This is a genomic window from Streptomyces sp. NPDC046308, assembly GCF_055588065.1.
Genome location: NZ_JBVJFB010000002.1, coordinates 1,110,509 through 1,222,676, shown reverse-complemented (window position 1 = coordinate 1,222,676; position 112,168 = coordinate 1,110,509). Strand labels below are relative to the sequence as shown.

Below are 112,168 nucleotides of genomic sequence, written 5' to 3'. Positions count from 1 at the left end.
GAATCCGTAGAGCAAACCCGTGCGCTGCTCGTTCTCCGCCTTCACGGGGCCTCCTGTGCGACTTCCAGCCAACTTCACGACCGTAGCGCCGCGCGGCCCGGATGTCATGCCCGTTCTTACGAGATACTCATGACATCTCCGGGGGCTCGTGCGCCGGGGGCCGCCCCCGCCCGTCCGGGAGCGCGCATGCCGAAGCCCGGACCTCCTGCGAGATCCGGGCTTCGTACGGCTTCGGGACGGCCGTGGCCGCGTCGTGCCGGTCAGCCGACGACGGTCCAGGTGTCGTTGCCGGTCAGCAGCGCACCGAGGTCGCCCTTGCCGCTGCGGTCGATGGCCGTGTCGAGCTGGTCGGCCATGAGGGTGTCGTAGACGGGCCGCTCCACACTGCGGAAGACCCCGATGGGGGTGCGGTGCAGGGTGTCGGGGTCGGCCAGGCGGGAAAGCGCGAACGCCGTCGTGGGGCTGGCGGTCTTCGCGTCGTGGACCAGGATCCGCGACTCGTTGTCCGGGGTGACCTCCACGACCTCCAGGTCGCCGGTGGCCGGGTTGCGCACGACGCCCTTCGCGTCGTCCGCGCCGAAGCGGATCGGCCGGCCGTCCTCCAGCCGGATCACGGCCTCCAGCGCCTGGTCCCGGTCCTTGAGGACCTCGAAGGCGCCGTCGTTGAAGATGTTGCAGTTCTGGTAGATCTCCACGAGCGCCGTGCCCTGGTGGTCGGCGGCCGCGCGCAGTACCTCCGTGAGGTGCTTGCGGTCGGAGTCGACCGTACGGGCGACGAAGGAGGCCTCGGCGCCGATCGCCAGCGACACCGGGTTGAACGGCGAGTCCAGCGAGCCCATCGGCGTGGACTTGGTGATCTTGCCGACCTCGGACGTGGGGGAGTACTGCCCCTTGGTCAGCCCGTAGATCCGGTTGTTGAACAGCAGGATCTTGAGGTTGACGTTGCGGCGCAGCGCGTGGATCAGGTGGTTGCCGCCGATGGAGAGCGCGTCGCCGTCGCCCGTGACCACCCATACGGACAGGTCGCGCCGGGAGGTGGCCAGGCCGGTGGCGATGGCGGGCGCACGGCCGTGGATGGAGTGCATCCCGTACGTGTTCATGTAGTACGGGAAGCGGGAGGAGCAGCCGATGCCGGAGACGAAGACGATGTTCTCCTTCGCCAGCCCCAGTTCGGGCATGAAGCCCTGGACGGCGGCGAGCACGGCGTAGTCGCCGCAGCCGGGGCACCAGCGGACCTCCTGGTCCGACTTGAAGTCCTTCATCGACTGCTTGGACTCGGCCTTGGGCACCAGCGAAAGCAGTGTGCGGGACCCGTCGGTCACGGTCACCTCAGTCATTGACGGCCTCCTCGAGAACCTTTGCGAGCTGCTCCGCCTTGAACGGCATTCCGTTGACCTGGGTGTACGACTGCGCGTCGACCAGGTATTTCGCCCGGATCAGGATGGCGAGCTGCCCGAGGTTCATCTCCGGCACCACTACCTTGTCGTAACGCTTCAGGACCTCGCCGAGATTCCCGGGGAAGGGGTTCAGGTGGCGCAGATGGGCCTGGGCGACGGGGAGTCCGGCGCCCCGCACCCGGCGCACGGCCGCGGTGATGGGGCCGTAGGTGGAACCCCAGCCCAGGACCAGGGTGGTTGCTCCGTCCGGGTCGTCGACGTCCAGGTCGGGTACCCGGATGCCGTCGACCTTCGCCTGCCGGGTGCGGACCATGAGGTCGTGGTTGGCCGGGTCGTAGGAGATGTTGCCGGTGCCGTCCTGCTTCTCGATGCCGCCGATGCGGTGTTCGAGGCCGGGCGTGCCGGGAACGGCCCACGGCCGGGCGAGGGTCTCCGGGTCCCGCTTGTACGGCCAGAACACCTCGGTGCCGTCGGCGAGGGTGTGGTTCGCGCCGGTGGCGAACTTGACCTTCAGGTCGGGCAGGTCCGTGACCTCCGGGACCCGCCAGGGCTCGGACCCGTTGGCGAGGTAGCCGTCGGAGAGCAGGAAGACCGGAGTCCGGTAGGTGAGGGCGATCCGGGCCGCGTCGAGGGCGGCGTCGAAGCAGTCCGCGGGGGTCCGCGGGGCCACGATCGGGACGGGCGCCTCGCCGTTGCGACCGAACATGGCCTGCAGGAGGTCCGCCTGCTCCGTCTTCGTCGGCAGACCGGTGGAGGGCCCGCCACGCTGGATGTCCACGATGAGCAGCGGAAGCTCCAGCGACACCGCGAGACCGATGGTCTCCGACTTGAGCGCCACACCGGGCCCGGAGGTGGTGGTCACCCCGAGGGCACCGCCGAAGGCCGCGCCGAGCGCCGCTCCGATGCCCGCGATCTCGTCCTCGGCCTGGAAGGTCCGCACACCGAAGTTCTTGTGCTTCGACAGCTCGTGCAGGATGTCCGAGGCGGGGGTGATCGGGTAGGAGCCCAGGTAGAGGGGCAGGTCGGCCTGCTGGCTCGCGGCGATGAGGCCGTAGGACAGGGCCAGGTTCCCGGAGATGTTCCGGTAGGTGCCGGTCGGGAAAGCCCTGGTCGCAGGCGCGACCTCGTAGGAGACCGCGAAGTCCTCGGTGGTCTCGCCGAAGTTCCAGCCGGCCCGGAAGGCGACGATGTTCGCCTCCGCGATCTCCGGCTTCTTCGCGAACTTCTGCCGCAGGAACTTCTCGGTGCCCTCGGTGGGCCGGTGGTACATCCACGACAGCAGGCCCAGCGCGAACATGTTCTTGCTGCGCTCGGCCTCCTTGCGGGAGAGCCCGAAGTCCTTCAGCGCCTCGACCGTCAGGGTGGTCAGCGGTACCGGGTGGAGGTTGTACGCGTCCAGCGAGCCGTCTTCCAGCGGCGAGGTCTCGTAGCCGACCTTGGCCATGGGGCGCTTGGTGAACTCGTCCGTGTTGATGATGATCTCCGCGCCGCGCGGCACGTCCGCGATGTTCGCCTTCAGCGCCGCCGGATTCATCGCCACCAGCACGTTCGGGGCGTCGCCCGGCGTGAGGATGTCGTGGTCGGCGAAGTGGAGCTGGAAGGAGGAGACGCCCGGGAGGGTTCCGGCGGGGGCGCGGATCTCGGCGGGGAAGTTCGGCAGCGTCGACAGGTCGTTTCCGAACGACGCCGTCTCCGAGGTGAACCGGTCACCGGTGAGCTGCATACCGTCACCGGAGTCACCCGCGAACCGGATGATCACACGATCGAGACGGCGTACTTCCTTGCTGCCCGGGCTCGCCGGGGTGCGTTGTCCACCGACAACCGGACCCCCGGCCCCGTCGGCCTGCTCGGCTGGGCTGCTGACCTGGCTGGTCACTGAACTGGACCTCCTTCGAGGCGTGAGCACCCCCAGAACCCACCCTACGTCCGTAGGGATCAGGCTCCCCGGAGGCGACCACATTCTGGACCGTAGGACCGCCCCTTGAGACGGCCCGACCGGTATGCCGTATCTGACAGAGTGTCAGTCGATCAAGATTTCAGATAGGTGAGAACGGCCAGTACACGCCGGTGATCCCCGTCACTCGGCGAGAGGCCCAGCTTCATGAAGATGTTGCTGACGTGCTTTTCCACCGCTCCGTCGCTCACGACCAGTTGTTTCGCCACGGCGGAATTGGTGCGTCCCTCGGCCATCAGCCCGAGCACCTCGCGCTCGCGCGGGGTCAGACCCGCCAGGACGTCCTGCTTGCGGCTGCGGCCGAGCAGCTGGGCGACGACCTCGGGGTCCAGGGCGGTGCCGCCCCGGGCCACCCGGACCACCGCGTCCAGGAACTCCCGCACCTCGGCCACCCGGTCCTTGAGCAGGTACCCCACCCCGGTGCTGGAACCGGCCAGCAGTTCGGTGGCGTACTGCTCCTCCACGTACTGCGACAACACGAGCACGCCTATCCCGGGGTAGTCCCGGCGCAGCCGTACGGCCGCCCGTACGCCCTCGTCGGTGTGCGTCGGCGGCATCCGCACGTCCGCCACCACCACATCCGGCAGCGCGTCCTCGGCCGCCAGCTCCGCGATCGTCTTGAGCAGGGCCTCAGCGTCCCCGACGCCCGCCACGACGTCATGCCCCCGGTCGGTCAGCAGCCGGGTCAGGCCCTCACGAAGCAGCACTGAATCCTCGGCGATGACCACCCGCACCCTGTCTTCCACGACTCAGCAGCTCCCGCGTCCACTCGTTCCCGCACTACACGACTCAGCCAAGCATCCCAGCCTTAAGTCCTGGTGAAGGCAGAGCCGCGACAACACGTGGGCGTCCGGGCCCACTTTCCCCAACCGGAAGCCCACATCCCGCCCCCAACCCAGCCCCGCCGAGGCTTCAAACGCCCCCGCCCGCCTGGGGGCGCTGGAGGCGGCGGCACCCAATTCCAGCCCCACCGGCGTTTGAGGCGGCCCCCCACCCAGAGGCGGTGGGGGCGGCGGCCGCCAATCCCCGCCGCGCTGGCGTTTGAGGCGCCCCCACCCACCGGGGGCGTCGAAAGCGGCGGCCGGCAATTCCAGCCTCGCCGGCGTTTGAGGCGCGGGGTGCGGGGCGGAGCCCCGGTCTTTCACCGCGTTGGCCCGTGCCTCCGAGGCGTGGCCGCGCCAACTCCAGCCTCGCCGGCGTTTGAGGCGCGGGGTCTGGGGCGGCGCCCCAGGAAACGCACCCGCACCCGACACACACGAGCGGGACCCCCGCCCACCCCGGACGGGAGTCCCGCTCACCAGCACAAAGGGGGCCCGGGGCCCGGACCCGGAGGCCCGGGGGGCTACCCCCGGTCCCGCCACGGCAGCTCCGCCGTAACCGTGGTCCCAACCCCCGCGGGCGAGTCCACCACCAGCACCCCATCCACCGCATCCAACCGCCCCGTCAACCCCGCCAACCCGCTCCCCCCGCCGGAGGCCCAGGCCCCCGCCCCACCCCGCCCGTCATCCGCCACCTGGATCAGCAGCCGCTCCCCGGCCTTCCACACGTCCACCGAGGCCGACCGGGCCATCGAATGCTTGCTGATGTTCTGCAGCAGCTCGGAGACCGTGAAGTACGCGATCCCCTCGATCGCCGCCACCGGCCGGGCCGGGAGATCCACGGCCACCCGCACCGGCACCGCACACCGCGCCGCCACCGACGACAGCGCCGCGTCCAGCCCCCGGTCCGTCAGCACGGCCGGATGGATCCCCCGCGCGAGGTCCCGCAGCTCCTGCAGGGCGATCTTCACCTCGCCGTGCGCCTCGTCCACCATGCGCGCGGCGGCCCGCGGATCCTCGGTGAGCTTCTCCTTCGCCAGCCCGAGATCCATCGCGAGCGACACCAGCCGGGCCTGCGCCCCGTCGTGCAGGTCGCGCTCGATGCGCCGCAGGTCGGCGGCCGCGGTGTCCACCACCACCCCCCGGTCCGACTCCAGCTCGGTGACGCGGCTCGCCAGCCGCGAGCGCCCGAGCAGCCCGCCGACCATGACCCGGTCGACCGTGGTCAGGGCCCGGATCACCCACGGGGTGGCAAGGGTGACCGCCAGCCCGGCGAGGCAGGCGAGGGTGACCTCCAGGGGCGAATCGACGTAGGACGAGTAGTCGCCGTTCTGGAAGAGCATCAGCCCGGGCTGGTCGGTGTAGGTAGGGATGACCCAGAACCAGAGCGGGTACAGCAGCAGCGTCCAGCCCACCGCCCAGAACGTCAGTGCCAGGCAGAAACCGAACACCGCCCACGGAAAGTGGATCACGGAGTACAGCACGTGCCGCCAGGCGCTCCCGCTCTTGAGCAGCGCACCCATGGCGGCGAGGGGCCCGGCCTTCTTGGCCCGGATCGGCGCGGGGCCGGCGATGTCCGCCCCGAGCAGCACGCGCACCCGGGCCCGCTCCACCGTGCCGAACCCGCGGCACATGGCGAGCACACCGGCGAGGACCGGTACGCCGAGGAAGGTGACGAGCAGACCGGCGCCGAGGCTCACACCGGTGATGGCGAGCGAGAAGTACAGCGTGCTCAGCGGCAGCCCGATCAGCAGGTACCCGAACTCCCGCCAGGTCCGACCTTCGATGGGAGCCCGCAGCACCGTGCCGACACCACCGCCCGTGCCCTTGCCGTCGTCCATGATCCCGACCCGCCCTTTCCACTCCTCGGCTACACCCCCACCCTGCCGCCCCACCCCACCCCCGAACCATGCAGCGAGTAGGCCTCCCAACAGTGGGGTTAACCCCCCTCCCGTCAGCCCCGCCCCCACTCAAGCCGCCCCCACCCACCCAGGCGCGTCCGACACGGCGGCGCCCAATTCCAGCCGCACCCGCCCACCCGGGGGCGTTGGAAGCGGCGGCCGGCAAAGCCAGCCTCGCCGGCGTTCGAGGCGCCCTCACCCACCCGGGGGCGTTGGAAGCGGCGGCCGCCAATCCCCGCCTCGCCGGCGTTTGAGGCGCCCCCCACCCACCCAGGGGTGTCGAAAGCAGCGGCCGGCAAATCCAGCCTCGCCGGCGTTTGAGGCGCGGGGTGCGGGGCGGAGCCCCGGTCTTTCAGCCGCGGCGGGCCGCGGCTCCGAGGCGGCGGCCGCCAAATCCAGCCCCGCCGGCGTTTGAGGCGCGGGGTCTGGGGCGGCGCCCCAGGAAACGCACCCGCACCCGACACACACCAACGGGACCCCCGCCCACCCCGGACGGAAGTCCCGCTCACCAGCACAAGGGGGCCCGGGGGGCTACCCCCGGTCCCGCCACGGCAGCTCCGCCGTAACCGTGGTCCCGACCCCCGCGGGCGAGTCCACCACCAGCACCCCATCCACCGCATCCAACCGCTCCGCCAACCCCGCCAACCCGCTCCCCCCGCCGGAGGCCCAGGCCCCCGCCCCACCCCGCCCGTCATCCGCCACCCGTATCAGCAGCCGCTCCCCCGCCCGCCACACCTCCACGCTCGCGCCCCGCGCCCCCGGCCCCGCGTGCTTGCTCACGTTCTGCAGCAGCTCGGACACCACGAAGTACGCGATCCCCTCGATCGCCTCCGCCGGCCGCGCCCCCGGCAGGTCCACCGCCACCTTCACCGGCACCACGCACCGCGCCGCCACCGACGACAGCGCCGCGTCCAGCCCCCGGTCCGTCAGCACGGCCGGATGGATCCCCCGCGCGAGGTCCCGCAGCTCCTGGAGCGCCAGCTTCACCTCCCCGTGGGCCTCGTCGACCATCGCGGCCGCGCCCTCCGGGTCCTCCAGCAGCTTCTCCTTCGCCAGGCCCAGCCCCATCGCCAGCGCCACCAGCCGCGCCTGCGCCCCGTCGTGCAGGTCCCGTTCGATGCGCCGCAGGTCGGCCGCCGCGGTGTCGACGACCACGCCGCGGTCGGATTCCAGCTCCGCGATCCGCCGCTCCAGGTCGTCGGAGGGCGACAGCAGCCCCCGTACCATCGCCCGGTCCGCGTTCGCCAGCAGCCGCGCCACATACGGCAGCACCGGCCACAGCACGAACAGGCCGGTCAGGGCTACCGTGAAGGTGAGCACCCCCCACGGCAGCCGGATCAGCTGGTACAGCACGGTCCGCCAGCCCACTGGGTCCTTGATGCTCGTCCACAACCAGGGGAAGAATCCGCCGGACCGCTTCGGGCCGGGGATCGGGGTCGGCTCGTCCACCCGTACGCCGAGCAGCACGCGGGCGCGTGCCCGGTCCAGCCGTCCCATTTGCCGAGACAGATAGAGACCGCATGCGAGCAGGGGAATTCCGATCGCGGTCACGGAAAGACCGCCCGTGACGGAAACCATGACAACCGCGTAAACGAATCCGACGATCGCCAACGGCAGATTGGTCAGCAGATGGGCGATTTCCTTCCACGTCACGGCGCTGAAAGCGGCGCGCACGGGAGGAGGCCGATCGTTGTCGGGGATGGCATGGCTCGTGGTCATGGGCCACAGCCTGTCAAGACCGGCCCGCTGATGCCATGGGGTGTCCGGGGTGCTGTGAACGGGGGATAACCCCACCCCGTGTGAGGCAGGCCCTAGACTCCCGTCCGTACCAGATCGTCGACAGTGACCGAGGAGCGAGGAACGGACGTGCCCGAACCAACGGTATCGACCGTAACCGTGCTCGCGGCGGACTACTTCCGGAGTTATTCGGTCGTCGGTCTGCTGGCCGCCCTCGGTGTGCTCTTCGTGGCCGTGGCCTTCGGCGCCGGCCGCCTGCTGCGGCCCGTGGTCCCGACCCACGAGAAGCTGCTGACGTACGAATGCGGCGTGGACCCGGTCGGCGAGGGCTGGGCGCACACCCAGGTCCGCTACTACGTCTACGCGTTCCTCTACGTCATCTTCGCCGTCGACTCGATCTTCCTGTTCCCGTGGGCGACGGTGTTCGCCGCCGCCGGTTACGGCGCCACGACGCTGGTGGAGATGTTCGTCTTCCTGGGCTTCCTGGCCGTCGGCCTGCTCTATGCGTACAAGAAGGGCGTCCTCGAATGGACGTGACACCTCAGCCGGAGCTGCTCCCGGAGCCCAAGCGCCTGGGAGTCCTCTCCCGCCTCGCCCCGGAACCCATGAAGGTGGTCCTGAACTGGGGCCGCCGGTACAGCCTGTGGGTCTTCAACTTCGGTCTGGCCTGCTGTGCGATCGAGTTCATCGCCGCGTCCATGGCCCGGCACGACTTCATCCGCCTCGGCGTGATCCCCTTCGCACCCGGACCGCGCCAGGCCGACCTCATGATCGTCTCGGGCACCGTCACCGACAAGATGGCCCCGGCCGTGAAGCGGCTCTACGAGCAGATGCCGGAGCCCAAGTACGTCATCTCCTTCGGCGCCTGCTCCAACTGCGGCGGCCCGTACTGGGACTCGTACTCGGTCACCAAGGGCGTCGACCAGATCATCCCCGTCGACGTCTACGTCCCGGGCTGCCCGCCGCGCCCGGAAGCCCTCCTCCAGGGCATCCTCAAGCTCCAGGAGAAGATCGCCCGCGAGTCGCTGGCCGACCGCTACGCGTCCGGGCCGTCCGTCTCCCAGCTCACAAGTGGCCTGGTCACGGCCCCACCGGCCCCCGGGAGCGGTGCGTGAACCTCTACGACTCCCTCCCCGACGCGGCGCCGACGGTCTTCGGAGCCGAGGCCGTCGCCGAGTTCTCGTACGACGTCCTCACCGTGGACGTGCCCGTCGGCAGCTGGATCGCCGCCCTCGAAATCGCCCGCGACAAGCTGGGCTGCACCTACTTCGACTGGCTGAGCGCGGTCGACGAGCCCGGCACCGGCTTCCGCGTATGCGCGCACGTCGCCTCGCTCGAGAACCACCGCGTACGCCGCCTCCTGCTGCGCACGACCGTCCCGCACAGCGCCCCCTCCCTGCCGTCGGCGATCGCCGTCTACGCGGGAGCGGAATGGCACGAGCGCGAGACGTACGAGATGTTCGGGGTCGTCTTCACCGACCACCCGCACCTCGTCCACCTCCTCCTCCCGGAGAACTTCGAAGGGCACCCGCTGCGCAAGGACTTCGTCCTGGCCGCGCGCGTCGCCAAGGCCTGGCCGGGCGCCAAGGAACCGGGCGAGGCGCACGATCCGGACGCGCCGAAGCGCCGTCAGATGCTTCCGCCGGGCGTCCCGGACCCCAACGACTGGGGCCCGATGAAGGGCCAGCTCCCGCCGGCCCCCGCCCGCCCGGCCCGCACCCCGCGCGCCGCCGGCGCGGCGGGCGCCGCCGCGCGCACCCCGCGCGAGGGCGCCCCGGTCCGCCGCACCCGCTCGGTGGCCGAAGGCTCGGCCACCCAGCCCGAGGCACCCGAAGCCCGCCCGGCACGCCGCACCCGCTCGGCCGCCGAAGGCTCGGCCACCCAGGCGCCCGCCCCGCAGCCGGCGCAGACCCCGTCCCCCGAGGCCCGCCCGGCGCGCCGCACCCGCTCGGCCTCGGAAGGCTCAGCCAGCCAGGCCTCCCCGGCGACCCCGGACGCCGACGCCGGGACCGCCCGCACCCCCTCCACTCCGGAGGGCCCGTCGGGCGAGGCAGCTCCGGCGGCCCCGGCGCGCCGGACCCGCAGCGCGAGCGACGGTTCCGCGAGCCAGGCCCCGACCGCCCCGAAGCCCGAGGCTTCCGAGGCCCGCCCGCCGCGCCGTACCCGCTCGGCGACGGAGGGCTCCGCGAGCCAGACCCCCGAGGCGGCGCAGCCCGCACCCGCACCCCGCCGGGTCGCGCCCCGCAGCTCTGACGCCCCCTGGCACGACCCGAAGCCCGCCTTCGACGAGCCGCCAACCCCGGCGAAGCCGACCACGCCGCAGGCCACCTCACCGCAGGCCGCCACCCCGCAGCCCGAGCCGAAGGCAGCCGCAGCCGGGGCGAAGCCCGAGGCCCCCGAGACGCGGACCGAGCCGGAGGCAGCCGCAGCCGGTGCGAAGCCCGAGGTCACGGAGCCGCAGGCCGACACCCCGCAGCCCGAGCCCGAGGCCACCGAGCCGCGGACCGAGCCGGAGGCAGACGCAGCCGCAGCCGGTGCCCAGCCGGAGGTCACCGAGCCGCAGGCCGACACCCCGCAGCCCGAGCCGGAGGCAGCCGCAGACGCAGGCGCCCCCGACCCCCGCACCCCAAACACCCCCCGCACCCACCCCACCACCGACAACGGAGGCGACGCGTGAACGACGTCCTCGACGTCGCCCTGCGGCTGATCGTCGTCTTCGCCGTCTTCCTCGTGCTCCCGCTCGTCGTCGGGCAGACCGAGCACAAGGTGATGGCCCACATGCAGGGCCGCCTCGGCCCCATGTACGCCGGCGGCTTCCACGGCTGGGCCCAGCTCGTCGCCGACGGCGTGAAGTTCGCGCAGAAGGAAGACGTCGTCCCGGCCAACGCCGACCGCCGGATCTTCCAGCTCGCGCCCGCCGTCGCCCTGCTGCCGTACCTCCTCGTCCTCCTCGCCATCCCCATCGGCCCGGGCGAGGGCGCGGTCGGCCAGGTCATCGACGCGGGCCTGTTCTTCGTGCTCGCCGTCATGGGCGTCGGAGTCCTCGGCTCGCTCATGGCCGGCTGGGCCTCCGCCAACAAGTTCTCCCTGCTCGGCGGCCTGCGCACCGCCGCCCAGCTGCTCGCCTACGAGCTCCCCATGCTGCTCGCCGCCGCCTCCGTCGCGATGGCCGCCGGGACGGTCTCCCTCCCCGGCATCGTGGAGAGCTTCGCGTGGTGGTGGCTGCCCTGGCAGATCGTCGGCGCGGTCGTCTTCTTCACCGCCGGCCTCGCCGAACTGCAGCGGCCCCCCTTCGACATGCCCGTCGCCGACTCCGAGATCATCTTCGGCGCGTACACCGAGTACACCGGCCTCCGCTTCGCGCTGTTCCTCCTCGCCGAGTACGCCGGCATCGTCGTCCTCTGCGCCCTCACCACCGTCCTCTTCCTCGGCGGCTGGCACGGCCCCTTCGGCGCCGACGGCCTCGGCTGGGTCTGGACCCTGCTCAAGACCGGCATCCTCGCCTTCGTCGTGATCTGGCTCCGCGTGAGCTACCCGCGCCTGCGCGAGGACCAGCTCCAGAAGCTCGCCTGGACCGTACTCATCCCGCTCGCGCTCGCCCAGATCGCGCTCACCGGCATCGTGAAGGTGGCGATGAACTGATGCCCATCCCCGGATCCGGCCTCGCCAAGGGCCTGGCCGTCACCCTGCGCACGATGACGAAGCGCTCGCACACGGCCCAGTACCCCGAGGTCCAGCCCGAACTCCCGCCCCGTTCCCGCGGGGTCATCGGCCTGTTCGAGGAGAACTGCACGGTCTGCATGCTCTGCGCCCGTGAGTGCCCCGACTGGTGCATCTACATCGACTCCCACAAGGAGACGGTCCCCGCGTCCACCCCCGGTGGCCGCGAGCGCAGCCGCAACGTCCTCGACCGCTTCGCCATCGACTTCTCCCTCTGCATGTACTGCGGCATCTGCATCGAGGTGTGCCCCTTCGACGCCCTCTTCTGGTCGCCCGAGTTCGAGTACGCGGAGACCGACATCCACGAGCTGACCCACGAGCGCGACAAGCTCCGCGAGTGGATGTGGACCGTCCCGGCCCCGCCCGCGCTGGACCCGGCCGCCGAGGAGCCCAAGGAGATCGCCGCCGCCCGCAAGGCAGTGGAGAAGGCCGAAGCGGCAGCAGCGGCCGCGGCCGCCGCCGCGGCAGCCGAAGCAGCCGCCACCGCGACCGACGGCGGAGCCGAACCGCCGACCACCCCGACCCCGGAGGGAGACGCGTGACCCCCGCCGCCACCCTGGCCGCCGCCACCGGGCCCGGTTTCCTCTCCCCGACCGGCGTCGAGATCGCCTTCGTGCTCGTCGGACTCGCCACCCTCGGCGCGGCCCTCGTCACGGTCACCACCCGGCAGCTGGTGCACGCCGCCCTCTGGCTGGTCGTCGCACTCGGCGGCATCGCCGTCGAGTACCTGCTGCTCACCGCCGAGTTCATCGCCTGGGTCCAGGTCCTCATCTACCTCGGATCCGTGGTCGTCCTCCTCCTCTTCGGGCTGATGCTCACCAAGGCGCCCATCGGCCGCTCCCCGGACGCCGACTCCGGCAACCGCGTGGTCGCACTCGCCGTCGCCGTCGTCGCGGCCATCGCCCTGGTCTGGGTGGTCGTCGACGCCTTCCGCACGACCTGGATCGACCTCGACGGGCCCGTCCAGGGCTCCACGCAGGTCTCCGGCGAGATCCTCTTCCAGCACTGGGTGCTGCCCTTCGAGGCGCTCTCCGTCCTCCTCCTCGCGGCCCTGATCGGCGCCATCGTGCTGTCCCGCAGGAACAGTCCCGCCGAAGACGGCGTCGCCAGTGACAAGGGGCAGCGCTGATGCACCTCGCCTATCCCGCGGTCCTCGCGGCGCTCCTCTTCTGCACGGGCCTGTACGGGGTACTCGCCCGCCGCAACGCCATCCTCGTCCTGATGTCCGTCGAGCTGATGCTCAACGCCGTCAACCTCAACCTGGTGGCCTTCGACGTCTGGCTCCGCGACGCCCTGCACGCCGGCCAGGCCCTCACCCTCTTCACCATCGCCATCGCCGCCGCCGAGATCGGCATCGGCCTCGCGATCGTGCTGATGGTGTACCGCAACCGCGGCACCTCGGACGTCGACCGGCTGCGCGACACCGCCGAAGGCCACGAGCCCGCCCAGAACTCCACGAACACCCCGAACACCCCGAGCGAGGTCACCGCGTGAGCACCACGACCCTCGCCGTCCTCGTCCCGCTGCTCCCCTTCCTGGGCGCGGTCGCCGGACTGCTCTTCGGCCGCACCGCCCCCGGGTTCGTCCGGCCGCTCGCGATCCTGCCGACGCTCGGCGCCGCCGCACTGGCCGTGACCGTCGCCGTCCGCCAGGGCGGCGGCCCGGCGATCAGCACGGCGACCGAGCTGACCCCGACCGGCTCGGTGCCGATCGACCTCTCGCTCTACCTGGACGGCTTCGCCGTGCTGGTCGCCGTCCTGGTCGGGCTCGTCGCCACCTGCGTACAGCTCTACTCGACGGCGTACCTCCGTGAGGACCCGCGCTACCCGTCGTATGCCGCTCTCGTCTCACTGTTCACCTCCGCGATGCTGCTCGTCGTCTACTCCGGCGACCTGATGGTGCTGCTGGTCGGCTGGGAGGTCATGGGCATCTGCTCGTACTTCCTGGTGGGCCACTACTGGGAGACCGAGGCGGCCCGCTCCGCCTCCCTGAAGGCCTTCCTCGTCACCAAGCTCGGCGACGTCCCCTTCCTGATCGGCCTGTTCGCGCTCGCCGCCGACGCCGGCTCCTTCCAGATCACGAAGATCCTGGGCACCGTCGCCGCCGGCGGCCTCGACCACCCGACGCTGATCGCGCTGCTCCTGCTCGCCGGAGTCGCGGGCAAGTCCGCGCAGTTCCCGCTGCACACCTGGCTCCCCGACGCCATGGCGGGCCCCACCCCGGTCTCCGCGCTGATCCACGCCGCGACGATGGTCGCCGCCGGTGTCTACTTCATCGCCCGTCTCCTCCCCGTCTTCGCGGCCTCCCGCGCCGCGCTGGTGGTCATGGCCGTCATGGCGGCCGTCACGATGGTCGGATCCGCCCTCGCCGCCCTCGCCCAGGACGACATCAAGCGGGTGCTCGCCTACTCCACGATCGGCCAGCTCGGCTACATGACCGGTGCCCTGGCCGTCGGCGACCGTGGCGCCGCCGTCTTCCACCTCCTGTCCCACGGTGTCTTCAAGGCGCTCCTCTTCCTCGGTGCGGGCGTGATCATCCACGCCGCCGGTACGAACTCCCTGGCCGCCATGTCCCGGATGGACGGCCTGGCCAAGCGCATCCCCGACGCCTTCTGGACGATGACGATCGCGCTGCTCGCGCTCGCCGCGATCCCGCCCTTCGCCGGCTTCTTCTCCAAGGAAGCCGTCCTCGTCGCCGCCGAGCAGACCGCCACCGGCCACTCGGACTTCGCCCCCAGCGGCGCCGGCTGGCTCGTGCTCGTCGCCGGCGTGCTGACCGCCCTGCTCACCGCCGCCTACGCCACCCGGCTGTGGCTGATGGCCTTCCGCGGCCGGGGCGCAGCCGCCCCCGACCACGGCAAGGAGCCCGTCGCCATGACCGGCGTGCTGTGGCTGCTCGCGATCCCGTCGGTCGGCTTCGGCCTCGCCGCCGGCCCCATCGCCGACTGGTTCGACGGCGGAGAGCTCACCCCGACCCTGGCCACCTCGGTCCTCGGCACGGGCGCGGCGGTCATCGGCGTGATGCTCACCTACGCCCTCTGGCAGCGCGCCGCGGCCCGCACGGCCACGGCCCCCGCCACCGCCGGCGCGGTCCCCGGAGCCGTCACCGGCGCCGTCCCCGGCATCGGCGCGGGCGCCCCGCAGCCCGCCGCCGTGGCCGCCGCCGCATCCGCGGCCACCGCCGCCGCCGAGTCCGCGGCCGAGACCCCCGAGGTCGCCGAGGTCACCCACGACCACCCGGCCGTCCCGGCCGGTCCCGCCCCCGACCCCGGACGCGCGCTCCTCGGCCCGCTGCACCGCCACGCCGCCGACGGCTTCCACCTCGACGCCGTCTACGACAGGCTCTTCGTCCGCCCCGCCCGGGCGGCGGCAAGCCTCGTCCGCTTCCTCGACCGCGAGGTCGTGGACACGTACGTCCGCGGCGCGGGCGCCGGCCCCCGGCTGCTCGGCAGCCTCGTACGCCGCGCCCAGACCGGCAACGTGCAGAGCTACCTGAGCGCCCTGCTCGCCGGCGCCGTGGTCCTGGCGATCGCCACCGCCGTCCTCGCCAACGTCAACGCCGGATCGTGAGCCGTGAGTCAGCCGTGATTGATATCAGCCCGTCCGTGATGCAGTTCCTTCTGGCGTTCCTCGTGGCCGCACCGCTCCTCGGCGCCGTCGCCGCGCTCCTGCCGGCCCCGCCCGGCCTCAAGGGCCGCAACCCCGAACAGGCCGTGCTCCGCCACGGCGTGACCGTGACCGCAGTGATCCTCGCCGCGGCGATCGCCCTCGCCCTGGGCTTCGACCACGACGCCCCGTCCCGCTTCCAGGCGACGACGGACATCAGCTGGATCCCGGCGCTCGACGTCCGGATCCACCTCGGTGTCGACGGCATTTCGCTCCCCCTCCTCCTGATGACCGCGCTGCTCTTCTTCCTCTGCGCGCTCTACAGCTACTTCAAGCTCCCCGCAGGCCCCTCCCCGAAGGCCTTCGTCGCGCTGCTCCTCGTCCTCGAGTCCGGCACCCTCGCGACCTTCGCCGTCCTCGACCTGCTGCTCTTCTTCCTCGCCTTCGAGATGGTCCTCATCCCGATGTACTTCCTCATCGCCCGCTGGGGCGGTGCTCAGCGGCAGGCCGCCGCCTGGAAGTTCATCCTCTACACCCTCCTCGGCTCCGTGGTCATGCTGCTCGGTCTGCTGCTGATCGGACTGAAGAGCGGCACATTCGACATGGTGACACTGGCCACTGACAACGGCCGCGAACTCACCCACACCACCCAGCTGCTGGCCGTCCTCGCCATCGGCATCGGCCTCGCCGTGAAGACCCCGATGTGGCCGCTGCACAGCTGGCTCCCGGACGCGCACACCGCCGCCCCCACCGTCGGATCCGTCCTGCTGGCCGGCGTCCTGCTCAAGATGGGCACGTACGGGTTCGTCCGCATCCTGCTCCCCGTCACCCCCGACGGCATGGCCACCTTCGCCCCCTACCTGGGCGCCTTCGCCGCCGTCGGCATCGTCTACGGATCGCTCGCCTGCCTCGCGCTGGCCCGCAAGGGCAACAAGGGCGACCTCAAGCGCCTCATCGCGTACTCCTCCGTCGGCCACATGGGCTTCGTCCTCCTCGGCATCGCGTCCATGACCCCCACCGGAGTCAACGGCGCCCTCTTCGCGAACATCGCCCACGGCCTCATCACCGGCCTCCTCTTCTTCCTGGTCGGCGCCCTGAAGGACCGCTACGGCACCGCCGACCTCGACACCCTCGCCGGGGCCACCGGCGCGGCCCTCTACGGCCGCGCCCCCCGCATGGGCGCCTTCCTCGCCTTCGCCGCCGTCGCCTCCCTCGGCCTGCCGGGCCTGGCCGGCTTCTGGGGCGAGATGCTGGCCCTCTTCGGCGCCTTCGACCCCGCCGAGGGCCTCTCCCGCCCCGCCTTCCTCACCTACATGGCCATCGGGGCGTTCGGCACCCTGCTCACCGCCGCCTACCTGCTGATCGTCGTACGACGCGTCTGCATGGGAGACCCCAAGGCCGGCCCCGAGCTCGCCGTCGCGGACATCCGGCACTACGAGTTCGCCGCCTGGACCCCCCTCGTCGCCCTCACCGTCCTCGCCGGCCTGTGGCCCGCGGTCCTCCTCGGCCTCACCGACCCGGCCGTCCAGAAGCTCCTCGCAGGAGGCAACTCATGACGGCCCTGACGGTCCTCGCCGCCGAGACCCCCAGCCTGGTCCAGTCCGTCGACTGGCTCGCCATCGCACCCGTGGTGATCACCGCCGCCGTCGGCCTGCTCGTCCTCGTCGCCGACCTCTTCGTGCCCGAGCGCAGCAAGCCGGTCCTCGGCTGGATCTCGGTCGCCGGCCTCGCCGCCGCGACCGCCACCCTGCTGCCGCTCCGCGCCGGCGACCGCACCACCTTCTGCCTCACCGGCGACCCCGGGGCCTGCAGCTACGTCGCCGACCACTTCACGCTCGTCATCCAGTTCCTGGTGCTGGTCGGAGCCCTGGTCACGGCGCTGCTGTCGGTCACCGCCGTCCGCGACACCCGGATGCCCGCCGGCGAGTACTGGTTCCTGCTGCTCTCCTCCGCGGCCGGCGCGGCCCTGCTGCCGGCCTCCCGCGACCTCGCCACCCTGATCGTCGCCCTGGAAGTCGCCTCGCTGCCCGCCTTCGCCCTCGTCGGCATGCGCCGCGGCGACAGGCTCTCCTCCGAGGCCGCCCTCAAGTTCTTCCTCTCCTCCGTCACCGCGACCGCCGTGTCGCTGATGGGCGTCAGCTTCGTCTACGCCGCCACCGGCTCCCTGCACCTCACCCAGGTCGCCGACCGCCTCGAAGACGTCCCCGGGCAGCTCGACACCCTCGCCATGGCCGGCGTCGCGCTCACCCTCGTCGGCTTCGCCTTCAAGACCGCGGCCGTCCCCTTCCACTTCTGGGTGCCCGACACCTACGTCGGCGCGCCCCTGCCCATCGCCGGCTACCTCTCGGTGATCGGCAAGGCCGTCGGCTTCACCGGCCTCGTCCTCGTGACCGTGATCGCCTTCCCGGCGTACTCCGACATCTGGGGCCCGGCCCTCGCCGTCCTCGCCGCGCTCACCATGACCGTGGGCAACGTCGGCGCGCTGCGGCAGTCCGCCGACCGCCCGAACAGCGCCGTCCGGCTGCTCGCCTGGTCCTCGGTCGGCCAGGCCGGCTACCTGCTGGTCCCGATCGCCGCGGCCGCGTACTCCGGCCGCGACCAGATCGGCTCCACCATCGCCTACGCCCTCATGTACGCCGCCGTGAACCTCGGCGCCTTCGCCGTGGCCGCCCTCGTCGCCCGTACGAAGCCGCTCCACCGGATCAGCGACTACCGGGGCCTGTACGCCGAGCGCCCGCTGGCCGCACTGTCGCTGGCCTTCTTCCTGCTCTGCCTGGCGGGCCTGCCACCGGGCATCATCGGGCTCTTCGCCAAGGTCACCGTCTTCCGGTCCGCGGTCGACGCGGGTCTGGGCTGGCTCGCCGTGGTCATGGCCGTCAACGTCGTCATCGCGCTCTACTACTACCTGCGGTGGACCGCGCTGCTCTTCCGCGGGCCGGAGGGCGCCGAGGCCGCCGAGGGCGCGCGGACCCGTACGAAGGCCCCCTGGCCGGTGGCGGCGGCCATCATCGTCACCGCGATCACCGCCGTCGTGCTCTCGGGCGCCCCGCAGCTGGTCCTGCGCGTCGCGACGGGCAGCCTCTTCGCGCAGTAGCCGTACGCCGCCGACCCGCCCCTCACCCGTACGGAGCAAGGCCCGCCGTGGCCCCGCCGGCCCCCGGGCAGGGGCGGCGGCGGGTGGCCGCCCCCGTACGCCCTGGGAACCAGACGCCCTCACCTCGCGTTCACCAGGAAGGGAGGGTCCACTGGACCGTAGACCCTCAGACCCATGACGGGGCTCCCCCTGCCGCACCACTTGGAGGGCGTACCGTGCACCGCCGGCACAACGGGCTCAAGACCGCCGTACTCCTCGGCGGGCTGTCCGCACTCATCATCCTCATCGGAAGCTTCTTCGGACGGACCGGCTTGATCGTCGCCGTCGTCATCGCCCTGGGGACGAACGCCTACGCGTACTGGAACAGCGACAAGCTGGCTCTACGCGCGATGCGCGCCCGCCCCGTCAGCGAATTCGAAGCGCCCCAGCTCTACCGCATGGTGCGCGAGCTCTCCACGTCCGCGCGCCAGCCCATGCCACGCCTCTACATCTCGCCCACCGAGGCCCCCAACGCCTTCGCCACCGGCCGCAACCCGCGCAACGCCGCGGTCTGCTGCACCGAGGGCATCCTGCGCATCCTCGATGAACGCGAGCTGCGCGGGGTCATCGGCCACGAGCTCAGCCACGTCTACAACCGCGACATCCTGATCTCGTCGGTCGCCGGCGCCCTCGCCTCGGTGATCATGTTCCTGGTGAACTTCGCCTGGCTGATCCCGGTCGGTCGGTCGAACGACGACGAGGGCCCCGGCCTCCTCGGCATGCTGCTGATCATGATCCTGGGCCCCCTGGCCGCCTCCGTGATCCAGCTGGCCATCAGCCGCTCGCGGGAGTACGAGGCCGACGCCTCGGGCGCCCAGCTCACAGGGGACCCGCTCGCCCTGGCCAGCGCCCTGCGCAAACTGGACGCGGGCACCAAGCAACTCCCGCTGCCGGCGGAGCCCCGGCTGGAGACGGCGAGCCACATGATGATCGCCAACCCGTTCCGCCCGGGTGAGGGCCTTTCTAAGATGTTCTCCACCCACCCTCCGATGGCCGAGCGCATCGCCCGGCTCGAACAGATGGCAGGCCGCCGCCAATGAAGACAATCCTGAACGTCATCTGGCTCATCCTGAGCGGCGTCTGGCTGTTCCTGGGGTACCTCCTCGCAGGCGTGCTGCTCTGCATCACCATCATCGGCATCCCCTTCGGCATCGCCGCCTTCCGCATCGCCGTCTACGCCCTCTGGCCCTTCGGCTACACCACCGTCGAGCGCCACGACTCCGGCGCCGGCTCCTGCATCGGCAACGTCCTGTGGCTGGTCCTGGCCGGCTGGTGGCTGGCCCTGAGCCACATCGCCACGGGCATCGCCCTCTGCGTCACGATCATCGGCATCCCCTTCGGCATCGCCAACTTCAAGATGGTCCCGCTCTCCCTGCTCCCCCTGGGCCGCGAAATCGTCCCGACGGACGCCCCGTTCGCCTCCCGCTGACCGGGTTATCCACAGGGCGGGCGGGCTGTCGGTGGGGTGCGTCACCATGAACGCATGAACGAAATCGAGCAGTTGCTGGAGCAAGTGACCGACCGTGCGCACCACTCCGCGCACGAGCACGGAAGGCCTCTGCCCGCGCCGTTGGGCAGCGGGGAGATCGCCCGGGCCGAGGGGATACTCGGCTTCACCCTGCCACCGCTGCTCACCGCGCTGTACACCCGTGTCGGCGACGGCGGATTCGGCCCCGAGTGCGGACTGCTGTCGCTGAGCCAGACCGTCAGGAGCTACGAGGCGCACCGCGCGTCCGGCTGGCGCTGGCCCGAGGGCGTGCTGCCGATAGCCGACTTCGGCTGCACCATGTACGCCTGCGTGGACTGCCGCTCCGAGACCGCCCAAGTGCTGCTGTTCGACCCCAGCCTGGGAGAGCCGGACCTCGCCTGGTCCGTCGACACCCCGAGCCTGGCCGGCTGGCTGCGCGGCTGGCTCGACGGCACCGCCTGGTTCTGCGAGGAGTCCGGCCTGGGGGAGGAGTGCGACCTGGAGCTGGAGCCCTGGACCGAGTTCAGATCGAGGATCTGAAGCGACTCCGCACCCCGTAGGTCAACGCGCCCAGCGCCAGCACCGCCGCTCCCGCGACCGCCGACGCGAGGGGCAGCGCACACGCCAACACCACACAGCCGGACAGCCCGACCGCTGCCACGGCCCGCCCCTTGACACCTGAATCGAGAGTCCAAGCGGAGGCGTTCGCGATCGCGTAGTAGACGAGCACCCCGAAAGAGGAAAAGCCGATCGCGCCCCGCAGATCGGTGGTGGCCGCGAGCACCGCCACCACCGCACCCACTGCCAGCTCCGCATGGTGCGGCACCTGATGCCGGGGATGTACGGCGGCCAGCGCGCGCGGGAGATGACCGTCCCGGGCCATCGCCAGCGCGGTCCGCGAAACCCCGAGCACGAGGGCCAGCAGCGAGCCCAGCGCGGCCAGAGCCGCACCCACCCGGACGACCGGCGCCAGTTCCGGCCGCCCGGCCGCCCGGACCGCGTCGGCGAGCGGGGCCGCCGACCGCGCCAGCCCGTCCGCACCGAGCACCGACAGCGCCGCCACCGCCACCGCGGCGTACACCAGCAGCGCGATCCCCAGCGCCAGCGGCACCGCCCGGGGGATCGTCCGTTCCGGGTCGCGCACCTCCTCGCCCAGGGTGGTGATCCGGGCATAGCCCGCGAAGGCGAAGAACAGCAGACCGGCCCCCTGCAACAGCCCGGCGGCGTCCCAGTCGGAGCCGCTCAGCCGCCCCGCCCCGGCCGCACCCGAGGTCAGGCAGACCACGACCACCCCGGCCAGCACGGCCAGTACCGCCGCCACGATCAGCCGGGCGATCCGGGCGGACTTCTGCACACCGCCGTAGCTCGCGGCGGTCAGCGCCACCACCGCCGCGACGGCCACGGCGTGCTGCCGCCCTGGCCAGACGTAAGCCCCCACGGTGAGGGCCATCGCCGCGCAGGACGCGGTCTTCCCGACCACGAACCCCCAGCCGGCCAGATGGCCCCAGAAGGGCCCGAGCCGCTCGCGCCCGTAGACGTACGTGCCGCCCGAAGCCGGGTAGCGGGCGGCGAGCCGCGCCGAGGAGTGCGCGTTGCAGTAGGCCACGAGGGCCGCCAGGGCGAGCGCGGCGAGCAGCGCACCGCCCGCTGCCCCCGCCGCGGGGGCGAGGGCCGCGAAAATGCCGGCGCCGACCATCGCGCCGAGCCCGACGACGACGGCGTCGAAGACGCCCAGGGTGCGCTTCAGCTGTTCCACGGGCGGAGGGTAACCCGGCTAGATGACGCCCTCCCGGCCGGGGAGCGGCGTCCGCCTCCGCTCCCAGCCCTCCAGGGCGGTCAGACAGGCGTGGTCGAGGTGGCGCAGCCCGCTCAGGTCGAGCCGCACCGGCTGCCCGTGCGGCAACGCGTCCAGTGCGTCGAGCAGTTTGGGCAGCCGCAGGAAGCTGGCGTTCCCCACGATCCGCACGCGGAGCGCCTCGTCCTCCCACACCTCCTCGATGTGCACGTGGGAGGTCTCCCAGGCCACCTTGGCGACGGCCAGCCCCAGCCCGACCAGCACCCCCTCGAAGAGGTTGGTGACCACGATCGCGGAGGCCGTGGCCAGCAGCACCACCGCCTCGCCCCGATGCGTACGCCACAGCGCTGCCACCGCTTTGGCCGGCAGCAGCTTCCACCCCGCGTGCAGCAGCACCCCGGCCAGCGCGGCGAGCGGCACGATCTCCAGCACCTGCGGGAACGCCACGGCGAAGAGCAGCAGCCAGCCGCCGTGCATCACCCTGGCGGCCCGCGTGCGCGCGCCGGCCTCCACATTGGCGGCGCTGCGCACGATCACGGCGGTCATCGGCAGCGCCCCGAGCAGCCCGCACACGCTGTTCCCGACGCCCTGGGCGATGAGCTCCCGGTCGTACTCCGTCCTCGGCCCGTCGTGCATGCGGTCCACGGCGGCGGCGCTGAACAGCGTCTCTGCGGAAGCGATCAGCGCCAGAGCGATCACGGTCCCGGCCGCCCCGAAGGAGGCCAGCGCATGGACATCGGACCAGGCGGGCGGGGACACGGCCGCGAGCACCCCCGTCACCCGCACCTTCTCCACGGGCAGCCGCAGCAGGGCGGCCGCGGCGGTGGCGACGGCCACCCCGACCAGCGCCCCGGGCAGGAGCCGCAGCCGGGCGGGCATCCGGCGCCAGGCGACCATGACGGCGATCGTCCCGACCCCGAGCAGTACGGCGGCCCAGTCGGCCTGCGCCCCGAGCTCGTGCACCCCGGCCAGCTTCGCCAGCGTGTGTCCCGGCGCCTCCACGCTGCCCAGGGCGTACAACTGCCCGGAGATCAGGACCAGCCCGATCCCCGCCAGCATCCCGTGGACGACCGCCACCGAGATCGCCCGGAACCACCGCCCGAGCCGCAGTACCCCCATGCCCAGCTGCGCCACCCCCGCAGCCAGCACCAGCACCCCGAGCGCGGGCAGCCCGTGGGTCTGCACCGCCTCGTAGACGAGCACGGTGAGCCCGGCCGCCGGCCCGCTGACCTGGAGCGAGCTCCCGCGGAACCACCCCGTGACCAGGCCGCCGATCACCCCGGTGACGATCCCCAGCTCGGCCGGCACCCCGGAGGCGACCGCCACCCCCACGCACAGCGGCAACGCGACCAGCGCGACGACGACGGAAGCGCCGAAGTCTTCGCGAAACGTGCCGGCCCCAGACATGCGAGAACCCCCTGCCGCGAGGTGATGAGATCCCCTCAGCCTGGTAGGCGCAGCCACCGCCGCCCAAGTGCCCACGGGAGGCCGCGGTGGCGCGTGCGCCGCACACGCCGCGCACACACCTCCGCACCCCCGCACGCGCCGCGGCCCGGCGGTCGGTGAGGACCGCCGGGCCGGCGTGGTGGCAGGTCTGGGACCTGGGTCAGCGGTAGTTCACGAACTGGATCGCGAAGTCCAGGTCCTTGCCCTTGAGCAGCGCCTGGACCTCCTGCAGGTCGTCACGGCTCTTGGAGCTGACGCGCAGCTCCTCGCCCTGGACCTGGGCCTTGACGCCCTTGGGACCCTCGTCCCGGATGATCTTCGCGACCTTCTTGGCGTTCTCCTGGGAGATGCCTTCCTCGATCGTGGCGAAGATCTTGTACTCCTTGCCGGACAGCTGGGGCTCGCCGGCGTCCAGCGCCTTGAGCGAGATCCCGCGCTTGACCAGCTTGGTCTCGAAGACGTCGAGGACGGCCTTCACGCGCTCCTCGGAGTTCGCCTCCATCAGGATCTTCTCGCCGGACCAGGCGATCGTGGCGCCGGTGCCCTTGAAGTCGTAGCGCTGCGAGAGCTCCTTGGCGGCCTGGTTGAGGGCGTTGTCGACCTCCTGCCGCTCGACCTTCGAGACGATGTCGAAACTGGAGTCGGCCATGTGCTGTGGCTCCTTGAAGTCGGTTTGATCACCCCGGAGGGCGCGGCCGGACATCCCCGGCCCGCTCGGCAAAGCCTAGCCACCGCACCCACCCGCATCGCTGATCAATCCGGTGGCGAAGCACCCCCGGTCATCAGGTATCGTTTACGTCGTTGCCAGGGAGCGCCGCCGCAAGGCGGAAAAAATGGCAGCAACTCTTGGCGGTGTGCCCGAGTGGCCAAAGGGAGCAGACTGTAAATCTGCCGGCTCAGCCTACCCAGGTTCGAACCCTGGCGCCGCCACGCGAAAGAAGCCCCTCTGATCTGCGGAAACGCAGACCAGAGGGGCTTCCTCGTTAACGCCGGGAGCGCGGGGCTACGGGCGGGCCGGCCTCAGCGCCGTGGCCGGGTTCAGGAGCAGCCTGCGACCGTGCCGGCGCAGTTCGCGGGCAGGTTCTTGATGATCTTGCTCTCCTTCAGGGTGACGACCGCGCCGGCCTGGTTGTTGATGCCGCCGCCGACGCCGGCGGCGCGGTTCTCCGCCACCGTCGAGTGCTCCAGGGTCAGCCGGGTGACGTCGCCGCCCGCCTCCTCCGCGTTGTTGATGCCGCCGCCGTCGTGCCCGGCCGAGTTCGACTCGACCTTCGTCTTCCGCAGCGTCGCGGTGCCCGCGTTGTTGATGGCGCCGCCGTCGTTGCCCGCCTTGTTGTTGGCGAGGGTGGACTGCTGGATCTCCAGGGTCCCGCCCTCGGCGTTGTTGACGGCCCCACCGTTGAGACCGGCCCAGTTCTCGATGAGCTTGGTGTGCTTGATCTTCGCGGAGCCGAGGTTGTTGATGGCGCCGCCGTTGCCGTCGCGGGCCTCGTTGTTCGTGAGGAGGCCGTGCTCGACGGTCAGCGTGCCCTCGTTCTGGATGCCGCCGCCGTCCTCGTCCGCGGTGTTGCCCGCGACGGTGCTCTTGAGGAGCGTGAGGGTGCCGGTCTCGCTGTTGCTGAGGCCGCCGCCGTCACCCGCGTCGTCCGTGGCGGACGTCGCCACGTTGGTCAGGATCTCGGTGTCGACGAGGGTGACGTCGCCGCCCTCGTTGGAGATGCCTCCGCCGACCCCGCCGGCCTGGTTGCCGGCGACCTTGCTGTCCTCCAGGCGCAGGGTGCCCGCGTTGGCGATGCCGGCGCCGTTCCCGTCGGTGCGGCCGCCGGTCACGGTGATGCCCTTGAGGGTGAGGGTGCCGCCCTCCTCCACCGAGAGCAGGCGGAAGAGCGGGCTGCCGCCGCTGACGGAGCGGATCAGGGTCGAGTTGTGGCCGACGATCGCGACGTTCCCGGTGATGGCCGGCAGGGCGTTGCCCGAGCTGGTGCCGTAGTCGATGTCGAAGCGGTAGGCACAATCCTTGGCGAGGTTGATCGTGCCGCCGTTCGTATTCGCCTGCTCCACGGCGGTGATCAGCGCGGCCACATCGCCACAGGCGATGGTCGCCTTGGTCGGCGCCTGCGCCATGGCCGGCGAAGCCGCCATGCACATGCCCACGCTCGCCACCACGGCACATCCAGCGAGTACGAGACGATTCTTCATCGATGCCCTTCCTCTCGGTTACAAGCCGGGCAGCCCTCCTGCTCCTCTCCCTGCACGTGGAGAGGAGGAGAAACTTGATCCTGGAGCCCGGCAAGACGTACGAGTGGTATCGCTCGCGCCGGGTGATCTCCCGCACCGTGGTTCGGACGCTCTGAGATTGCATTCGAATGGCGGTCGCTCGTTCGCCCCGGCGCTGCGCACCGAGGCCGCGCCCGCGTCGGTTCCGGAGGCGGGTGCAGGCATCGACGCCGGCCCGCCCGCATCGTCACGGTCTCCTGTTCGTTCACCGGGGGTGAAATGGACATCTGACACACGGGGGAAGGTGGGCGGCGGGGTGCTCGTCGCCCTGCTCGGCGCGGGGATCCCGGCTCTGATGGGAGCGGCCCTGCACACGGACGTGGGGGAGCCGTACCAGGAGACCCGGCTGTACTTCGGCTCCGAACGCCCCGACGGCCGCGGGCCCATCGGGGAGCGGGAGTTCATGCGGTTCCTGGACCAGGAGATCACCCCCGCCTTCCCCGAGGGGCTGACCCTCCACGACGGGTACGGCCAATGGCGCGGCAAGGACGGCAAGGTCGTCCGCGAGACCTCGTACGAAGTGGTCCTGCTGTACCCCGAGAAGGAGGCCGACGAGCGCAGTACGCGCATCGAGCGGATCCGGCAGGCCTACGAGGACCGATACCAGCAGGATTCGGTCGGGCGGTCCGACGACAAGGTCAACGCCGGCTTCTGAGGCGCCGCCTGACCCCCCGTCCGGGTGGCCGTACGCGAGCCGTCAGTTGCCCGCCACGGCCTTGACGGCCACCTGGACCGGGGTCGAACCGGAGACCAGTTCCAGCGTCAGGCCGGCCGTCGCCGGGGTCTCGATCAGCTCGGCCAGCACCGCCGCCACGTCGTCGCGCGGGACGGACCCACGGCCCGTGTGCGCCTCCAGCCGGACCAGCCCCGTCCCGGCGTCGTCGATCAGCGAGCCGGGGCGCAGGATCGTCCACTCCAGGCCCAGCCGGGTCCGCACGTGGTCGTCCGCCTCGCCCTTGGCCCGCAGATAGGCGTCGAAGACCTCGTCACCCTCGTGGTGCGCGTCCGCGCCCATCGACGACACCATCAGGAAGCGGCGCACGCGGGCCCGTTCGGCCGCATCGGAGAACAGCACCGCCGCGCCCCGGTCCACGGTGTCCTTGCGCAGGATGCCGCTGCCGGGCCCCGCGCCGGCGGCGAACACGGCCACGTCCGCGCCGTGCAGGATCCCCGCCACGTGCTCCACCGAGGCCGACTCCAGGTCGCAGAGCACCGGCTCCGCGCCCGCCTCCCTGAGGTCGTCGCCCTGTGCCGGATCGCGGATGATGCCCGCGACCTCGTACCCGCGCGCGGCGAGCAGGCGCTCCAGCCGCAGCGCGATCTGACCGTGTCCACCCGCGATGACGATGCGCATGACCCGACCGTACGACGAGCCGGACGCCCACGCCCGCGAACGCACGGCGAACTTCAGGGACCGGGCTCCGTACGGCCCTGCCGGGGCAGGTCGAGGGCCACGGCGACCGCGGAGTCGCAGTACTCCCGGACGGCACTCGTACGGGCTACCACCCGCCCGCGGTGGATCACGATCCGGCTGTAGGCGAGGGACAGCACGCCCGCGATCCGGTCCCCTCGCACGGCGAGCAGCTCCGCCGGGAAGCCGGCCTCCACCCGCACCTCCGGCAGGCCCATGGCCTCGCGGGCACAGGCGCTCACCGAGTCGTAGGCCTCGCCCGCCCGCAACCCGCCCTGGGAGGCCAGCAGGTACGCGGCCTCCAGCGGGTCGCCGCGGCCGACGGGGTTCCCGGCGTCCCTGAGCGCCCCGCTGCCGGCCGCGACGCGCACGCCGGCGGTCCGCAGCAGCCGCACGGGCGCGGTGCGCAGGCCGCGGCGTTCCAGGGCCGCGCAGTCGCCCTGGGGCAGGCAGGTCACCCGTACGCCGGCCGCCGCCAGTTGGTCGGCGGCGCGGGCCGCCGCGTCCAGCGGGAGCCGGGACAGCCCCCCGCACGGCCCGATGGTCACCCCGGGGCGCAGCCCGCCCGCCATCGCGGCGAGCCGGGAGAGGCGGCCGGGATCGTCACCGTCCGTGTGCAGGTCCACGGGGCAGCCGTGCTCGGCGGCGAGCTCCAGGACGGCTTCGAGGAAGCCCGTCGGGTCCGGGTCCAGGTCCGGGCAGCCGCCGATCACGGAGGCGCCCATCTTGACCGCGTCCCGCAGCATGGCGAGCCCGTCCGCGCCGGCCATGCCGGTCAGCAGCCGCGGTACGGCCACGGTGGTGAGGTCGGTGAGCCCGCGCAGGGAGCGGCGGGCCTGGAGCACGGCCTCCATGGGGCCGAGGCCGTGCACGTCGCCGATCCGCACGTGGGAGCGCACGGCGGTGGCGCCGTGGCCGAGTTGGAGCAGGGCCGCCTCGGTGGCCCGCCGCTGGACCTCGTCGGGGGTGTACGAGACCGGGCCCTCGCCGTCGGCGGTCAGTGCGGTGTCCCCGTGGGCGTGGGGCTCGGCGGGGGCGGGGAGCAGCAGGTAGCCGCTCAGGTCGACCCGGGAGAGCGCGGGGGAGGGGAGGCTGCCCGCGGTGCCGACGGCCTGGATCCGGCCGCCGCTGAGGCGGACGTCGACGGTCCGGCCGTCGGTGAGGCGGGCTCCGGCGAGCAGCAGGGTGGTGGCCTCGGCTGCGGCCGCGTTGCCGTTGCCATGACGGGGGGCCTGGAACGGCTGCTGCGGCTGGCTGTCGGACATCGCGCTCCTGCGGTGGCTCGGGCGGTTCCTGGGCCCCGGCCGCGGCCCACGGCCCAAGATCACGCAGCGTGCTCAGAGCCTAGGGCGCGGCGCACCCCGCTTCAGGGAAGAGCGCAATAGTCGTACCGGTGTGGTGCCCCCCCCCGGTTTGTGCGTCCCGATCGGTTGTCCCGATCGGTCAGGGGTGTCGTCCTTGCGAGTGCCCTCGTCAGCCGGACCGGGTGCCCCTCGTCGGCCGGACCCTGTGCGTGCGGTGCCCGTGCGGTGTGCGTGGAGGGCCCGTGCGGTGTGCGCGTGGTGACCGTGACGTGCCCGTGTGAGTGTGAGCCGGCACACATTCCGGTCGAAAAGTGGGGTGGGAGTGGTCGGTGGGTTGATCGGGAAGGGTCGCGCGACCCCCACGGAGCCCGGTCCCCGCAAAGGATTTGGGCGATCGGCAGGCAACCGTGTAATGTCTTCATCGCTCGCCCCAATAGCTCAGTCGGTAGAGCGTCTCCATGGTAAGGAGAAGGTCTGCGGTTCGATTCCGCATTGGGGCTCTGGTGAGAGAGGCCCCCCACCCTCGGGTGGGGAGCTGATCACATCAAAGCGGCGTAGCTCAGTCGGTAGAGCAAGCGGCTCATAATCGCTGTGTCACCGGTTCAAGTCCGGTCGCCGCTACACACAGTAGCCGATTGCGGGGTCGGTCTCCCGGTCGGCTACTCTTGTATGCGTTCATCCGTCCCAATTTCCGTCAAGGAGCACTCACGTGGCTGCCACCGACGTCCGCCCGAAGATCACGCTGGCCTGCGTGGAGTGCAAGGAGCGGAACTACATCACCAAGAAGAACCGGCGTAACAACCCGGACCGTCTTGAGATGAAGAAGCACTGCCCGCGCTGCAACTCGCACACCGCGCACCGCGAGACCCGCTGACCCCAGCGAAGTCTCGAATAACAGGCACCGTCATGAGGTCGTCCCCTTCATTGGGGGCGGCCTTGTGTCGTTTCCGTGCCCGCCTTTGTCTTTCTTCTTGTTCTCGTGTCTTTCGTGTCCCTTCAACAGGAGGTAGTGAGCATGGCTCTCGACCAGTCCTTCGTGGGGCGGAGCTACCCGCCCACCGATCCGTACGAGGTCGGCCGGGAGAAGATCCGCGAATTCGCGGTCGCTGTGGGTGACGCCAATCCCGTCTACACCGACGCCGAAGCCGCCAAGTCGTACGGCTACTCCGATGTGATCGCGCCGCCGACTTTTGTGTTCGCCATCACCTTCAAGGCGGCGAGCCAGGTCATCGAGGACCCGCAGCTGGGGCTGGACTACAGCCGAGTCGTGCACGGCGACCAGAAGTTCGCGTACTCCCGCCCGGTGCGCGCGGGGGACCGGCTCTCCGTGACCTCCACCATCGAGGCCGTGAGGTCCATGGCGGGCAACGACATCATCGACATCCGCGGTGAGGTTCACGACGAGACCGGCGAGCACGTGGTGACGGCGTGGACGAAGCTCGTCTCCCGCGGCCCCGAGGAGGCCTGACATGGCATCGCAGATCCAGTACGCCGACGTCGAGGTCGGCACCGAGCTGCCGGCGGCGTCCTTCCCCGTGACGCGCGCCACGCTCGTCCAGTACGCCGGTGCCTCGGGCGACTTCAACCCGATCCACTGGAACGAGAAGTTCGCCAAGGAGGTCGGACTGCCGGACGTGATCGCGCACGGCATGTTCACCATGGCCGAGGCGATCCGCGTGGTCACCGACTGGGTCGGCGACCCGGGTGCGGTGGTCGAGTACGGCGTGCGCTTCACGAAGCCCGTCGTGGTCCCGAACGACGAGCAGGGCGGCCTGATCGAGGTGACCGGCAAGGTGGCCGCGAAGCTGGACGACAACCGCGTCCGCGTGGACCTGACGGCCATGAGCGCCGGGCAGAAGGTCCTGGGCATGTCCCGCGCGGTGGTCGAACTGGCCTGAGGTGGTTGCCTGAGGCCGTGTGGGTGGGCGGGGTGGAGGCGGGGTGGGCTGGGTCGGTGGGGTCGGTGGGGTCGGTGGGGTCGGTGGGGTTTCCCGTCGGTCCCATCGTCCTTCCGTGGCGGGTCGGTCCCTCAAGGGCGCTCCTTCGTCGCGTCGCTTCGCGATGGCCTGCGGCCACCCTTGACCGACCGACCCGCCACGGAAACACAACGACAGCCGGGAAACCCCCAGAGGAACGGGCCGGGCGTCCGGAGCAGGGGCGGGCGTGTCGGCACCTTCCGGGTGAGGGTTCCGTTGCGCAATCGATCGCTACGCGCTCCCGTCGGTTCAGCGTCTGCCGGCCGTCTTGGGCTGGGGATGGGCCGCCAGTGGTTGGTGGGTGCGTGGCTCGGTTCAGCGTCTGCCGGGCGTCTTGGGCGCGCTGGTCTTCTCGGTGGCTCCTGGGGCTTGGGGCTCGCCGCGGTCCTCTTGACTTAGTTAGTGATTGAGCACTAACTTCGAGGCATGGCAAGGATGAGTGCAGATGAGCGGCGGGAGAGCGTTGTTCGTGCGGCGATGCACGAGTTCGCGCGCGGGGGTTACTACGGGACCTCCACCGAGGCGATCGCCAAGCGGGTGGGTGTCTCGCAGCCGTACCTCTTCCGGCTCTTCCCGAACAAGCCCGCCATCTTCCTCGCCGCGGCCGAGCGCTGCATGAGGGACACGCGGGCGGTCTTCGCCGAGGCTGCCGAAGGGTTGCACGGCGAGGAGGCCACCCATGCCATGGCGAACGCCTACACCCGGCTGATCGCCGAGGATCCGGACAAGCTCCAGATGCAGCTCCAGATGTACGTCACCGTCGCCGCCGCCGAGGCGGCCGGGGATCACGAGCTCGGTGAGCTCGTGCGCAAGGGGTGGATGGAGCTGTGGGACACGGTCCACGTGCCCTTCGGCGGGGACGTGGGGGAGACCACGACCTTCATGGCGTACGGGATGTTGATCAACACCCTCGCCGCCATGGGGTTCCCGCCCGAGCACCGGGTCTGGGAGGGTCTCTATCCGTCGGCCCGCGCCAAGGGGCGCCTGGAGAAGTGACGGCGCGCGAGATTCGCTCGCGCGCGTTTTTTCGGGCACGAAAGTTAGTCAGCAATAACTAACAACTCGCAGGGGGAAGCGTGAACACGCAGGACACGGACACCAAGCTCCGGGGGCCCGCCATCTGGGCCCTCATCCTCACCGGCACGGCCAGCTTCATGGCCGCGCTCGACAACCTGGTCGTCACCACCGCCCTCCCCGCCATCCGCGCGGACCTCGGCGGCCGGCTGGAGGACCTGGAGTGGACGGTGAACGCGTACACGCTCACCTTCGCCGTCCTCCTGATGTTCGGCGCCGCGCTGGGGGACCGGTTCGGCCGCCGCCGGCTGTTCATCGCCGGCCTCGCGGTGTTCACCGGGGCCTCCGCCGCGGCCGCGCTCTCGCCCGGCATCGACGCGCTCATCGCCGCCCGCGCCGTCCAGGGCGTCGGCGCCGCGGTCATGATGCCGCTCACCCTCACGCTGCTCACCGCCGCCGTACCGGCCGCCCGGCGCGGCATGGCCCTCGGGATCTACGGAGCCGTCACCGGCCTCGCCGTCGCCAGCGGTCCCCTGATCGGCGGCAGCCTCACCGAGCACATCTCCTGGCAGTGGATCTTCTGGCTGAACGTCCCGATCGGGCTGGCGCTGATACCGCTCGCCCGCCTGCGGCTCGCCGAGTCCACCGCCCCCGGCGCCCGGCTCGACATCCCCGGCACCCTGCTCATCAGCGGTGGCCTCTTCGGCATCGTCTACGCCCTGGTCAACGCCAACTCCGAAGGCTGGACCAGCGCCCCCGTCCTCACCGGCCTGATCGTCGGCGCCGCGCTCGTCGGCGGTTTCATCCACCACGGCTTCAACAACGCCAACCCCATGCTCCCCATGCGGCTCTTCCAGAACCGCGGCTTCCTCGGGATCAACATCGCCAGCCTGCTGATGTTCCTCGGCATGTTCGGCTCGATCTTCCTGCTCAGCCAGTTCCTCCAGGGCGTCGCCGGCTACTCGCCCACCGAGGCCGGCCTGCGCATGCTCCCCTGGACCGGCATGCCGATGATCGTCGCCCCGCTGGCCGGCGTCCTCTCCGACCGCATCGGCGGCCGCCCCGTCGTCGCCGCCGGGCTCGCCTTCCAGGCCCTCGGCCTCGGCTGGTTCGCGGCGGTCCTGAGCACGGACGTCTCGTACGCCGCCCAGCTGCCGCCGCTGATCCTCAGCGGGATCGGCATGGCCCTCTACTTCGCCCCCGCCGCCAACGTCCTGATGTCCACCGTGGCCCCCGCCGACCAGGGCAGGGCCTCCGGCACCAACAACGCCCTGCGCGAGGTCGGCGGAGCCCTCGGCGTCGCCGTCCTGGCCTCGGTCTTCTCCGCCCAGGGCGGCTACGAGTCCCCGCAGGCCTTCACCGACGGCACCGTCCCCGCCCTGTGGATCGGCGCCGGCGCCGTCGCCCTGGCCGCCGCCTTCGCCCTGCTCCTGCCGCGCCGGCCGAAGCCCTCCGCGGTCCCCGCCGCCGCCGACGCGGTCGCACCCCTCGAAAAGGTGCCCGCGGCCGGCTGACCGCGCCCGACCCCGCTCGCCGGGCGGGGCCCGCGCGGGAGGAGGCCGGGAGAACCGCAGCGCCGCCCGCACACGAAGATCCGTACGACTCATCGTGGAGGACTGCCCGCCATGCCCGACATTCCCTGGTCCACGCCCGTCCAGGCGGCCCCCGACGCCGAGGTCTACGTCATGGCCTCCCGCTTCGAGACCGCCGGCCTCGTCGGTGCCGTCAGGTTCTTCCTCAAGGCCCCCGGCATCGTCCTGCAGATCCGCAAGGCTTCCGGCGCCCACGGGGTCGCCCTGCGGGCCCGGGTCCTGCGGCGCACCTTCCTGACCCTCTCCGCCTGGGAGGACCGGGACGCGCTCTACCGGTTCGCGGGCAGTGAGCCGCACCGGTCCAGCTCCCGCGCGGCCGCCGCGTTCATGAAGGAATCGGCCTTCACCTTCTGGACGGTGCGCGCCGACGAGCTGCCCATCGGCTGGGAGGAGGCCGAGCGCCGGCTGGCCGAACAGAAGGCCGCCTCGTGAGTCACGGTCCGTGGCCCCGCAGGGATGCGAGGGGCACGGACCGTACTCTTGTCCACGTGCAGGAACTCCACGACGCCCCCCTCGCCCCGCTGACCACCTTCCGTCTCGGTGGTCCCGCTGCCCGTCTGGTCACCGCGACCACCGACGCCGAGGTTGTCGCCGCCGTGCGCGCCGCGGACGAGAGCGGCACCCCGCTCCTGATCATCGGTGGCGGCAGCAACCTGGTCATCGGTGACAAGGGCTTCGACGGCACCGCCCTGCGCATCGCGACCACCGGCTTCGTCCTGGACGGCACCACCCTGGAGCTCGCGGCCGGCGAGAACTGGAGCGACGCCGTCGCCCGCACCGTCGAGGCCGGCCTCGCCGGCATCGAGTGCCTCGCCGGGATCCCCGGCTCGGCCGGTGCCACGCCCATCCAGAACGTCGGGGCGTACGGCCAGGAGGTCTGCGACACGATCACCGAGGTCGTCGCCTACGACCGCACCACCGGCGAGACGGTCACGCTGACCGCCGCCGAGTGCGCCTTCCGGTACCGCAACAGCACCTTCAAGGACCAGCCCGAGCGCTACGTCGTCCTGCGCGTGCGCTTCGCACTGGAGGACGCGGGCGGTCTGTCCGCGCCGATCAAGTACCCCGAGACCGCCCGCGCCCTCGGAGTCGAGGCGGGCGAGCGGGTCCCGGCCGCCACCGCGCGCGAGACCGTGCTGCGGCTGCGTGCCGGGAAGGGCATGGTCCTCGACCCCGCCGACCACGACACCTGGTCGGCCGGCTCCTTCTTCCACAACCCGATCCTGACCGACGAGGCGTACGCCGCCTTCCTCGCCCGCGTCCAGGACCGCCTCGGCCCCGACACGGCCCCGCCCGCCTACCCCGCCGGCGACGGCCGTACGAAGACCAGCGCCGCCTGGCTGATCGACAAGGCCGGCTTCACCAAGGGCTACGGCACCGGCCCCGCGCGCATCTCCACCAAGCACACCCTCGCCCTGACCAACCGCGGCCAGGCCACCACCGAGGACCTCCTCGCCCTGGCCCGCGAGGTCGTCGCGGGCGTCCACGCGGCCTTCGGCGTCACCCTGGTCAACGAGCCGGTGACGGTCGGCGTCAGCATCTGAGGAGTCCCGGCCGCCCATGCTCTGTCCCCTGCACGGGGCCGGTACGGACCCCACCCGTCTCGTGGGGCGCACGCTCAGCAGAGTCGTCGCGTCCTGGCACATCAGCGACGGCGAACGCTCCGAGGCGCCCCTCGACGTCTGGCTGATCGACAGCGTCGGCGACACGATCCGGATCACCACCGGGTCCGACCAGTGCCTCATCGTCGAGTCCGCCCAGCCGCACGAGCCGTACGACATGGGGGAGTGGGGCCGTATCGAGGTCGGTGAGGACCTCGGCGACCACCCCTTCCTGCGTCACCTCGGCGAGACCGTCGCGTCGGTCGCCGAGTTCGCGCTGCCCGAGCAGGGCCGCACCCACCTGGAGATCGGCTTCCAGGACGGGCACCGGGTGCGGGCCGACTGCTACGAGGGGGACCTGCGGCTCACCCGGTGAGCCAGTGGTCGATCCCGGCCAGCAGCTTCTCCTGTACGTCGGCGGGCGCGGCCGAGCCGCGGACCGACTGGCGGGCCAGCTCGGCGAGCTCCGGGTCCGTGAAGCCGTGGTGGCGGCGGGCGATCTCGTACTGGGCCGCGAGCCGGGACCCGAACAGCAGCGGGTCGTCCGCGCCCAGCGCCATCGGCACCCCGGCCTCGAAGAGGGTGCGCAGCGGGACGTCCTCGGGCCGTTCGTACACCCCGAGGGCGACGTTGGAGGCCGGGCAGACCTCGCAGGTGATCTGGCGGTCGGCGAGCCGCTTCAGCAGCCGGGGATCCTCCGCCGCCCGTACGCCGTGCCCGATGCGGGCGGCGTGCAGATCGTCGAGGCAGTCGCGGACCGAGGACGGGCCGGTGAGCTCACCGCCGTGCGGGGCGGCGAGGAGGCCACCCTCGCGGGCGATGGCGAAGGCCCGGTCGAAGTCACGGGCCATGCCGCGGCGCTCGTCGTTGGAGAGCCCGAAGCCGACGACGCCGCGGTCGGCGTAGCGGACGGCGAGGCGGGCCAGGGTGCGGGCGTCCAGGGGGTGCTTCATGCGGTTCGCGGCGATGAGGACCCGCATGCCGAGGCCGGTATCGCGGGAGGCCGCGTCGACGGCGTCGAGGATGATCTCGACAGCCGGGATCATGCCGCCGAGCAGGGGGGCGTAAGAGGTGGGATCCACCTGGATCTCCAGCCAGCCGCTGCCGTCCCGTACGTCCTCCTCCGCGGCCTCGCGCACGAGGCGGCGGATGTCGTCGGGCTCGCGGAGGCAGGAGCGGGCGGCGTCGTAGAGCCGCTGGAAGCGGAACCAGCCGCGCTCGTCGGTGGCGCGGAGCTTCGGGGGCTCGCCGGCGGTGAGGGCGTCCGGGAGACGCACGCCGTACTTGTCGGCGAGCTCCAGGAGGGTCGATGGTCGCATCGACCCGGTGAAGTGCAGGTGGAGGTGGGCTTTCGGCAGAAGCGTGAGATCGCGTGCGTGCTCCATTTGTTGATCCTGCCGTACCGCTGCGCTTGGCGGGAGGGGGTTTTACCTTTTGGGGGCTTGCCCGAACGCGAGAGCGGGGCGGGGGTGGGGTGCCGGGCGCTGCCCGGACCCGCGCCTCAAACGCCGGCGGGGCTCAAAGATCGGGGCTCCGCCCCGGACCCCGCGCCTCAAACGCCGGCGGGGCTGGATGGTGCGGCGGGGCTGGATGGTGCGGCGGGGCTGGAATGGTGGTGGATATGGCTGAGCGGCGCCGCCCCTGTTCGGGGTGGCGCCGCTCGGGACTTCGCCTAGGCCTTGGCCTCGGCCAGGAGCTTCTGGATGCGGGAGACGCCCTCGACCAGGTCCTCGTCGCCCAGGGCGTAGGACAGGCGCAGGTAGCCCGGGGTGCCGAAGGCCTCGCCGGGGACGACCGCGACCTCCACCTCGTCCAGGATCAGGGCGGCGAGCTCGACGGAGCTCTGCGGGCGCTTGCCGCGGATCTCCTTGCCGATGAGCTCCTTGACCGACGGGTACGCGTAGAACGCGCCCTCGGGGGTCGGGCAGAACACGCCGTCGATCTCGTTGAGCATCTTCACCATCGTCTGGCGGCGGCGGTCGAAGGCCTTGCGCATCTCCGCGACCGCGTCGAGGTTGCCGGAGACGGCGGCCAGCGCGGCGACCTGGGCCACGTTGGAGACGTTGGAGGTGGCGTGCGACTGCAGGTTGGTCGCCGCCTTGATGACGTCCTGCGGGGCGATGACCCAGCCCACGCGCCAGCCGGTCATCGCGTACGTCTTGGCGACGCCGTTCACGATGATGCACTTGTCGCGCAGGGCCGGGACCAGGACTGGCAGCGAGGTGAACTTCGCCTCGCCGTAGACGAGGTGCTCGTAGATCTCGTCCGTGAGCACCCACAGGCCGTGCTCGGCGGCCCACTCGCCGATCGCGCGGGCGTCGGCCTCGCTGTAGACCGAGCCGGTCGGGTTGGACGGGGAGACGAAGAGGACGACCTTGGTGCGCTCGGTGCGGGCGGCTTCGAGCTGCTCGACGGAGACGCGGTAGCCGGTGGTCTCGTCGGCGACGACCTCGACCGGGACACCGCCGGCGAGACGGATGGACTCCGGGTAGGTGGTCCAGTACGGAGCCGGGACGATGACCTCGTCGCCCGGGTCCAGGATGGCGGCGAAGGCCTCGTAGATCGCCTGCTTGCCGCCGTTGGTCACCAGGACCTGCGACGCGTCGACCTCGTAGCCGGAGTCGCGCAGCGTCTTCGCGGCGATCGCGGCCTTCAGCTCGGGCAGGCCCCCGGCCGGCGTGTAGCGGTGGTACTTCGGGTTGCGGCAGGCCTCGACCGCCGCCTCGACGATGTAGTCCGGGGTCGGGAAGTCGGGCTCGCCCGCACCGAAGCCGATCACCGGGCGCCCGGCGGCCTTGAGGGCCTTGGCCTTGGCGTCGACGGCGAGGGTGGCGGACTCGGAAATGGCGCCGATACGGGCGGACACCCGGCGCTCGGAGGAAGGCGTTGCAGAGGTCATGTGAGCAATCGTCCCAGACGGCAAAGAAGCGCCGCACACCGTTTCAGTCATCGGACCGGACCGGTGCGGGACGTGGCACGTACGCTCACGGACGCGCCGCCCGACGGCGACCGGAGCATGTCAGCCCGGGTGCTGTTCGACGTCAGGGCCCAGTTCACGTACACTCACCTGTCGTTGGACCTCGCCAGCCGCTGCAAAGCGTGAGCACTCCGTGCACTCGCCCGGATGCGGTAGGTTGGGGGACGCAAAGGGTCGTAGCTCAATTGGTAGAGCACTGGTCTCCAAAACCAGCGGTTGGGGGTTCGAGTCCCTCCGGCCCTGCTCCACACTCCTTCTCGGATGTGTGTGCGCAGGTACGTACTTAGATGCAACGCCGTGCGGCGCAACCGGGCGCGGTACGGCCACGACCCGGATTCAGGTGAGAGACGTGACGGACGCCCTGGGCTCCATCGACATGCCTGACGCCGAGGACGAGACGCGCGAGAAGAAGGCCCGCAAGGGCGGCAAGCGCGGCAAGAAGGGCCCTCTGGGTCGGCTCGCGCTCTTCTACCGCCAGATCATCGCGGAACTCCGCAAGGTCGTCTGGCCCACTCGTAACCAGCTCACGACGTACACCACCGTGGTGATTGTCTTCGTCGTCATCATGATCGGTCTGGTGACCGTGATTGACTATGGGTTCCAGGAAGCCATCAAGTTCGTCTTCGGCTGATCCCCGCGGAGGGCGGCGCCTTGATGGGTGCCGCCCGTTTTCGCATGTTCCACCACCTTTTGTATCCAGGAAGAAGCAGCCACCGTGTCTGACCCGAACCTGAACGCGAGCCACGACTCCGTCGAGTCCGTCGAGGACGAGCTCGACATCGTCGAGGCGGCAGACGCTGTGGACCCCGATGAGGCCGAGCACGCCGACGCCGAGGCGGGTGTCGCCGCCGAAGAGGCAGCGCTGCACGTCGAGGACGAGATCGAGGCCGACGCCGAGACCGAAGAGGCCGTCGACGCGGACGTCGAGACCGAGGTCGAGGTCGAGGCCGAGGCCGACGACGAGGAGGCCGAAGAGGCCGCCCCGGTCGAGCCCGCCGAGCCCGTGGACCCCGTCCAGGCCCTGCGCGACGAGCTCCGTCTGCTTCCCGGCGAGTGGTACGTGATCCACACCTACGCCGGCTACGAGAAGCGCGTGAAGGCCAACCTGGAGCAGCGTGCCGTCTCGCTGAACGTCGAGGAGTTCATCTACCAGGCCGAGGTGCCCGAGGAAGAGATCGTCCAGATCAAGAACGGCGAGCGCAAGAACGTCCGGCAGAACAAGCTGCCCGGTTACGTTCTCGTCCGCATGGATCTGACGAACGAGTCCTGGGGCGTCGTCCGCAACACGCCTGGCGTCACCGGCTTCGTCGGCAACGCGTACGACCCGTACCCGCTGACCCTGGACGAGATCGTCAAGATGCTCGCGCCGGAGGCCAAGGAGAAGGCCGACAAGGCCGCCGCGGAGGCCGCCGGTCTGCCGGCGCCCGCCGTCAAGCGCACCATCGAGGTCCTGGACTTCGAGGTCGGCGACTCGGTCACCGTCACCGACGGCCCGTTCGCGACGCTGCAGGCGACGATCAACGAGATCAACCCCGACTCGAAGAAGGTCAAGGGCCTCGTCGAGATCTTCGGTCGCGAGACCCCGGTCGAGCTCAGCTTCGACCAGATCCAGAAGAACTGATCTTCTGAGACAAAGCTTCCGGACAGGTCAGATCGCCCCGTAAAGGGCGGTCTGACCTGCTCGGTTTTCAGCCCCGCACCGATACCCGTTATCGTGGTGCGGTATGCCTCCATCCGGATGACCGGTTGGCGGCGAAAAACTCTCACTAGGACCCGGAGAGAGCAATGCCTCCCAAGAAGAAGAAGATCACGGGGCTCATCAAGCTCCAGATCAAGGCCGGTGCGGCCAACCCGGCTCCGCCGGTCGGCCCCGCGCTCGGTCAGCACGGCGTCAACATCATGGAGTTCTGCAAGGCCTACAACGCCGCGACCGAGTCGCAGCGTGGCATGGTCGTGCCGGTGGAGATCACGGTCTACGACGACCGCTCCTTCACCTTCATCACCAAGACTCCGCCGGCCGCGCGCCTCATCCTGAAGCACGCGGGCGTGGAGAAGGGCTCCGGCGAGCCCCACAAGACCAAGGTCGCCAAGCTCACGGCCGCCCAGGTCAAGGAGATCGCCGAGCTGAAGATGCCCGACCTGAACGCCAACGACATCGACGCCGCCGTGAAGATCATTTCCGGCACCGCGCGCTCGATGGGCATCACCGTCGAAGGCTGATCCAGCCCCCTCCAGCACCACCAGTGGTAGGACCAAGCGCTGGTCCGCACCACGACTCCACGCCTGAAGAAAACAAACAGGAGCAGAAGTGAAGCGCAGCAAGACTCTCCGCGCTGCGGACGCCAAGGTCGACCGGGACAAGCTGTACGCCCCGCTCGAGGCCGTCCGTCTCGCCAAGGAGACCTCCACGACCAAGTTCGACGGCACCGTCGAGGTCGCCTTCCGCCTGGGTGTCGACCCGCGCAAGGCCGACCAGATGGTCCGCGGCACCGTGAACCTCCCGCACGGCACCGGCAAGACCGCCCGGGTCCTGGTCTTCGCGACCGGTGACCGTGCTGCGGCCGCGGAAGCCGCCGGCGCCGACATTGTCGGCGACGACGAGCTGATCAACGAGATCGCCAAGGGCAACCGCCTGAACGAGTTCGACGCCGTTGTGGCCACCCCGGACCTCATGGGCAAGGTCGGCCGCCTCGGCCGCGTGCTCGGTCCCCGTGGCCTCATGCCGAACCCGAAGACCGGCACCGTCACGATGGACGTCGCGAAGGCCGTCACCGAGATCAAGGGTGGCAAGATCGAGTTCCGCGTCGACAAGCACTCGAACCTGCACTTCATCATCGGCAAGGTCTCCTTCTCCGATGAGCAGCTGGTCGAGAACTACGGCGCGGCCCTCGACGAGATCCTTCGTCTGAAGCCGTCCGCCGCGAAGGGCCGCTACATCAAGAAGGCCGCCCTGAGCACCACGATGGGTCCCGGCATCCAGCTGGACTCGAACCGCACCCGGAACCTCCTCGTCGAGGAAGACCCGGCTGCTGTCTGAGCCTGACGGCTCGCTGAGTGGCTGAACGGGCCCCTCGCCCCCTTCACAGGGCGGCGAGGGGCCCGTTTTCCGTGTTCCGGGCCACATGTCCCCCGATACGGGCGTAATCGGGGCGAGATCCGGCCGAGGGGGCACGTAGGGTCGCGGTGAATTCGACGCACGATCATGGGGGAGAACACATGCACCAGGCTGTCCGGACCCGAGCCGGTATCGCGATCGCGGGTACCGCACTGCTCGTGGGCGGCCTCACGGCCTGCGGCGGCGACAAGGCCGACGCGGGCGGCGGAAAGACCGACGGGGGCCACGGGGCGGACGCGAAGGCGCACTCGCCCGTGGAGGCGGTGAAGGCGTCCTACCTGAAGACGGTGGCCGCCAGGTTCGCCAAGGCGGAGCTGACCATCGTCGGGGCCGACGGCAAGACCAGTACCCAGTCCGGCACCAAGGGCTGGTACCCGTCCAGCCACGACGTACTGCTGAAGGGCGAGCAGCCCGAGGCCCGCTCGATCATGATCGGGGACTTCATCCACACCCAGCTGGACAAGCCCCTCAAGGGCAAGACCTGGATGAGGATGAACCTGGCCAAGGACGGCAAGCCGGGGGTCCGGCTGAACGACGACCCGGCCGAGTACCTGGCGATGGCCCTGGGCCAGGAGAAGCTGACCCACGTCGGGGCCGAGAAGACCGACGGCACCGACGCCCAGCACTACAAGGGCACCCTCACCCAGGAGGACCTGCTCAAGGCGGACGAGTCCACCAAGGTCATGGAGGAGAAGAACCGCCAGTACCTCCACGAGTCCGTGAAGAGCCTCAAGAGCTTCGAGGTGGACCTGTGGATCGACAAGGACGGCTACCCCGTCCGCGTCGACAGCGTGAGCACGGACGGGACCGGCTCGACGAAGACCACGGCGAAGTTCTCGGAATTCGGCAAGGTGGCCCCGATCGAGGCCCCGCCGGCCGACCAGGTCGTCGACCTGGACGACAGCCTGAAGGAGACCGACCAGAGCCTGAAGGAAACGCGCGACAGCCTGGCGGAGACGGACCGGAAGCTGAAGGACGTCGACGCGGACCTGAAGGAGGCCGACAAGACGCTGCGGGACGCCGGACTGGGCGGCCTCGGCGGCTCCTGAGACCGGTCTCGGCGGTTCCCGGGCAGGGCCTCGGCCCCTCGCGAGAGGGCGGGGCCGAGGCGATTTGCCTCGACTGGCGGCCTTCACGTACTCTTCCGGAGAAGCCAAAGACCGCTGGTCGTTGCCGTGCCCGCAAGGGTTGCGGCGGCCGAAGGATCCGCTGAGTGCGGACGTCCTGCGCAGGTGTTCGTGGAAAAGCTCCCGGAGTGATTCGGTCGAGCTTCAGCCCCGTGCGCTTGCGCCGGGGCGTTTCGTTTTGTTCAGCCCCTTCTGAGCGGTCCTCATCACCCGGAAGGAGGCCGACGCTCTATGGCAAGGCCCGACAAGGCTGCCGCGGTAGCCGAGCTCACGGACCAGTTCCAGAGCTCGAACGCCGCCGTGCTGACCGAGTACCGGGGTCTCACCGTCGCGCAGCTCAAGACGCTGCGTCGTTCGCTCGGTGAGAACGCCCAGTACGCCGTGGTGAAGAACACGCTGACCAAGATTGCGGCCAACCAGGCCGGGATCACCGCGCTGGACGAGCACTTCGCTGGTCCGACCGCGGTCGCCTTCATCACCGGTGACCCGGTGGAGTCGGCGAAGAGCCTGCGTGACTTCGCCAAGGAAAACCCGAATCTCATCATCAAGGCGGGTGTCCTTGATGGCAAGGCGCTCACCGCCGATGAGATCAAGAAGCTTGCGGACCTCGAGTCCCGCGAGGTTCTGCTCAGCAAGCTGGCCGGCGCGTTCAAGGGCAAGCAGTCTCAGGCTGCCTCGCTCTTCCAGGCGCTGCCGTCGAAGTTCGTCCGCACCGCGGAAGCGCTTCGCGTCAAGCTCGCCGAGCAGGGCGGTGCCGAGTAATTCGGCTCGCGCACTGATCCACGCCGCCTAGTGCGTGGGTCGTAGCGGGCCGTTACGCCCGCCTCTATATACATCCGGCACCTGCCGAATTAGTGGAAGGATCGCCCATCATGGCGAAGCTCTCTCAGGACGACCTCCTCGCCCAGTTCGAGGAGATGACCCTCATCGAGCTCTCCGAGTTCGTGAAGGCCTTCGAGGAGAAGTTCGACGTCACCGCCGCCGCGGCCGTCGCCGTTGCCCCCGCCGGTGTCGCCGGTGGCGACGCTGGTGCCCCCGCCGAGGAGCAGGACGAGTTCGACGTCATCCTCACCGGTGCCGGCGACAAGAAGATCCAGGTCATCAAGGTCGTGCGTGAGCTGACCTCCCTGGGTCTGAAGGAGGCCAAGGACCTCGTGGACGGCGCTCCGAAGCCGGTCCTCGAGAAGGTCGCCAAGGAGGCCGCTGACAAGGCCGCCGAGTCCCTCAAGGCTGCCGGCGCGGCTGTCGAGGTCAAGTAACACCTCTGAGGCCCCTCTGAGGCCTCAGCCAAGGGCGATCACCCGTAAGGGTGGTCGCCCTTTGGCGTACCCGCAGTGCCTGACTTGCCCTGGTCTCGTTGGGGAGTAGGGTGATCATCGTTGCCCCGGGGCTGGGTCCGAAGATGATCCGCTCGGAGCAGGGGGCCTTGACGAACGGGACGCGGCGCGCAATTCTCAGACCCGTCGAGAGGTCGACCACCTCGATCCGAGATCCGAGGCATGGATCGACTACGAAGAGGGCAGTACTGATACGCGCTCTGTGTACGAGAGCCGCACGCGTTGGACGCAGGGTCGGACGGACACTGCGTGGGTGGAACGAGTTGGGGAAGGCCTGTTGCCGGTTTCCGGAAACCTGGTCTGGACATCAGTGAGCCAAGTGGCTACACTGACCCTTTGCGCTGCCTGTTAGCTGTCCCCTGCCCGTCGCCAGGGACATGCCCACGCTTGAGCACACTTGATTGATCCGCCCTGACCTGGCCTTTCAGCTGGATTTGGGGGGCTTGTCTTCTGTGTCTGCTGGGACCGGTACGCGCGTAGTGAGTCCGAGCCCTCGGAAGGACCCCCTCTTGGCCGCCTCGCGCAACGCCTCGACCAATACGAACAACGGTGCCAGCACCGCCCCGCTGCGCATCTCCTTTGCAAAGATCAAGGAGCCCCTCGAGGTTCCGAACCTCCTGGCGCTGCAGACCGAGAGCTTTGACTGGCTTCTCGGCAATGCCGCCTGGAAGTCTCGCGTCGAGTCGGCGCTTGAGAGTGGACAGGACGTCCCCACCAAGTCCGGTCTGGAAGAGATCTTCGAGGAGATCTCGCCGATCGAGGACTTCTCCGGGTCGATGTCGCTGACCTTCCGCGACCACCGTTTCGAGCCGGCGAAGAACTCTGTCGACGAGTGCAAGGAGCGCGACTTCACGTACGCGGCTCCGCTGTTCGTCACCGCCGAGTTCACGAACAACGAGACCGGAGAGATCAAGTCTCAGACGGTCTTCATGGGCGACTTCCCGCTCATGACCAACAAGGGCACCTTCGTCATCAACGGCACCGAGCGTGTCGTCGTGTCGCAGCTTGTCCGCTCCCCTGGTGTCTACTTCGACTCCTCCATCGACAAGACGTCCGACAAGGACATCTTCTCCGCCAAGATCATCCCGTCCCGGGGTGCCTGGCTGGAGATGGAGATCGACAAGCGCGACATGGTCGGTGTACGCATCGACCGCAAGCGCAAGCAGTCCGTCACCGTCCTCCTGAAGGCTCTCGGCTGGACCACTGAGCAGATCCTCGAGGAGTTCGGCGAGTACGAGTCCATGCGCGCCACCCTGGAGAAGGACCACACCCAGGGTCAGGACGACGCGCTGCTCGACATCTACCGCAAGCTGCGCCCGGGCGAGCCGCCGACCCGTGAGGCCGCTCAGACGCTGCTCGAGAACCTCTACTTCAACCCGAAGCGCTACGACCTCGCCAAGGTCGGCCGCTACAAGGTGAACAAGAAGCTCGGCGCCGACGAGCCGCTCGACGCCGGCGTGCTCACCACCGACGACGTCATCGCGACGATCAAGTACCTGGTCAAGCTGCACGCCGGCGAGACCGAGACGACCGGCGAGTCCGGCCGTTCGATCGTGGTCGAGACCGATGACATCGACCACTTCGGCAACCGTCGTCTGCGCAACGTCGGCGAGCTCATCCAGAACCAGGTCCGCACGGGTCTGGCTCGTATGGAGCGCGTCGTGCGCGAGCGCATGACCACCCAGGACGTCGAGGCGATCACGCCGCAGACCCTGATCAACATCCGGCCGGTCGTCGCCTCCATCAAGGAGTTCTTCGGCACCAGCCAGCTGTCGCAGTTCATGGACCAGAACAACCCGCTCTCGGGCCTGACCCACAAGCGCCGCCTGTCGGCGCTGGGCCCCGGCGGTCTGTCCCGTGAGCGGGCCGGCTTCGAGGTCCGTGACGTTCACCCGTCGCACTACGGCCGCATGTGCCCGATCGAGACCCCTGAAGGCCCGAACATCGGTCTGATCGGCTCGCTCGCCTCCTACGGCCGCGTCAACGCGTTCGGCTTCGTGGAGACCCCGTACCGCAAGGTCATCGACGGCGTCGTCACCGACGAGGTCGACTACCTGACGGCCGACGAGGAAGACCGCTTCGTCATCGCCCAGGCCAACGCCGGCCTGTCCGAGGACATGCGCTTCACCGAGAACCGCGTGCTGGTGCGCCGTCGTGGCGGCGAGATCGACTACATCGCCGGCGACGACGTCGACTACATGGACGTCTCCCCGCGCCAGATGGTGTCCGTCGCGACCGCGATGATCCCCTTCCTGGAGCACGACGACGCCAACCGTGCCCTCATGGGCGCGAACATGATGCGCCAGGCCGTTCCGCTCATCAAGGCGGAGGCCCCGCTCGTCGGCACCGGCATGGAGTACCGCTGTGCGGTCGACGCCGGTGACTCGATCCGCGCGGAGAAGGACGGTGTCGTCCAGGAGGTCTCGGCCGACTACATCACCGTCGCCAACGACGACGGCACGTACACCACGTACCGCGTCGCCAAGTTCTCCCGCTCGAACCAGGGCACCTCGGTCAACCAGAAGGTCATCGTCAACGAGGGTGACCGGATCATCGAGTCCCAGGTCCTCGCCGACGGACCGGCGACCGAAGAGGGCGAGATGGCCCTCGGCAAGAACCTGCTCGTCGCGTTCATGCCGTGGGAAGGTCACAACTACGAGGACGCGATCATCCTGTCGCAGCGCCTCGTGCAGGACGACGTCCTCTCCTCGATCCACATCGAGGAGCACGAGGTCGACGCCCGTGACACCAAGCTCGGCCCCGAGGAGATCACCCGGGACATCCCGAACGTCTCCGAGGAGGTCCTCGCGGACCTCGACGAGCGCGGCATCATCCGCATCGGTGCGGACGTCGTCGCCGGCGACATCCTGGTCGGCAAGGTCACGCCCAAGGGTGAGACCGAGCTGACCCCGGAGGAGCGCCTGCTCCGCGCGATCTTCGGTGAGAAGGCCCGCGAGGTGCGTGACACCTCGCTCAAGGTCCCTCACGGTGAGATCGGCAAGGTCATCGGTGTCCGCGTCTTCGACCGCGAGGAGGGCGACGAGCTTCCCCCGGGCGTGAACCAGCTGGTCCGCGTCTACGTCGCCCAGAAGCGCAAGATCACCGACGGTGACAAGCTCGCCGGCCGCCACGGCAACAAGGGTGTCATCTCCAAGATCCTTCCGATCGAGGACATGCCCTTCCTCGAGGACGGCACGCCGGTCGACATCATCCTGAACCCGCTGGGTGTCCCGTCCCGAATGAACCCGGGACAGGTCCTGGAGATCCACCTCGGCTGGCTCGCCAGCCGCGGCTGGGACGTCTCCGGGCTCGGCGAGGAATGGGCCGAGCGGCTGAAGGTCATCGGCGCCGACAAGGTCGCGCCGGGTACCAACGTCGCCACCCCGGTGTTCGACGGTGCGCGCGAGGACGAGCTCGCGGGCCTGTTCGAGCACACCATCCCGAACCGTGACGGCGACCGCCTGGTCCTCCCGTCCGGCAAGGCGCGTCTGTTCGACGGCCGCTCCGGCGAGCCGTTCCCGGACCCGATCTCGATCGGGTACATGTACATCCTCAAGCTCCACCACCTGGTCGACGACAAGCTCCACGCTCGGTCGACCGGTCCGTACTCCATGATCACGCAGCAGCCGCTGGGTGGTAAGGCTCAGTTCGGTGGCCAGCGCTTCGGTGAGATGGAGGTGTGGGCGCTCGAGGCTTATGGCGCCGCTTACGCCCTCCAGGAGCTGCTGACCATCAAGTCCGACGACGTCACCGGCCGCGTGAAGGTCTACGAGGCCATCGTCAAGGGCGAGAACATCCCCGAGCCGGGCATTCCCGAGTCCTTCAAGGTGCTCATCAAGGAAATGCAGTCGCTCTGCCTCAACGTGGAGGTGCTGTCCTCGGACGGCATGTCCATCGAGATGCGCGACACCGACGAGGACGTCTTCCGCGCGGCGGAGGAGCTCGGTATCGACCTGTCCCGGCGCGAGCCGAGCAGCGTCGAAGAGGTCTGACGGGCCTGACGGGGGGCTCGCTCAAGAGCCCCCCGTCATCCCCGGGACCGTTCAGACCATGATTGAGACTCGACCCCGAAAGAGGGATTGACGCACAGTGCTCGACGTCAACTTCTTCGACGAGCTGCGGATCGGCCTTGCCACCGCGGACGACATCCGAACCTGGTCGCACGGCGAGGTCAAGAAGCCGGAGACCATCAACTACCGCACCCTCAAGCCCGAGAAGGACGGACTCTTCTGCGAGAAGATCTTCGGTCCGACCCGGGACTGGGAGTGCTACTGCGGCAAGTACAAGCGTGTCCGCTTCAAGGGCATCATCTGTGAGCGGTGTGGCGTCGAGGTCACGCGCGCCAAGGTGCGCCGTGAGCGGATGGGCCACATCGAGCTTGCCGCTCCCGTCACCCACATCTGGTACTTCAAGGGCGTCCCGTCGCGCCTCGGATACCTGCTGGACCTCGCGCCGAAGGACCTCGAGAAGGTCATCTACTTCGCCGCGTACATGATCACGTTCGTCGACGACGAGCGTCGCACCCGCGACCTCCCGTCGCTGGAGGCGCACGTCTCCGTCGAGCGCCAGCAGATCGAGAACCGCCGTGACGCGGACCTCGAAGGCCGTGCCAAGAAGCTCGAGACCGACCTGGCCGAGCTCGAGGCCGAGGGCGCGAAGGCCGACGTACGCCGCAAGGTGCGCGAAGGTGCCGAGCGCGAGATGAAGCAGCTCCGTGACCGCGCCCAGCGCGAGATCGACCGCCTCGACGAGGTGTGGGCCCGCTTCAAGAACCTCAAGGTCCAGGACCTCGAGGGCGACGAGCTGCTCTACCGCGAGCTGCGTGACCGCTTCGGCACGTACTTCGACGGCTGCATGGGCGCCGCCGCGCTGCAGAAGCGCCTGGAGTCCTTCGACCTCGAGGAGGAGGCCGAGCGCCTCCGCGAGATCATCCGTACCGGCAAGGGCCAGAAGAAGACCCGTGCGCTCAAGCGCCTCAAGGTCGTCTCCGCGTTCCTGCAGACCAGCAACAAGCCCAAGGGCATGGTTCTGGACTGCGTGCCGGTGATCCCGCCGGACCTGCGTCCGATGGTGCAGCTGGACGGTGGCCGCTTCGCGACCTCCGACCTGAACGACCTGTACCGCCGCGTGATCAACCGCAACAACCGCCTGAAGCGCCTTCTCGACCTCGGTGCCCCCGAGATCATCGTGAACAACGAGAAGCGCATGCTCCAGGAGGCCGTCGACGCCCTCTTCGACAACGGTCGTCGTGGTCGTCCGGTGACCGGTCCCGGCAACCGTCCCCTGAAGTCCCTCAGCGACATGCTGAAGGGCAAGCAGGGTCGATTCCGTCAGAACCTCCTCGGCAAGCGCGTGGACTACTCCGCGCGTTCCGTGATCGTCGTCGGTCCCCAGCTGAAGCTGCACCAGTGTGGTCTGCCCAAGGCCATGGCACTGGAGCTCTTCAAGCCGTTCGTGATGAAGCGCCTGGTCGACCTGAACCACGCGCAGAACATCAAGTCGGCGAAGCGCATGGTCGAGCGCGGCCGCACGGTCGTGTACGACGTGCTCGAAGAGGTCATCGCCGAGCACCCGGTCCTCCTGAACCGTGCGCCCACGCTGCACCGCCTCGGCATCCAGGCCTTCGAGCCCCAGCTGGTCGAAGGCAAGGCCATTCAGATCCACCCGCTCGTCTGCACCGCGTTCAACGCGGACTTCGACGGTGACCAGATGGCCGTGCACCTGCCGCTCTCCGCGGAGGCGCAGGCCGAGGCCCGCATCCTGATGCTGTCCTCGAACAACATCCTCAAGCCGGCCGACGGCCGTCCGGTCACGATGCCGACCCAGGACATGGTCCTCGGTCTGTTCTTCCTGACCACCGACGGTGAGCTCCGTGACACCAAGGGCGAGGGCCGCGCGTTCGGCTCCACGGCCGAGGCGACCATGGCGTTCGACGCCGGCGAGCTGGCGCTCCAGTCGTCCGTCGACATCCGCTTCCCGGTGGGCACCATCCCGCCGCGCGGCTGGGTGCCGCCGGTCGCCGAGGAGGGCGAGCAGGAGTTCCAGCCGGGCGACAGCTTCCGTCTGCGCACCACCCTGGGCCGCGCGCTCTTCAACGAGCTGCTGCCCGAGGACTACCCGTTCGTCGACTACTCGGTGGGCAAGAAGCAGCTCTCCGAGATCGTCAACGACCTGGCGGAGCGCTACCCCAAGGTCATCGTGGCGGCGACGCTCGACAACCTGAAGGCGGCCGGCTTCCACTGGGCGACCCGTTCGGGCGTCACCGTGGCCATCTCCGACGTCGTCGTGCCCGAGGCCAAGAAGGCCATCGTCGCGGGCTACGAGGCGCAGGACGAGAAGGTCCAGAAGCAGTACGAGCGCGGTCTGATCACCAAGGACGAGCGCACGCAGGAGCTCATCGCGATCTGGACCAAGGCGACCAACGAGGTTGCCGAGGCGATGAACGCGAACTTCCCCAAGACGAACCCCATCTTCATGATGGTTGACTCGGGTGCCCGAGGAAACATGATGCAGATGCGACAGATCGCCGGTATGCGTGGTCTGGTGTCGAACGCGAAGAACGAGACCATCCCGCGTCCGATCAAGGCGTCCTTCCGTGAGGGCCTCACCGTTCTGGAGTACTTCATCTCCACGCACGGTGCCCGTAAGGGTCTGGCGGACACCGCCCTGCGTACCGCCGACTCGGGTTACCTGACCCGTCGTCTGGTGGACGTCTCGCAGGACGTGATCATCCGCGAGGAGGACTGTGGCACCGAGCGCGGTCTGAAGCTGAAGATCGCCGTTCGCGGCGAGGACGGCGTGCTGCGCAAGGCCGACGACGTCGAGACCTCGATCTACGCCCGCATGCTGGCCGAGGACGTCGTCATCGACGGCAAGGTCATCGCGCCGGCCAACGTCGACCTCGGTGACGTGCTCATCGACGCCCTGGTCGCCAACGGCGTCGAGGAGGTCAAGACCCGCTCGGTCCTGACCTGCGAGTCCGCGGTCGGCACCTGTGCCTTCTGCTACGGACGCTCGCTTGCCACCGGCAAGCTGGTCGACATCGGTGAGGCGGTCGGCATCATCGCCGCCCAGTCCATCGGTGAGCCCGGTACCCAGCTGACGATGCGTACCTTCCACACCGGTGGTGTGGCCGGTGACGACATCACGCAGGGTCTGCCGCGTGTCGTCGAGCTCTTCGAGGCCCGTACCCCGAAGGGTGTCGCCCCGATCTCCGAGGCCGCCGGCCGCGTGCGGATCGAGGAGACCGAGAAGACGAAGAAGATCGTCATCACGCCCGACGACGGCAGCGACGAGACGGCGTTCCCGATCTCGAAGCGCGCCAAGGTCATCGTGCACGAGGGCGACCACGTCGAGGTGGGCCAGAAGCTCACCATGGGTGCCACCAACCCGCACGACGTGCTGCGCATCCTCGGCCAGCGTGCCGTCCAGGTCCACCTGGTCGGCGAAGTCCAGAAGGTGTACAACTCGCAGGGCGTGTCGATCCACGACAAGCACATCGAGATCATCATCCGGCAGATGCTGCGCCGCGTGACGATCATCGAGTCCGGCGACGCGGAGCTCCTGCCGGGCGAGCTGGTCGAGCGGTCGAAGTTCGAGACCGAGAACCGTCGTGTGGTCACCGAGGGCGGTCACCCCGCCTCCGGCCGTCCGCAGCTGATGGGTATCACCAAGGCCTCGCTGGCGACGGAATCCTGGCTGTCGGCCGCCTCCTTCCAGGAGACGACCCGAGTCCTGACGGATGCGGCGATCAACGCCAAGTCCGACAGCCTCATCGGCCTCAAGGAGAACGTCATCATCGGTAAGCTCATCCCGGCCGGTACGGGCCTCGCCCGCTACCGCAACATCCGGGTCGAGCCCACCGAGGAAGCCAAGGCCGCGATGTACTCGGCCGTCGGTTACGACGACATCGACTACTCGCCCTTCGGCACCGGCTCCGGCCAGGCTGTCCCGCTGGAGGACTACGACTACGGCCCGTACAACGGCTGACAGCTCGTATGAGAAACCCCCCGCGGCTCCGAGAGGAGCGGCGGGGGGTTTCCTCGTTCCCGGGTCCCGTTGCCCTGCTCAGGTGCGGCGGCGGCGGAGGAGGGTGGGGGTGGTGGCGCCGATGAGGATCATCAGGCCGAGGGTGCCGGCGGCGAGGCCGGGGGTGAGGCCCTTGGGGGTGAAGGTGCAGGAGAGCTTGTGGGTGCCCGGGGGGAGGTCCACGGCGAGCAGGCCGTGGAAGGTCCCGGCCGGGGCGGAGCACTCCCATCCGGGGACGGCGGTCACGGCCAGGACCGCCGTGCCGGTGGCGCCCGGGGGGAGGGTGGCCTCGATGGAGTGGCCGCCCGTGGAGACCTCGGTGGCGCCGGTGGTGGTCAGGTGGCGGACCGCGGTGTCGAGGGCCGCGCGGTCCAGGCAGCCCAGCGGGTGGTCGCCGGCGGTGGCGTCCTTGGTCTGCGTCCGCACCGTCGCGTCGATCCGGCCGGAGGCGGGGACCGGGCCGAGCGGGACGACTCCGGTCATCTCGTCCTCCAGCCGGTGCTGCGCGCCGCCCGTTTCGAGGGTCCCGTAGAGGGCGGGGGAGAACCAGTAGGCCTCGGAGCCGGGGGTGCACTGGGCGGCGTACGTCTGCTCCGTGGCGCTGCCCCCGCGGGTGACCTGCGGGACCTGGTAGACGGTCGAGCCCAGGACGTTCTCCTGGCGGGCGTAGACGCTGTCGGCCGGGTTGGGGGAGGCGTAGGGGCCGGGGCGGACGGTGACGAGCGGGGGCGCGGGGAACCGCGAGGCCGTCCAGGTGCCCGGGGCGGCCCCCGGGCGGACCCGCGCGCCGATCGAGAAGATCGCGTCGAGCACCGGGTTGTCGGCCCCGAAGAAGGTCCGGCCGTCGTTCTTGAAGCCGTAGCCGAGGGGCTCGAGGGCCTGGTACGTGGCCTCCGGGAGGTAGCTGCTGTAGTACTGCGGGCCCTCCGCCCGCAGGGCGAGGGCGTCGTTGTACGAGGTCTGGGGTGCGCCGGAGTCGGTGCGGTAGGCGGGCCAGCCGGCCACGCCGCGGACCGCGTCGAAGTGGCCGGTGATCGACCGGTTCGAGGTGGCGATCGGCTTGGCCCAGCGCTCGCGGGCCCGCCGGGAGTCGGCGTTCGCCGCGGCGACGGTGGACTCGGCGAAGACCACGCCGATCATCAGGGCCGCCGCCACGGGGATGAGGAGACGGCGCTTCTCGCCGAGGGAGAGCAGGAGGAGCGCGAGCAGCGAGACCGCGCCGCCGCCGAGCACGGCGGGCCAGGTCCAGCCGCCGAAGTCGTCGGTGTGGCGCAGGACGAAGGTGGCCGCGACGAGCAGTCCTGCGGCCAGGGACAGGTGGAGGGGGCGCGGCCGGTTCGCCAGCGCCAGCCAGGCGACGATCACCACCATGCCGCTGAACACGAAGGTCTCGCGGTACGGGTTGCCGTTCGGCACCGCCAGCCCGTGCCAGACGAACTGCGTCGGCGGGAACTGGAAGGAGGCGAGCACCAGCAGCGTCGCCGCCGCCCACACCAGGCGGGTCCGCTTCGCGACCCGGGTGTTGAGGAGGAAGCTGCCGGCCAGGATCAGGCCCAGCGAGGCCACGTACAGGCGCGGCCGGCCGCCCCACAGGTGGGTGGCCGGGAGCATGCCGGCGAGGAAGACCTCGATGCGTACGGGGTCGAAGGCGGCGGCCTTGGTGGGCTGGGCGGCCCCGCTGGACAGGAACGACGGCAGGAGGAGCGGGAGGGTCAGCAGGATCCCCGTCCCGGCGGCCGTCGCGGCGCGCCACACGGCGCGCAGCTGCTGCCGGCCCGTCATGTCACGGGTGATCATGCGGATGGCCAGCAGGACGCAGGCGGCCATCGTGGCCATCATCGCGGTGTAGAAGTTCCCGAACCACGCGAGGGCGACCAGCAGGGCCACGCCCGGCCAGCGGCGCTCCTCCAGGCACCACTCGACGGCGATGCCGAGCATCGGGAGCGCGACCAGGCCCCACAGCCACATCGGGATGTACGAGGCGTCGCTGAGGGCCCAGCCGCACAGGCCGTACGTGGCTCCCAGCACGCCCCGCTGCCACCACGGGCCGGGGTGCAGCTTGCCGAGGTACACCGTCATCACGGCCGCGGCGGCGCCCATCGTGAGCGGGGTGACCGCGAAGACGGCCAGGTCGACGTGGGCGCGCGGGACGAGGACGGCCAGCCAGGAGAACGGGTTGCCGAGGTAGGTGTAGTAGTCGGACAGGAACTGTTGTCCGAAGCCGCCGCGCCAGCTGAAGAGCAGGTCGCCGGCGGCCTGCCCGTGGACCAGGTCCCACAGTGCCCGGTGGAACGGCACGTACTGGTTGGCCTGGTCGTTGAGGGCGCGGCCGGTGTCGCCGAGGGGGAACGTGCCGCGCGCCACCCAGGCCGCGCAGAAGGCGGCCGAGGTGACGAGGAAGGCGAGCAGGGGCCCGTAGAGGCGGGCTGCCCGGCGGCGCGGCCGCCGGGCGGGACCGGGGGCGGGGTCGGGGGGAGGGGCGCCGACTGCGGTCTGCTCCGGTGCCACGGTCCCCAATGTCCTGCTCCCTGCTGCTCGACGGCAAGCCGCCAGTTTAGGTCGCCGGGGCAGAAGGCCGATGTCTCCCAGTTGCGCGCGGTCGGTTTTCGTGCTGGGCATTTGTTTTGACCTACCTCTGTGAGGTAGGTACGCTCTGACCTTGTGCCTGGGGTGTGCCCTGGCTCCCGCGTGTGCATAAGACCCCGCGGAGAGTCGAGAAGAACACACCGCGATCTGCGCCTGCCTCACCTCGGTGAGAGCGTGCAGCTTCCGACACACCCGACCGCGTGGGTCGGGGGAGTTCCAGGTTAGTTTCACTACACGGCACACAGAAACCGGAGAAGTAGTGCCTACGATCCAGCAGCTGGTCCGTAAGGGCCGGCAGGACAAGGTCGAGAAGACAAAGACCCCCGCGCTCGAGGCTTCGCCCCAGCGTCGCGGCGTCTGCACGCGTGTGTTCACGACCACCCCGAAGAAGCCGAACTCGGCGCTCCGTAAGGTCGCGCGTGTGCGTCTGACCTCCGGCATCGAGGTCACCGCTTACATTCCGGGTGAGGGACACAACCTGCAGGAGCACTCGATCGTGCTCGTGCGTGGTGGCCGTGTGAAGGACCTGCCGGGTGTTCGTTACAAGATCATCCGCGGTGCGCTTGACACCCAGGCTGTCAAGAACCGCAAGCAGGCCCGCAGCCGCTACGGCGCCAAGAAGGAGAAGTAAGAATGCCTCGTAAGGGCCCCGCCCCGAAGCGCCCGGTCATCATCGACCCGGTCTACGCATCTCCTCTGGTGACGTCGCTCATCAACAAGATCCTCCTGAACGGCAAGCGCTCCACCGCCGAGCGCATCGTTTACGGCGCCATGGAAGGCCTCCGCGAGAAGACCGGCAACGACCCGGTCATCACGCTGAAGCGCGCGCTGGAGAACGTCAAGCCGTCCCTCGAGGTCAAGTCCCGCCGTGTCGGTGGCGCGACCTACCAGGTCCCCGTCGAGGTCAAGCCGGGTCGCCAGTCGACCCTGGCCCTCCGCTGGCTCGTGGGTTACTCCCGCGCCCGTCGTGAGAAGACCATGACCGAGCGCCTCATGAACGAGCTGCTCGACGCCTCCAACGGTCTTGGCGCTGCCGTCAAGAAGCGCGAGGACACGCACAAGATGGCCGAGTCCAACAAGGCCTTCGCGCACTACCGCTGGTAGTCCCAACCCACATCGAGACCGAGAGAAGACTGAGCCGATATGGCTACCACTTCGCTTGACCTGGCCAAGGTGCGCAACATCGGCATCATGGCCCACATCGACGCGGGCAAGACGACCACCACCGAGCGCATCCTGTTCTACACCGGTGTGTCTTACAAGATCGGTGAAGTCCACGACGGCGCTGCCACGATGGACTGGATGGAGCAGGAGCAGGAGCGCGGCATCACGATCACGTCCGCCGCGACGACCTGCCACTGGCCGCTCGAGGACGTCGACCACACCATCAACATCATCGACACCCCGGGTCACGTTGACTTCACCGTCGAGGTGGAGCGTTCGCTCCGCGTCCTCGACGGCGCCGTCACCGTGTTCGACGGTGTCGCCGGTGTGGAGCCGCAGTCCGAGACCGTTTGGCGTCAGGCGGACCGCTACGGCGTGCCGCGCATCTGCTTCGTCAACAAGCTCGACCGTACGGGCGCCGAGTTCCACCGCTGCGTCGACATGATCGAGAGCCGCCTCGGCGCGATCCCGATCGTCATGCAGCTCCCGATCGGTGCCGAGGCGGACTTCCAGGGTGTCGTCGACCTCGTCACGATGAAGGCGTTCGTCTGGTCCGCCGAGGCGACCAAGGGCGAGATGTACGACATCGTCGACATCCCCGACACGCACACCGAGGCCGCTGAAGAGTGGCGCGGGAAGCTCGTCGAGACCGTCGCCGAGAACGACGACGAGATCATGGAGCTCTTCCTGAACGGCGACGAGCCGTCCGTGGAGCAGCTGCACGCCGCCGTCCGTCGCATCATCCTCGGCTCCGGCAAGGGCAAGGGCGAGCCCACGATCACCGCGGTGTTCTGTGGCACGGCGTTCAAGAACAAGGGCGTTCAGCCCCTGCTCGACGCTGTCGTCCGCTACCTGCCGTCCCCCCTGGACATCGAGGCCATCGAGGGCCACGACGTCAAGGACCCCGAGGTCGTCGTGAAGCGCAAGCCTTCCGACGAGGAGCCGCTCGCGGCGCTGGCGTTCAAGATCATGAGCGACCCGCACCTCGGCAAGCTCACCTTCGTCCGGGTTTACTCGGGCCGCCTGGAGGCCGGCACTGCGGTGCTGAACTCCGTCAAGGGCAAGAAGGAGCGCATCGGCAAGATCTACCGCATGCACGCGAACAAGCGTGAGGAGATCGACTCGGTGGGCGCCGGCGACATCGTCGCCGTCATGGGCCTGAAGCAGACCACCACCGGTGAGACGCTGTGTGACGACAAGAACCAGGTGATCCTGGAGTCCATGGACTTCCCGGCCCCTGTCATTCAGGTCGCCATCGAGCCCAAGTCCAAGGGTGACCAGGAGAAGCTGGGTGTCGCCATCCAGCGTCTCGCGGAGGAGGACCCCTCCTTCCACGTTCACTCGGACGAGGAGACGGGCCAGACCATCCTCGGCGGTATGGGCGAGCTGCACCTCGAGGTGCTGGTCGACCGTATGAAGCGCGAGTTCAAGGTCGAGGCCAACGTCGGCAAGCCGCAGGTCGCGTACCGCGAGACGATCCGCAAGGCCGTCGAGCGTCACGACTACACGCACAAGAAGCAGACCGGTGGTACCGGTCAGTTCGCCAAGGTGCAGATCGCGATCGAGCCCATCACCGAGACCGACGGTCCGGCGTACGAGTTCGTGAACAAGGTCACCGGCGGACGCGTCCCGAAGGAGTACATCCCTTCGGTCGACGCCGGTGCGCAGGAGGCCATGCAGTTCGGCATCCTGGCCGGCTACGAGATGACGGGCGTTCGCGTCACGCTTCTCGACGGTGGCTACCACGAGGTCGACTCCTCCGAGCTCGCGTTCAAGATCGCCGGCTCGCAGGCCTTCAAGGAGGCCGCGCGCAAGGCTTCTCCCGTGCTCCTCGAGCCGATGATGGCCGTAGAGGTCACCACGCCCGAGGACTACATGGGTGACGTCATCGGTGACATCAACTCCCGCCGTGGCCAGATCCAGGCCATGGAGGAGCGTCACGGTGCTCGCGTCGTGAAGGGCCTCGTGCCCCTTTCGGAGATGTTCGGCTACGTCGGAGACCTCCGCAGCAAGACCTCGGGTCGCGCCAGCTACTCGATGCAGTTCGACTCCTACGCCGAGGTTCCCCGGAACGTCGCTGAGGAGATCATCGCGAAGGCCAAGGGCGAGTAACTCTTCCGAGTACACGCTTTAGGCTTGTCACCGGAACCTTTGGGGCAACAGGAGCAACTCCCGTTGCCCCGAGGGGCCGGCATTCCAGCAAAGATCACCTGGCGCCGATGAGTAAGGCGTACAGAACCACTCTCCAGGAGGACCCCGTGGCGAAGGCGAAGTTCGAGCGGACTAAGCCGCACGTCAACATCGGCACCATCGGTCACATTGACCACGGTAAGACGACCCTCACGGCCGCCATTACCAAGGTGCTGCACGACGCGTACCCGGACCTGAACGAGGCCTCGGCCTTCGACCAGATCGACAAGGCTCCTGAGGAGCGCCAGCGCGGTATCACCATCTCCATCGCGCACGTCGAGTACCAGACCGAGGCGCGTCACTACGCCCACGTCGACTGCCCGGGTCACGCGGACTACATCAAGAACATGATCACCGGTGCCGCGCAGATGGACGGTGCCATCCTCGTGGTCGCCGCCACCGACGGCCCGATGCCGCAGACCAAGGAGCACGTGCTCCTGGCCCGCCAGGTCGGCGTCCCCTACATCGTCGTCGCCCTGAACAAGGCCGACATGGTGGACGACGAGGAGATCCTGGAGCTCGTCGAGCTCGAGGTCCGCGAGCTGCTCTCCGAGTACGAGTTCCCGGGCGACGACCTGCCGGTCGTCCGCGTCTCCGCGCTGAAGGCCCTCGAGGGCGACAAGGAGTGGGGCGAGAAGCTCCTCGGCCTCATGTCCGCCGTCGACGAGGCCATCCCGACCCCGCCGCGTGACACCGAGAAGCCGTTCCTCATGCCCGTCGAGGACGTCTTCACGATCACCGGTCGCGGTACGGTCGTCACCGGCCGTATCGAGCGTGGTGTCCTGAAGGTCAACGAGACCGTCGACATCATCGGTATCAAGGAAGAGAAGACCACCACCACGGTCACCGGTATCGAGATGTTCCGCAAGCTCCTCGACGAGGGCCAGGCGGGCGAGAACGTCGGTCTGCTCCTCCGTGGCATCAAGCGCGAGGACGTCGAGCGCGGCCAGGTCATCATCAAGCCCGGTTCGGTCACCCCGCACACCGAGTTCGAGGCCCAGGCCTACATCCTGTCGAAGGACGAGGGTGGCCGTCACACCCCGTTCTTCAACAACTACCGTCCGCAGTTCTACTTCCGTACCACGGACGTCACGGGTGTCGTCACCCTGCCGGCCGGCACGGAGATGGTCATGCCGGGCGACAACACCGAGATGTCGGTCGCGCTGATCCAGCCGGTCGCCATGGAGGAGGGCCTGAAGTTCGCCATCCGTGAGGGTGGTCGTACCGTGGGCGCCGGCCAGGTCACCAAGATCACGAAGTAATTCGTGCTCTGACCTGGTAGCTCGCTGAAGCGGGCACCCAGTTCCACTGAAGGGCCCCGGCCCATCGCCTCGGCGGTGGGACGGGGCCCTTCGGCGTGACGGGTCCGCGCGCGCCCGGACACGAGAGAGGGCCGCACCCCCGGACGGGGTGCGGCCCTCTCTCGTACGTGCGGCGGGTCAGTTCACGCGCAGCGACTCGGTGAACTCCAGGCAGGCGGCGTGGTCGGGCAGCAGCCCGGTCTCGATCGCCTCGGCCAGCGACGGGGCGGCCTCGTCACGGGCGGACAGCAGCGGGACGTCCGCCGGCCACTCGATGCCCAGGTCGGGGTCGAGGGGGTGGACCGAGTGCTCGCCGGTCGGGTTGTACGTCTCCGAGCAGAGGTACGAAAGCGTGGCGTCGTCGCTGAGCGCGCAGAAGCCGTGGCCCAGGCCCTCGGGGATGTAGACCGCGCGGCGGTCCACGTCGTCCAGGCGGACGCCCTCCCACTTGCCGAACGTGGGGGAGCCGACCCGCAGGTCGACGATGACGTCGAGGACGGCGCCGCGCACGCAGGTCACGTACTTGGCCTGGCCGCGCGGCACGTCGGCGAAGTGGATGCCGCGGACCACGCCGGCGGAGGAGACCGAGAGGTTCGCCTGCGCCAGGTTCAGCGGGTGGCCGACGACCTCGGCGAGCCGGTCGAAGCGGTACCACTCGGTGAACAGGCCGCGCGGGTCGCCGTGCAGCTGCGGGGTGACCTCGAAGGCACCCGCTATGGAGAGTTCGCGGAACTTCATCGGGCGTCCTCCTCGTCGAGCAGCGTCAGCAAGTAGTTGCCGTAGCCGCTCTTGGTGAGGGGCTCGGCGAGCGCGCGCAGCTGCGCCGAGTCGATCAGGCCGGCCCGCCAGGCCGCCTCCTCGATGCAGCCGATCTTGAAGCCCTGGCGCTCCTCGATCACGCGGACGAACTCGGAGGCCTGGACCATCGACACGAAGGTGCCCGTGTCGAGCCAGGCGGTACCGCGGTCGAGGATGGTGACGTTCAGCTCGCCGGCCTGGAGGTACGCGTCGTTGACGGCGGTGATCTCCAGCTCGCCGCGGGCGCTGGGCTTCAGGCCGCGGGCTATCTCGACGACCTGGTTGTCGTAGAAGTAGAGACCCGGCACCGCGTAGCGGGACTTGGGCTTCTCCGGCTTCTCCTCGATGGAGATGGCCTGGCCGTTCTCGTCGAACTCGACCACGCCGTACGCGGTGGGGTCCGCCACCGGGTACGCGAACACACGGCCGCCCTTGGCGTCGGTGTGCTGGGCGAGGCGGGTGCCGAGGCCACTGCCGTGGAAGATGTTGTCGCCCAGGATCAGCGCGACCGACTCGTCACCGATGAAGTCGGCGCCGAGGACGAAGGCCTGGGCGATGCCCTCCGGCCGCTCCTGGACGGCGTACTCCAGCCGCAGGCCGAACTGCGAGCCGTCGCCGAGCAGGCGCTCGAACTGGTCGCGGTCTTCGGGGGTGGTGATGATCAGGATCTCGCTGATGCCCGCCATCACCAGGGTGGAGAGGGGGTAATAGATCATCGGCTTGTCGAAGACGGGCAGCAACTGCTTCGAGACGGCCCGGGTCAACGGCCAGAGTCGCGATCCGGTGCCACCGGCCAAAAGGATTCCACGCATGGGTGAACCCTATGCGAGAGCGTGCGGGGGAGCCGAGCCAAGGGAATGTGACGTTCGGCAGGCCGCTAGACTCTTCGTATTATGCGCATCCTCGTGACCGGCGGCGCCGGCTTCATCGGTTCAGAATTCGTCCGCCAGCAGCTCGGTGCAGATGCCACGGCGCAGATCACTGTCTTCGACAAGCTGACCTACTCGGGCGTCGAGGCCAACCTCGCCCCGGTCGCGGATCACCCCGGATACGCCTTCGTCAAGGGCGACATCTGCGACGCCGAGGCCGTCGACCAGGTGATGCCCGGCCACGACGTCGTCGTGCACTTCGCCGCCGAGTCCCACGTGGACCGCTCCATCGCCGGCGCGGGCCCCTTCGTGATGACCAACGTCGTCGGCACGCAGGTCCTGCTCGACTCCGCCCGCAAGCACGGCGTCGGCCGCTTCGTCCACATCTCCACCGACGAGGTCTACGGCTCGATCAACGAGGGCTCCTGGACGGAGGAGTGGCCGCTGGTGCCCAACTCCCCCTACTCCGCCTCCAAGGCGTCGTCCGACCTGCTGGCGCTGGCCTACCACCGCACCCACGGCATGGACGTGGTGGTCACCCGCTGCTCCAACAACTACGGGCACTACCAGTTCCCGGAGAAGGTCATCCCGCTGTTCGTCTCGAACCTGATGGACGGCAAGAAGGTCCCGCTGTACGGCAACGGCGGCAACGTCCGCGACTGGCTGCACGTCTCCGACCACTGCCGCGGGATCGACCTGGCCATGCGCAAGGGCCGCGCCGGCGAGGTCTACAACATCGGCGGCGGCACCGAGCTCACCAACAAGGAGCTCACCGGCGTCCTGCTGGAGGCCGCCGGCCTCGGCTGGGACATGGTCGAGCAGGTCGAGGACCGCAAGGGCCACGACCTCCGCTACTCCATCGACATCAGCAAGATCGGCGCCGAGCTGGGCTACGCCCCGCAGGTCACCTTCGAGGACGGCATCAAGGCCACCATCGACTGGTACCGCGAGAACCGTGCCTGGTGGGAGCCGCTCAAGGTGAAGGCGGCCCTGCAGAAGTGAGGACCAACTCGTTCGCCGGGCGCTGGCTCGTCACCGGCGCCGCCGGGATGCTCGGCCAGGACGTCCTCGCTGTGCTGAAGCGCGCCGGCATCGAGGCCGTGGGCCTGGGCCGCGCCGACCTCGACATCACCGACCCGGCCGCCGTCCGGGCCGCGGTCGAGGGTGCCACCGTGGTCGTGAACTGCGCCGCCTGGACCGACGTGGACGGCGCCGAGACCGCCGAGGAAGCCGCCACCGCCGTCAACGGCACCGGCGTACGCGTCCTCGCCGGGGCCTGCGCCGACGCCCACGTGCGCCTGCTGCACGTCTCCACCGACTACGTGCTGCCCGGCGACGCCTCGGAGCCCTACCGCGAGGACACCGCAACCGGGCCCGTGAACGCGTACGGCCGCTCCAAGCTGGTCGGCGAGCAGGCCGTCACCGAACTGCTGCCGCAGGACGGCTACGTGGTCCGCACCGCCTGGCTGTACGGCGAGCACGGGCCGAACTTCGTCGCCACGATGCTGAAGCTGGCCGCCCAGCGGGACACCCTCGACGTCGTCGACGACCAGCACGGCCAGCCCACTTGGTCCCACGCGCTGGCCCGGCACCTGGTCGAACTCGGCCTGGCCGCCCTGAAGGGCCACGCCATGGGCGGGATCTACCACGGCACCGCGAGCGGCCGCACCACCTGGATGGGGCTCGCCCGCGAGACGTACCGGCTGAGCGGACTCGACCCCGAGCGGATCCGGCCGACCACCTCCGAGGCGTTCGTCCGCCCCGCGGTCCGCCCCGCCTTCAGCGTGCTCGCGCACGACCGCTGGGACGAGGCGGGCATGGCCCCGCTCGCCGACTGGCGCGAACAGCTGGCCGAAGCGCTGGCCACCCCCGGATTCGCCGCACTGGCCGCACAGGCCCGGGACGGCCGAGCGGGATGAAAGCCCTGCTGAACAAGTTGAGCGCGGCGCTGCCGCCGGGCACCGTCGCGGTGGCCGGCGGCACCGTCGTGCTCGGCGCGGCCTCCTACGCCCACCTGGGCGTGGCCGGCCACAGCCTGTCCGACTCGGGCTACGCGAACGTCTCCGTGCTGTGGACGATCGTCATGTCCATCGGCATCGGCATCTTCTTCCCGATGGAGCAGGAACTCACCCGGATCGTCTCCGCCCGCGTGGTCCTCGGCCAGGGCGCGGCCCCCGTGCTGCGCCGGGCCGGCCTGCTCACCGCGGCCATCCTCGGCGCCACCCTGCTCGTCCTCGTCCTCGGCGCCGGACCCATCGCCAACCTCCTCTTCCACGGGGACCGGGCCCTGGTGGCGGCGCTCGGCAGCGCCTTCGCCGGCATGGCGCTGTGCTACCTCACCCGCGGCGTGCTGGCCGGCCTCGGCCTGTTCGGCGCGTACGGCACCCAGCTCGCCGTCGACGGCGGCCTGCGCATCGTGCTGGCCTTCGGCTGCGCGCTCCTCGGCCTGCACTCGGCGCTGGCCTTCAGCCTCATCCTGGCCGTCGCGCCGGTCATCGCGACGCTGGTCACCCTGCCGGCGCTGCTGCGCGCCGTCGGGCCCGGCGAGCCGATCGCCTGGCGCGACCTGTGCAGCGGCCTCGGCCTGCTCGTCTGCGCGACCCTGCTGTCCCAGGTCGTCGTCAACGCGGCCGTCATGAGCACCAAGCTGCTGGCGCCCTCCGACAGCGCGCTGATCGCGGCGCTGATGAGCGCGACCGTGCTCGCGCGGGTGCCGCTCTTCGTCTTCGGCTCGCTCCAGGCCTCGCTGCTCAGCGGTCTCACCGCCGCGTTCACGGCCGGCGACCGGGTGGCCTTCTGGGCGATGCTGCGCCGGATCGCCCTGGTCGTCGCCGCGCTCGGACTGCTCGGCGGCGTACCGGCCACGGTCCTCGGCCCCTGGCTCATCGAGGTGCTGTTCGGCACCGAGGACCCGGTGCTGGGCAGCTTCGACTTCTTCCTGCTGTCCGCCGGCACCGCGGCGTACATGTTCGCGATGGTCCTCGGACAGGCGCTCATGGTATTCAAGCGGCACAACCTGCAGCTGCTCTCCTGGGCCCTCGGCACGGCGGTCCTGGTGGGCATCACCTTGATACCGGGCGACGTCGCCGTGCGCGTGATCGTCGCCTACGCCCTCGGTTCGACCGCCACGGTCCTCGCTATGCTGGCAGCCCTGAGGCTGAGCTTCCCCGGAGCCGCCGCCGCAGCCGGTGAAGGCCCCCGGCAGTTGGCCGACACAGGCAGCCCGGGCGTGGGAGCGGTCGGGAAATGACCATGCCTCCCCACGACGTCACACCGATCACCGAGCACTCGTTTGTGCCACATCCCGCTGGAGCTACCGTGTCCGAATACGACGATGTCTGGCTGGTCATACCGGCCTATAACGAGGGCCAGGTGATCGCCGACGTGGTCGAGGGGGCCCGCAAGACGTTCCCCAACATCGTCGTCGTCGACGACGGCAGCACCGACGACTCGGCCAAGCACATAGCCACGACCGGCGCCCACCTGGTGCGCCACCCGGTCAACCTGGGCCAGGGCGCGGCCCTGCAGACCGGCCTCACCTACGCGCTCGCCCAGCCCGGCGCCCGCTACTTCGCCACCTTCGACGCCGACGGTCAGCACCAGACCAAGGACGTCGAGACGATGGTCGGCGTGCTCCGCCGCGGCGAGGCCGACGTCGTGCTCGGCTCCCGCTTCATCGAGCAGAACGGCCAAGTGCCGTGGATCAAGCAGGTCGTGCTGCGCACGGCCGCCGCCGTCAGCCCGACCGCGCGCAAGCTCAAGCTCACCGACGCGCACAACGGCCTGCGCGTGCTGGGCCGGGAGGCCGCCGAGCAGCTGAACATCACCATGAACGGCATGGCCCACGCGTCCGAGCTCGTCGGCTTCCTCGCCGGCTCCACGCTGCGCGTCACCGAGGTACCGGTGGACATCCTCTACACCGACTACTCACGCGCCAAGGGTCAGTCCCTGATCAACGGCGTCAACATCCTTTTTGACATTTCGCTGCGGGAGCGTGGGCGTCGATGAAGTACTTCTGGATCCAGCTGGTTCTGATCGTCGGCTCGGTGTCGATGGCCCTGATGTTCATCCGGACCTGGGGCCAGGCGAAGAACCGCGCGTGGAAGCGCATCGCGTTCTCGGCCTTCGTCGTCGTCAACGTGTACGCGGTGCTCCGCCCGACCGACGTCACCTGGCTCGCCCAGCAGCTCGGCGTCGGCCGCGGCACCGACCTGGTCCTGTACGTGATGGTGCTCGCGATGGGCTTCCTCACGCTCAACACCTTCCTGCGCTTCCGCTCCCTGGAGAAGAAGATCACCGACCTCGCCCGGACGGTGGCCATCAACGAGGGCGTCCGGCACAACGACGAGCGTCTGGGTGCGGACGCCGTCGTCGCGCAGACGACCCCGGCATCCGCCGCCGACGCCAAGGCCAAGGCCAAGGCCGAGTCGGGCGCCGACTCCGACTCCGTGAAGGCCTGAAGCCGCATGGTGACCTTCGACTTCATGCTCCCCTACTACGGGGACGTGCAGCTGATGCAGGACGCCGTCCGCAGCGTCCTGGCGCAGACGGACCGGGACTTCCGCCTCGTCGTGATCGACGACGGCAAGGAGCCCGAGGTACCCGGCTGGTTCGCACAGCTCGGTGACGACCGGGTCCACTACACGCGCAACGAGCACAACCTCGGCATCACCAAGAACTTCCAGAAGTGCGTGCGGCTGTCCGAGGCCGACTACGTCGTCATCATGGGCTGCGACGACCTGCTGCACCCGCACTACCTGGAGACCGTGCGCGCGATCGTCGCGGACCGCCCGGGCATCGGCATGGTCCAGCCCGGCGTCGAGGTCATCGACGGCGACGGCAAGGTGACGGCCGGCCTGGCGGACAACACCAAGAAGCGGCTGTACGCACCCCAGGTCAAGGGCCGCCGGCTGATGGCCGGTGAGGAGCTGGCCGCCAGCGTGCTGCGCGGGAACTGGCTCTACTTCCCGTCGATCGCCTGGCGGGGCGAGGCCCTGCGCAAGGTGAACTTCCGCGACGACTACTCGGTGATCCAGGACCTCGCGCTCGTCGTCGACCTGCTCGAAGACGGCGAGGAGATGGTCATCGACAACTCCACCACCGTGTTCCAGTACCGCCGCCACGCGGTCAGCGAGTCCTCGGTGCAGGCCTTCTCCGGAACCCGGTTCACCGAGGCCGAGCGGTACTTCTCCGCGGTCGCCGCGCGCATGGACGCCCGCGGCTGGCCGAAGGCGGCCCGCGCGGCCCGCTTCCACAGCGCCTCCCGCCTGCACGCGCTGACGATGCTCCCCGGAGCCCTGCGCCGCGGACACAAGGAAGGCGCTCGTACGCTGGCGAAGCACGCGTTCACCTCCGGCCAGAACTGAGCCGACTCCGCCCACCACGAAACGGACTGAGATGACACACCTGGCCCCCGAGCAGGTCGGTGAGGCCGGCGCTCCGGCGCAGCGGCCTGCCGAACCGGCCCACGGCACGGCCCACTTGTCCCCCTCGCGGAGCGGGGCGTGGCTGTCCCGCCGGTGGGTGCAGGCCCTGGCCGAGGTCGTCGTCAGTCTGGTGGCAGCCCTCGGGTTCACGCTGTTGAGCACGCACATCAGCGTGAACCCGCTCGTGCGCATCGGTCAGGTCAGCGGTCTGGCCAAGCTCCAGATGTACGCGGCCCTCCTCGGCCTGCCGCTGCTCGCGGTCCTGCTCTACACCGCCTACCGCGGCAACCTCCACCGCCACCAGCTGGCGAAGCGCCTGGTGTGCGCCGCCCTCGCCGGTCTCGCCACCGGCGTGCTGGCCGGCGGCGTGGTCGTCGCCCTGCGCGGTACGCCCTGGGGCCTCGGCGGCCAGGAGGGCGACCCGAGCGCCCTGATCGCCATGTCCAACTCCTTCCTGCACGGCGAGGGCCCGTCGGGCATCTACCCGCCGCTCTTCCCCGGCCTGATGGCCGTCTGGGCGAAGATCCGCTACGGCGGCCTCGGCGGCGCCGGCTTCGCCCTCAAGGACTTCCAGATCTTCTTCACCGCGATCGCGGGCCCGATGACGTACCTGGCCTGGCGGCTGCTGCTGCGGCCGTTCTGGGCGCTGCTGATCGCCGTGCCCTCGGCCCTCCTCTTCATGGACCCGATCCGCCCGTACAGCCACGCCAGCATGCTCGTCCTGCTGCCGCTGCTCGGCTACACGCTGCGCGAGATGCGCCGCGCCGGCGCGCAGCCGCTGCGCCGGGTGCTGCTCCGCGGTGCGCTCCTCGGCCTCGTCTTCGGCGTGGTGTTCCTCTGGTACTCCGGCTGGTACGTCTGGGCCGCGCCCGGCGTGTTCCTGCTGACGCTGTGCGTCTTCCCGTGGCGCGCCGGCAAGGCCGTGGTCAGGCGGACCGCCGCGTTCGTCGGTGCCACCCTGCTCACGGCCGGCGTCGTGGGCGCCCCGCTGATCTACCAGATGGCCCGGCTCGGTTCCCAGACCCCGGACCGCTACGCCTTCCTGGCCGTGTACGTCGATCCGGCGTACGTCCTGGGCTGGGTGTCCGACCGCTCAGGGAAGCTGGAGTACCAGACCTGGCCGGTGGCCGGCGAGATGGCGGGCCAGAGCGGCTTCGCCCTGCTGCTGCTGTTCGCCGTGGGCCTGGGCATCGGCCTGGCGCTGCGCAACATCATGGTCCTGACCGCGGCCGCCACGCTGGCCGGCGCCTGGCTGGCCCGCTTCTGGTTCGCCTCGCACATGGCGCACGACAAGGCCGTGCAGCTCTTCCCGCGCACCACCTGGATCATCATGTACTGCCTGATGATCCTGGCCGTCCTCGGCATGATGGCCGTGGTGAACCGGAGCTCCGGCTGGGCCGAGCGCACCCTGCGGCCGAGCGGCGCGGACCCGGCCGCCCGCGTCGTGCCCCGGCGGGTCGTCGCGCAGCTCGCGGCCGGCATGGTGTGCGTGGTCGCGCTGTTCGCCACGATGGGCGCGTCCTGGTCGGTCAACCGGTACATGCCGCAGTCCGACAACATGACGATGGGCATCGACGCGTGGCGGGCCCACACCATCAAGAAGGCGGACGGCACCTGCCCGCGCTTCGCGCCGGACAAGAAGAAGTGCGCGGACATCGTCACGACCGACTGGAAGCAGAACGCCGACGACGGCGAGATCTGGTGCGGTGGCATCGGCCCGCTGAACTGGCAGGCCGTCTGCGGGCGCAAGGCGCCCGCGTCGGAGCTGAAGAAGGAAGAGCAGGAGCAGAAGGAGAGGGAGAAGGCGAAGAAGTAGCCTTCGTCCCGACCGAGGACCCCCGCCCCGCGCTTCGCCGCGGACCGGGGGTCCTCGCGTATCCGTACCCCTGTTCGCCCAAGACCGACCCCCCTGCTCGGGCCCGCACCGGCGGCCAGTAGCATCCGGCCGGTCAGCCATTACTTCTGCATTGCCACAGGGGCGGGGACGGACAACTTGAAACTAGGTCGTGTGCGCGGGACGGCTCTCGCCGCCGCGCTCGGTGTCGTGACGGTGCTCGGCATCCAGGGGGTCGCGAGCGGAACGGGTGCCTCCGACGGGGGCGAGGTGTCGCCCTACAGCACCCGGGCCCGCGAGAAGGGGCCGGTCGAGGGTGAGCTGCACCGGCTCGCGCTGAAGCCCAAGGGCAGGGGCGAGGCCGTCCTCTCCCAGCAGGGCACCGAGCCCTTCGGTCTCCTCGGCGTCTCCTGGAACGACCCCGAGGCCGAGGTCAAGGGCCGGATCGAGGCCCGCACCCGCGACGCCGACACCGGCAAGTGGTCGAAGTGGGTCGAGCTGGAGCAGGCCGAGTCCGGCCTCGACGGCAAGCGCCCCGGCCTGCGCGGAGCCACCGAGCCGGTCTGGGTCGGTCCGTCCGACGGGGCCGAGGTACGGGTGGCCGGCGGCGGCGAGCTGCCCGCCGGCATGGAACTGAACCTGGTGGACCCGGGGGCCGGCGGCGCGAAGGCCAAGAAGAAGGCCAACCTGGGCCTCGGACCGGCCGCGTTCGCCCTCCCCGCGGAGGACCCGCCGCAGACCCCGCCGACCACGCCGGGACCGGAGTCGACCGCCCCGCGGCCGGACGTGGTCTCGCGCGTGCAGTGGGGGGCGGACGAGTCCCTGAACAACGAGGGCCCGATCTACCTCCCCGGAGCGAAGATCAAGGCGGTCTTCGTCCACCACACCGCCGCCACCGCGCCGTACGAGTGCTCCGAGTCCGCCGCCATCGTCCGGAGCATCCACAAGTACCACGTGGAGATCGAGAAGTGGCGCGACCTCGGCTACAACTTCCTGGTCGACAAGTGCGGCACGGTCTTCGAAGGCCGTCAGGGCGGTGTGGACCAGCCCGTTCAGGGCGCGCACACCTACGGCTGGAACTCCGAGTCGACGAGCGTCTCGATCCTCGGTGACTACACGAACGCGGGGGCCTCGCCCGCCGCGCTCGAAGCCGTCTCCAAGGTCGCCGCGTACAAGCTCGGCCAGTACGACGGCGACATGAAGGGCACGGCGACGCTGACCGCCGGCGCCACCCAGACGAACTTCTTCGGCAAGAGCTACACCGCCGGACAGCAGTACGAGTTCAAGTCGCTCTCGGGCCACCGGGACGGCTTCAACACCCAGTGCCCGGGCAACTCCCTCTACCCGCAGCTGGAGGCGCTCCGCCAGACGGGCCCCGCGGCCCAGCTGAAGATCGCCTCGGTGAACGGGGCGCCGGCCGTGCCGGGCGCCACCTACCCCGGCGGCGCGGCCCTGACGGTCGACTGGACCACCAGCACGGCCAGCGCCGCGCTGAACAAGTTCGAGCTGCTGGTGGACGGTGAGGCCACCGCCGTCACCGACGGCACCGCCCGCAAGGCGACCGCGGTCGTGACCCACGGCACGCACGAGGTCCGGGTCCGCGCGACCGCCGCGAACGGCAAGGTCTCCACGAGCCTCGCGGTCACCGTCGACGCGGACGTCAAGGGCGCCAAGTTCGTCCCCCTCGCGCCGAAGCGGCTGATGGACACCCGTACCGGTCTGGGCGTCCGCTCCGGCCCGGTGGGTACCGCCGGCGTGGTCACCCTGCCGGTGGCCGCCGCCACCGGTGGCACGCCCACCGCGGTGGTGCTGAACGTGACGGCGACCAACCCGACGCAGCCGAGCTTCGTGTCGGTGTACCCGAGCGGCACGACCCGCTCCAGTGCCTCGAACCTGAACTTCACCCCGGGCCAGACGATCCCCAACCTGGTGGTCGTGCCGGTCGTCAACGGGAGCGTCAGCTTCTACAACAACCAGGGCAACGTCGACCTGATCGCGGACATCACCGGTTACTTCACCTCCGGGGGTGAGGGCGCCACGCAGACCAACTTCGGCCCGAAGCGGCTGATGGACACCCGTACGGGCCTCGGTGTGCCGGCCGGCCCGGTCGGGACCGCCGGCGTGGTCACCCTGCCCGTGGCCGGCGTCGACGGCATCCCGGCCACCGGCGTCAAGGCCGTCGTGTTGAACGTGACGGCGACCAACCCGACGCAGCCGAGCTTCGTGTCGGTCTACCCGAGCGGTACGACCCGCTCCAGCGCGTCGAACCTGAACTTCACCCCGGGCCAGACGATCCCCAACCTGGTCGTCGTCCCCGTGGTGGACGGCAAGGTCAGCTTCTACAACAACCAGGGCAACGTCGACCTGATCGCGGACATCACCGGCTACTTCTCCGACAGCGCCGAGGGCGCCGTGCACGCGAACTTCGGTCCGAAGCGGCTGATGGACACCCGCACCGGCCTCGGCGTCCGGCAGGGCCGGGTCACCGGCGGCAGCGTGGTCACGCTGCCCGTGGCGGGCGTCGGCGGCATCCCGGCCACCGGGATCAAGGCCGTGGTGCTGAACGTGACGGCGACCAACCCGACCGAGGCGAGCTACGTGTCGGTCTTCCCGAGCGGTACGACCCGCTCCAGCGCGTCGAACCTGAACTTCACCGCCGGTCTCACGATCCCCAACCTGGTGGTCGTCCCCGTGGTGGACGGCAAGGTCAGCTTCTACAACAACACCGGTTCCGTGGATCTCATCGCGGACATCACGGGGTACTTCAGCTAGTGGCGTGAACACGCGTTTTCGCAGGTGAGGGGCTCCACACCACCAGGTGCGGGGCCCCTCACCCGCATGTCGGGCCAGGGAACGGAAACAGGGGGACACAGGGGACATGGGGAAGAACGAGGACGACAGGGCGGGCATCTCGGACGAGGAGCTGGCCCGGTTCATGGAGCAGGCCGCCCGGGGCGCCGGCAACGCACCGACCGAGCCCTCCGCACGGGCGCGGATGGTCACCGAGCGGCTGCGCGCCACGCAGGGACAGGAGCCGCCGGGCTGGCGGACCGGGCCCGTACGGCGTGAGCGCCGGCGCCCCGGGCGGCTGGGGGCGGCCCTGGCCGTCCTCGGCGTCGCGGGGCTCGCGCTGATCGCCGTACGGCCCGAGCTGGTGATCGACAGGATCACCGGCAGGACCGAGGCCCGCCAGGAGGCCCGGAACGCCGCTCCGCTGCCCGGGGAGTCCGGACGTCCGACCGCTCCGCCGCCGTCGACGGCGCCCGACCAGCCGACTCTGCAGGAACCTTTCCGTGGTTCCCCGGCCCTCCAGTGGGCCGACGGCGCCGCCGGCATCGAGGTCCCCGCGGCCACGGCCGTCGGCGGGATGTCCCAGCAGCAGGTCGCGGACGCCCTGGAGAAGGCCAGACAGTTCCTGATCGCGACCAGTCTCGACCCGGCCACGCTGCGCGGCGAGCGGCCGACCGCCGCCCTGGCGATCCTGGACCCCAAGCAGCCCGAGACCCCGCAGCGGCTGGAGCAGTCCCTGACCAAGCCCACCGCGGAGAACACCCCGGTGACGCTCTTCACCCGCTTCGACCAGGCGAAGGTCAAGCCGGTCGGCGACATCGTCAAGGTGCGCGGCAGCATGCGCGCGGAGGCGGGGGAGCCCGGGGAACTGCTCGTGGTGACGGACTACACCTTCGTCCACCCCATGACGAACGGCGGCACGAGCGTGCAGCGCACGATCGTGCGCCGGCAGATCACCCTCAGCCTGCTCGACCCGGCGCGCTGGGAGACCACCCGGGGCCGGCTCCAGCTGCGCAAGTACGCCTCGGAGTGGTCGAACGTCGCATGCGAGACGGCCGACGGCTTCCTGCACCCGGACTTCCCGCGGGACGCTCCGGCCGGGCCGGCGCCCACCGGTCCCGCCGTTGATCCGTACGACCGCAGCAGGGACATCGAGGGCGAAGGGTGCGGGACGGTCACGCGCTCCTGACCGGGGGAGGAGCCCCGCCGGGCGATGCGCGTGGTGCGGTTTGACCACTCAGCGTGGCGGGGTATTCTCTTCGGCCCGATTGGCCAGGTACGTGCCTCGTATGGCAGACTACTCAAGTTGCTCGGCTGAGTGCCGATGCTGCGCGCCTCCCGCCGGGAGGACCGGAAGCGAGTCCCACAGTACTCGTCGTTCTTAATCTGCCTCTCGGGGCAGCAATGGGAACGGACGTACGGGAATCTTCTGGGAAGCGTCAGCACGGTGCCCACCAGGCGCTCGGTGGGTGTTTCTCCCCCGAAACGCGGTCACAGGGACCGCACCCCCTTGGACGAGGGAATTTCCGTATGGGAATTTTCTGTAGAGGGAGTGCGACACGCCCGACCGCGTGGGTCGGAGAGAAGCGGTGGGATCCGTCCCGCAGCCGATCGAGGGCCAGAGCGTTTCCACATACAGACAGGACTACGGAGTAGCCATGGCGGGACAGAAGATCCGCATCCGGCTCAAGGCCTACGACCACGAGGTCATCGATTCCTCGGCGAAGAAGATCGTCGAGACGGTGACGCGCACTGGTGCGTCGGTCGCGGGCCCGGTGCCGCTGCCCACTGAGAAGAACGTGTACTGCGTCATCAAGTCGCCGCACAAGTACAAGGACTCGCGCGAGCACTTCGAGATGCGCACGCACAAGCGCCTGATCGACATCCTCGACCCGACCCCCAAGACCGTTGACTCGCTGATGCGCCTGGACCTTCCGGCCGGCGTTGACATCGAGATCAAGCTCTGAGAGGCGTCGAGAAGATGGCAAAGCAGATCAAGGGCGTCCTGGGCGAGAAGCTCGGCATGACCCAGGTCTGGGACGAGAACAACCGTGTCGTCCCGGTGACCGTGGTCAAGGCCGGACCCTGCGTCGTTACCCAGGTCCGTACGAACGACATCGACGGCTACGAGTCGGTCCAGATCGCCTTCGGCGAGATCGACCCGCGCAAGGTGAACAAGCCCCTCAAGGGCCACTTCGCCAAGGCCGACGTGACCCCCCGCCGCCACCTGGTGGAGCTCCGCACCTCCGACGCCAGCGAGTACACGCTCGGCCAGGAGATCACTGCTGAGGTGTTCGAGTCCGGCGTCAAGGTCGACGTCACGGGCAACAGCAAGGGCAAGGGCTTCGCCGGTGTCATGAAGCGGCACAACTTCCGGGGCCTCGGCGCCGGTCACGGTGTGCAGCGCAAGCACCGCTCCCCCGGTTCGATCGGTGGCTGCGCCACCCCTGGGCGTGTCTTCAAGGGCATGCGCATGGCCGGTCGCATGGGTAACGAGCGCGTCACCACCCAGAACCTGACCATCCACGCGGTTGACGCGGAGAAGGGTCTGCTCCTCATCAAGGGTGCGGTCCCCGGTCCGAACGGCGGCCTCGTCCTGGTCCGTACCGCGGCCAAGGGGGCTTGAGGTAATGAGCACCATTGACATCCTTTCGCCGGCAGGCGACAAGGCCGGTACCGTCGAGCTCCCCGCGGAGATCTTCGACGCCAAGACCAGCGTTCCGCTGATCCACCAGGTCGTTGTCGCTCAGCTGGCTGCTGCCCGTCAGGGCACGCACAAGACCAAGACCCGTGGCGAAGTCCGTGGTGGTGGCCGCAAGCCGTACCGCCAGAAGGGCACCGGCCGCGCCCGTCAGGGTTCGACCCGCGCTCCGCAGTTCGCAGGCGGTGGCGTCGTCCACGGCCCGCAGCCGCGTGACTACTCGCAGCGGACCCCCAAGAAGATGAAGGTCGCCGCCCTCCGCGGTGCCCTCTCGGACCGTGCGCGTCACTCCCGCATCCACGTCGTCACCGGCGTGGTCGAGGGTGCCGCCTCCACGAAGGCCGCCAAGACGCTGTTCGGCAAGATCTCGGAGCGCAAGAACCTGCTCCTGGTCGTCGAGCGTGCCGACGAGGCCGCGTGGCTGTCCGCCCGCAACCTGCCCCAGGTTCACATCCTGGAGCCGGGCCAGCTGAACACGTACGACGTGATCGTCTCTGACGACGTGGTCTTCACCCAGGCCGCGCTCGAGTCCTTCGTGTCTGGCCCCAAGGCCGACGAGACCGAAGGGAGCGACGCCTGATGTCTGAGGCGACCGTTACCAGCAAGACCTTCACCGACCCGCGCGACCTGCTGATCAAGCCGGTTGTCTCGGAGAAGAGCTACGCGCTGCTGGACGAGAACAAGTACACGTTCATCGTCGCGCCCGGCGCCAACAAGACCCAGATCAAGCAGGCCGTGGAAGCGGTCTTCTCGGTCAAGGTCACCGGGGTCAACACGATCAACCGTCAGGGTAAGCGCAAGCGCACCAAGACCGGTTTCGGCAAGCGTGCCAACACCAAGCGCGCCATCGTGACCCTTGCCGAGGGCAACCGTATCGACATCTTCGGCGGCCAGGCCTCCTAACGGAGGTCTAGTCGTCCGGAATCGGACGAGGACTGAGAAATGGGTATCCGCAAGTACAAGCCGACGACCCCGGGCCGTCGTGGCTCCAGCGTCGCCGACTTTGTCGAGATCACGCGGTCCACGCCGGAGAAGTCGCTGGTTCGCCCTCTGCACAGCAAGGGCGGCCGTAACAACACCGGCCGGATCACCGTTCGCCACCAGGGTGGCGGACACAAGCGCGCCTACCGCGTGATCGACTTCCGTCGTCACGACAAGGACGGCGTGCCGGCCAAGGTCGCGCACATCGAGTACGACCCCAACCGCACCGCGCGCATCGCGCTGCTGCACTACGCCGACGGCGAGAAGCGCTACATCATCGCGCCGCGCGGTCTGCAGCAGGGTGACCGGATTGAGAACGGCCCGACGGCCGACATCAAGCCCGGCAACAACCTGGCGCTCCGCAACATCCCGGTCGGTACCACGATCCACGCGATCGAGCTCCGTCCCGGTGGCGGTGCGAAGTTCGCCCGCTCCGCTGGTGCGTCCGTGCAGCTGCTCGCGAAGGAGGGCGTCATGGCCCACCTCCGCATGCCGTCGGGCGAGATCCGTCTCGTCGACGCGCGCTGCCGTGCCACGGTCGGCGAGGTCGGCAACGCCGAGCAGTCGAACATCAACTGGGGCAAGGCCGGCCGCATGCGCTGGAAGGGCGTTCGCCCGTCCGTCCGCGGTGTCGCGATGAACCCGGTTGACCACCCGCACGGTGGTGGTGAGGGCAAGACCAGTGGTGGTCGCCACCCGGTCTCCCCGTGGGGTCAGAAGGAGGGTCGTACTCGCTCGCCGAAGAAGGCTTCGAGCAAGTACATCGTCCGCCGCCGCAAGACGAACAAGAAGCGCTAGGAGCGGGTTTAGATGCCGCGCAGTCTCAAGAAGGGGCCCTTCGTCGACGACCACCTCGTAAAGAAGGTGGACGTCCAGAACGAAGCCGGCACCAAGAACGTCATCAAGACCTGGTCCCGTCGCTCGATGATCATCCCCAGCATGCTGGGTCACACCATCGCGGTGCACAACGGCAAGACCCACGTCCCGGTGTTCGTCACCGAGTCGATGGTCGGCCACAAGCTCGGCGAGTTCTCGCCGACTCGCACCTTCCGCGGCCACGTCAAGGACGACCGGAAGTCGAAGCGCCGCTAAAGGCGGGGTGGTTACGACTATGACTTACACCGAAGGGACAACCATGGAAGCCAGGGCCCAGGCGCGGTACATCCGCGTCACGCCCATGAAGGCCCGCCGAGTGGTGGACCTTATCCGTGGCATGGATGCCACGGAGGCTCAGGCGGTCCTGCGTTTCGCCCCGCAGGCCGCGAGCGTGCCGGTCGGCAAGGTGCTGGACAGCGCCATTGCCAACGCCGCACACAACTACAACCACCCGGACGCCTCCACGCTGGTCATCAGCGAGGCGTACGTGGACGAGGGCCCGACCCTGAAGCGGTTCCGTCCGCGTGCCCAGGGCCGTGCCTACCGGATCCGCAAGCGGACCAGCCACATCACCGTGGTCGTCAGCAGCAAGGAAGGTTCCCGGTAATGGGCCAGAAGGTAAACCCGCACGGGTTCCGGCTCGGCATCACCACCGACTTCAAGTCGCGTTGGTACGCCGACAAGCTGTACAAGGACTACGTCAAGGAAGACGTCGCCATCCGTCGGATGATGACGTCCGGCATGGAGCGCGCCGGCATCTCGAAGGTTGAGATCGAGCGCACCCGTGACCGCGTGCGTGTGGACATCCACACCGCTCGTCCGGGCATCGTCATCGGCCGCCGTGGCGCCGAGGCCGACCGCATCCGCGGTGACCTCGAGAAGCTCACGGGCAAGCAGGTCCAGCTGAACATCCTCGAGGTCAAGAACCCCGAGCTCGACGCTCAGCTGGTTGCCCAGGCCGTTGCCGAGCAGCTCTCCTCCCGCGTCTCCTTCCGTCGTGCCATGCGCAAGAGCATGCAGGGCACGATGAAGGCCGGCGCCAAGGGCATCAAGATCCAGTGTGGCGGCCGTCTCGGCGGCGCCGAGATGTCCCGCTCCGAGTTCTACCGCGAAGGCCGTGTGCCGCTGCACACCCTCCGCGCGAACGTGGACTACGGCTTCTTCGAGGCCAAGACCACCTTCGGCCGTATCGGTGTGAAGGTCTGGATCTACAAGGGCGACGTCAAGAACATCGCCGAGGTTCGCGCCGAGAACGCTGCGGCCCGTGCGGGTAACCGCCCGGCCCGTGGCGCGCAGGGCGCTGGCGACCGTCCCGCCGGCCGTGGTGGCCGTGGTGGCGAGCGCGGCGGCCGTGGTGGCCGCAAGCCGCAGCAGGCTGCTGGTGTCGAGGCCCCCAAGGCCGACGCTCCCGCCGCCGCTCCGGCTGAGAGCACCGGAACGGAGGCCTGACCGACATGCTGATCCCTCGTAGGGTCAAGCACCGCAAGCAGCACCACCCGAAGCGCCGCGGTATGGCCAAGGGCGGTACTGAGGTCTCGTTCGGCGAGTACGGCATCCAGGCGCTGACCCCGGCGTACGTGACGAACCGCCAGATCGAGGCGGCTCGTATCGCGATGACCCGCCACATCAAGCGTGGCGGCAAGGTCTGGATCAACATCTACCCGGACCGCCCGCTCACGAAGAAGCCTGCCGAGACCCGCATGGGTTCCGGTAAGGGTTCTCCCGAGTGGTGGATTGCCAACGTGCACCCGGGCCGGGTCATGTTCGAGCTGTCCTACCCGAACGAGAAGATTGCTCGTGAGGCGCTCACCCGCGCTGCTCACAAGCTTCCGATGAAGTGCCGGATTGTTCGGCGCGAGGCAGGTGAGTCGTGATGGCGACGGGAACCAAGGCGTCCGAGCTGCGTGAGCTCGGCAACGAGGAGCTCGTTGGCAAGCTGCGCGAGGCCAAGGAGGAGCTGTTCAAGCTCCGCTTCCAGGCGGCCACGGGTCAGCTGGAGAACAACGGCCGGCTCAAGTCCGTCCGTAAGGACATCGCTCGCATCTACACCCTGATGCACGAGCGTGAGCTCGGTATCGAGACGGTGGAGAGCGCCTGATGAGCGAGAACAACGTGACTGAGAAGACCGAGCGCGGATTCCGCAAGACCCGTGAGGGCCTGGTCGTCAGCGACAAGATGGACAAGACCGTCGTCGTCGCCGTCGAGGACCGCGTGAAGCACGCCCTGTACGGCAAGGTCATCCGCCGTACGAACAAGCTCAAGGCGCACGACGAGCAGAACGCTGCCGGCGTCGGCGACCGCGTCCTCATCATGGAGACGCGTCCGCTGTCGGCGAGCAAGCGCTGGCGCATCGTCGAGATCCTCGAGAAGGCCAAGTAATCACCTGAGGGGTTTCCCTCAGGTCAGTTCCGCCAGGCTCGGTGGGGGCCTCGCTCCTCGGAGTGAAGCCCCCGCCGGGAACCGGCAGACAAACAGGAGATAGACGTGATCCAGCAGGAGTCGCGACTGCGTGTCGCCGACAACACTGGTGCCAAGGAGATCCTTTGCATCCGTGTTCTCGGTGGCTCCGGTCGCCGCTACGCGGGCATCGGTGACGTCATCGTCGCCACCGTCAAGGACGCGATCCCCGGTGGCAACGTGAAGAAGGGTGACGTCGTCAAGGCGGTCATCGTTCGCACCGTCAAGGAGCGCCGCCGCCAGGACGGCTCGTACATCCGCTTCGACGAGAACGCCGCCGTCATTCTGAAGAACGACGGCGACCCTCGCGGCACCCGTATCTTCGGCCCCGTCGGCCGTGAGCTGCGCGAGAAGAAGTTCATGAAGATCATCTCGCTCGCGCCGGAGGTGCTGTAAGCATGAAGATCAAGAAGGGCGACCTGGTCCAGGTCATCACCGGTAAGGACAAGGGCAAGCAGGGCAAGGTCATCGTTGCCTTCCCCGCCGACAACCGTGTCCTCGTCGAGGGTGTCAACCGGGTCAAGAAGCACACCAAGGCTGCGCAGAACCAGGCCGGTGGCATTGTGATCACCGAGGCCCCGGTCCACGTCAGCAACGTTCAGCTGGTTGTGGAGAAGGACGGCAAGAAGGTCGTCACCCGCGTCGGCTACCGCTTCGACGACGAGGGCAACAAGATCCGCGTTGCCAAGCGGACGGGTGAGGACATCTGATGGCTACCACTCCGCGTCTCAAGACGAAGTACCGCGAGGACATCGCGGGCAAGCTGCGTGAGGAGTTCTCCTACGAGAACGTCATGCAGATCCCCGGCCTCGTGAAGATCGTGGTCAACATGGGTGTGGGCGACGCCGCCCGCGACTCCAAGCTGATCGACGGCGCCATCAAGGACCTGACGACGATCACCGGTCAGAAGCCGGCCGTCACGAAGGCCCGGAAGTCCATCGCGCAGTTCAAGCTGCGCGAGGGTCAGCCGATCGGCTGCCACGTCACCCTCCGTGGTGACCGCATGTGGGAGTTCCTGGACCGTACGCTGTCGCTCGCGCTGCCGCGTATCCGTGACTTCCGTGGTCTGTCGCCGAAGCAGTTCGACGGCCGTGGCAACTACACCTTCGGTCTCACGGAGCAGGTCATGTTCCACGAGATCGACCAGGACAAGATCGACCGTACCCGGGGTATGGACATCACCGTGGTCACCACGGCGACCAACGACGACGAGGGCCGTGCCCTCCTTCGTCACCTCGGCTTCCCCTTCAAGGAGGCGTAAGCGAGATGGCGAAGAAGGCTCTCATCGCGAAGGCTGCCCGCAAGCCCAAGTTCGGTGTGCGTGCGTACACCCGCTGCCAGCGCTGCGGTCGCCCCCACTCCGTGTACCGCAAGTTCGGCCTGTGCCGCGTCTGCCTTCGTGAGATGGCTCACCGTGGCGAGCTGCCGGGCGTGACCAAGAGCTCCTGGTAAATCACCCTCGTCCGCAAGGACTTGGGCTGTACCAGGCACTCTCGGTAAGCATCTGGACGGTGGGTGCCCGGCCGCGCATGCCTTAGGCTTGTGTGGTTGGGCGTCCGCCGCCCATAACGACTTACTACGCCGTAGGTCCCCGCACCGCACCCGTCCCGCCACTGAGTGGGGAGAGGGATGGCGCATACAGGAAACCCCGGCGAGAGAGGCCGAAGGCCACTTCATGACCATGACTGACCCGATCGCAGACATGCTCACGCGTCTGCGTAACGCTAACTCGGCGTACCACGACACCGTCGTGATGCCGCACAGCAAGATCAAGTCGCACATCGCAGAGATCCTCAAGCAGGAGGGTTTCATCACCGGCTGGAAGGTCGAGGACGCCGAGGTCGGCAAGAACCTCGTCCTCGAGCTGAAGTTCGGGCCGAACCGCGAGCGCTCCATTGCGGGCATCAAGCGGATCTCGAAGCCCGGTCTGCGCGTGTACGCGAAGTCCACCAACCTGCCGAAGGTCCTCGGTGGCCTGGGCGTGGCGATCATCTCCACGTCCCACGGTCTCCTGACCGGTCAGCAGGCAGGCAAGAAGGGCGTAGGTGGGGAAGTCCTCGCCTACGTCTGGTAGTCGGGAACGGAGGAAAAGCAATGTCGCGAATCGGCAAGCTCCCCATCCAGGTTCCCGCCGGTGTGGACGTCACCATCGATGGCCAGACGGTCGCCGTGAAGGGCCCCAAGGGTTCCCTCGCGCACACCGTTAAGGCGCCCATCGCAGTCGTCAAGGACGAGGACGGCGTTCTGAACGTCACCCGCCCGAACGACGAGCGTCAGAACAAGGCCCTGCACGGCCTGTCCCGCACGCTGGTGGCGAACATGATCACCGGTGTGACCACGGGGTACGTCAAGGCTCTCGAGATCAGCGGTGTCGGTTACCGTGTCCTGGCGAAGGGCTCCGACCTGGAGTTCCAGCTGGGTTACAGCCACCCGATCCTGGTGGAGGCGCCCGAGGGCATCTCCTTCAAGGTCGAGTCGCCGACCAAGTTCACGGTCGAGGGCATCGACAAGCAGAAGGTCGGCGAGGTCGCCGCCAACATCCGCAAGCTGCGGAAGCCCGACCCGTACAAGGCCAAGGGTGTCAAGTACGCCGGCGAGGTCATCCGCCGCAAGGTCGGAAAGGCTGGTAAGTAGCCATGGCATACGGTGTGAAGATCGCCAAGGGCGACGCGTACAAGCGCGCTGCCAAGGCTCGCCGCCACATCCGCATCCGCAAGAACGTCTCGGGTACGGCGGAGCGTCCGCGCCTCGTCGTGACGCGTTCCAACCGCAACATCGTTGCTCAGGTCATCGACGACCTCCAGGGTCACACCCTGGCGTCCGCGTCGACCCTGGACGCTTCGATCCGCGGTGGCGAAGGCGACAAGAGCGCCCAGGCCCAGGCTGTCGGCGCGCTCGTCGCCGAGCGTGCCAAGGCTGCGGGTGTCGAGACCGTCGTGTTCGACCGCGGTGGCAACCGATACGCCGGGCGCATTGCCGCTCTGGCTGACGCCGCCCGCGAAGCCGGGCTGAAGTTCTAAGCCCCGGTTCCGGGACTCACGGACGTAACAGAGAGAGGTAATCCAATGGCTGGACCCCAGCGCCGCGGAAGCGGTGCCGGTGGCGGCGAGCGGCGGGACCGGAAGGGTCGCGACGGTGGCCCTGCCGCCGAGAAGACCGCTTACGTTGAGCGCGTTGTCGCGATCAACCGCGTCGCCAAGGTTGTCAAGGGTGGTCGCCGCTTCAGCTTCACCGCGCTGGTCGTGGTGGGCGACGGTGACGGCACTGTAGGTGTCGGTTACGGCAAGGCCAAGGAAGTTCCCGCGGCCATCGCCAAGGGTGTCGAGGAAGCGAAGAAGAACTTCTTCAAGGTTCCGCGCATCCAGGGCACCATCCCTCACCCGATCCAGGGCGAGAAGGCTGCGGGCGTCGTCCTGCTGAAGCCTGCTTCCCCCGGTACCGGTGTTATCGCCGGTGGCCCGGTGCGCGCCGTTCTGGAGTGCGCCGGCGTTCACGACATCCTGTCGAAGTCCCTGGGCTCCGACAACGCGATCAACATCGTGCACGCGACCGTGGCGGCCCTCCAGGGCCTGCAGCGTCCCGAGGAGATCGCGGCTCGCCGTGGTCTGCCCCTCGAGGACGTCGCCCCCGCGGCTCTGCTTCGTGCGCGTGCTGGGGCGGGTGCGTAATGGCTCGCCTCAAGATCACGCAGACGAAGTCGTACATCGGCAGCAAGCAGAACCACCGCGACACTCTGCGTTCGCTCGGGCTCAAGCGCCTGAACGACGTGGTCGTCAAGGAGGACCGCCCCGAGTTCCGCGGAATGGTTCACACCGTCCGCCACCTCGTGACGGTTGAGGAGGTTGACTAACATGGCTGAGAACAGCCCGCTGAAGGCCCACAACCTCCGTCCCGCCCCCGGCGCCAAGACCGCGAAGACCCGTGTCGGTCGTGGTGAGGCGTCGAAGGGTAAGACGGCCGGTCGTGGTACGAAGGGCCAGAAGGCCCGCTACCAGATCCCGCAGCGCTTCGAGGGTGGGCAGATGCCCCTCCACATGCGCCTGCCGAAGCTCAAGGGCTTCAAGAACCCGTTCCGCACCGAGTTCCAGGTTGTCAACCTGGACAAGCTCGGCGCTCTCTACCCCGAGGGTGGAGAAGTCACGGTGGCCGACCTGGTCGCCAAGGGCGCGGTTCGCAAGAACAGCCTCGTCAAGGTCCTGGGCCAGGGCGAGCTCTCCGTGGCGCTGCAGGTTTCGGTTGACGCCGTCTCCGCCTCCGCCAAGGAGAAGATCGCCGCTGCCGGCGGCACCGTCACCGAGCTCGTCTAAGACGATTTCAGTGGCTGAATAGCTCAAAACCCGACCGGGGATGCCTCACATATGGGGCATCCCCGGTTGGTCGTTCCACGGGAGGCACACTCGCCGGTAAGGTGGCGTGCACCATTGCTTTGTCGTATACGTCGATCCCTCAGACCGTCACCTCTGACGCAGTAGCGCGGGGGTCGCAGGAGGCACCGTGCTCACCGCGTTCGCCCGGGCGTTCAAGACGCCCGACCTGCGCAAGAAGCTGCTCTTCACGCTCGGCATCATCGTGCTGTTCCGGCTCGGGTCCCACATCCCGGTCCCCGGCGTGAGCTACAAGAACGTTCAGATCTGTGTTGAGCAGGCAGGCAGCAGCAACGGGCTGTTCGGTCTGGTCAACATGTTCAGCGGCGGTGCGCTGCTGCAGATCACGATCTTCGCGCTCGGCATCATGCCCTACATCACGGCGAGCATCATTCTGCAGCTGCTGACCGTGGTCATCCCGAAGCTGGAGACCCTCAAGAAAGAGGGCCAGTCCGGCACGGCGAAGATCACTCAGTACACGCGCTATCTGACGGTCGCGCTGGCGATCCTGCAGGGCACCGGCCTCGTCGCCACCGCCCGCACGGGTGCCCTGTTCCAGGGCTGCTCCGCCGCCCGCGACATCGTCCCCGACCGGTCGATCTTCACCACCGTCGTCATGGTGGTCACCATGACCGCCGGTACCTGCGTCGTCATGTGGCTCGGTGAGCTCATCACCGACCGCGGCATCGGCAACGGCATGTCGATCCTCATGTTCATCTCCATCGCCGCCGGCTTCATCGGCGCCATGTGGCAGATCAAGCTCCAGGGCAAGATCGCGGACGGCTGGGTCGAGTTCGGCGTCGTCATCCTGGTCGGCCTGGCGATGGTGTGCCTGGTGGTCTTCGTCGAGCAGGCGCAGCGCCGGATCCCGGTCCAGTACGCGAAGCGCATGATCGGCCGCCGTGCCTACGGCGGTACCTCGACCTACATCCCGCTCAAGGTGAACCAGGCGGGCATCATCCCCGTCATCTTCGCCTCGTCCCTGCTCTACATCCCGGCACTGATCGTCCAGTTCAGCGGCTCGACCGCGGGCTGGGCCACCTGGATCCAGAAGCACTTCGTCAAGGGCGACCACCCGTACTACATCGCGACCTACTTCCTCCTGATCGTCTTCTTCGCGTTCTTCTACGTGGCGATCTCGTTCAACCCCGAGGAAGTTGCAGACAACATGAAGAAGTATGGTGGGTTCATCCCGGGTATTCGCGCCGGTCGACCCACCGCTGAGTACCTGAGCTACGTGCTCAACCGGATCACCTGGCCGGGGTCGCTGTACCTGGGTCTCATCGCTCTTGTGCCGACGATGGCGTTGGCCGGCTTCGGAGCGAACCAGAACTTCCCGTTCGGCGGGACGAGCATCCTGATCATCGTGGGTGTGGGTCTGGAAACCGTGAAGCAGATCGAGAGCCAGCTCCAGCAGCGTAATTACGAAGGGTTCCTCCGCTGATGCGAATCGTCCTCGTCGGACCGCCCGGTGCGGGCAAGGGAACGCAGGCCGCGTTCCTTGCCAAGAACCTGTCGATCCCGCACATCTCCACGGGCGACCTGTTCCGGGCCAACATCAGCCAGGGCACCGAGCTGGGCAAGCAGGCGAAGGCGTACATGGACGCCGGCGACCTGGTTCCCGACGAGGTGACCATCGGCATGGCGAAGGACCGGATGGAGCAGCCCGACGCCGCGGGCGGCTTCCTGCTCGACGGCTTCCCGCGCAACGTGTCGCAGGCCGAGGCCCTCGACGAGATGCTGACCGCCGCGGGCATGAAGCTCGACGCCGTCCTCGACCTGGAGGTCGAGGAGGACGAGGTCGTCAAGCGGATCGCCGGTCGCCGGATCTGCCGCAACGACTCCTCGCACGTCTTCCACGTCACGTACGCCCCGCCGAAGACCGAGGGTGTCTGCGACACCTGCGGCGGCGAGCTGTACCAGCGCGGTGACGACTCCGAGGCCACGGTCCGCAACCGGCTGGAGGTCTACCACACGCAGACCGAGCCGATCATCGACTACTACAAGGGTCAGGGCCTGCTGGTGACCATCCCGGCCCTCGGTGAGGTCGCGGACGTCACGAAGCGCGCGATGGACGCCCTCAAGAAGTAGTACCCCGTAGTGCGAGAACGGCCGCGGTGTCCCCAGGGCATCGCGGCCGTACTGTTGAGAAGACTCGAACCGAGGCTGGAAGGCGTTTTTCATGGTCCAGATCAAGACCCCCGAGCAGATCGCGAAGATGCGCGAGGCGGGGCTGGTCGTCGCCGCGATCCACGCGGCGACCCGTGAGGCGGCCGTTCCGGGCGCCACGACGCGTGATCTGGACATGGTGGCGCGCAAGGTGATCGCGGACGCCGGCGCCAAGTCGAACTTCCTCGGCTACGGCGGCTTCCCCGCGACGATCTGCACCTCGGTCAACGAGGTCGTCGTCCACGGCATCCCGGACGACAAGACGGTCCTCAAGGACGGCGACATCATCTCGATCGACGCCGGCGCCATCGTCGACGGCTGGCACGGCGACGCCGCGTACACCGCCTTCGTGGGCACCGGGCACGCCCCTGAGCTCCTGGAGCTCTCCCGGGTGACCGAGGAGTCCATGTGGGCCGGCATCGCCGCCATGAAGCTCGGCCACCGCCTCGTGGACATCTCCAAGGCGATCGAGACGTACATCAAGCGCCAGCCGCGTCCCGCCACCGGTGACCACAGCCTCGGCAAGTTCGGGATCATCGAGGACTACGGCGGCCACGGCATCGGGTCCGAGATGCACATGGACCCGCACCTGCTGAACTACGTCTCGCGCAAGCGGGGCAAGGGGATCAAGCTGGTCCCGGGCGTCTGCCTGGCGATCGAGCCGATGGTCTCCCTGGGCACCGCCCAGACGGAGGTACTGGCGGACGACTGGACGGTCATCACGACGGACGGCACCTGGTCCTCGCACTGGGAGCACTCCATCGCCCTGACGGAGGCCGGTCCGATCGTCCTGACCAGCCCGGACTGCGGCAAGGCGAAGCTGGCGGAGTACGGAGTCACCACGGCTCCGGACCCTCTGGCGTAATGATCTACACTCTGGGGCAAACTTTCCGGATTCGTCTTTCTGGGTGCCCTGACGTAGACTGACTCGTCGGCTCTCGTGCACTTCCATGCCTGCAAGCGTGGAGCACCGAGCCGATCAAGGTAGCCGATTCGAAGGGCGAAGCGTGGCCAAGAAGCAAGGTGCCATCGAGATCGAGGGCACCGTGATCGAGTCCCTCCCGAACGCGATGTTCAAGGTGGAACTGCAGAACGGTCACAAGGTCCTCGCGCACATCAGCGGCAAGATGCGCATGCACTACATCCGCATCCTCCCGGATGACCGGGTCGTCGTGGAGCTGTCTCCGTACGACCTGACGCGTGGCCGGATCGTCTACCGATACAAGTAGATCTTGTCCTCACTCCTGCCTGGGCGTCTTGTCCCGGTGCGGGTGGTGGCACTGACCCGGAGAACCTCACCAACATGAAGGTCAAGCCGAGCGTCAAGAAGATCTGCGACAAGTGCAAGGTGATCCGCCGTCACGGCCGGGTCATGGTCATCTGCGACAACCTGCGCCACAAGCAGCGCCAGGGCTGACGCACGCCGACCGACCTGCCTTAACGCAGTTCTTCGCGCGACGTAAGAAAACGTACATACGCAGAATCCGCCCAGCCCTGCAAGGGGCCGGCGGCACCTCCGGCGGGGGCCGGGGACCCGGACGTACCACCACCCATTCAGGTGTGGTCGGCGGTCGGGGCCGATTCTGCGGAAGACCCCCGAACACACAGGAGCCATTGAATGGCACGCGTTTCCGGTGTTGACATCCCGCGCGAAAAGCGTGTGGAGATCGCACTCACCTACGTCTTCGGTATCGGGCGCACCCGGTCCAAGGAGATCCTCGCCTCCACCGGCGTGAACCCGAACACCCGCGTTCGTGACCTGGCCGAAGAGGACCTGGTCAAGATCCGCGAGTACGTGGACGCCAACCTCCGTACCGAGGGTGACCTCCGCCGCGAGATCCAGGCCGACATCCGTCGCAAGGTCGAGATCCAGTGCTACCAGGGTATCCGCCACCGTCGCGGCCTCCCGGTGCACGGTCAGCGCACCAGCACGAACGCGCGTACCCGCAAGGGCCCGCGTCGCGCGATCGCCGGTAAGAAGAAGCCGGGCAAGAAGTAGTCCTGTTCAGCGGTCTTGCGCTGTAGGACCGACCACCTCCCGTAGGAGATTTAGATGCCCCCCAAGGGTCGTCAGGGCGCTGCCAAGAAGGTGCGCCGCAAGGAAAAGAAGAACGTCGCTCACGGGCACGCCCACATCAAGAGCACGTTCAACAACACCATCGTTTCGATCACCGACCCCTCGGGCAACGTGATCTCCTGGGCCTCCGCCGGCCACGTCGGCTTCAAGGGCTCGCGCAAGTCCACCCCCTTCGCCGCGCAGATGGCCGCCGAGTCGGCCGCCCGCCGCGCGCAGGAGCACGGCATGCGCAAGGTCGACGTCTTCGTGAAGGGTCCGGGCTCCGGCCGCGAGACCGCGATCCGCTCCCTCCAGGCCACCGGCCTCGAGGTCGGCTCGATCCAGGACGTCACCCCCACCCCGCACAACGGCTGCCGCCCGCCGAAGCGCCGCCGCGTCTGACGCAGCGGACGCACCTGTGCGTTCTTGAGTGTCCGGGCGGTACGAACCCCTCGCGGGGGACGTACCGCCCGTACCCTTGTAGTCCGCAGCTCCGGCTGCACCCCGTCGGGCGTCAAATAGTGGGCGTCCACGAATGAAGGAACACAGACATGCTTATCGCTCAGCGTCCTTCGCTGACCGAAGAGGTCGTCGACGAGTACCGCTCGCGGTTCGTGATCGAGCCGCTGGAGCCGGGCTTCGGCTACACCCTCGGCAACTCCCTGCGCCGTACGCTCCTGTCCTCGATCCCGGGTGCCGCTGTCACCAGCATCCGCGTGGACGGCGTCCTGCACGAGTTCACCACCGTGCCGGGTGTGAAGGAAGACGTCACCGACATCATCCTGAACATCAAGCAGCTGGTCGTCTCCTCGGAGCACGACGAGCCGGTCGTGATGTACCTGCGCAAGCAGGGTCCCGGCCTGGTCACCGCCGCTGACATCGCGCCCCCGGCCGGTGTCGAGGTGCACAACCCGGACCTGGTCCTCGCCACGCTCAACGGCAAGGGCAAGCTGGAGATGGAGCTGACCGTCGAGCGCGGTCGCGGCTACGTCTCCGCCGTGCAGAACAAGCAGCTGGGCCAGGAGATCGGCCGCATCCCGGTCGACTCCATCTACAGCCCGGTCCTCAAGGTCACCTACAAGGTCGAGGCGACCCGAGTCGAGCAGCGCACCGACTTCGACAAGCTGATCGTCGACGTCGAGACCAAGCAGGCCATGCGCCCGCGTGACGCCATGGCGTCCGCCGGCAAGACCCTGGTCGAGCTGTTCGGTCTGGCGCGCGAGCTCAACATCGACGCCGAGGGCATCGACATGGGCCCGTCCCCGACGGACGCCGCCCTGGCCGCCGACCTGGCGCTGCCGATCGAGGAGCTCGAGCTCACCGTTCGGTCGTACAACTGCCTCAAGCGCGAGGGCATCCACTCCGTGGGTGAGCTCGTCGCCCGCTCCGAGGCCGACCTGCTCGACATCCGCAACTTCGGTGCGAAGTCGATCGACGAGGTCAAGGCGAAGCTGGCCGGCATGGGCCTGGCCCTCAAGGACAGCCCGCCCGGATTCGACCCGACCGCCGCCGCCGACGCCTTCGGCGCCGACGACGACGCGGACGCCGGTTTCGTCGAGACCGAGCAGTACTAGAAAGCTTGTGGGGGGCTCGCGCCCCCCACACCCCCTCTCGCGACCGCTTGAGGGAACTGACTCCGGTACCTGACACGGCCGGTGCAGATTTGAAGGAGTAACAATGCCGCGTCCCGCAAAGGGTGCCCGCCTGGGCGGCTCCGCCGCGCACGAGAAGCACCTCCTCGCGAACCTCGCGAAGGCGCTCTTCGAGCACGGCCGCATCACCACCACCGAGGCCAAGGCCCGTCGCCTGCGTCCCTACGCCGAGCGTCTGGTCACCAAGGCGAAGAAGGGCGACATCCACAACCGTCGCCTGGTGCTGCAGACGATCACGGACAAGAGCATCGTGCACACGCTGTTCACCGAGATCGCCCCGCGCTACGAGAACCGCCCCGGTGGTTACACGCGCATCACCAAGATCGGCAACCGTCGTGGCGACAACGCCCCGATGGCCGTGATCGAGCTGGTCGAGGCCCTCACGGTCGCCCAGCAGGCCACTGGTGAGGCCGAGGCCGCCACCAAGCGCGCGGTCAAGGAGGCGGAGGCTGTCGAGACCCCCGCCGAGGAGACCAAGGAGGCCTGATCCCCCGGGATCACGCTTGCTTGATCGGCTCTGAACGGGCCCGCCCCTTCCGGGGGCGGGCCCGTTCTGCATTGCGGTGACTCTGAGAGGATCTGTCACGTGAGTGACGAGGTGGAGCCCGGGCACGTCCGGGTGCGGCTGGACCTGAGCTACGACGGCAAGGACTTCTCCGGCTGGGCGAAGCAGCGCGTGCTGCGCACCGTCCAGGGCGAGCTGGAGTCGGCCCTGCAGACCGTGATGCGGCTGCCGGACCCGGTCGAGCTGACCGTGGCCGGGCGTACCGACGCGGGGGTGCACGCCCGCGGGCAGGTCGCGCAGTTCGACGTACGCGACGAGGTGTGGGCCGAGCACCACGACAAGCTGCTGCGCCGCCTCGCGGGGCGGCTGCCGCACGACGTACGGGTCTGGAAGGTCGCCGAGGCCCCCGAGGGCTTCAACGCGCGCTTCTCGGCCATCTGGCGGCGCTACGCCTACCGCGTCGGCGACCACCAGGGCGGAGTCGACCCGCTGCGCCGCGGCCACGTGCTGTGGCACCAGTGGCCCCTCGACGTGGACGCCATGAACGAGGCCGCCACCGCGCTGCTCGGCGAGCACGACTTCGCCGCGTACTGCAAGAAGCGCGAGGGCGCCACGACCATCCGCACGCTCCAGCAGCTCAGCTGGGAGCGCGCCGAGGACGGCATCGTCACCGCGACCGTCCGCGCCGACGCCTTCTGCCACAACATGGTCCGCTCGCTGGTGGGCGCCCTGCTGCACGTCGGCGACGGGCACCGGCCCACCGACTGGCCCGGCAAGGTCCTGCGGGCCGCCGTACGGGACTCCTCGGTGCACGTGGTCAAGCCGCACGGGCTGACCCTGGAGGAGGTCGGCTACCCGGCGGACGAGCTGCTGGCCGCCCGCAGCAAGGAAGCCCGCAACCTGCGCACCCTGCCCGGAGCCGGCTGCTGCTGAGCCCCGGCCAAACCGGTTGGGTGGATCGGCGCCGGACCGGGAGAATGCCGGGCATGGGACATCTCGAAGCCAGCCACCTGGAGTACTACCTTCCCGACGGGCGGGTCCTGCTCCCCGACGTCTCCTTCCGCGTGGGGGAGGGGTCGGTGGTCGCCCTCGTCGGGGCGAACGGGGCCGGCAAGACCACCCTGCTCAAGATGATCTCCGGGGAGCTCCAGCCGCACGGCGGCGGCGTGACCGTCTCCGGCGGTCTCGGCGTGATGTCGCAGTTCGTGGGCTCGGTGCGGGACGAGACGACCGTGCGGGACCTCCTGGTGTCGGTGGCCCAGCCGCGGATCCGGGAGGCCGCCAAGGCCGTGGACCGGGCCGAGCAGCTGATCCTGACCGTGGACGACGAGGCCGCGCAGATGGCCTACGCGCAGGCGCTCAGCGACTGGGCGGACGTCCAGGGCTACGAGGCGGAGACCCTGTGGGACGTCTGCACCATGGCCGCGCTGGCCATCCCGTACGACACCGCGCAGTTCCGCGAGGTCCGCACGCTGTCGGGCGGTGAGCAGAAGCGGCTCGTGCTGGAGGCGCTGCTGCGCGGGCCGGATGAGGTGCTGCTGCTCGACGAGCCGGACAACTACCTCGACGTCCCAGGCAAGCGGTGGCTGGAGGACCAGCTCAAGGCGACCCGCAAGACGGTGCTGTTCGTCTCGCACGACCGGGAGCTGCTGACCCGGGCCGCCGAGAAGATCATCAGCCTGGAGGCGAGCCCGATGGGCTCCGACGTCTGGGTGCACGGCGCGGGCTTCGACACCTACCACGAGGCCCGCAAGGAACGCTTCGCGCGCTTCGAGGAGCTCAAGCGGCGCTGGGACGAGGAGCACGCCCGGCTCAAGGCCCTGGTCCTGCGGCTGCGCAACCAGGCCGCGAGCAGCCCCGACATGGCCTCGCGGTACCGGGCGATGCAGACCCGCTTCCAGAAGTTCGAGGAGGCCGGTCCTCCGCCGGAGCCGCCGCGCGAGCAGGACATCAAGATGCGGCTCAAGGGCGGGCGTACGGGCGTACGCGCGCTGACCGTGGAGAACCTGGAGCTCACGGGGCTGATGAAGCCCTTCTCGCTGGAGGTCTTCTACGGCGAGCGGGTCGCCGTACTGGGCTCGAACGGCTCCGGCAAATCGCACTTCCTGCGGCTGCTGGCCGGCGAGGACGTCAAGCACACGGGCACGTGGAAGCTGGGCGCGCGGGTGGTTCCCGGCCACTTCGCGCAGACGCACGCGCACCCGGAGCTCTTCGGCCGCACCCTCGTCGACATCCTGTGGACGGAGGCGGCCAAGCCCCTGGGCCAGGCGATGGGGGCCTTGCGCCGCTACGAGCTGGAGCGCCAGGGCGAGCAGCCCTTCGAGAAGCTCTCGGGCGGCCAGCAGGCACGCTTCCAGATCCTGCTGCTGGAGCTGGCGGGGACCACGGCGCTGCTGCTGGACGAGCCGACGGACAACCTGGACCTGGAGTCCGCGGAGGCGCTCCAGGACGGCCTGGAGGCGTACGAGGGGACTGTGCTGTGCGTCACGCACGATCGCTGGTTCGCGCGCACATTTGACCGTTACCTGGTCTTCGGTTCGGACGGTGTTGTGCGGGAGACTCAGGAACCCGTCTGGGACGAACGTAGAGTCGAACGCAAGCGCTAGGGGGATACGGTCACCCCCTCGGATGAGTGAGGGGCAGGCGTCGTGGGGCTGCGGCCTAGCATCTGGCTGATGAAGTGGGAGAACCAGACCTCCGGAACGCCGGCCTCGGGGAGCCGGCTGGTCGACTGGCTGCTGCGGCCGGCCTCCCGGTCCCTGCAGCTGCTCTCCCTCGCGGTGCTCCTGGGGGTCGCCGTCTCCACGAGCCTGCGCGCGAACTGGGGCTCGGACAACGCCTTCGTGGTCAAGGCGGCGCAGACGCTGCTCGCGGGCGGGTCCCCGTACGAGGACAAGCGCTTCCTCTACCTCCCCAGCGCCGTGCTCATGGCCGTCCCGGAGGCCCTGCTGCCGCGCACAGTGCTGCGGTGGGTCCTTCCGGTCGGGATGTCGGGGCTGCTGGGCGTGGGCTGGCTGGCCTCGCTGCGGATGTTCTCGGTGCCGCTGCGCTCCCGCTTCTCGGTCGGCGGTTTCGCGGTCTTCGCCCTCGCCTACAAGCCGTACGTGAACCTCGTGTTGATCGGCAACTGGACCGCCATCTCGGCGGCCGCGCTGCCGGTGGCGCTGCTGCTCGCGCACCGGCGGTCGTGGGCGGCGGCCGGGCTGGTGGTCGGGCTGGCGATCGCGTGCAAGCCGATGCTGGTGCCGATCGGGCTGCTGTTCCTGCTCGCCCGGCAGTGGCGGGGGCTGGCCGCGGCCGTGCTGGTGCCGATGGGGCTCTCGCTGGCTGGCGCGCTGATGATGCCGAGCCCCTCGCTGTTCTTCACCAAGACCCTGCCCTTCCTGCTCCAGGGGCAGGACGCGTACGCGCTGCCCTGGGACGCCTCGCCGATCGCGGTGCTGCCGCGGCTGGGGGTGCCCGAGCCGCTCGCGGTGCTGTTCGCGTTCGCGGGGGCCGGGGCCGGCCTGTGGGCGGTGTGGGTGCGGTGGCACCGGCGGGACGAGGCCGACGGGGGTGAGCTGCGGCTGGTGGAGACCGCCTGCCTGGTGATGCTCGCCGCATTCCTGGTGTCGCGGCCGTCCTTCGACCACTACCTGCTGGTGGTGCTTCCGCTGCTGCTGGCCTCGTCGGTGCGGCCGGGCTCGATGCCCCGTTCGCCGTGGTTCTGGCTGGCGTTGACGCCCCAGGTGGCCCTGATCCCGTGGCCCTCGGAGCTGGCCCACAAGCGGCGCGCCTTCAAGGACTGCGCCACCCTGTGCGGGCTCGTGATTCTGCTGGCGCGTCGTGTGCTGCGCTCCGGTCGGGTTATTCTGGGTCCAGTAACAACTGCGGGGTCCCCACCCAGGACCGAACCGGAGTGCGCCGCGACGCCAGCAGAATCGGCATCGCGGACCGCGTTTTGACCCGTACGGGTCTGCTTGGGTATCCTGCTGGTTTGTTATGCGTATTGGCTTGCTCATTCTCACGTGAGGGCCTTACGCCGGTCCACCGGACCGATGACCAGCGGTTCACACGGGTTGCGTCCCCGATGTGAGCGAGGGCTGTCGTGATCGTCCGTGGTGACCCTGTCAGGACCTTCCCGTGGGGCTTGCGCCCGTGGGATACCACCACTGAAGAAGCGAAGGCATACGCGTGCGTACGTTCAGCCCCAAGCCCGGCGACATCTCGCGCCAGTGGCTCGTCATCGACGCCCAGGACGTTGTCCTCGGCCGTCTGGCGACCCAGGCCGCTGCCCTCCTGCGGGGTAAGCACAAGCCGACTTACGCCCCCCACATGGACATGGGCGACTTCGTCATCATCGTCAACGCCGACAAGGTTCACCTGTCCGGCAACAAGGCGTCGCAGAAGATGGCGTACCGCCACTCCGGCTACCCGGGCGGTCTCCGCTCCGTGCGCTACGACGACCTCCTGGCGAACAACCCGGAGAAGGCCGTCGAGAAGGCCATCAAGGGCATGCTCCCCAAGAACACCCTGGGCCGTCAGATGCTCTCGAAGCTGAAGGTCTACTCGGGCGACCAGCACCCCCACGCTGCCCAGCAGCCGGTGCCGTTCGAGATCACCCAGGTCGCGCAGTAGTTCCGGCCACCCCCTAAGACGTAGAAAATTCTGAGGAGCATCGTGGCCGAGACCACCGCCGAGACGACCGTCGAAGAGTTCGAGGGCAACGTCGAGGAGTACACCAGCGAGTCCGAGGTCGTCGTCGAGGGCGACTACACCTCCGAGTCCCTTGCCGGCCGCTTCGGCGACCCGCAGCCGGCCGCCGGCCTGGGCCGTCGCAAGAACGCCATCGCCCGCGTCCGGATCGTTCCGGGCACCGGCAAGTGGAAGATCAACGGTCGCACCCTTGAGGACTACTTCCCCAACAAGGTGCACCAGCAGGAAGTCAACGAGCCGTTCAAGCTGCTCGAGCTCGACAACCGCTACGACGTCATCGCCCGCATCTCGGGTGGCGGCGTGTCCGGCCAGGCCGGCGCCCTGCGCCTCGGCGTGGCCCGTGCGCTGAACGAGGCGGACGTGGACAACAACCGCCCGGCGCTGAAGAAGGCCGGCTTCCTCTCCCGCGACGACCGTGCGGTCGAGCGCAAGAAGGCCGGTCTCAAGAAGGCCCGTAAGGCTCCGCAGTACAGCAAGCGTTAATCTGCGCCTGCTGTTCTGCAACGAAACCGCCCCGGCAGCACTCTCTGTGCTGTCGGGGCGGTTCGTTTACCGCCACAAGCGGCAAATACCTGTCACAAGCGGTCACAATGCGATGCGGAAACTCGGGAGGACAACAGTGGGACGACTCTTCGGGACGGACGGTGTACGCGGCGTTGCCAACGCGGATCTGACGGCGGAGCTCGCGCTCGGCCTCTCCGTGGCGGCTGCCCACGTACTGGCCGAAGCGGGCACCTTCGCGGGCCACCGGGCGACGGCCGTGGTCGGCCGGGACCCCCGGGCCTCCGGCGAATTCCTCGAGGCGGCGGTCGTGGCCGGCCTCGCGAGCGCGGGCGTGGACGTCCTGCGCGTCGGTGTGCTGCCCACCCCGGCGGTGGCGTATCTCACCGGTGCGCTGGGTGCCGACCTCGGCGTGATGCTCTCCGCCAGCCACAACGCCATGCCGGACAACGGCATCAAGTTCTTCGCGCGCGGCGGCCACAAGCTCGCCGACGAGCTGGAGGACCGCATCGAGTCCGTCTACGAGGAGCACCGCACCGGCGCCCCGTGGGACCGGCCCACCGGCGCCGGCGTCGGCCGGGTCTCCGACTACACCGAGGGCTTCGAGAAGTACGTCGCCCACCTCATCGGGGTCCTCCCCAACCGCCTCGACGGCCTGAAGATCGTCCTGGACGAGGCGCACGGCGCGGCCGCCTACGTCTCGCCCGAGGCCTTCGCCCGGGCCGGCGCGGAGATCATCACGATCGGCGCCGAGCCGGACGGCCTGAACATCAACGACGGCTGCGGCTCCACCCACCTCGGCCTGCTCAAGGCGGCCGTCGTCGAGCACGGCGCCGACTTCGGCATCGCGCACGACGGTGACGCCGACCGCTGCCTCGCCGTGGACGGCTCCGGCGCGGAGGTCGACGGCGACCAGATCCTCGCGGTGCTGGCGCTGGCCATGCGCGAGGCCGGCCAGCTGCGCGAGAACACCGTGGTCGGCACCGTGATGTCCAACCTGGGCTTCAAGCTGGCCATGGAGGGCGAGGGCATCCAGGTCGTACAGACCGGCGTCGGCGACCGGTACGTGCTGGAGTCGATGAAGGAGCACGGCTTCGCGCTCGGCGGCGAGCAGTCCGGCCACGTGATCATCCTCGACCACGCGACGACCGGCGACGGCACGCTGACCGGCCTGCTGCTGGCGGCGCGGGTGGCGGCCACCGGGAAGTCCCTCGCCGAGCTGGCGGGCGTCATGCAGCGGCTGCCGCAGGTGCTGGTCAACGTCCCCGATGTGGACAAGTCACGCGTCACCACCTCCGCGGAGCTGGCGGCCGCCGTGGCCGACGCCGAGCGCGAGCTGGGCACCACCGGACGGGTGTTGCTCCGTTCGTCCGGTACCGAGCCCCTCGTACGGGTGATGGTCGAGGCCGCCGACATCGGGCAGGCCCGCGCGATCGCCGGCCGCCTCGCGGACGTCGTGAAGTCGGCGCTCGGCTAGACCGTTTCCGCCTCCGGCGCACGCGTCGGCCCCGCCTCCGGAGGACTCGGAGGCGGGGCCGACGCGTTTCACGTGTGCGGGCCGGGAGGTGCGAGGCGGCCGGGGCCGCGGGTGAGGTCCTCGGCCGGAGCGCCGCGCCTCAGGCCTTCGGTCGGCGCACCCAGCGGCCGCGCTGGGTGCGCCACAGCACCTTCTGCCCGTACAGGGTCAGGACGCCGGCGAGCATGATCCCGCCCAGGTTCAGCAGCAGCTGCTCCGTCGACCCCCACATCTGGGCGAACTCCCCGTAGCTGAGGGCCACCGCGGCGTTCGCGCCGGCCGGGACGGTGGTCACCGAGATGGCCACGCCGACCAGCGCGCCGGACTTCGCGGAGGTCAGGGAGAGCACCCCGGCCACACCGGCCAGCAGCGAGACCACGAAGGAGAACGGGTCCGGCTGCCAGATGAAGCCCGTGTTGGGGCGGGGATCGTCCAGCATTCCCGCGTGGAACTGCCCGATCGCGTCCATGCCGAGGCTGAAGACGGTGGTCGCGACGATCGCCGCCGCGAAGCCGATCAGCAACGCGGACAGGGACCGCAGGGCGAGCCGTCGCTCGCGCTGCACGACCCCGACGCACACGCCCGCGAGGGGGCCGAACTCCGGGCCGACCGCCATCGCGCCCACGATCAGGATCGCGTTGTCCAGCACCACGCCACAGGCTGCGATCATGGTCGCGAGGATCATGAAGGCGCTGTACGTGATGCTGAGGGTGGACTCCTCGTGGGTGGCGTCGGTCAGCTGCTCCCACAGCACCGCGTCGGCCGCCTCGCCCGGGGCCTCTTCCTCGGCCTCGTCGGCCCGCTTCGACAGCGAAAGGTCGATGTTCTCGACGGCGATCGAGCCGTCCTCGTCGATGCCGAGCGTCTGGAGCTCGTGGAGCAGTTCGTCCCCGGCCTCGCGGGCGACGTCACACAGGACGAGGTCGCCCGGCGGCACGCGCGCCGCGCCCTTCAGTACGGCCAGGTGGGTGGTGCCGACCGTCCGCTCGACGATCTCCACCACCGCCTCCGTCCGGTCGGGTGGCGTGATCATCCGTAGATGCAGCATGCCCGCACCCTAAGGGCTGTCCGGGCGGGAAATCCCTCAGAGCTTGCGGAGGCTCAGCTTCTGCACCTTGTGGTCCGGACCCTTGCGGACGACGAGGGTGGCCCGGCCGCGGGTGGGCGCCACGTTCTCCAGCAGGTTGGGCTTGTTGATCGTCCGCCACATCGTCTGCGCGTACTCCATGGCCTCCTCCTCGGAGACCTGGGTGTACTTGCGGAAGTAGGAGAAAGGATTCTGGAAGGCGGTCTCGCGCAGCTTCCGGAAGCGGTTGAGGTACCAGCGCTCGATGTCCTCCGGGCGCGCGTCCACGTACACGCTGAAGTCGAAGTAGTCGGCGAGCGCGACGCGGGTGCGGCCGTCCGTGCCCGGGAGGGCCGGCTGGAGCACGTTGAGGCCCTCGACGATGAGGATGTCCGGGCGGCGCACCACGAGCTCCTCGCCGGGGACGATGTCGTAGATCAGGTGCGAGTAGACCGGGGCCCTGACCTCGTCCTTTCCGGCCTTGATGTCGGCGACGAAACGGGTGAGCGCACGGCGGTCGTAGGACTCCGGGAAGCCCTTGCGGGAGGTGAGGCCGCGCCGCTGGAGCTCCTTCATCGGGTACAGGAACCCGTCGGTGGTGACCAGCTCCACCCGCGGGTGCTCGGGCCAGCGGGCGAGCAGGGCCTGCAGGAGGCGGGCGACGGTGGACTTGCCGACGGCGACCGAACCGGCGACCCCTATGACGAAGGGCGTGCCCTGCTGGGCGCCGTGTCCGTTGCCCGCGTCCCCGAGGAAGGTGTTCAGGGTGCCGCGGAGGTTGCTGGTGGCGCCGACGTAGAGGTTCAGGAGGCGGGAGAGCGGCAGGTACACGTCGCGGACCTCGTCGAGGTCGATGACGTCACCGAGGCCGCGCAGCCGCTCCACCTCCTCGGCGGTCAGCGGCAGCGGGGTCCGCTCGCGCAGGGCGCTCCACTCGGCGCGGGTGAGGTCGACGTACGGCGAGGCCTCGGGGCCCCGGCGGTGGGCGGGGCGCGTGGGGTGCCCCTCCCGGCCGCGTCGCTCCGTTGCGTCGTCCGGCGTGCTGCTTCGTGGCGGCGAAGTGATCACACCGCCATTGTCGGGGCTCGGGGGCGCTTGTGGGTGGTGTGGTCGGTCACGTACGCGGGGGCCGCGGGAGGGCCGGGGCGGCGGTTGCGGCGGGCCGGTCTCGATTCGGGGCGAAGGGGGTCTCGCCCTGATCACGATCCCGGGCCCACGCGGAAAACCCCGGTCTCCTGATCGAACGCCCCGTACATTGTTGATCACCGCAGCGCTGAGGATCTTTCGCGCTGCCCTGATGTCGTTTGCTCCATGGGGGAGATCTTTCGTGCGTACCGCTCTTGTCCGTCGTACCGTCGTGGCCGCGTCCGCGGTGTCCCTGGCCCTGCTCGCCACCGCCTGCGGCTCCGACAAGGCCGACACCAAGGCCGACGCCAAGCCGTCGGCACCCGCCTCCTCGTCGGCCCCGGCCGCCCCGGCCGCCAAGGCGAAGACGGACGCCGAGCTGTCCGCCCTGATCCTGACCCAGGCCGATCTGGCGGACCACGTGGTCGTCGCCGTCCCGAAGGACGAGGTGGCGATCGGCGAGGCCGCGAAGGGCGACAAGACCGAGTGCCAGCCGGTCGTCAAGACGCAGGGCACGGCCGTCGTCGGCACGGCCGCAGGTACGGCGCGGATGAAGGCCGTCGCCAAGCCCAAGGGCGGCTCCAGCCCGGAGGACGCGGCCGCCGCGGGGCTGAAGGCCCTCGCCGGCACCCGGACCTCGGTCACCCTCGCCTCCTACGAGGGCAAGGGCGCGGAGGAGGCCTTCGCGGCCGTCAAGAGCGCGGCCACCGCGTGCGCAGGCGGCTTCAGCCTGACGATGGAGGGCGAGGTCACCAAGATCGACAAGGTGGCGTCCTCCACCGCCACCGGCGGCGACGAGGCGATCGCCCTGACGCTGGAGGCCGACGTCGAGGGCACGAAGGTCACGACCGAGACCGTCGTCGTCCGCAAGGGCAACGTGCTGGCCACCCACACCGCGTCGGCCCTGGGCGTCGCGGAGAAGCCGACCGCCATCGTGGCCGCGCAGGTGAAGAAGCTCGGCTGAGCCCCGCCCGACCGAACGTCAACCCCGCTCCGGCTCATTCGCCGGGCGGGGTTTTCGTCTCGTTCAGGTACGGGGCACAGGGCCAACTACGGCGTACGCTGCGGCCTATGTGCGGAATTGTGGGTTACGTGGGAGCGCAGTCTGCGCTCGATGTGGTCATCGCCGGACTCAAGCGGCTGGAGTACCGCGGCTACGACTCGGCAGGCGTCGCCGTGCTCTCGGACGGCAGCCTGGCCGCCGCCAAGAAGGCCGGCAAGCTCGTCAATCTGGAGAAGGAGCTGGTCGGGCACCCGCTGCCGGCCGGCTCCACGGGACTCGGGCACACCCGGTGGGCGACCCACGGCGGCCCCACCGACGTCAACGCCCACCCGCACCTCGACAACTCGGGCCGGGTCGCCGTCGTGCACAACGGCATCATCGAGAACTTCGCCGAGCTGCGCGCCGAACTCGCCGAGCGCGGACACCGGCTGGAGTCCGAGACGGACACCGAGGTCGTGGCGCACCTGCTGGCCGAGCACTTCTCGGCGACGGGCGACCTCGCGGAGTCCATGCGGCAGGTGTGCCGGCGTCTGCAGGGCGCCTTCACCCTGGTCGCCGTGCACGCCGACGAGCCGGACGTGGTGGTCGGCGCGCGCCGCAACTCGCCCTTGGTGGTGGGCGTCGGCGAAGGCGAGAACTTCCTCGCCTCGGACGTGGCCGCGTTCATCGCCCACACCCGGTCCGCGATCGAGCTCGGCCAGGACCAGGTCGTGGAGCTGCGCCGCGAAGGGGTCACGGTGACCACCTTCGACGGTGCGCCCGCGGACGTGCGGGCGTACCACGTGGACTGGGACGCCTCGGCGGCCGAGAAGGGCGGCTACGACTACTTCATGCTCAAGGAGATCGCCGAGCAGCCGAAGGCCGTCGCCGACACCCTCCTGGGCAGGATCGACGCGAGCGGCTCGCTGACCCTCGACGAGGTGCGCATCCCCGTCTCGGTGCTCCGGGAGGTCGACAAGGTCGTGATCGTGGCGTGCGGTACGGCCTACCACGCGGGCATGATCGCGAAGCTGGCCATCGAGCACTGGACCCGCATCCCGTGCGAGACGGAGCTGGCGAGCGAGTTCCGCTACCGCGACCCGATCCTGGACCAGCGGACCCTGGTCGTCGCGATCTCCCAGTCCGGCGAGACCATGGACACCCTGATGGCGCTGCGGCACGCGCGCGAGCAGGGCGCCAGGGTGCTGGCCGTCTGCAACACGAACGGGTCCACGATCCCGCGCGAATCGGACGCCGTGCTCTACACGCACGCGGGCCCGGAGGTGGCCGTCGCCTCGACGAAGGCGTTCCTGACGCAGCTCGTCGCCTGCTACCTCGTGGCGCTGTACCTCGGGCAGGTGCGGGGGACGAAGTGGGGCGACGAGATCCAGGCCGTGGTCCGCGAACTGTCCGACATCGCCGCGGCGGTGGACACCGTCCTGGAGACCATGGAGCCGGTACGGCAGCTCGCGCGCTCCCTCGCCGACAAGGACACCGTGCTGTTCCTCGGACGCCACGTCGGCTACCCGGTGGCGCTGGAGGGCGCGCTCAAGCTCAAGGAGCTCGCGTACATGCACGCCGAGGGCTTCGCGGCGGGCGAGCTCAAGCACGGGCCGATCGCGCTGATCGAGAAGGACCTGCCGGTGGTGGTCGTCGTACCGTCGCCGCGCGGACGCTCCGTGCTCCACGACAAGATCGTGTCGAACATCCAGGAGATCCGGGCGCGCGGGGCGCGGACCATCGTGATCGCGGAGGAGGGCGACGAGGCGGTCGTCCCGTACGCCGACCACCTGATCCGGATCCCGGCGACGCCGACGCTGCTCCAGCCGCTGGTGGCGACCGTGCCCCTGCAGGTCTTCGCGTGCGAACTGGCGACGGCGCGGGGGAACGAGGTGGACCAGCCGCGTAACCTCGCAAAGTCCGTGACCGTGGAGTAGTGACCTGGCTGGAGCTGTAGGACGTGATTATCGGCGTCGGGATCGACGTGGCGGAGATCGAACGGTTCGGCGCGGCGCTGGAGCGCACGCCGGGCCTCGCGCAGCGGCTGTTCGTCGACGCCGAGTTGACGCTGGCGAGCGGCGAGCGGCGCGGGACCGCCTCGCTCGCCGCGCGGTTCGCCGCGAAGGAGGCGCTGGCCAAGGCGCTCGGCGCGCCCGCCGGAATGCTGTGGACCGACGCCGAGGTGTACGTGGAGGACAGCGGGCAGCCGAGGCTGCGGGTGTCGGGGACGGTGGAGGCGCGGGCACTGGCGCTGGGCGTCAAGTCGTGGCACATCTCGCTGAGCCACGACGCCGGCGTCGCCTCCGCCGTGGTGATCGCCGAGGGCTGACGCCCGGCGGCTGACGCCCGGCGTGGGGCAGGCTGGTGCCATGCGTACTGCTTACAGCGTGGAGACCGTACGGGCCGCCGAGCGGGAGTTGATGGCCCGGCTGCCCGAAGGCGCCCTGATGCAGCGGGCGGCGGCCGGACTGGCCGCCGTGTGCGCGCGGCTGCTCGGACGGGTGTACGGGTCCCGGGTCGTGCTGCTGGTCGGGCCCGGCGACAACGGGGGTGACGCGCTCTACGCGGGGGCGCGGCTCGCCCGGCGCGGGGCCGCGGTGACGGCGGTGCCGATGGACCCCGAACGGATGCACCCGGGCGGGCTGGCCGCGCTGCGGGCCGCCGGAGGCCGGGTCGAGGAGGCCGTCCCGCACCGCGCGGACCTCGTACTCGACGGGCTGCTCGGGATCGGCGGGAAGGGCGGCCTGCGGCCGGCCGCGGCCGCGCTCGTGGAACGGATCCCGTCGGGGGTCCCGGTGGTGGCCGTGGACCTGCCGAGCGGGGTGGACGCGGACACCGGCGAGGTGGCGGGTCCTGCCGTCACGGCCGACGTGACCGTGACCTTCGGGGCGTACAAGCCCGGTCTGCTGATCGACCCCGGGGCCTCGCGGGCGGGGGTGGTGCGGCTGGTGGACATCGGGCTGGAGCTGCCGTCGCCGCAGGTGGAGGCCTTGCAGCACGCGGAGGTCGCGGGGCTGCTGCCGAAGCCGACGGCGTCGAGCGACAAGTACCGGCGGGGCGTGGTCGGGATCGCCGCCGGCTCCGCGCGGTACCCGGGGGCGGCGGTACTGGCCGTGGCCGGAGCGCTGCGGGGCGGAGCGGGCGCGGTGCGGTACGTGGGGCCGGCGGCGGAGGCCGTGCTCGCGCGGTACCCGGAGACGCTGATCGGGCCCGGCCGGGTGCAGGCGTGGGTGGTCGGGCCGGGGCTGGGGGAGGGACGCGCGGGCGAGGTCGCGGACCTGCTCGCGGAAGACGTACCGGTGCTGGTCGACGCGGACGGGCTGCGCGGGCTGGACGCGGACGTGCTGCGGGCCCGTACGGCGCCGACGCTGCTGACCCCGCACGCGGGGGAGGCGGCGGCGCTGCTGGGGGTCTCGCGGGAGTCGGTGGAGGCGGGGCGGCTGGAGGCGGTGCGGAAGCTGGAGGCCGGGTACGGGGCGACGGTCCTGCTGAAGGGGTCGACCACGCTGGTCGCCTCCGGCGGTTGCGCGGTTCGGGTGAATCCGACGGGGAGTTCCTGGCTGGCCACCGCGGGCAGCGGGGACGTGCTGTCGGGGCTGGCGGGGTCATTGCTGGCGGCGGGGCTGTCGGGGGCGGACGCGGGTGCGGTGGCGGCGTACCTCCACGGCCTGGCCGCCCGACTCACCGGCGGCCCCCTCCTGGCCCACCAGCTGGCCGAGGCCCTCCCCACTGCGTGGCGCAACGCCGCCCACCCGTGACCGCGCGCCGCGCCATTCCAGCCCCTCCGGCGTTTGAGGAGCGAGGTCAGGGGCGGAGCCCCGGGAAACGGTGAAAGGGCGGGGCGGGGAGAACGCTCCGCGCAGCGGCCCCCCGCGCCCGGGCGCCGGCGCGGCTCACAGACCGGGGCTCCGCCCCGGACCCCGCGCCTCAAACGCCGGCGGGGCTGGATGGGTGCGGCGGGGCCGAGCTGACAGGGCCCGCCCCGGACCCCGCGCCTCAAACGCCGGCGGGGCTGTATGGGTGCGGCGGGGCCGAAATGACAGGGCCCGCCCCGGACCCCGCGCCTCAAAGGCCGGCGGGGCTGGATTGGTGCGGCGGGGCCGAAATGACAGGGCCCGGCCCAGACCCCGCGCCTCAAACGCCGGCCGGGCCGGATTGGTGCGGCGCCGCCGGAAGGGCGCGGCGGGGCTGAGAGGCAGGGTGGGGGTTCTGAGAGACTGGGGGCGATGAACGAGACACCGACGCGCGTGTACGCCGAGATCGATCTTGGTGCTGTACGGGAGAACGTGCGCGCACTGCGCGAGCGGGCACCCCGGGCCGAGTTGATGGCCGTGGTCAAGGCGAACGCCTACGGGCACGGGGCGCTGGAGTGCGCCAAGGCCGCCCAGGAGGCCGGTGCCACCTGGCTGGGGACCGCCACGCCCGACGAGGCCCTCGCGCTGCGCGCCGCCGGCGTCCGGGGGCGCCTCATGTGCTGGCTCTGGACCCCCGGCGGGCCCTGGCGGGAGGCCGTCGAGGCCGACATCGACGTGTCCGTCAGCGGTATGTGGGCCCTCGACGAGGTACGCGCGGCCGCCCGCGCCGCGGGCCGGACCGCGCGCATCCAGCTCAAGGCCGACACCGGCCTCGGCCGCAACGGCTGCCAGCCCGCCGAATGGGAGGCCCTGGTCGGGGCGGCCGTCGCCGCCCAGGCCGAGGGCACCGTCCGGGTCACCGGCGTCTGGTCGCACTTCGCCTGCGCCGACGAGCCCGGCCACCCCTCCATCCAGCTCCAGCTCGCCGCCTTCCGCGACATGCTCGCCTACGCCGAGAAGGAGGGCGTCGAGCCCGAGGTCCGGCACATCGCCAACTCGCCGGCCACCCTCACCCTGCCCGAGTCCCACTTCGACCTGGTGCGCTGCGGGCTGGCCGTCTACGGGGTCTCGCCCGCGCCCGAGCTCGGCACCCCGGCCCAGCTGGGCCTGCGGCCCGCGATGACCCTCAAGGCCTCCCTGGCCCTGGTCAAGACCGTCCCCGCCGGGCACGGCGTCAGCTACGGCCACCACTACGTCACCGGGACCGAGACGAACCTCGCGCTGGTCCCGGCCGGCTACGCCGACGGCATCCCGCGCAACGCCTCCGGGCGCGGTCCGGTGCTCGTCGCCGGCCGGATCCGCCAGGTCGCCGGACGCGTCGCCATGGACCAGTTCGTGGTCGACTTGGAGGGAGACCACGCCCTCGTCGGCGACGAAGCCGTCATCTTCGGGGACGCGGAACGCGGTGAACCCACCGCCGAGGACTGGGCACAAGCGGCGCACACGATCGCGTATGAGATCGTCACCCGTATCGGTGGCCGTGTGCCCCGGGTGTACCTGGGCGGCTGAGCGAGCGGAGTGAGGGCGGCGGCGTGAGCGAGAACTGGCGCAAGGCCGGCTGGGCCGGCGCCGCCATCGGCGTGATAGCCGCAGGCGCGGCGGCCGGTGTCGCGGTCGAACGGATCACCGTGGGGCGCGGCATGCGCATGAAGGCGCGCCTGGCCCTCGACGCCGCCGGGGACTACGGCTCCCTGCGCGGCACGGAGGGGACCTGCCGGGCCGAGGACGCCACCGAGCTGTACTACGAGGTCGAAGAGGTGCCCGACGAGGGCAAGCGCCGCCGGCTGCGGCGCAAGGCCGCGCCCCCGGCCACCGTCGTCTTCTGCCACGGCTACTGCCTCAGCCAGGACTCCTGGCACTTCCAGCGCGCCGCCCTGCGCGGAATGGTCCGCGCGGTCTACTGGGACCAGCGCAGCCACGGCCGCAGCGCGCGCGGCCTCGCCCAGGCGGACGGCGAGCCGCTGACCATGGAGCAGCTCGGCCGCGACCTGAAGACCGTCATCGACGCCGCCGCCCCCGAGGGCCCGCTGATCCTCGTGGGTCACTCGATGGGCGGAATGACCATCATGGGACTCGCCGAGCAGTTCCCCGACCTGGTGCGCGAGCGCGTGGTCGGCGTGGCCCTGGTCGGCACCTCCAGCGGCCGCCTGGACGAGGTGACGTACGGGCTGCCGTCCGTCGGGGTGGGCGCCGTGCGCCGGATCCTGCCGAGCGTACTGAAGGCGCTCGGCTCGCAGGTGGAGCTGGTGGAGAAGGGCCGGCGGGCCACCGCCGACCTGTTCGCCGGCATGATCAAGATGTACTCGTTCGGTTCCCGGGACGTGGACCCGGGCGTCACCCGCTTCGCGGAGCGGCTCATCGAGGCCACCCCGATCGACGTGGTCGCCGAGTTCTACCCCGCCTTCCAGACCCACGACAAGACGGCCGCGCTCCGGCTGTTCGCGGACATCCCGGTCACCGTCATCGCCGGCGACAAGGACATGATCACCCCGCCGGGGCACAGCGTGGCCATCAAGGAGGCGCTGCCGGGCGCCGACCTCGTGGTCCTGGAGTCCACCGGGCACCTGATGATGCTGGAGCGTCCGGAGACCGTGACGCGGCTGCTCACCGGACTGCTGGCGCAGACCGGCGCGGTCCCGGTCCCCACACCGACTAACGTTGGCGCGCATGGAAGAAGTACCGCTGGAAGCACAGCGCAGCCAGGCGCCGGCACCTGAGGCCGAGGGCAGCGCAGAGACCCGGATCACCGTCGGCTCCCCGGACGAGATGCAGGAGTTGGGCCGCAGGATCGCCGCGCTGCTGCGCCCCGGCGACCTCGTCCTGCTGACCGGCGAGCTCGGGGCGGGCAAGACCACGCTGACCCGCGGCCTGGGCGAGGGCCTGGGCGTGCGCGGGGCCGTGACCTCGCCGACCTTCGTGATCGCCCGCGTGCACCCCTCGCTGACCGGCGGGCCGGCGCTGGTGCACGTGGACGCGTACCGCCTGGGTGGCGGGCTCGAGGAGATGGAGGACCTGGACCTCGACGTCTCGCTGCCCGAGTCCGTGGTCGTCGTGGAGTGGGGCGACGGCAAGGTGGAGGAGCTTTCCGACGACCGGCTGCACGTGGTGATCGCACGCGCCGTCGGCCACGAGGAGGTGCTGGACGACGTGCGCGAGGTCGCGGTGCGCGGGGTCGGGGCGCGCTGGAGCGCCGGGGCCGGGCTGGACTCACTGGCCGGCGCCTTCTCGGAGTAAACGTACCGACAACTCGTCGGCAAGATATTGCGCTGGTGGCGGCCCTCGTGGTGACATGGTACCGAGAGTTTCTTAGGTATGCCTAAGTTCGGTGTCCCGGGGTCGAGGAGGCAGCCATGTCGGCACCAGCAGGAGCACAGCGCGATCCCCGCCCGTCCGCCGTCTCCATGCGGACGCTGCTCGCCGCCGGAGTGGCCGCCACCGCCGTCTCGACCCCGCCCGTACGAGAAGACGTACCGGGCGGGCCGCAGGACGGCGCCGCGCGCGAAGAGGCCGCTCCGGAATCCGAAGCGGCCTGAGTCGCACGTACGGGTGAAGGCCGGGGCTACCGGTCAGGGAACGACGACGACCTTCGAGTTGATCGTCGCGAAGGCCCACATCGCGTCGCCGTCGGCGCGCGTCATGCGGATCCCGCCGGTCTTCTTCGCCGCGTCGGGCGCCGGCGTCGCGCCGTCCAGCCGGGCACTGAAACCGACCGCCACACCCTCGGCGGTGGCGAACCGCACGACGTGCTCGATCGGCACGCCGTCCGAGCCGGTGACCGAACCGGAGCGCGAACCGACGATGTAGGCGCCCGCCTTCGGATGCACCGTGCTCGGCATCACCGTGAACGACTTCGGCTCCTGACCGCCCTCGCCCACCAGCCACACCCGCTTCTGACCCACCGAGTACACGACGCGCGTCCCCGTGCCGGAGCCCTCCGGCACGGGGACGGGCTTCGCCGCGTCCTGCTTGGCGGCGGGCTGGCTCGGAGCGGGGGCCGGGTTCTGGGCGGCCGCCTTCGGAGGGCGCGGCGGCGCCGTGGCGGAGGCCTGGTAGCCGAGGAAACCGACCGCCGCCACCGCCGCGATCGTGAGCCCGGCCACGATTCCCGAGCTGCTGCGTGCCACCTTGCTCCACCTCTCCGCGCTGACCGACCCCCGGCCGATGCTTCGACCGGCAGTTCGGCCGACGGCTCGACCGACACCTCAGTGATCCCTCGGTCGAAAGGTAGCAGCCGCCCCCCTTTTCGACCGGCCGCAAGGGGCGCGGCCGCGGGAGTCGTAGGCTGTTCGCGTGCTCCTGCTCGCTGTAGATACCGCCACGCCCGCCGTCACCGTCGCCCTGCACGACGGCGAGAACGTCCTCGCCGAGTCGAACCAGGTCGACGCCCGCCGCCACGGGGAGCTCCTGCTGCCCTCCGTGGACCGGGTCCTCGCCGAGGCCGGGGTGAAGCTCGACGCCGTCACCGGCATCGTCGTCGGGGTCGGCCCCGGCCCCTACACCGGACTGCGCGTCGGCCTCGTCACCGCCACCACCTTCGCCGCCGTGCTGGGCGTGCCCGTGCACGGACTGTGCACGCTCGACGGCCTCGCCTACGCCGCCGGCACCGCCGGGATCGAGGGCCCCTTCACCGTCGCCACCGACGCGCGGCGCAAGGAGGTCTACTGGGCCCGGTACGAGGACCCGCGCACGCGTGCCGGCGAGCCCGCCGTGGACCGCCCGGCCGAGATCGCCGAGCAGGTCGCGGGGATCCCCGCGGTGGGCCAGGGCGCGCTCCTGTACCCCGAGGTGTTCCCGGACGCCCGCGGCCCCGAGCACCAGTCCGCCGCCGCGCTGGCCTCCCTGGCGGCGGAACGACTGGCGGCGGGGGCGGACTTCCTGCCGCCGACCCCGCTCTACCTGCGCCGGCCCGACGCGCAGGTGCCCAAGAACTACAAGGTGGTCACCCCGCAGTGACGCCCGCCCCCGATGCCGTGCTGCGCGAGATGCGCTGGTGGGATATCGAGCCCGTGCTGGAACTGGAGCACGAGCTGTTCCCCGAGGACGCCTGGTCCGCCGGGATGTTCTGGTCCGAGCTCGCCCACGCCCGCGGCCCGCAGGCCACCCGACGCTACGTCGTGGCCGAGGACGCGTCGGGCCGGCTCGTGGGATACGCCGGGCTGGCCGCCGCCGGTGACCTGGCCGACGTACAGACCATCGCGGCCGCCCGCGACCAGTGGGGGACCGGGCTCGGCGCCCGGCTCCTGACCGACCTGCTGCGGGCCGCCACCGCCTTCGAATGCGCCGAGGTGCTGCTGGAGGTGCGGGTGGACAACACCCGCGCCCAGAAGCTCTACGAGCGCTTCGGCTTCGAGCCCATCGGCTTCCGGCGCGGCTACTACCAGCCCGGCAACGTCGACGCGCTCGTCATGCGACTGACCGACCCCGCACAAGCACGAACTGAGAGCAGTGAGAGCAATGGCTGACGAACCGCTCGTCCTCGGAATCGAGACGTCCTGCGACGAGACCGGCGTCGGCGTCGTCCGCGGCACCACCCTGCTCGCGGACGCCATCGCGTCGAGCGTCGACGAGCACGCCCGCTTCGGCGGCGTCGTGCCCGAGGTGGCCTCGAGGGCCCACCTGGAGGCGATGGTCCCCACCATCGAGCGCGCCCTGAAGGAGGCCGGGGTCAGCGCCCGCGACCTCGACGGCATCGCGGTCACGGCCGGGCCGGGCCTCGCGGGGGCACTGCTCGTGGGCACCTCGGCGGCCAAGGCGTACGCGTACGCGCTGGGCAAGCCGCTCTACGGGGTCAACCACCTGGCCTCGCACATCTGCGTGGACCAGCTGGAGCACGGCCCGCTGCCGGAGCCCACGATGGCGCTGCTCGTCTCCGGCGGGCACTCCTCGCTGCTGCTGGCCCCCGACATCACCTCCGACGTACGGCCGCTGGGCGCGACCATCGACGACGCGGCGGGCGAGGCCTTCGACAAGATCGCGCGCGTGCTCCAGCTGGGCTTCCCCGGCGGCCCGGTCATCGACCGGCTCGCGCGCGAGGGCGACCCGAAGGCGATCCACTTCCCGCGCGGGCTGACGGGGCCGCGCGACGCGGCGTACGACTTCTCGTTCTCCGGGCTGAAGACGGCCGTCGCGCGCTGGATCGAGGCGAAGCGGAACGCCGGCGAGGAGGTGCCGGTGCGCGACGTGGCGGCGTCCTTCCAGGAGGCCGTGGTGGACGTGCTGACGCGCAAGGCGATCCGGGCGTGCAAGGACGAGGGCGTCGACCACCTGATGATCGGCGGCGGTGTGGCCGCCAACTCCCGGCTGCGGTCGCTGGCGCAGGAGCGCTGCGACGACGCGGGGATCGTGCTGCGGGTGCCGCGGCCGAAGCTGTGCACGGACAACGGCGCGATGGTGGCGGCGCTGGGCGCGGAGATGGTCAAGCGGAACCGGGCCCCCTCCGACTGGGACCTGTCCGCGGACTCCTCGCTGCCGGTGACGGACCCGCACGTGCCGGGGACGTCCCACGGGGGCGGCGACGGCCACGGCCACGACCACGACCACGGTCATGCGCACGGCCACGGCCACGGCCACGACCATGACCACGTGCACGAGCTGAGCAAGGACAACCTCTACTCATGAGCACCGTCGCGCTGATGTGGGAGGCCCGGGCCGCCGACGGCCGGGGCAACGAACTCCTGGAGTGGGCGAGGGCCCAGGTCCTGGCGCGGGAGCCGGTACGCCGCGAGGTGTTCCGGGCGCCGCAGGACCGGGTGCTCGTGCTCACCTGGTGGGAGGCGGCCGAAGGGGTTTCGGCGGACCTTCCCGAACTGCCGGAACCCGCGGCCGACTTGATCACGCGGGCGGTGCACCGCTGGCGGTTCGAGTCGGTGGAGGTCGACGGGGCCTGACGGCTCCGGCCCGCTCCGGCCCGCTCCGGCCCGGGTCCGGGCGTGGCGCCCGGCTGCGGCTATGGTCATGTGCATGCCTCGCCGTGACCTGCCGCCTCCGCCGCCGCCCGCGCACCTGCGAGCCTGGCCGGACGAGGGCCACGTACGGGCCGACCGAGCCCGCTTCCTGCACGACCTGGGCCAACGCAGCCTGGGCATCGGGCGGTTGCTGCTGCTCTGGGCCGTCTCGGCCGTCTTCGCCCTCGGCTGGTCCTTCGTGGGCATGGCCCTGATGGCCTTCGAGCAGGGCGACCCGGTCTCGTTCGTCCTCGCGCTCGTCTTCCTCGTACTGGGCGCCGGCGTGCTGGTCCCGGCCGGGTTCTGGTTCGCGTGGGGCGCCCGGCGCGACCGCGAGGTGCGGCGGCTGCTGTACGCGTGGGCCGAGGCGGGCCGGGACCCGCAGGCCGACGCCCGGATGCGCGCGCCGGGCCGGAGCCTGGCCTGGCTGCTGGCCTCCCTCGCCCTGGGCGCGGCCGGGCTGTGGGTGACCTTCGGCGTCGCCGTCTCGGCCCGCCCCGGCCAGGAGACGTACGGCGAGGTCGCGTACTACATGGGCCTCGGCATGATCCTGTGGATCACCGCCCTCCTGGGCATCGCGAAGGCCGCCGCCCACTACCGCTGGGCCCTGCGCATCACCCGCACGACGCCCGCGGCCTAGCGGCAGCGGCCTGGGCGCGGCCCTGCGGAGGTCACGGGGCGGGCGTCGCCGCAGGCGGCCCGGCCGGGTGGCCGATCAGCATCGACGGAGCGCCCGCCACCCGGGTCAGGAAGACCGTCGCGGAGTTCGGGCCCTGCGGTTTGACCTTCTTGCGCAGCTCCTCCGGCTCGACCGCGGAGCCGCGCTTCTTCACGGTCAGGATGCCGACCCCGCGCTCGCGCAGCAGGGCCTTCAGCTTCTTCAGGCCGAACGGCAGCACGTCCGTGATCTCGTACGCGGTCGCGTACGGCGTCGCGCGCAGCTCGTCGGCGGTGACGTACGCGATGGTCGGGTCGATGAGCCGGCCCTCCAGCTGTTCGGCGACCTCGGCGACCAGGTGGGCGCGGATGACGGCGCCGTCGGGCTCGTACAGCCAGCGGCCGACCGGCCCGGCCGGCGGATCGGGCAGTGGATCGGCGGTCCGCAGCTCGCGCGGCCCGGGCAGCAGGGTGGCGCGCACGGTCCCGGGCGTGGTCCCGAACCAGAGCACCGCCTCCTTGACGTCCCCCTGGTCGGAGATCCACTCGGCCTCGGCCTCCTCCGGCACGGCCTCGTGCGGGATCCCGGGGGCGATCTTGATGGCCGCGTACTTCGCCGTACGGGCGGTGGCGACGGCCCAGGACAGCGGCGGCGAGTACGACTCCGGGTCGAAGACCCGCCCGCGGCCGCCGCGCCGCGCCGGGTCGATGAAGACGGCGTCGTAGCCGGAGGTGTCCACCTCGGTCACGTCCGCTTCCCGGACCTCGATCAGGTCCGCCAGCCCCAGCGCCTCGGCGTTGGCCCGCGCGACGGCGACCGTCAGCGGGTCGCGGTCCACCGCGAGCACCCGGATGCCGAGCCGGGCCAGGGCGAGGGCGTCGCCGCCGATGCCGCAGCACAGGTCCGCGAGGCTGCGTACGCCGAGGGCCGCGAGCCGCTCCGCCCGGTACGAGGCCACGGACGCGCGGGTGGCCATCTCGCCGCCGCCGGGCGTGAAGAACATCCGGAAGGCGTCCTCGGCGCCGAACTTCGCCACCGCGCGCTGCCGCAGCCGGGCCTGCCCGAGCGCGGCGGAGACCAGCCCGGCGGGGTGCTCGCGGCGCAGGCGGGTGGCCACGGCCAGCTCCTGGGCGGGGTCGTGGTCGCGCAGCGAGTCGAGGAGGGCGCGGCCCTCGGGGGTGAGGAGGGCGGCGAAGTCTTCGGGGGTCACGGACCCATTGTCGGCGACGGGGCGGACCGGACCCGGACGGTGTGGGCCAGTCGAAGGAAGGTGCGACCGCGTTCGCGGTGTCTTCCGGGAAACCCGTGTGTCGGGTGCCAGGATGCGCTGCTATGCAGCTAGTACGACAAAAGGAACATAACTCGCAACAGGGTCACCGGTATGCGGCAGGTCCGCGCAGCCGGTTCGGGGTGGCCGTGGCAGCCCTGCTCGTCGCCGCCCTCGGAACGGCATGCGGCTCCGGCGGATCCGACGGGCCGGACAAGGCCGCGAAGGAGAAGGCCGCCAAGGCCGCCAAGGCCGCCGAGGCGGGCGCCGCGGGCGCGCTCAGCGCCGCCGAGAAGGCCAAGGCGGCCCAGCAGGCGCGCGTCGCCGCGGCGAAGCGGTGGGGGCTGCGCAAGACGCCGCTCGCCGCCCCGCCCGCGCCGAAGGAGAAGCACGAGATCACCACGCGCGACGGCTTCGAGGTCGAGGACCAGGAGGAGTACCCGCCGGTCTTCACCACCGTCCCGACCGAGGACAAGGTCGTCTTCCTGACGATCGACGACGGGTCGGAGAAGGACCCCGAGTTCCTGAAGATGATGAAGGAGCTGAAGATCCCGTACACGGCCTTCCTCAGCGACTACCTCGTGCGGGACAACTACCCGTACTTCAAGGAGATGCAGGCCGCCGGCGTCACCCTGAACAACCACACGATGAACCACCGCTACATGCCCGGCCTGTCGTACGAGCAGCAGCGCGAGGAGATCTGCGGTCAGCAGGACACCATCCAGAAGCAGTTCGGCAAGCGGCCGACCCTCTTCCGGCCGCCGTACGGCAACTACAACCAGGACACGCTGCGCGCGGCGAAGTCCTGCGGCATCAAGGCCGTCCCGCTGTGGAACGCCGAGGCGTTCACCAACCGCATGGACTACCGCGAGTGGGACCGGGACCTGCACCCCGGTGACATCATCCTCACGCACTTCCGGGGTAAGGAGGACTGGAAGGGCACGATGCCTGACATGATCCGTCATGTCATGAAGACCGTCACGGACAAGGGGTACGCCGTGGCTCGCCTGGAGGATTATCTGTGAAGCACGCGCGCCGGTTCGTAGCCGGAACGCTGGCGGCCGGCGCGCTCGCGCTGTCCCTGACGGGGTGCGGGGACAGCGCGGACAGCAGTGGACGACTGGGCCGCACGACGCAGGGGACGGAGTCCGCGTCCCAGGACCCGAAGGACCCGAAGGATTCGAAGGATTCGAGGGGTGCCGACGCCGCGAAGCCGTCGGCGCCCGCGACACCGGCGCCGGGGGGCGCGGGCGACGAGGCGTACCGGAAATGGGGCCTGACGGCCCCGCTCGCCTACGCGCCGAAGCCCGCCCAGAAGCCGCAGATCCCGCAGGCGGCACCCGGCAAGGTCCCGGTGATAGACCGAATACCCGTGCCGGCCGGGGAGAAGGTGGTCTTCCTGACCTTCGACGACGGCGCCGAGAAGGACCCCGAGTTCCTCAAGATGGCGGCCGACCTGAAGCTGCCCATCAGCATGTTCCTGACGCACAGTGTCGCGTCGTCGGACTACGGGCACTTCGAGAAGCTCCGCGACAACGGCTCCGGCAGCACGATAAACAACCACACGCTGACCCACCCGAACCTCCGGACGCTCTCCTTCGCGGCGCAGAAGGCGGAGATATGCGGCCAGCAGGACCACTTGCAACAGCGCTTCGGCAGCCGCCCGCCGCTCTTCCGCCCGCCCTTCGGCAACTACAACGACGACACCCTCCGGGCAGCCTCGGAGTGCGGTGTCTCGTCCCTGGTGCTGTGGCGGGTGTCGATGCAGATCAACAACTTCCAGTACGCCGAGGGCTCCGCCCTCCACCCGGGCGACATCATCCTGGCCCACTTCCGCGGCCCGGCCGAACTCAAGGGCACGACGGAAACCCAGATGACGACGCGCATGCTCCAACGCATCCAGGAACAGGGCTACCGCATAGGCCGCCTGGAGGACTACTTGTAGGGCGCGGGGCGGGGCTGGGCTTCGGGGGGCGCGCTTCGGGCGGCCGGGATCAGAGAAGCGGGGGGGGGGGGGGGGGCCGCCCCCCCCCCCTCCCCCCCCACCCCCCCCTCACCCCCCCCCCCCCCACCCCCCCCCCCCCCCCCCCCCCCCCCCCCCCCCCCCC

At 69.9% G+C, this 112,168-nt stretch carries 116 protein-coding genes and 4 tRNA genes (1 of these 120 only partly in view); 99 read left to right on the top strand and 21 right to left on the bottom strand.

The window, feature by feature from the left end; genetic code table 11:
• The 6 genes from rarD to ACZ6JT_RS13005 all read right to left on the bottom strand — a co-directional run.
• Positions 1–45: the 5' end (the start) of an EamA family transporter RarD gene (gene rarD / locus ACZ6JT_RS13030; RefSeq protein WP_376615718.1), read on the bottom strand. Its footprint begins 900 nt before the window's first position; the window shows 45 of its 945 coding nt (coding positions 1–45); its start codon is at positions 43–45; its stop codon lies beyond the left edge, outside the window.
• 215 nt (positions 46–260) lie between these two features.
• Positions 261–1,337, bottom strand: a complete 1,077-nt coding sequence (locus ACZ6JT_RS13025; protein WP_469209418.1) for a 2-oxoacid:ferredoxin oxidoreductase subunit beta — start codon at positions 1,335–1,337, stop codon at positions 261–263.
• The gene (locus tag ACZ6JT_RS13020; RefSeq protein WP_469209417.1) at positions 1,330–3,273 is read right to left on the bottom strand and encodes a 2-oxoacid:acceptor oxidoreductase subunit alpha; all 1,944 of its coding nucleotides are present in this window, start codon (positions 3,271–3,273) and stop codon (positions 1,330–1,332) included. Before ACZ6JT_RS13020 ends, ACZ6JT_RS13025 begins: the two co-directional genes overlap by 8 nt.
• A 152-nt stretch (positions 3,274–3,425) precedes the next feature.
• The gene (locus ACZ6JT_RS13015; RefSeq protein ID WP_030710237.1) at positions 3,426–4,085 is read right to left on the bottom strand and encodes a response regulator transcription factor; all 660 of its coding nucleotides are present in this window, start codon (positions 4,083–4,085) and stop codon (positions 3,426–3,428) included.
• Positions 4,086–4,693: 608 nt separating this feature from the next.
• A complete protein-coding gene (locus ACZ6JT_RS13010) occupies positions 4,694–6,010 on the bottom strand; it encodes a sensor histidine kinase (RefSeq protein ID WP_469209416.1) in 1,317 nt (438 codons plus the stop codon).
• A gap of 591 nt (positions 6,011–6,601) precedes the next feature.
• Complete coding sequence (locus tag ACZ6JT_RS13005; RefSeq protein ID WP_469209415.1) at positions 6,602–7,789, bottom strand: sensor histidine kinase; 1,188 nt, start codon at positions 7,787–7,789, stop codon at positions 6,602–6,604.
• Positions 7,790–7,936: 147 nt separating this feature from the next.
• Between ACZ6JT_RS13005 and ACZ6JT_RS13000 the strand changes: the two genes are divergently transcribed.
• The 13 genes from ACZ6JT_RS13000 to ACZ6JT_RS12940 all read left to right on the top strand — a co-directional run bounded on the left by ACZ6JT_RS13000 (position 7,937) and on the right by ACZ6JT_RS12940 (position 20,273).
• Complete coding sequence (locus ACZ6JT_RS13000) at positions 7,937–8,344, top strand: NADH-quinone oxidoreductase subunit A (RefSeq protein ID WP_469209414.1); 408 nt, start codon at positions 7,937–7,939, stop codon at positions 8,342–8,344.
• Positions 8,335–8,922: an NADH-quinone oxidoreductase subunit B gene (locus ACZ6JT_RS12995; RefSeq protein WP_365482427.1), complete on the top strand. Its 588-nt coding sequence runs from the start codon at positions 8,335–8,337 to the stop codon at positions 8,920–8,922. Before ACZ6JT_RS13000 ends, ACZ6JT_RS12995 begins: the two co-directional genes overlap by 10 nt.
• On the top strand, positions 8,919–10,484 hold the full coding sequence (locus tag ACZ6JT_RS12990) for an NADH-quinone oxidoreductase subunit C (protein ID WP_469209413.1): 1,566 nt from the start codon (positions 8,919–8,921) through the stop codon (positions 10,482–10,484). The genes ACZ6JT_RS12995 and ACZ6JT_RS12990 overlap by 4 nt, the downstream gene beginning before the upstream one ends.
• The gene (locus tag ACZ6JT_RS12985; RefSeq protein ID WP_469209412.1) at positions 10,481–11,449 is read left to right on the top strand and encodes a complex I subunit 1/NuoH family protein; all 969 of its coding nucleotides are present in this window, start codon (positions 10,481–10,483) and stop codon (positions 11,447–11,449) included. The genes ACZ6JT_RS12990 and ACZ6JT_RS12985 overlap by 4 nt, the downstream gene beginning before the upstream one ends.
• Positions 11,446–12,069, top strand: a complete 624-nt coding sequence (locus tag ACZ6JT_RS12980) for a NuoI/complex I 23 kDa subunit family protein (RefSeq protein ID WP_469209660.1) — start codon at positions 11,446–11,448, stop codon at positions 12,067–12,069. Before ACZ6JT_RS12985 ends, ACZ6JT_RS12980 begins: the two co-directional genes overlap by 4 nt.
• Entirely contained in the window at positions 12,066–12,656 is a 591-nt protein-coding gene (locus tag ACZ6JT_RS12975) for an NADH-quinone oxidoreductase subunit J family protein (RefSeq protein WP_469209411.1), read from the top strand. Before ACZ6JT_RS12980 ends, ACZ6JT_RS12975 begins: the two co-directional genes overlap by 4 nt.
• Positions 12,656–13,021, top strand: a complete 366-nt coding sequence (nuoK, locus tag ACZ6JT_RS12970; protein WP_365482435.1) for an NADH-quinone oxidoreductase subunit NuoK — start codon at positions 12,656–12,658, stop codon at positions 13,019–13,021. Before ACZ6JT_RS12975 ends, nuoK begins: the two co-directional genes overlap by 1 nt.
• Positions 13,018–15,096: an NADH-quinone oxidoreductase subunit 5 family protein gene (locus ACZ6JT_RS12965; protein ID WP_469209410.1), complete on the top strand. Its 2,079-nt coding sequence runs from the start codon at positions 13,018–13,020 to the stop codon at positions 15,094–15,096. The genes nuoK and ACZ6JT_RS12965 overlap by 4 nt, the downstream gene beginning before the upstream one ends.
• Before the next feature lie 38 nt (positions 15,097–15,134).
• Positions 15,135–16,688: an NADH-quinone oxidoreductase subunit M gene (locus ACZ6JT_RS12960; protein ID WP_469209658.1), complete on the top strand. Its 1,554-nt coding sequence runs from the start codon at positions 15,135–15,137 to the stop codon at positions 16,686–16,688.
• Positions 16,685–18,226, top strand: coding sequence for an NADH-quinone oxidoreductase subunit N (locus ACZ6JT_RS12955; RefSeq protein WP_469209409.1), 1,542 nt, complete (start codon positions 16,685–16,687; stop codon positions 18,224–18,226). Before ACZ6JT_RS12960 ends, ACZ6JT_RS12955 begins: the two co-directional genes overlap by 4 nt.
• Positions 18,227–18,441: 215 nt before the next feature.
• Positions 18,442–19,305: a zinc metalloprotease HtpX gene (gene htpX / locus ACZ6JT_RS12950; RefSeq protein WP_469209408.1), complete on the top strand. Its 864-nt coding sequence runs from the start codon at positions 18,442–18,444 to the stop codon at positions 19,303–19,305.
• A complete protein-coding gene (locus ACZ6JT_RS12945) occupies positions 19,302–19,694 on the top strand; it encodes a YccF domain-containing protein (protein WP_469209407.1) in 393 nt (130 codons plus the stop codon). The genes htpX and ACZ6JT_RS12945 overlap by 4 nt, the downstream gene beginning before the upstream one ends.
• Before the next feature lie 54 nt (positions 19,695–19,748).
• Positions 19,749–20,273: an SMI1/KNR4 family protein gene (locus ACZ6JT_RS12940; RefSeq protein ID WP_469209406.1), complete on the top strand. Its 525-nt coding sequence runs from the start codon at positions 19,749–19,751 to the stop codon at positions 20,271–20,273.
• Here the strand turns inward: ACZ6JT_RS12940 and ACZ6JT_RS12935 are convergent.
• The 3 genes from ACZ6JT_RS12935 to ACZ6JT_RS12925 form a co-directional block, all read right to left on the bottom strand.
• Entirely contained in the window at positions 20,257–21,489 is a 1,233-nt protein-coding gene (locus ACZ6JT_RS12935; protein ID WP_469209405.1) for an APC family permease, read from the bottom strand. The genes ACZ6JT_RS12940 and ACZ6JT_RS12935 overlap by 17 nt on opposite strands.
• An 18-nt stretch (positions 21,490–21,507) precedes the next feature.
• Positions 21,508–22,935, bottom strand: a complete 1,428-nt coding sequence (locus ACZ6JT_RS12930; RefSeq protein ID WP_469209404.1) for a SulP family inorganic anion transporter — start codon at positions 22,933–22,935, stop codon at positions 21,508–21,510.
• 199 nt (positions 22,936–23,134) lie between these two features.
• Positions 23,135–23,623, bottom strand: coding sequence for a YajQ family cyclic di-GMP-binding protein (locus tag ACZ6JT_RS12925; protein ID WP_030009008.1), 489 nt, complete (start codon positions 23,621–23,623; stop codon positions 23,135–23,137).
• Positions 23,624–23,822: 199 nt separating this feature from the next.
• Between ACZ6JT_RS12925 and ACZ6JT_RS12920 the strand changes: the two genes are divergently transcribed.
• Positions 23,823–23,904 (top strand) — tRNA-Tyr (locus tag ACZ6JT_RS12920).
• Positions 23,905–24,012: 108 nt separating this feature from the next.
• Here the strand turns inward: ACZ6JT_RS12920 and ACZ6JT_RS12915 are convergent.
• The gene (locus tag ACZ6JT_RS12915; RefSeq protein WP_469209403.1) at positions 24,013–25,173 is read right to left on the bottom strand and encodes a hypothetical protein; all 1,161 of its coding nucleotides are present in this window, start codon (positions 25,171–25,173) and stop codon (positions 24,013–24,015) included.
• 334 nt (positions 25,174–25,507) lie between these two features.
• Between ACZ6JT_RS12915 and ACZ6JT_RS12910 the strand changes: the two genes are divergently transcribed.
• Positions 25,508–25,906 (top strand): DUF3574 domain-containing protein, encoded by a 399-nt coding sequence (locus tag ACZ6JT_RS12910; protein ID WP_469209402.1) that lies wholly within the window; start codon positions 25,508–25,510, stop codon positions 25,904–25,906.
• A 42-nt stretch (positions 25,907–25,948) separates the two neighbouring features.
• Here the strand turns inward: ACZ6JT_RS12910 and ACZ6JT_RS12905 are convergent, their stop codons facing one another.
• Positions 25,949–26,605 carry an SDR family oxidoreductase gene (locus tag ACZ6JT_RS12905; RefSeq protein WP_469209401.1) on the bottom strand — a complete coding sequence of 219 codons (657 nt, stop codon included), beginning with the start codon at positions 26,603–26,605 and terminating at the stop codon, positions 25,949–25,951.
• 53 nt (positions 26,606–26,658) lie between these two features.
• Complete coding sequence (locus ACZ6JT_RS12900; protein ID WP_469209400.1) at positions 26,659–27,927, bottom strand: amidohydrolase family protein; 1,269 nt, start codon at positions 27,925–27,927, stop codon at positions 26,659–26,661.
• Positions 27,928–28,393: 466 nt separating this feature from the next.
• On the opposite strand from ACZ6JT_RS12900, the gene ACZ6JT_RS12895 reads away from it, so the two are divergent.
• The 10 genes from ACZ6JT_RS12895 (at position 28,394) to ACZ6JT_RS12850 (ending at position 34,525) form a co-directional block, all read left to right on the top strand.
• Positions 28,394–28,466 (top strand) — tRNA-Thr (locus tag ACZ6JT_RS12895).
• A gap of 48 nt (positions 28,467–28,514) precedes the next feature.
• A tRNA-Met gene (locus ACZ6JT_RS12890) sits at positions 28,515–28,587 on the top strand.
• 88 nt (positions 28,588–28,675) lie between these two features.
• Complete coding sequence (gene rpmG / locus ACZ6JT_RS12885; RefSeq protein ID WP_003956487.1) at positions 28,676–28,840, top strand: 50S ribosomal protein L33; 165 nt, start codon at positions 28,676–28,678, stop codon at positions 28,838–28,840.
• A 141-nt stretch (positions 28,841–28,981) separates the two neighbouring features.
• The gene (locus tag ACZ6JT_RS12880) at positions 28,982–29,434 is read left to right on the top strand and encodes a MaoC family dehydratase N-terminal domain-containing protein (RefSeq protein WP_365482459.1); all 453 of its coding nucleotides are present in this window, start codon (positions 28,982–28,984) and stop codon (positions 29,432–29,434) included.
• A gap of 1 nt (position 29,435) precedes the next feature.
• Positions 29,436–29,864, top strand: a complete 429-nt coding sequence (locus ACZ6JT_RS12875; RefSeq protein ID WP_365482461.1) for a MaoC family dehydratase — start codon at positions 29,436–29,438, stop codon at positions 29,862–29,864.
• A 504-nt stretch (positions 29,865–30,368) separates the two neighbouring features.
• Entirely contained in the window at positions 30,369–30,938 is a 570-nt protein-coding gene (locus ACZ6JT_RS12870; RefSeq protein ID WP_469209399.1) for a TetR/AcrR family transcriptional regulator, read from the top strand.
• An 80-nt stretch (positions 30,939–31,018) separates the two neighbouring features.
• Complete coding sequence (locus tag ACZ6JT_RS12865; protein ID WP_469209398.1) at positions 31,019–32,470, top strand: DHA2 family efflux MFS transporter permease subunit; 1,452 nt, start codon at positions 31,019–31,021, stop codon at positions 32,468–32,470.
• Between the two features lie 111 nt (positions 32,471–32,581).
• Positions 32,582–32,980, top strand: a complete 399-nt coding sequence (locus ACZ6JT_RS12860) for a DUF3291 domain-containing protein (RefSeq protein WP_469209397.1) — start codon at positions 32,582–32,584, stop codon at positions 32,978–32,980.
• The gene (locus ACZ6JT_RS12855) at positions 32,977–34,092 is read left to right on the top strand and encodes a UDP-N-acetylmuramate dehydrogenase (protein ID WP_469209396.1); all 1,116 of its coding nucleotides are present in this window, start codon (positions 32,977–32,979) and stop codon (positions 34,090–34,092) included. The genes ACZ6JT_RS12860 and ACZ6JT_RS12855 overlap by 4 nt, the downstream gene beginning before the upstream one ends.
• Positions 34,093–34,108: 16 nt before the next feature.
• Positions 34,109–34,525, top strand: a complete 417-nt coding sequence (locus ACZ6JT_RS12850) for a hypothetical protein (protein WP_365485207.1) — start codon at positions 34,109–34,111, stop codon at positions 34,523–34,525.
• Here ACZ6JT_RS12850 and ACZ6JT_RS12845 read toward each other — a convergent pair.
• Together ACZ6JT_RS12845 and ACZ6JT_RS12840 are read right to left on the bottom strand one after the other, a co-directional pair.
• Positions 34,515–35,534, bottom strand: coding sequence for an adenosine deaminase (locus ACZ6JT_RS12845; protein WP_469209395.1), 1,020 nt, complete (start codon positions 35,532–35,534; stop codon positions 34,515–34,517). The two genes, ACZ6JT_RS12850 and ACZ6JT_RS12845, sit on opposite strands and share 11 nt — an antisense overlap.
• A gap of 287 nt (positions 35,535–35,821) precedes the next feature.
• Entirely contained in the window at positions 35,822–37,048 is a 1,227-nt protein-coding gene (locus ACZ6JT_RS12840) for a pyridoxal phosphate-dependent aminotransferase (RefSeq protein ID WP_383514196.1), read from the bottom strand.
• A 248-nt stretch (positions 37,049–37,296) separates the two neighbouring features.
• Between ACZ6JT_RS12840 and ACZ6JT_RS12835 the strand changes: the two genes are divergently transcribed.
• The 10 genes from ACZ6JT_RS12835 to ACZ6JT_RS12790 all read left to right on the top strand — a co-directional run bounded on the left by ACZ6JT_RS12835 (position 37,297) and on the right by ACZ6JT_RS12790 (position 50,694).
• Positions 37,297–37,369, top strand: a tRNA-Trp gene (locus ACZ6JT_RS12835).
• 106 nt (positions 37,370–37,475) lie between these two features.
• The gene (gene secE, locus ACZ6JT_RS12830; protein ID WP_403889638.1) at positions 37,476–37,757 is read left to right on the top strand and encodes a preprotein translocase subunit SecE; all 282 of its coding nucleotides are present in this window, start codon (positions 37,476–37,478) and stop codon (positions 37,755–37,757) included.
• Between the two features lie 84 nt (positions 37,758–37,841).
• Entirely contained in the window at positions 37,842–38,747 is a 906-nt protein-coding gene (gene nusG / locus ACZ6JT_RS12825; protein ID WP_469209394.1) for a transcription termination/antitermination protein NusG, read from the top strand.
• 164 nt (positions 38,748–38,911) lie between these two features.
• On the top strand, positions 38,912–39,346 hold the full coding sequence (rplK, locus tag ACZ6JT_RS12820; protein ID WP_030710298.1) for a 50S ribosomal protein L11: 435 nt from the start codon (positions 38,912–38,914) through the stop codon (positions 39,344–39,346).
• An 88-nt stretch (positions 39,347–39,434) separates the two neighbouring features.
• On the top strand, positions 39,435–40,163 hold the full coding sequence (rplA, locus tag ACZ6JT_RS12815) for a 50S ribosomal protein L1 (RefSeq protein WP_469209393.1): 729 nt from the start codon (positions 39,435–39,437) through the stop codon (positions 40,161–40,163).
• 179 nt (positions 40,164–40,342) lie between these two features.
• Positions 40,343–41,290: an SCO4651 family lipoprotein gene (locus ACZ6JT_RS12810; protein ID WP_469209392.1), complete on the top strand. Its 948-nt coding sequence runs from the start codon at positions 40,343–40,345 to the stop codon at positions 41,288–41,290.
• A 309-nt stretch (positions 41,291–41,599) separates the two neighbouring features.
• The gene (rplJ, locus tag ACZ6JT_RS12805) at positions 41,600–42,130 is read left to right on the top strand and encodes a 50S ribosomal protein L10 (RefSeq protein ID WP_215144029.1); all 531 of its coding nucleotides are present in this window, start codon (positions 41,600–41,602) and stop codon (positions 42,128–42,130) included.
• Between the two features lie 110 nt (positions 42,131–42,240).
• Positions 42,241–42,627 carry a 50S ribosomal protein L7/L12 gene (rplL, locus tag ACZ6JT_RS12800; RefSeq protein WP_469209391.1) on the top strand — a complete coding sequence of 129 codons (387 nt, stop codon included), beginning with the start codon at positions 42,241–42,243 and terminating at the stop codon, positions 42,625–42,627.
• Between the two features lie 587 nt (positions 42,628–43,214).
• Positions 43,215–46,697 (top strand): DNA-directed RNA polymerase subunit beta, encoded by a 3,483-nt coding sequence (gene rpoB, locus ACZ6JT_RS12795; protein ID WP_030710308.1) that lies wholly within the window; start codon positions 43,215–43,217, stop codon positions 46,695–46,697.
• A gap of 97 nt (positions 46,698–46,794) precedes the next feature.
• Positions 46,795–50,694 (top strand): DNA-directed RNA polymerase subunit beta', encoded by a 3,900-nt coding sequence (locus ACZ6JT_RS12790; RefSeq protein WP_469209390.1) that lies wholly within the window; start codon positions 46,795–46,797, stop codon positions 50,692–50,694.
• Positions 50,695–50,772: 78 nt separating this feature from the next.
• On the opposite strand, the gene ACZ6JT_RS12785 is transcribed toward ACZ6JT_RS12790, so the two are convergent.
• Positions 50,773–53,241: a YfhO family protein gene (locus tag ACZ6JT_RS12785; protein WP_469209389.1), complete on the bottom strand. Its 2,469-nt coding sequence runs from the start codon at positions 53,239–53,241 to the stop codon at positions 50,773–50,775.
• A gap of 337 nt (positions 53,242–53,578) precedes the next feature.
• Here ACZ6JT_RS12785 and rpsL point away from each other — a divergent pair, with 337 nt between their 5' ends.
• From rpsL to tuf, 4 genes are all read left to right on the top strand, one after another.
• Positions 53,579–53,950, top strand: a complete 372-nt coding sequence (rpsL, locus tag ACZ6JT_RS12780) for a 30S ribosomal protein S12 (protein ID WP_007265893.1) — start codon at positions 53,579–53,581, stop codon at positions 53,948–53,950.
• A 2-nt stretch (positions 53,951–53,952) separates the two neighbouring features.
• Entirely contained in the window at positions 53,953–54,423 is a 471-nt protein-coding gene (rpsG, locus tag ACZ6JT_RS12775; RefSeq protein WP_007265894.1) for a 30S ribosomal protein S7, read from the top strand.
• A gap of 39 nt (positions 54,424–54,462) precedes the next feature.
• A complete protein-coding gene (gene fusA / locus ACZ6JT_RS12770) occupies positions 54,463–56,595 on the top strand; it encodes an elongation factor G (protein WP_030710317.1) in 2,133 nt (710 codons plus the stop codon).
• A 146-nt stretch (positions 56,596–56,741) separates the two neighbouring features.
• On the top strand, positions 56,742–57,935 hold the full coding sequence (tuf, locus tag ACZ6JT_RS12765) for an elongation factor Tu (protein WP_030653602.1): 1,194 nt from the start codon (positions 56,742–56,744) through the stop codon (positions 57,933–57,935).
• Between the two features lie 177 nt (positions 57,936–58,112).
• Here tuf and rfbC read toward each other — a convergent pair whose 3' ends face one another.
• Entirely contained in the window at positions 58,113–58,712 is a 600-nt protein-coding gene (gene rfbC / locus ACZ6JT_RS12760; protein WP_361753610.1) for a dTDP-4-dehydrorhamnose 3,5-epimerase, read from the bottom strand.
• Positions 58,709–59,584, bottom strand: coding sequence for a glucose-1-phosphate thymidylyltransferase RfbA (rfbA, locus tag ACZ6JT_RS12755; protein WP_365482333.1), 876 nt, complete (start codon positions 59,582–59,584; stop codon positions 58,709–58,711). The genes rfbC and rfbA overlap by 4 nt, the downstream gene beginning before the upstream one ends.
• Before the next feature lie 81 nt (positions 59,585–59,665).
• On the opposite strand from rfbA, the gene rfbB reads away from it, so the two are divergent.
• From rfbB to glmM, 45 genes are all read left to right on the top strand, one after another.
• Positions 59,666–60,643: a dTDP-glucose 4,6-dehydratase gene (gene rfbB / locus ACZ6JT_RS12750; protein ID WP_469209388.1), complete on the top strand. Its 978-nt coding sequence runs from the start codon at positions 59,666–59,668 to the stop codon at positions 60,641–60,643.
• Entirely contained in the window at positions 60,640–61,560 is a 921-nt protein-coding gene (gene rfbD, locus ACZ6JT_RS12745) for a dTDP-4-dehydrorhamnose reductase (RefSeq protein ID WP_469209387.1), read from the top strand. The genes rfbB and rfbD overlap by 4 nt, the downstream gene beginning before the upstream one ends.
• Positions 61,557–62,891: a lipopolysaccharide biosynthesis protein gene (locus ACZ6JT_RS12740; protein ID WP_469209386.1), complete on the top strand. Its 1,335-nt coding sequence runs from the start codon at positions 61,557–61,559 to the stop codon at positions 62,889–62,891. Before rfbD ends, ACZ6JT_RS12740 begins: the two co-directional genes overlap by 4 nt.
• Before the next feature lie 68 nt (positions 62,892–62,959).
• Positions 62,960–63,649: a glycosyltransferase family 2 protein gene (locus ACZ6JT_RS12735; protein WP_469209385.1), complete on the top strand. Its 690-nt coding sequence runs from the start codon at positions 62,960–62,962 to the stop codon at positions 63,647–63,649.
• On the top strand, positions 63,646–64,101 hold the full coding sequence (locus ACZ6JT_RS12730) for a DUF2304 family protein (RefSeq protein WP_469209384.1): 456 nt from the start codon (positions 63,646–63,648) through the stop codon (positions 64,099–64,101). Before ACZ6JT_RS12735 ends, ACZ6JT_RS12730 begins: the two co-directional genes overlap by 4 nt.
• 6 nt (positions 64,102–64,107) lie before the next feature.
• A complete protein-coding gene (locus tag ACZ6JT_RS12725) occupies positions 64,108–65,007 on the top strand; it encodes a glycosyltransferase family 2 protein (RefSeq protein ID WP_469209383.1) in 900 nt (299 codons plus the stop codon).
• Between the two features lie 31 nt (positions 65,008–65,038).
• A complete protein-coding gene (locus tag ACZ6JT_RS12720) occupies positions 65,039–66,883 on the top strand; it encodes a hypothetical protein (RefSeq protein WP_469209382.1) in 1,845 nt (614 codons plus the stop codon).
• Positions 66,884–67,075: 192 nt separating this feature from the next.
• Entirely contained in the window at positions 67,076–69,673 is a 2,598-nt protein-coding gene (locus tag ACZ6JT_RS12715) for a peptidoglycan recognition protein family protein (RefSeq protein ID WP_469209381.1), read from the top strand.
• Positions 69,674–69,779: 106 nt separating this feature from the next.
• Positions 69,780–70,880 (top strand): hypothetical protein, encoded by a 1,101-nt coding sequence (locus ACZ6JT_RS12710; RefSeq protein WP_469209380.1) that lies wholly within the window; start codon positions 69,780–69,782, stop codon positions 70,878–70,880.
• Positions 70,881–71,349: 469 nt separating this feature from the next.
• Entirely contained in the window at positions 71,350–71,658 is a 309-nt protein-coding gene (gene rpsJ / locus ACZ6JT_RS12705; RefSeq protein WP_003948644.1) for a 30S ribosomal protein S10, read from the top strand.
• A gap of 14 nt (positions 71,659–71,672) precedes the next feature.
• Positions 71,673–72,317: a 50S ribosomal protein L3 gene (gene rplC / locus ACZ6JT_RS12700; RefSeq protein ID WP_007265899.1), complete on the top strand. Its 645-nt coding sequence runs from the start codon at positions 71,673–71,675 to the stop codon at positions 72,315–72,317.
• A gap of 4 nt (positions 72,318–72,321) precedes the next feature.
• Complete coding sequence (gene rplD, locus ACZ6JT_RS12695; RefSeq protein ID WP_031152736.1) at positions 72,322–72,972, top strand: 50S ribosomal protein L4; 651 nt, start codon at positions 72,322–72,324, stop codon at positions 72,970–72,972.
• Complete coding sequence (gene rplW, locus ACZ6JT_RS12690; protein ID WP_007265901.1) at positions 72,972–73,295, top strand: 50S ribosomal protein L23; 324 nt, start codon at positions 72,972–72,974, stop codon at positions 73,293–73,295. Before rplD ends, rplW begins: the two co-directional genes overlap by 1 nt.
• A gap of 39 nt (positions 73,296–73,334) precedes the next feature.
• Entirely contained in the window at positions 73,335–74,171 is an 837-nt protein-coding gene (rplB, locus tag ACZ6JT_RS12685) for a 50S ribosomal protein L2 (RefSeq protein WP_030388860.1), read from the top strand.
• A gap of 12 nt (positions 74,172–74,183) precedes the next feature.
• Positions 74,184–74,465 (top strand): 30S ribosomal protein S19, encoded by a 282-nt coding sequence (rpsS, locus tag ACZ6JT_RS12680; protein WP_008739713.1) that lies wholly within the window; start codon positions 74,184–74,186, stop codon positions 74,463–74,465.
• 43 nt (positions 74,466–74,508) lie between these two features.
• A complete protein-coding gene (gene rplV, locus ACZ6JT_RS12675) occupies positions 74,509–74,856 on the top strand; it encodes a 50S ribosomal protein L22 (RefSeq protein ID WP_007265904.1) in 348 nt (115 codons plus the stop codon).
• Positions 74,856–75,698: a 30S ribosomal protein S3 gene (rpsC, locus tag ACZ6JT_RS12670; protein WP_030230639.1), complete on the top strand. Its 843-nt coding sequence runs from the start codon at positions 74,856–74,858 to the stop codon at positions 75,696–75,698. Before rplV ends, rpsC begins: the two co-directional genes overlap by 1 nt.
• Positions 75,699–75,703: 5 nt before the next feature.
• The gene (rplP, locus tag ACZ6JT_RS12665; RefSeq protein WP_030026326.1) at positions 75,704–76,123 is read left to right on the top strand and encodes a 50S ribosomal protein L16; all 420 of its coding nucleotides are present in this window, start codon (positions 75,704–75,706) and stop codon (positions 76,121–76,123) included.
• The gene (gene rpmC / locus ACZ6JT_RS12660; protein WP_008739703.1) at positions 76,123–76,347 is read left to right on the top strand and encodes a 50S ribosomal protein L29; all 225 of its coding nucleotides are present in this window, start codon (positions 76,123–76,125) and stop codon (positions 76,345–76,347) included. Before rplP ends, rpmC begins: the two co-directional genes overlap by 1 nt.
• The gene (gene rpsQ / locus ACZ6JT_RS12655; protein WP_030008467.1) at positions 76,347–76,628 is read left to right on the top strand and encodes a 30S ribosomal protein S17; all 282 of its coding nucleotides are present in this window, start codon (positions 76,347–76,349) and stop codon (positions 76,626–76,628) included. Before rpmC ends, rpsQ begins: the two co-directional genes overlap by 1 nt.
• A gap of 105 nt (positions 76,629–76,733) precedes the next feature.
• A complete protein-coding gene (gene rplN, locus ACZ6JT_RS12650) occupies positions 76,734–77,102 on the top strand; it encodes a 50S ribosomal protein L14 (RefSeq protein ID WP_003956455.1) in 369 nt (122 codons plus the stop codon).
• Positions 77,103–77,104: 2 nt separating this feature from the next.
• Positions 77,105–77,416, top strand: a complete 312-nt coding sequence (gene rplX, locus ACZ6JT_RS12645; protein WP_030008468.1) for a 50S ribosomal protein L24 — start codon at positions 77,105–77,107, stop codon at positions 77,414–77,416.
• Positions 77,416–77,967, top strand: a complete 552-nt coding sequence (gene rplE, locus ACZ6JT_RS12640; RefSeq protein WP_030388859.1) for a 50S ribosomal protein L5 — start codon at positions 77,416–77,418, stop codon at positions 77,965–77,967. Before rplX ends, rplE begins: the two co-directional genes overlap by 1 nt.
• A 5-nt stretch (positions 77,968–77,972) precedes the next feature.
• The gene (locus tag ACZ6JT_RS12635; protein WP_003956452.1) at positions 77,973–78,158 is read left to right on the top strand and encodes a type Z 30S ribosomal protein S14; all 186 of its coding nucleotides are present in this window, start codon (positions 77,973–77,975) and stop codon (positions 78,156–78,158) included.
• Positions 78,159–78,381: 223 nt separating this feature from the next.
• Positions 78,382–78,780, top strand: a complete 399-nt coding sequence (gene rpsH / locus ACZ6JT_RS12630; protein WP_007265911.1) for a 30S ribosomal protein S8 — start codon at positions 78,382–78,384, stop codon at positions 78,778–78,780.
• A gap of 20 nt (positions 78,781–78,800) precedes the next feature.
• Complete coding sequence (gene rplF / locus ACZ6JT_RS12625; RefSeq protein WP_030710347.1) at positions 78,801–79,340, top strand: 50S ribosomal protein L6; 540 nt, start codon at positions 78,801–78,803, stop codon at positions 79,338–79,340.
• Positions 79,341–79,342: 2 nt separating this feature from the next.
• On the top strand, positions 79,343–79,726 hold the full coding sequence (gene rplR, locus ACZ6JT_RS12620; protein WP_030026334.1) for a 50S ribosomal protein L18: 384 nt from the start codon (positions 79,343–79,345) through the stop codon (positions 79,724–79,726).
• A 45-nt stretch (positions 79,727–79,771) separates the two neighbouring features.
• Positions 79,772–80,374 (top strand): 30S ribosomal protein S5, encoded by a 603-nt coding sequence (rpsE, locus tag ACZ6JT_RS12615; protein ID WP_030388857.1) that lies wholly within the window; start codon positions 79,772–79,774, stop codon positions 80,372–80,374.
• A complete protein-coding gene (rpmD, locus tag ACZ6JT_RS12610) occupies positions 80,374–80,556 on the top strand; it encodes a 50S ribosomal protein L30 (RefSeq protein ID WP_005313525.1) in 183 nt (60 codons plus the stop codon). Before rpsE ends, rpmD begins: the two co-directional genes overlap by 1 nt.
• A gap of 1 nt (position 80,557) precedes the next feature.
• The gene (rplO, locus tag ACZ6JT_RS12605) at positions 80,558–81,013 is read left to right on the top strand and encodes a 50S ribosomal protein L15 (protein ID WP_008739693.1); all 456 of its coding nucleotides are present in this window, start codon (positions 80,558–80,560) and stop codon (positions 81,011–81,013) included.
• 187 nt (positions 81,014–81,200) lie between these two features.
• Positions 81,201–82,514 carry a preprotein translocase subunit SecY gene (gene secY / locus ACZ6JT_RS12600; protein WP_365482315.1) on the top strand — a complete coding sequence of 438 codons (1,314 nt, stop codon included), beginning with the start codon at positions 81,201–81,203 and terminating at the stop codon, positions 82,512–82,514.
• Positions 82,514–83,161, top strand: coding sequence for an adenylate kinase (locus ACZ6JT_RS12595; protein ID WP_469209379.1), 648 nt, complete (start codon positions 82,514–82,516; stop codon positions 83,159–83,161). The genes secY and ACZ6JT_RS12595 overlap by 1 nt, the downstream gene beginning before the upstream one ends.
• A 91-nt stretch (positions 83,162–83,252) precedes the next feature.
• Positions 83,253–84,104 carry a type I methionyl aminopeptidase gene (gene map / locus ACZ6JT_RS12590; RefSeq protein WP_469209378.1) on the top strand — a complete coding sequence of 284 codons (852 nt, stop codon included), beginning with the start codon at positions 83,253–83,255 and terminating at the stop codon, positions 84,102–84,104.
• Positions 84,105–84,246: 142 nt separating this feature from the next.
• The gene (gene infA / locus ACZ6JT_RS12585; RefSeq protein ID WP_003956442.1) at positions 84,247–84,468 is read left to right on the top strand and encodes a translation initiation factor IF-1; all 222 of its coding nucleotides are present in this window, start codon (positions 84,247–84,249) and stop codon (positions 84,466–84,468) included.
• 74 nt (positions 84,469–84,542) lie between these two features.
• On the top strand, positions 84,543–84,656 hold the full coding sequence (gene rpmJ / locus ACZ6JT_RS12580) for a 50S ribosomal protein L36 (protein WP_003956441.1): 114 nt from the start codon (positions 84,543–84,545) through the stop codon (positions 84,654–84,656).
• Positions 84,657–84,857: 201 nt separating this feature from the next.
• Complete coding sequence (gene rpsM / locus ACZ6JT_RS12575; RefSeq protein ID WP_030710357.1) at positions 84,858–85,238, top strand: 30S ribosomal protein S13; 381 nt, start codon at positions 84,858–84,860, stop codon at positions 85,236–85,238.
• A 54-nt stretch (positions 85,239–85,292) separates the two neighbouring features.
• The gene (rpsK, locus tag ACZ6JT_RS12570) at positions 85,293–85,697 is read left to right on the top strand and encodes a 30S ribosomal protein S11 (protein ID WP_003956432.1); all 405 of its coding nucleotides are present in this window, start codon (positions 85,293–85,295) and stop codon (positions 85,695–85,697) included.
• A 149-nt stretch (positions 85,698–85,846) separates the two neighbouring features.
• On the top strand, positions 85,847–86,869 hold the full coding sequence (locus ACZ6JT_RS12565) for a DNA-directed RNA polymerase subunit alpha (RefSeq protein ID WP_007265920.1): 1,023 nt from the start codon (positions 85,847–85,849) through the stop codon (positions 86,867–86,869).
• 103 nt (positions 86,870–86,972) lie between these two features.
• Positions 86,973–87,434 (top strand): 50S ribosomal protein L17, encoded by a 462-nt coding sequence (gene rplQ / locus ACZ6JT_RS12560; RefSeq protein ID WP_030154710.1) that lies wholly within the window; start codon positions 86,973–86,975, stop codon positions 87,432–87,434.
• A 99-nt stretch (positions 87,435–87,533) separates the two neighbouring features.
• Positions 87,534–88,385, top strand: coding sequence for a tRNA pseudouridine(38-40) synthase TruA (gene truA / locus ACZ6JT_RS12555; RefSeq protein ID WP_376614996.1), 852 nt, complete (start codon positions 87,534–87,536; stop codon positions 88,383–88,385).
• A gap of 44 nt (positions 88,386–88,429) precedes the next feature.
• Positions 88,430–90,058 (top strand): ABC-F family ATP-binding cassette domain-containing protein, encoded by a 1,629-nt coding sequence (locus ACZ6JT_RS12550; protein ID WP_469209377.1) that lies wholly within the window; start codon positions 88,430–88,432, stop codon positions 90,056–90,058.
• Between the two features lie 69 nt (positions 90,059–90,127).
• Complete coding sequence (locus tag ACZ6JT_RS12545) at positions 90,128–91,396, top strand: glycosyltransferase family 87 protein (protein ID WP_469209376.1); 1,269 nt, start codon at positions 90,128–90,130, stop codon at positions 91,394–91,396.
• Positions 91,397–91,625: 229 nt separating this feature from the next.
• Positions 91,626–92,069 carry a 50S ribosomal protein L13 gene (rplM, locus tag ACZ6JT_RS12540; RefSeq protein WP_008739660.1) on the top strand — a complete coding sequence of 148 codons (444 nt, stop codon included), beginning with the start codon at positions 91,626–91,628 and terminating at the stop codon, positions 92,067–92,069.
• Between the two features lie 42 nt (positions 92,070–92,111).
• Positions 92,112–92,630, top strand: coding sequence for a 30S ribosomal protein S9 (rpsI, locus tag ACZ6JT_RS12535; RefSeq protein WP_030710366.1), 519 nt, complete (start codon positions 92,112–92,114; stop codon positions 92,628–92,630).
• A 136-nt stretch (positions 92,631–92,766) separates the two neighbouring features.
• A complete protein-coding gene (glmM, locus tag ACZ6JT_RS12530) occupies positions 92,767–94,125 on the top strand; it encodes a phosphoglucosamine mutase (RefSeq protein ID WP_469209375.1) in 1,359 nt (452 codons plus the stop codon).
• Between the two features lie 139 nt (positions 94,126–94,264).
• On the opposite strand, the gene ACZ6JT_RS12525 is transcribed toward glmM, so the two are convergent.
• Together ACZ6JT_RS12525 and coaA are read right to left on the bottom strand one after the other, a co-directional pair.
• Entirely contained in the window at positions 94,265–95,212 is a 948-nt protein-coding gene (locus ACZ6JT_RS12525) for a DUF389 domain-containing protein (protein ID WP_469209374.1), read from the bottom strand.
• 36 nt (positions 95,213–95,248) lie between these two features.
• The gene (gene coaA, locus ACZ6JT_RS12520) at positions 95,249–96,298 is read right to left on the bottom strand and encodes a type I pantothenate kinase (RefSeq protein WP_469209373.1); all 1,050 of its coding nucleotides are present in this window, start codon (positions 96,296–96,298) and stop codon (positions 95,249–95,251) included.
• Positions 96,299–96,557: 259 nt separating this feature from the next.
• Between coaA and ACZ6JT_RS12515 the strand changes: the two genes are divergently transcribed.
• The 8 genes from ACZ6JT_RS12515 to ACZ6JT_RS12480 all read left to right on the top strand — a co-directional run bounded on the left by ACZ6JT_RS12515 (position 96,558) and on the right by ACZ6JT_RS12480 (position 104,724).
• Complete coding sequence (locus ACZ6JT_RS12515) at positions 96,558–97,319, top strand: hypothetical protein (protein WP_469209372.1); 762 nt, start codon at positions 96,558–96,560, stop codon at positions 97,317–97,319.
• Between the two features lie 107 nt (positions 97,320–97,426).
• A complete protein-coding gene (glmS, locus tag ACZ6JT_RS12510; protein ID WP_388475793.1) occupies positions 97,427–99,274 on the top strand; it encodes a glutamine--fructose-6-phosphate transaminase (isomerizing) in 1,848 nt (615 codons plus the stop codon).
• A gap of 23 nt (positions 99,275–99,297) precedes the next feature.
• Entirely contained in the window at positions 99,298–99,666 is a 369-nt protein-coding gene (locus ACZ6JT_RS12505; RefSeq protein ID WP_469209371.1) for a holo-ACP synthase, read from the top strand.
• 40 nt (positions 99,667–99,706) lie between these two features.
• On the top strand, positions 99,707–101,095 hold the full coding sequence (locus ACZ6JT_RS12500; RefSeq protein WP_469209370.1) for an NAD(P)H-hydrate dehydratase: 1,389 nt from the start codon (positions 99,707–99,709) through the stop codon (positions 101,093–101,095).
• Positions 101,096–101,563: 468 nt separating this feature from the next.
• Positions 101,564–102,700 carry an alanine racemase gene (gene alr, locus ACZ6JT_RS12495; RefSeq protein ID WP_469209369.1) on the top strand — a complete coding sequence of 379 codons (1,137 nt, stop codon included), beginning with the start codon at positions 101,564–101,566 and terminating at the stop codon, positions 102,698–102,700.
• Positions 102,697–103,908 (top strand): alpha/beta fold hydrolase, encoded by a 1,212-nt coding sequence (locus tag ACZ6JT_RS12490; protein ID WP_469209657.1) that lies wholly within the window; start codon positions 102,697–102,699, stop codon positions 103,906–103,908. The genes alr and ACZ6JT_RS12490 overlap by 4 nt, the downstream gene beginning before the upstream one ends.
• Entirely contained in the window at positions 103,859–104,425 is a 567-nt protein-coding gene (gene tsaE / locus ACZ6JT_RS12485) for a tRNA (adenosine(37)-N6)-threonylcarbamoyltransferase complex ATPase subunit type 1 TsaE (RefSeq protein ID WP_469209368.1), read from the top strand. Before ACZ6JT_RS12490 ends, tsaE begins: the two co-directional genes overlap by 50 nt.
• 116 nt (positions 104,426–104,541) lie before the next feature.
• Positions 104,542–104,724 (top strand): hypothetical protein, encoded by a 183-nt coding sequence (locus ACZ6JT_RS12480; protein ID WP_469209367.1) that lies wholly within the window; start codon positions 104,542–104,544, stop codon positions 104,722–104,724.
• Between the two features lie 33 nt (positions 104,725–104,757).
• Here ACZ6JT_RS12480 and ACZ6JT_RS12475 read toward each other — a convergent pair whose 3' ends face one another.
• On the bottom strand, positions 104,758–105,315 hold the full coding sequence (locus tag ACZ6JT_RS12475) for a hypothetical protein (RefSeq protein ID WP_469209366.1): 558 nt from the start codon (positions 105,313–105,315) through the stop codon (positions 104,758–104,760).
• A gap of 166 nt (positions 105,316–105,481) precedes the next feature.
• Here ACZ6JT_RS12475 and tsaB point away from each other — a divergent pair, with 166 nt between their 5' ends.
• The 5 genes from tsaB to ACZ6JT_RS12450 all read left to right on the top strand — a co-directional run bounded on the left by tsaB (position 105,482) and on the right by ACZ6JT_RS12450 (position 108,775).
• Positions 105,482–106,144, top strand: a complete 663-nt coding sequence (gene tsaB, locus ACZ6JT_RS12470; protein WP_469209365.1) for a tRNA (adenosine(37)-N6)-threonylcarbamoyltransferase complex dimerization subunit type 1 TsaB — start codon at positions 105,482–105,484, stop codon at positions 106,142–106,144.
• Positions 106,145–106,173: 29 nt separating this feature from the next.
• Positions 106,174–106,653, top strand: coding sequence for a ribosomal protein S18-alanine N-acetyltransferase (gene rimI / locus ACZ6JT_RS12465; protein ID WP_469209656.1), 480 nt, complete (start codon positions 106,174–106,176; stop codon positions 106,651–106,653).
• Positions 106,646–107,809, top strand: coding sequence for a tRNA (adenosine(37)-N6)-threonylcarbamoyltransferase complex transferase subunit TsaD (gene tsaD / locus ACZ6JT_RS12460; RefSeq protein ID WP_469209364.1), 1,164 nt, complete (start codon positions 106,646–106,648; stop codon positions 107,807–107,809). Before rimI ends, tsaD begins: the two co-directional genes overlap by 8 nt.
• The gene (locus ACZ6JT_RS12455) at positions 107,806–108,078 is read left to right on the top strand and encodes a hypothetical protein (RefSeq protein ID WP_469209363.1); all 273 of its coding nucleotides are present in this window, start codon (positions 107,806–107,808) and stop codon (positions 108,076–108,078) included. Before tsaD ends, ACZ6JT_RS12455 begins: the two co-directional genes overlap by 4 nt.
• A 73-nt stretch (positions 108,079–108,151) precedes the next feature.
• On the top strand, positions 108,152–108,775 hold the full coding sequence (locus tag ACZ6JT_RS12450) for a hypothetical protein (RefSeq protein ID WP_469209362.1): 624 nt from the start codon (positions 108,152–108,154) through the stop codon (positions 108,773–108,775).
• 31 nt (positions 108,776–108,806) lie between these two features.
• Here the strand turns inward: ACZ6JT_RS12450 and ACZ6JT_RS12445 are convergent, their stop codons facing one another.
• Positions 108,807–110,003 carry a THUMP-like domain-containing protein gene (locus tag ACZ6JT_RS12445; RefSeq protein ID WP_469209361.1) on the bottom strand — a complete coding sequence of 399 codons (1,197 nt, stop codon included), beginning with the start codon at positions 110,001–110,003 and terminating at the stop codon, positions 108,807–108,809.
• A gap of 200 nt (positions 110,004–110,203) precedes the next feature.
• Here ACZ6JT_RS12445 and ACZ6JT_RS12440 point away from each other — a divergent pair, with 200 nt between their 5' ends.
• A complete protein-coding gene (locus tag ACZ6JT_RS12440) occupies positions 110,204–111,085 on the top strand; it encodes a polysaccharide deacetylase family protein (protein ID WP_469209360.1) in 882 nt (293 codons plus the stop codon).
• Positions 111,082–112,005 (top strand): polysaccharide deacetylase family protein, encoded by a 924-nt coding sequence (locus tag ACZ6JT_RS12435; protein ID WP_469209359.1) that lies wholly within the window; start codon positions 111,082–111,084, stop codon positions 112,003–112,005. Before ACZ6JT_RS12440 ends, ACZ6JT_RS12435 begins: the two co-directional genes overlap by 4 nt.
• The last annotated feature ends 163 nt before the right edge of the window (positions 112,006–112,168 follow it).

Coding starts and splice junctions, on each gene's coding strand:
- rplX (WP_030008468.1), top strand. CDS start 77,105: ATGAAGATCAAGAAGGGCGACCTGGTCCAGGTCATCACCGGTAAGGAC.
- ACZ6JT_RS12455 (WP_469209363.1), top strand. CDS start 107,806: ATGAGCACCGTCGCGCTGATGTGGGAGGCCCGGGCCGCCGACGGCCGG.
- ACZ6JT_RS12930 (WP_469209404.1), bottom strand. CDS start 22,935: ATGTCTGGGGCCGGCACGTTTCGCGAAGACTTCGGCGCTTCCGTCGTC.
- rplB (WP_030388860.1), top strand. CDS start 73,335: ATGGGTATCCGCAAGTACAAGCCGACGACCCCGGGCCGTCGTGGCTCC.
- rplK (WP_030710298.1), top strand. CDS start 38,912: ATGCCTCCCAAGAAGAAGAAGATCACGGGGCTCATCAAGCTCCAGATC.
- ACZ6JT_RS12450 (WP_469209362.1), top strand. CDS start 108,152: ATGCCTCGCCGTGACCTGCCGCCTCCGCCGCCGCCCGCGCACCTGCGA.
- ACZ6JT_RS12740 (WP_469209386.1), top strand. CDS start 61,557: ATGAAAGCCCTGCTGAACAAGTTGAGCGCGGCGCTGCCGCCGGGCACC.
- ACZ6JT_RS12850 (WP_365485207.1), top strand. CDS start 34,109: ATGCTCTGTCCCCTGCACGGGGCCGGTACGGACCCCACCCGTCTCGTG.
- rfbC (WP_361753610.1), bottom strand. CDS start 58,712: ATGAAGTTCCGCGAACTCTCCATAGCGGGTGCCTTCGAGGTCACCCCG.
- rpsQ (WP_030008467.1), top strand. CDS start 76,347: ATGAGCGAGAACAACGTGACTGAGAAGACCGAGCGCGGATTCCGCAAG.
- rpsG (WP_007265894.1), top strand. CDS start 53,953: ATGCCTCGTAAGGGCCCCGCCCCGAAGCGCCCGGTCATCATCGACCCG.
- rfbA (WP_365482333.1), bottom strand. CDS start 59,584: ATGCGTGGAATCCTTTTGGCCGGTGGCACCGGATCGCGACTCTGGCCG.
- tsaE (WP_469209368.1), top strand. CDS start 103,859: ATGGAAGAAGTACCGCTGGAAGCACAGCGCAGCCAGGCGCCGGCACCT.
- ACZ6JT_RS12955 (WP_469209409.1), top strand. CDS start 16,685: ATGACGGCCCTGACGGTCCTCGCCGCCGAGACCCCCAGCCTGGTCCAG.
- rfbB (WP_469209388.1), top strand. CDS start 59,666: ATGCGCATCCTCGTGACCGGCGGCGCCGGCTTCATCGGTTCAGAATTC.
- map (WP_469209378.1), top strand. CDS start 83,253: ATGGTCCAGATCAAGACCCCCGAGCAGATCGCGAAGATGCGCGAGGCG.
- rplV (WP_007265904.1), top strand. CDS start 74,509: ATGGAAGCCAGGGCCCAGGCGCGGTACATCCGCGTCACGCCCATGAAG.
- ACZ6JT_RS12500 (WP_469209370.1), top strand. CDS start 99,707: ATGCGTACTGCTTACAGCGTGGAGACCGTACGGGCCGCCGAGCGGGAG.
- rplP (WP_030026326.1), top strand. CDS start 75,704: ATGCTGATCCCTCGTAGGGTCAAGCACCGCAAGCAGCACCACCCGAAG.
- tsaD (WP_469209364.1), top strand. CDS start 106,646: ATGGCTGACGAACCGCTCGTCCTCGGAATCGAGACGTCCTGCGACGAG.
- ACZ6JT_RS12860 (WP_469209397.1), top strand. CDS start 32,582: ATGCCCGACATTCCCTGGTCCACGCCCGTCCAGGCGGCCCCCGACGCC.
- ACZ6JT_RS12725 (WP_469209383.1), top strand. CDS start 64,108: ATGGTGACCTTCGACTTCATGCTCCCCTACTACGGGGACGTGCAGCTG.
- ACZ6JT_RS12945 (WP_469209407.1), top strand. CDS start 19,302: ATGAAGACAATCCTGAACGTCATCTGGCTCATCCTGAGCGGCGTCTGG.
- ACZ6JT_RS12840 (WP_383514196.1), bottom strand. CDS start 37,048: ATGACCTCTGCAACGCCTTCCTCCGAGCGCCGGGTGTCCGCCCGTATC.
- ACZ6JT_RS12730 (WP_469209384.1), top strand. CDS start 63,646: ATGAAGTACTTCTGGATCCAGCTGGTTCTGATCGTCGGCTCGGTGTCG.
- rpmD (WP_005313525.1), top strand. CDS start 80,374: ATGGCTCGCCTCAAGATCACGCAGACGAAGTCGTACATCGGCAGCAAG.
- rpsJ (WP_003948644.1), top strand. CDS start 71,350: ATGGCGGGACAGAAGATCCGCATCCGGCTCAAGGCCTACGACCACGAG.
- ACZ6JT_RS12900 (WP_469209400.1), bottom strand. CDS start 27,927: ATGTCCGACAGCCAGCCGCAGCAGCCGTTCCAGGCCCCCCGTCATGGC.
- rplW (WP_007265901.1), top strand. CDS start 72,972: ATGTCTGAGGCGACCGTTACCAGCAAGACCTTCACCGACCCGCGCGAC.
- ACZ6JT_RS12550 (WP_469209377.1), top strand. CDS start 88,430: ATGCCGGGCATGGGACATCTCGAAGCCAGCCACCTGGAGTACTACCTT.
- rplR (WP_030026334.1), top strand. CDS start 79,343: ATGGCATACGGTGTGAAGATCGCCAAGGGCGACGCGTACAAGCGCGCT.
- ACZ6JT_RS12960 (WP_469209658.1), top strand. CDS start 15,135: ATGCAGTTCCTTCTGGCGTTCCTCGTGGCCGCACCGCTCCTCGGCGCC.
- nuoK (WP_365482435.1), top strand. CDS start 12,656: ATGCACCTCGCCTATCCCGCGGTCCTCGCGGCGCTCCTCTTCTGCACG.
- rplC (WP_007265899.1), top strand. CDS start 71,673: ATGGCAAAGCAGATCAAGGGCGTCCTGGGCGAGAAGCTCGGCATGACC.
- rplO (WP_008739693.1), top strand. CDS start 80,558: ATGGCTGAGAACAGCCCGCTGAAGGCCCACAACCTCCGTCCCGCCCCC.
- rimI (WP_469209656.1), top strand. CDS start 106,174: ATGCGCTGGTGGGATATCGAGCCCGTGCTGGAACTGGAGCACGAGCTG.
- ACZ6JT_RS12875 (WP_365482461.1), top strand. CDS start 29,436: ATGGCATCGCAGATCCAGTACGCCGACGTCGAGGTCGGCACCGAGCTG.
- rplE (WP_030388859.1), top strand. CDS start 77,416: ATGGCTACCACTCCGCGTCTCAAGACGAAGTACCGCGAGGACATCGCG.
- ACZ6JT_RS12480 (WP_469209367.1), top strand. CDS start 104,542: ATGTCGGCACCAGCAGGAGCACAGCGCGATCCCCGCCCGTCCGCCGTC.
- rpsC (WP_030230639.1), top strand. CDS start 74,856: ATGGGCCAGAAGGTAAACCCGCACGGGTTCCGGCTCGGCATCACCACC.
- ACZ6JT_RS12940 (WP_469209406.1), top strand. CDS start 19,749: ATGAACGAAATCGAGCAGTTGCTGGAGCAAGTGACCGACCGTGCGCAC.
- ACZ6JT_RS12870 (WP_469209399.1), top strand. CDS start 30,369: ATGGCAAGGATGAGTGCAGATGAGCGGCGGGAGAGCGTTGTTCGTGCG.
- ACZ6JT_RS13010 (WP_469209416.1), bottom strand. CDS start 6,010: ATGGACGACGGCAAGGGCACGGGCGGTGGTGTCGGCACGGTGCTGCGG.
- ACZ6JT_RS12810 (WP_469209392.1), top strand. CDS start 40,343: ATGCACCAGGCTGTCCGGACCCGAGCCGGTATCGCGATCGCGGGTACC.
- ACZ6JT_RS12545 (WP_469209376.1), top strand. CDS start 90,128: ATGAAGTGGGAGAACCAGACCTCCGGAACGCCGGCCTCGGGGAGCCGG.
- ACZ6JT_RS13005 (WP_469209415.1), bottom strand. CDS start 7,789: ATGACCACGAGCCATGCCATCCCCGACAACGATCGGCCTCCTCCCGTG.
- rplL (WP_469209391.1), top strand. CDS start 42,241: ATGGCGAAGCTCTCTCAGGACGACCTCCTCGCCCAGTTCGAGGAGATG.
- rpsE (WP_030388857.1), top strand. CDS start 79,772: ATGGCTGGACCCCAGCGCCGCGGAAGCGGTGCCGGTGGCGGCGAGCGG.
- rpmC (WP_008739703.1), top strand. CDS start 76,123: ATGGCGACGGGAACCAAGGCGTCCGAGCTGCGTGAGCTCGGCAACGAG.
- ACZ6JT_RS12880 (WP_365482459.1), top strand. CDS start 28,982: ATGGCTCTCGACCAGTCCTTCGTGGGGCGGAGCTACCCGCCCACCGAT.
- ACZ6JT_RS12565 (WP_007265920.1), top strand. CDS start 85,847: ATGCTTATCGCTCAGCGTCCTTCGCTGACCGAAGAGGTCGTCGACGAG.
- ACZ6JT_RS12595 (WP_469209379.1), top strand. CDS start 82,514: ATGCGAATCGTCCTCGTCGGACCGCCCGGTGCGGGCAAGGGAACGCAG.
- rplJ (WP_215144029.1), top strand. CDS start 41,600: ATGGCAAGGCCCGACAAGGCTGCCGCGGTAGCCGAGCTCACGGACCAG.
- ACZ6JT_RS12710 (WP_469209380.1), top strand. CDS start 69,780: ATGGGGAAGAACGAGGACGACAGGGCGGGCATCTCGGACGAGGAGCTG.
- ACZ6JT_RS12925 (WP_030009008.1), bottom strand. CDS start 23,623: ATGGCCGACTCCAGTTTCGACATCGTCTCGAAGGTCGAGCGGCAGGAG.
- glmS (WP_388475793.1), top strand. CDS start 97,427: ATGTGCGGAATTGTGGGTTACGTGGGAGCGCAGTCTGCGCTCGATGTG.
- ACZ6JT_RS12995 (WP_365482427.1), top strand. CDS start 8,335: ATGGACGTGACACCTCAGCCGGAGCTGCTCCCGGAGCCCAAGCGCCTG.
- rpsS (WP_008739713.1), top strand. CDS start 74,184: ATGCCGCGCAGTCTCAAGAAGGGGCCCTTCGTCGACGACCACCTCGTA.
- fusA (WP_030710317.1), top strand. CDS start 54,463: ATGGCTACCACTTCGCTTGACCTGGCCAAGGTGCGCAACATCGGCATC.
- ACZ6JT_RS12720 (WP_469209382.1), top strand. CDS start 65,039: ATGACACACCTGGCCCCCGAGCAGGTCGGTGAGGCCGGCGCTCCGGCG.
- ACZ6JT_RS12915 (WP_469209403.1), bottom strand. CDS start 25,173: ATGAAGAATCGTCTCGTACTCGCTGGATGTGCCGTGGTGGCGAGCGTG.
- rpsH (WP_007265911.1), top strand. CDS start 78,382: ATGACCATGACTGACCCGATCGCAGACATGCTCACGCGTCTGCGTAAC.
- rpmJ (WP_003956441.1), top strand. CDS start 84,543: ATGAAGGTCAAGCCGAGCGTCAAGAAGATCTGCGACAAGTGCAAGGTG.
- rplF (WP_030710347.1), top strand. CDS start 78,801: ATGTCGCGAATCGGCAAGCTCCCCATCCAGGTTCCCGCCGGTGTGGAC.
- ACZ6JT_RS12845 (WP_469209395.1), bottom strand. CDS start 35,534: ATGGAGCACGCACGCGATCTCACGCTTCTGCCGAAAGCCCACCTCCAC.
- ACZ6JT_RS13025 (WP_469209418.1), bottom strand. CDS start 1,337: ATGACTGAGGTGACCGTGACCGACGGGTCCCGCACACTGCTTTCGCTG.
- ACZ6JT_RS12905 (WP_469209401.1), bottom strand. CDS start 26,605: ATGCGCATCGTCATCGCGGGTGGACACGGTCAGATCGCGCTGCGGCTG.
- ACZ6JT_RS12635 (WP_003956452.1), top strand. CDS start 77,973: ATGGCGAAGAAGGCTCTCATCGCGAAGGCTGCCCGCAAGCCCAAGTTC.
- rplD (WP_031152736.1), top strand. CDS start 72,322: ATGAGCACCATTGACATCCTTTCGCCGGCAGGCGACAAGGCCGGTACC.
- rplQ (WP_030154710.1), top strand. CDS start 86,973: ATGCCGCGTCCCGCAAAGGGTGCCCGCCTGGGCGGCTCCGCCGCGCAC.
- rpsK (WP_003956432.1), top strand. CDS start 85,293: ATGCCCCCCAAGGGTCGTCAGGGCGCTGCCAAGAAGGTGCGCCGCAAG.
- ACZ6JT_RS12525 (WP_469209374.1), bottom strand. CDS start 95,212: ATGCTGCATCTACGGATGATCACGCCACCCGACCGGACGGAGGCGGTG.
- rpsM (WP_030710357.1), top strand. CDS start 84,858: ATGGCACGCGTTTCCGGTGTTGACATCCCGCGCGAAAAGCGTGTGGAG.
- alr (WP_469209369.1), top strand. CDS start 101,564: ATGAACGAGACACCGACGCGCGTGTACGCCGAGATCGATCTTGGTGCT.